The 85,121-nt window shown below is 65.8% G+C and carries 74 protein-coding genes (1 of these 74 only partly in view); 59 read left to right on the forward strand and 15 right to left on the reverse strand.

The window, feature by feature from the left end; translation table 11 throughout:
- From fliD to J2X57_RS12345, 34 genes are all read left to right on the forward strand, one after another.
- Positions 1-912 carry the 3' portion of a flagellar filament capping protein FliD gene (fliD, locus tag J2X57_RS12180; protein WP_309867407.1) on the forward strand. 453 nt of this gene lie to the left of the window's left edge, so only the last 912 of its 1,365 coding nucleotides appear in the window; the start codon falls outside the window, past its left edge; it ends in the stop codon at positions 910-912.
- A gap of 20 nt (positions 913-932) precedes the next feature.
- The gene (gene fliS / locus J2X57_RS12185) at positions 933-1,349 is read left to right on the forward strand and encodes a flagellar export chaperone FliS (protein ID WP_036111193.1); all 417 of its coding nucleotides are present in this window, start codon (positions 933-935) and stop codon (positions 1,347-1,349) included.
- A complete protein-coding gene (locus tag J2X57_RS12190; protein WP_051943373.1) occupies positions 1,346-1,642 on the forward strand; it encodes a flagellar protein FliT in 297 nt (98 codons plus the stop codon). Before fliS ends, J2X57_RS12190 begins: the two co-directional genes overlap by 4 nt.
- Positions 1,643-1,671: 29 nt before the next feature.
- On the forward strand, positions 1,672-2,247 hold the full coding sequence (locus tag J2X57_RS12195; protein WP_051943375.1) for a PilZ domain-containing protein: 576 nt from the start codon (positions 1,672-1,674) through the stop codon (positions 2,245-2,247).
- 291 nt (positions 2,248-2,538) lie between these two features.
- Positions 2,539-3,963: a sigma-54 dependent transcriptional regulator gene (locus J2X57_RS12200; RefSeq protein WP_079522536.1), complete on the forward strand. Its 1,425-nt coding sequence runs from the start codon at positions 2,539-2,541 to the stop codon at positions 3,961-3,963.
- Between the two features lie 67 nt (positions 3,964-4,030).
- The gene (gene fliE, locus J2X57_RS12205; RefSeq protein ID WP_036111201.1) at positions 4,031-4,360 is read left to right on the forward strand and encodes a flagellar hook-basal body complex protein FliE; all 330 of its coding nucleotides are present in this window, start codon (positions 4,031-4,033) and stop codon (positions 4,358-4,360) included.
- A gap of 51 nt (positions 4,361-4,411) precedes the next feature.
- Complete coding sequence (gene fliF / locus J2X57_RS12210) at positions 4,412-6,124, forward strand: flagellar basal-body MS-ring/collar protein FliF (RefSeq protein WP_036111204.1); 1,713 nt, start codon at positions 4,412-4,414, stop codon at positions 6,122-6,124.
- 13 nt (positions 6,125-6,137) lie between these two features.
- Positions 6,138-7,127, forward strand: a complete 990-nt coding sequence (gene fliG, locus J2X57_RS12215) for a flagellar motor switch protein FliG (protein WP_239709175.1) — start codon at positions 6,138-6,140, stop codon at positions 7,125-7,127.
- On the forward strand, positions 7,127-7,792 hold the full coding sequence (locus J2X57_RS12220; protein WP_052191361.1) for a FliH/SctL family protein: 666 nt from the start codon (positions 7,127-7,129) through the stop codon (positions 7,790-7,792). The genes fliG and J2X57_RS12220 overlap by 1 nt, the downstream gene beginning before the upstream one ends.
- Positions 7,789-9,150, forward strand: a complete 1,362-nt coding sequence (gene fliI, locus J2X57_RS12225; RefSeq protein ID WP_036111209.1) for a flagellar protein export ATPase FliI — start codon at positions 7,789-7,791, stop codon at positions 9,148-9,150. Before J2X57_RS12220 ends, fliI begins: the two co-directional genes overlap by 4 nt.
- Complete coding sequence (gene fliJ, locus J2X57_RS12230; RefSeq protein WP_309867417.1) at positions 9,150-9,584, forward strand: flagellar export protein FliJ; 435 nt, start codon at positions 9,150-9,152, stop codon at positions 9,582-9,584. Before fliI ends, fliJ begins: the two co-directional genes overlap by 1 nt.
- A gap of 18 nt (positions 9,585-9,602) precedes the next feature.
- A complete protein-coding gene (locus J2X57_RS12235) occupies positions 9,603-10,796 on the forward strand; it encodes a flagellar hook-length control protein FliK (RefSeq protein ID WP_309867420.1) in 1,194 nt (397 codons plus the stop codon).
- Between the two features lie 203 nt (positions 10,797-10,999).
- Positions 11,000-11,500 carry a flagellar basal body-associated FliL family protein gene (locus J2X57_RS12240; protein WP_079522540.1) on the forward strand — a complete coding sequence of 167 codons (501 nt, stop codon included), beginning with the start codon at positions 11,000-11,002 and terminating at the stop codon, positions 11,498-11,500.
- Between the two features lie 16 nt (positions 11,501-11,516).
- Positions 11,517-12,539, forward strand: coding sequence for a flagellar motor switch protein FliM (gene fliM, locus J2X57_RS12245; RefSeq protein WP_051943379.1), 1,023 nt, complete (start codon positions 11,517-11,519; stop codon positions 12,537-12,539).
- Between the two features lie 210 nt (positions 12,540-12,749).
- Positions 12,750-13,082, forward strand: a complete 333-nt coding sequence (fliN, locus tag J2X57_RS12250) for a flagellar motor switch protein FliN (RefSeq protein WP_051943380.1) — start codon at positions 12,750-12,752, stop codon at positions 13,080-13,082.
- A 5-nt stretch (positions 13,083-13,087) separates the two neighbouring features.
- On the forward strand, positions 13,088-13,501 hold the full coding sequence (gene fliO / locus J2X57_RS12255; RefSeq protein ID WP_239709101.1) for a flagellar biosynthetic protein FliO: 414 nt from the start codon (positions 13,088-13,090) through the stop codon (positions 13,499-13,501).
- A 53-nt stretch (positions 13,502-13,554) separates the two neighbouring features.
- Positions 13,555-14,286: a flagellar type III secretion system pore protein FliP gene (gene fliP / locus J2X57_RS12260; RefSeq protein WP_043695314.1), complete on the forward strand. Its 732-nt coding sequence runs from the start codon at positions 13,555-13,557 to the stop codon at positions 14,284-14,286.
- A complete protein-coding gene (gene fliQ / locus J2X57_RS12265; RefSeq protein ID WP_036111221.1) occupies positions 14,283-14,552 on the forward strand; it encodes a flagellar biosynthesis protein FliQ in 270 nt (89 codons plus the stop codon). Before fliP ends, fliQ begins: the two co-directional genes overlap by 4 nt.
- Positions 14,552-15,319 (forward strand): flagellar biosynthetic protein FliR, encoded by a 768-nt coding sequence (gene fliR, locus J2X57_RS12270; protein WP_079522542.1) that lies wholly within the window; start codon positions 14,552-14,554, stop codon positions 15,317-15,319. The genes fliQ and fliR overlap by 1 nt, the downstream gene beginning before the upstream one ends.
- Before the next feature lie 6 nt (positions 15,320-15,325).
- Positions 15,326-16,471 (forward strand): flagellar biosynthesis protein FlhB, encoded by a 1,146-nt coding sequence (gene flhB / locus J2X57_RS12275; protein ID WP_079522543.1) that lies wholly within the window; start codon positions 15,326-15,328, stop codon positions 16,469-16,471.
- Between the two features lie 3 nt (positions 16,472-16,474).
- Positions 16,475-18,586: a flagellar biosynthesis protein FlhA gene (gene flhA, locus J2X57_RS12280; protein WP_036111227.1), complete on the forward strand. Its 2,112-nt coding sequence runs from the start codon at positions 16,475-16,477 to the stop codon at positions 18,584-18,586.
- A gap of 33 nt (positions 18,587-18,619) precedes the next feature.
- The gene (gene flhF, locus J2X57_RS12285; protein WP_043695304.1) at positions 18,620-19,987 is read left to right on the forward strand and encodes a flagellar biosynthesis protein FlhF; all 1,368 of its coding nucleotides are present in this window, start codon (positions 18,620-18,622) and stop codon (positions 19,985-19,987) included.
- A gap of 70 nt (positions 19,988-20,057) precedes the next feature.
- Positions 20,058-20,933: a P-loop NTPase gene (locus J2X57_RS12290; RefSeq protein ID WP_036111233.1), complete on the forward strand. Its 876-nt coding sequence runs from the start codon at positions 20,058-20,060 to the stop codon at positions 20,931-20,933.
- Complete coding sequence (locus tag J2X57_RS12295; RefSeq protein ID WP_036111235.1) at positions 20,930-21,661, forward strand: RNA polymerase sigma factor FliA; 732 nt, start codon at positions 20,930-20,932, stop codon at positions 21,659-21,661. Before J2X57_RS12290 ends, J2X57_RS12295 begins: the two co-directional genes overlap by 4 nt.
- 53 nt (positions 21,662-21,714) lie before the next feature.
- A complete protein-coding gene (gene cheY / locus J2X57_RS12300) occupies positions 21,715-22,116 on the forward strand; it encodes a chemotaxis response regulator CheY (RefSeq protein ID WP_036111237.1) in 402 nt (133 codons plus the stop codon).
- Positions 22,117-22,126: 10 nt separating this feature from the next.
- Positions 22,127-22,768 (forward strand): protein phosphatase CheZ, encoded by a 642-nt coding sequence (locus J2X57_RS12305; protein ID WP_176809059.1) that lies wholly within the window; start codon positions 22,127-22,129, stop codon positions 22,766-22,768.
- Between the two features lie 7 nt (positions 22,769-22,775).
- Entirely contained in the window at positions 22,776-24,839 is a 2,064-nt protein-coding gene (locus J2X57_RS12310) for a chemotaxis protein CheA (RefSeq protein WP_309867443.1), read from the forward strand.
- A gap of 1 nt (position 24,840) precedes the next feature.
- Positions 24,841-25,581, forward strand: coding sequence for a flagellar motor protein (locus J2X57_RS12315; protein ID WP_036111245.1), 741 nt, complete (start codon positions 24,841-24,843; stop codon positions 25,579-25,581).
- Positions 25,578-26,483 (forward strand): flagellar motor protein MotD, encoded by a 906-nt coding sequence (gene motD / locus J2X57_RS12320; RefSeq protein ID WP_051943384.1) that lies wholly within the window; start codon positions 25,578-25,580, stop codon positions 26,481-26,483. The genes J2X57_RS12315 and motD overlap by 4 nt, the downstream gene beginning before the upstream one ends.
- A complete protein-coding gene (locus tag J2X57_RS12325; RefSeq protein WP_079522549.1) occupies positions 26,483-27,310 on the forward strand; it encodes a ParA family protein in 828 nt (275 codons plus the stop codon). Before motD ends, J2X57_RS12325 begins: the two co-directional genes overlap by 1 nt.
- Positions 27,310-27,882 carry a hypothetical protein gene (locus J2X57_RS12330; RefSeq protein ID WP_043695296.1) on the forward strand — a complete coding sequence of 191 codons (573 nt, stop codon included), beginning with the start codon at positions 27,310-27,312 and terminating at the stop codon, positions 27,880-27,882. Before J2X57_RS12325 ends, J2X57_RS12330 begins: the two co-directional genes overlap by 1 nt.
- Positions 27,879-28,328, forward strand: a complete 450-nt coding sequence (locus J2X57_RS12335) for a chemotaxis protein CheW (RefSeq protein ID WP_239709099.1) — start codon at positions 27,879-27,881, stop codon at positions 28,326-28,328. The genes J2X57_RS12330 and J2X57_RS12335 overlap by 4 nt, the downstream gene beginning before the upstream one ends.
- 141 nt (positions 28,329-28,469) lie before the next feature.
- Positions 28,470-28,874, forward strand: coding sequence for a DUF2802 domain-containing protein (locus J2X57_RS12340; protein WP_043695293.1), 405 nt, complete (start codon positions 28,470-28,472; stop codon positions 28,872-28,874).
- Between the two features lie 101 nt (positions 28,875-28,975).
- The gene (locus J2X57_RS12345; RefSeq protein WP_309867449.1) at positions 28,976-29,431 is read left to right on the forward strand and encodes a hypothetical protein; all 456 of its coding nucleotides are present in this window, start codon (positions 28,976-28,978) and stop codon (positions 29,429-29,431) included.
- A gap of 84 nt (positions 29,432-29,515) precedes the next feature.
- Here the strand turns inward: J2X57_RS12345 and J2X57_RS12350 are convergent, their stop codons facing one another.
- The 5 genes from J2X57_RS12350 to J2X57_RS12370 all read right to left on the reverse strand — a co-directional run bounded on the left by J2X57_RS12350 (position 29,516) and on the right by J2X57_RS12370 (position 40,999).
- Positions 29,516-31,810: an FdhF/YdeP family oxidoreductase gene (locus tag J2X57_RS12350; RefSeq protein WP_309867452.1), complete on the reverse strand. Its 2,295-nt coding sequence runs from the start codon at positions 31,808-31,810 to the stop codon at positions 29,516-29,518.
- A 171-nt stretch (positions 31,811-31,981) separates the two neighbouring features.
- Entirely contained in the window at positions 31,982-35,731 is a 3,750-nt protein-coding gene (locus J2X57_RS12355; protein WP_309867455.1) for a translocation/assembly module TamB domain-containing protein, read from the reverse strand.
- Positions 35,732-35,742: 11 nt separating this feature from the next.
- A complete protein-coding gene (locus J2X57_RS12360; RefSeq protein WP_309867458.1) occupies positions 35,743-37,509 on the reverse strand; it encodes an autotransporter assembly complex family protein in 1,767 nt (588 codons plus the stop codon).
- A 149-nt stretch (positions 37,510-37,658) separates the two neighbouring features.
- The gene (locus J2X57_RS12365) at positions 37,659-40,301 is read right to left on the reverse strand and encodes a glycosyltransferase (protein WP_239709174.1); all 2,643 of its coding nucleotides are present in this window, start codon (positions 40,299-40,301) and stop codon (positions 37,659-37,661) included.
- A 230-nt stretch (positions 40,302-40,531) separates the two neighbouring features.
- On the reverse strand, positions 40,532-40,999 hold the full coding sequence (locus J2X57_RS12370) for a Dps family protein (RefSeq protein WP_036111267.1): 468 nt from the start codon (positions 40,997-40,999) through the stop codon (positions 40,532-40,534).
- 118 nt (positions 41,000-41,117) lie between these two features.
- On the opposite strand from J2X57_RS12370, the gene hrpA reads away from it, so the two are divergent.
- A complete protein-coding gene (gene hrpA / locus J2X57_RS12375) occupies positions 41,118-45,155 on the forward strand; it encodes an ATP-dependent RNA helicase HrpA (protein WP_309867462.1) in 4,038 nt (1,345 codons plus the stop codon).
- A gap of 20 nt (positions 45,156-45,175) precedes the next feature.
- Positions 45,176-47,281 (forward strand): bifunctional (p)ppGpp synthetase/guanosine-3',5'-bis(diphosphate) 3'-pyrophosphohydrolase, encoded by a 2,106-nt coding sequence (locus tag J2X57_RS12380; RefSeq protein WP_051944196.1) that lies wholly within the window; start codon positions 45,176-45,178, stop codon positions 47,279-47,281.
- A 25-nt stretch (positions 47,282-47,306) separates the two neighbouring features.
- Here J2X57_RS12380 and J2X57_RS12385 read toward each other — a convergent pair whose 3' ends face one another.
- On the reverse strand, positions 47,307-47,888 hold the full coding sequence (locus tag J2X57_RS12385; RefSeq protein ID WP_043695281.1) for a YggT family protein: 582 nt from the start codon (positions 47,886-47,888) through the stop codon (positions 47,307-47,309).
- Entirely contained in the window at positions 47,885-48,709 is an 825-nt protein-coding gene (proC, locus tag J2X57_RS12390; RefSeq protein WP_043695279.1) for a pyrroline-5-carboxylate reductase, read from the reverse strand. The genes J2X57_RS12385 and proC overlap by 4 nt, the downstream gene beginning before the upstream one ends.
- A gap of 117 nt (positions 48,710-48,826) precedes the next feature.
- Between proC and J2X57_RS12395 the strand changes: the two genes are divergently transcribed.
- A complete protein-coding gene (locus J2X57_RS12395; protein ID WP_036111278.1) occupies positions 48,827-49,864 on the forward strand; it encodes a type IV pilus twitching motility protein PilT in 1,038 nt (345 codons plus the stop codon).
- 93 nt (positions 49,865-49,957) lie between these two features.
- A complete protein-coding gene (locus J2X57_RS12400) occupies positions 49,958-51,121 on the forward strand; it encodes a PilT/PilU family type 4a pilus ATPase (RefSeq protein WP_036111280.1) in 1,164 nt (387 codons plus the stop codon).
- Between the two features lie 123 nt (positions 51,122-51,244).
- Here J2X57_RS12400 and J2X57_RS12405 read toward each other — a convergent pair whose 3' ends face one another.
- The 5 genes from J2X57_RS12405 to J2X57_RS12425 form a co-directional block, all read right to left on the reverse strand.
- Positions 51,245-51,610 carry a BON domain-containing protein gene (locus J2X57_RS12405; protein WP_036111283.1) on the reverse strand — a complete coding sequence of 122 codons (366 nt, stop codon included), beginning with the start codon at positions 51,608-51,610 and terminating at the stop codon, positions 51,245-51,247.
- A 217-nt stretch (positions 51,611-51,827) separates the two neighbouring features.
- Positions 51,828-53,576, reverse strand: coding sequence for a hypothetical protein (locus J2X57_RS12410; protein ID WP_036111285.1), 1,749 nt, complete (start codon positions 53,574-53,576; stop codon positions 51,828-51,830).
- Positions 53,577-53,640: 64 nt separating this feature from the next.
- Complete coding sequence (locus J2X57_RS12415) at positions 53,641-54,567, reverse strand: aspartate carbamoyltransferase catalytic subunit (RefSeq protein ID WP_309867472.1); 927 nt, start codon at positions 54,565-54,567, stop codon at positions 53,641-53,643.
- Positions 54,568-54,591: 24 nt separating this feature from the next.
- On the reverse strand, positions 54,592-55,011 hold the full coding sequence (gene ruvX, locus J2X57_RS12420) for a Holliday junction resolvase RuvX (protein ID WP_036111291.1): 420 nt from the start codon (positions 55,009-55,011) through the stop codon (positions 54,592-54,594).
- Between the two features lie 13 nt (positions 55,012-55,024).
- Positions 55,025-55,591, reverse strand: a complete 567-nt coding sequence (locus J2X57_RS12425; RefSeq protein WP_036111294.1) for a YqgE/AlgH family protein — start codon at positions 55,589-55,591, stop codon at positions 55,025-55,027.
- Positions 55,592-55,682: 91 nt separating this feature from the next.
- Here J2X57_RS12425 and J2X57_RS12430 point away from each other — a divergent pair, with 91 nt between their 5' ends.
- Entirely contained in the window at positions 55,683-56,012 is a 330-nt protein-coding gene (locus J2X57_RS12430; RefSeq protein ID WP_217699786.1) for a hypothetical protein, read from the forward strand.
- Positions 56,013-56,148: 136 nt separating this feature from the next.
- On the opposite strand, the gene J2X57_RS12435 is transcribed toward J2X57_RS12430, so the two are convergent.
- A complete protein-coding gene (locus J2X57_RS12435; protein ID WP_043695270.1) occupies positions 56,149-57,009 on the reverse strand; it encodes an energy transducer TonB in 861 nt (286 codons plus the stop codon).
- Positions 57,006-57,950, reverse strand: a complete 945-nt coding sequence (gshB, locus tag J2X57_RS12440; RefSeq protein ID WP_036111299.1) for a glutathione synthase — start codon at positions 57,948-57,950, stop codon at positions 57,006-57,008. The genes J2X57_RS12435 and gshB overlap by 4 nt, the downstream gene beginning before the upstream one ends.
- 300 nt (positions 57,951-58,250) lie before the next feature.
- Between gshB and pilG the strand changes: the two genes are divergently transcribed.
- The 20 genes from pilG (at position 58,251) to J2X57_RS12540 (ending at position 84,452) form a co-directional block, all read left to right on the forward strand.
- Entirely contained in the window at positions 58,251-58,607 is a 357-nt protein-coding gene (gene pilG / locus J2X57_RS12445) for a twitching motility response regulator PilG (RefSeq protein ID WP_051944199.1), read from the forward strand.
- Between the two features lie 37 nt (positions 58,608-58,644).
- Positions 58,645-59,019 carry a response regulator gene (locus tag J2X57_RS12450; RefSeq protein ID WP_036111303.1) on the forward strand — a complete coding sequence of 125 codons (375 nt, stop codon included), beginning with the start codon at positions 58,645-58,647 and terminating at the stop codon, positions 59,017-59,019.
- Positions 59,020-59,026: 7 nt separating this feature from the next.
- Positions 59,027-59,572, forward strand: a complete 546-nt coding sequence (locus J2X57_RS12455) for a chemotaxis protein CheW (RefSeq protein WP_036111305.1) — start codon at positions 59,027-59,029, stop codon at positions 59,570-59,572.
- 171 nt (positions 59,573-59,743) lie between these two features.
- Complete coding sequence (locus J2X57_RS12460) at positions 59,744-61,777, forward strand: methyl-accepting chemotaxis protein (RefSeq protein WP_036111308.1); 2,034 nt, start codon at positions 59,744-59,746, stop codon at positions 61,775-61,777.
- A 4-nt stretch (positions 61,778-61,781) separates the two neighbouring features.
- Positions 61,782-68,441 carry an Hpt domain-containing protein gene (locus J2X57_RS12465; protein ID WP_309867484.1) on the forward strand — a complete coding sequence of 2,220 codons (6,660 nt, stop codon included), beginning with the start codon at positions 61,782-61,784 and terminating at the stop codon, positions 68,439-68,441.
- Positions 68,434-70,149, forward strand: coding sequence for a chemotaxis protein CheB (locus J2X57_RS12470; RefSeq protein WP_176809063.1), 1,716 nt, complete (start codon positions 68,434-68,436; stop codon positions 70,147-70,149). The genes J2X57_RS12465 and J2X57_RS12470 overlap by 8 nt, the downstream gene beginning before the upstream one ends.
- A complete protein-coding gene (locus J2X57_RS12475; protein WP_036111313.1) occupies positions 70,146-70,637 on the forward strand; it encodes a chemotaxis protein CheW in 492 nt (163 codons plus the stop codon). Before J2X57_RS12470 ends, J2X57_RS12475 begins: the two co-directional genes overlap by 4 nt.
- 172 nt (positions 70,638-70,809) lie before the next feature.
- A complete protein-coding gene (locus J2X57_RS12480) occupies positions 70,810-70,947 on the forward strand; it encodes a hemin uptake protein HemP (protein WP_051944201.1) in 138 nt (45 codons plus the stop codon).
- Positions 70,948-71,036: 89 nt separating this feature from the next.
- Positions 71,037-71,600, forward strand: coding sequence for a hypothetical protein (locus tag J2X57_RS12485; protein WP_051943389.1), 564 nt, complete (start codon positions 71,037-71,039; stop codon positions 71,598-71,600).
- A 162-nt stretch (positions 71,601-71,762) separates the two neighbouring features.
- Positions 71,763-73,034: an efflux RND transporter periplasmic adaptor subunit gene (locus J2X57_RS12490; RefSeq protein ID WP_309867492.1), complete on the forward strand. Its 1,272-nt coding sequence runs from the start codon at positions 71,763-71,765 to the stop codon at positions 73,032-73,034.
- A 34-nt stretch (positions 73,035-73,068) separates the two neighbouring features.
- Positions 73,069-73,779, forward strand: coding sequence for an ABC transporter ATP-binding protein (locus J2X57_RS12495; protein WP_036111317.1), 711 nt, complete (start codon positions 73,069-73,071; stop codon positions 73,777-73,779).
- Positions 73,780-73,811: 32 nt separating this feature from the next.
- Positions 73,812-75,119: an ABC transporter permease gene (locus J2X57_RS12500; protein WP_036111318.1), complete on the forward strand. Its 1,308-nt coding sequence runs from the start codon at positions 73,812-73,814 to the stop codon at positions 75,117-75,119.
- A 10-nt stretch (positions 75,120-75,129) separates the two neighbouring features.
- Positions 75,130-76,344, forward strand: a complete 1,215-nt coding sequence (locus J2X57_RS12505; protein ID WP_043695257.1) for an FtsX-like permease family protein — start codon at positions 75,130-75,132, stop codon at positions 76,342-76,344.
- Positions 76,345-76,359: 15 nt separating this feature from the next.
- Positions 76,360-77,661 (forward strand): ABC transporter permease, encoded by a 1,302-nt coding sequence (locus J2X57_RS12510; protein ID WP_309867498.1) that lies wholly within the window; start codon positions 76,360-76,362, stop codon positions 77,659-77,661.
- A 7-nt stretch (positions 77,662-77,668) separates the two neighbouring features.
- Positions 77,669-78,880: an ABC transporter permease gene (locus J2X57_RS12515; RefSeq protein WP_309867501.1), complete on the forward strand. Its 1,212-nt coding sequence runs from the start codon at positions 77,669-77,671 to the stop codon at positions 78,878-78,880.
- A gap of 75 nt (positions 78,881-78,955) precedes the next feature.
- Positions 78,956-80,290: a sigma-54 dependent transcriptional regulator gene (locus J2X57_RS12520; protein WP_309867540.1), complete on the forward strand. Its 1,335-nt coding sequence runs from the start codon at positions 78,956-78,958 to the stop codon at positions 80,288-80,290.
- A gap of 37 nt (positions 80,291-80,327) precedes the next feature.
- Positions 80,328-81,692, forward strand: a complete 1,365-nt coding sequence (locus J2X57_RS12525) for an ATP-binding protein (RefSeq protein WP_309867504.1) — start codon at positions 80,328-80,330, stop codon at positions 81,690-81,692.
- A 52-nt stretch (positions 81,693-81,744) separates the two neighbouring features.
- On the forward strand, positions 81,745-82,719 hold the full coding sequence (locus tag J2X57_RS12530; RefSeq protein WP_079522572.1) for an SPFH domain-containing protein: 975 nt from the start codon (positions 81,745-81,747) through the stop codon (positions 82,717-82,719).
- A 4-nt stretch (positions 82,720-82,723) separates the two neighbouring features.
- A complete protein-coding gene (locus J2X57_RS12535) occupies positions 82,724-83,176 on the forward strand; it encodes an NfeD family protein (protein WP_309867509.1) in 453 nt (150 codons plus the stop codon).
- Positions 83,169-84,452, forward strand: a complete 1,284-nt coding sequence (locus tag J2X57_RS12540; protein ID WP_309867512.1) for a threonine/serine exporter family protein — start codon at positions 83,169-83,171, stop codon at positions 84,450-84,452. Before J2X57_RS12535 ends, J2X57_RS12540 begins: the two co-directional genes overlap by 8 nt.
- A 4-nt stretch (positions 84,453-84,456) precedes the next feature.
- On the opposite strand, the gene J2X57_RS12545 is transcribed toward J2X57_RS12540, so the two are convergent.
- Positions 84,457-84,837 (reverse strand): tautomerase family protein, encoded by a 381-nt coding sequence (locus J2X57_RS12545; RefSeq protein ID WP_043695242.1) that lies wholly within the window; start codon positions 84,835-84,837, stop codon positions 84,457-84,459.
- Between the last annotated feature and the right edge of the window lie 284 nt (positions 84,838-85,121).

The following is an 85,121-nucleotide window of genomic DNA, read 5'->3' on the forward strand; positions in this document are numbered from 1 at the left end:
GACGTGCGCGACGCGATCAACAACTCAAAGTCCAATCCCGGCGTCACCGCCAGCATCGTCACCGGTACCGACGGCGCGCATCTGGTGCTGACCTCGCAGACCACCGGCGCGGCCAATGCGTTCACGGTCACCTCCAGTGGCGGCGACGGCGGCCTGGCGCAGCTGGATTTCGATCCCGCGACGGATACCCCGACCATCAAGGCGCAGGACGCCTTGTTCACGGTCGACGGCACGGCGGCCAGCAGTCCCACCAATACGACCTCGACGGCGATCGACGGCGTGACGCTGTCGCTTGCCAAGACCGGCTCGAGCAGCATCACCATCAGCAACGACACCAGCTCGGTCAGCACGGCGATGCAGTCGCTGGTCACCGCCTATAACTCCTTCGTTTCGACCTACAGCACGCTGACCAAGTACGACGCGACCAACCAGCAGGTCGGCGCCCTGATCGGCGATGCCACGGTCAATTCGATCAAGAGTCAGGTCTCCCAGCTGCTGGGTTCGCAACTGACTGGCGCCACAGCCAGCCCGCGCTCGCTCAGCGACCTGGGCGTGTCTTTCCAGGTCGACGGCACGCTGAAGTTCGACAACACGAAGCTGAGCTCCGCGCTGAGCTCGAACCCGAGTGGCGTGAAGGACCTGCTGAGCGGCACCAACGGTATCGCGCCGAAACTCGACAAGCTGGTCACCGGCTGGACCTCGTCCAGCGGCATCCTGACCCAGCGCACCACCAATCTGAATGCCAAGCTCAAGGACCTGGCCGATCAGCAGACCGCCTGGGACTCGACCATGACCGACTACACGAAGCGCCTGACCACGCAGTACACGGCGCTCGACACCATGATGACCAAACTCAGCAGCACCAGCAGCTACCTCACGCAGCAGTTCGACGCGCTGACCAAATCGTCCTGATCGCAGGACAGGAAACCCACATGGCACTTGGATACTCCCGCGGCGCTGGCGCCTACCAGCAGGTCCGCACCGGTGGCGGCCTCGAGCAGGCCGACTCGCACGGTCTCATCACCATGCTCATGGATGGCGGTCTGGAACGCATTCGCCTGGCGCTGGCGTGCATGGCTACGGGCAACGTCGCGGGCAAGGGCGAGGCCATCTCGAAGACGATCGAAATCGTCGGCGGTCTCCAGTCGGGCCTCAACCACGACGTGGCCACGCCGCTGGTTTCCCAGCTGGACGCCCTGTACGACTATATGAGCCGCCGTCTCGTACACGCCAATCTGCATAACGACGCCGAAGCCCTCGAAGAAGTCGCGCGCCTGCTCGGGCAGATCCGCGACAGCTGGGTGGCCATCCCGGTCGAGGCTCGTCAGCTCGCCGGAGCAGGCGCATGAACGACACCCTCTGGTGCGACCTCCCGCGCGTCCTCGACCTTACCGAGTCCATGCATGCGGCCGCCAGCGAAGGTCGCTGGGATGAGCTCACTGAACTCGAAGCCCAGCGCGAGCCTGTCCTGCGGCAGGGCAGCATGCGTCCGGCCCCCGAAACGCTCGAGTCGCTGAAGTCCATCATGTTGCTGGATGGCCTGATCAAGGATCTCGTCTCGGCCGCTCGCGACGAGACCGCGGCGCAGTGGGACACGTCCCGTCGGGTTCGCCGCGCCGTCGCCGCGTATAATTCGTTCTGATCGACACATCCTTTGGCGGGGACGGACGGATGACTGACGAAGCGTGGAAGGCATTCTCCGATCGCGTAGCCTGGGATTCCCGGTTTCACGCCACCTGTGAGATCACCGAGCGTCCCGATCCGGCCGGCCTGGCCTTGATCAACGACCGCAACACCAATGTCCTGGTCGCCGTGTCCGCCCTCATGGACCGGCGCAGTGACACTGGCGAGGACGACAGCCCCCTGACCCAGGAAGTGGCCCGTCTGGACGCCAAGCTCAACGTCCTGATGGAGATCGTCAACCGGCTCCTTCTGCCTCAGTCCGTCCTGCCACCCCGCATTCCGGTCCGCGTGAACGCCGCCGGCGCCGCCTTGCCATGGGACGGCCTGCCCGCCGTGGGCACCCCGGTGATGCTGAAGCTGCATTTCGACGTGTGCCGGGCCCTCCCGCTGGAGCTGCCGGGCGTTCGCCTCGCCGGTCCCACGGACGGCAAGGGCTTCATCGCCTTCGAGGGCCTGACGGAGTCCGTCCGCGACGGTATCGAGCGACTGGTGTTCCGCCAGCACCGCCGCCAGGTCGCCGAAGCACGAGCCCACGCACGGCCTCAGGACGGCTCGGGCGAGTGAAGTGACCTTTTACGTCACGTGACGTAGGAACGTCGCGTGGCGTCCTGCGTCACATTCGTGACGCGTGTTGTCAGGGCTGACACCACGGGGCGTCCTCACGTCGTCATCACTTGCCGAAAAGGTTTTCCTCACACCTCCGCAAGCCCCGTACTTACGTGGATGTCGGCCTTGTGGCGCCAGAATTCCGGCGTTGGCACGCTCCTTGATTGATACCTTGCAACGAAGGCGACGGGATTCCATCGCGAACCCGCTCACGGGCCTTCGATCACACGCAACGTGAGGTATCTCAGGATGAAGTCTTCCAACTTTCTCGTCGTCGAATCCGACGCATCGCGCGCTGAAACCGTCGCTTCCGCGCTGGCTTTCCTGGGTTACCGTCCCGTGCTCGCTCATCGCATGCAGGCTGCGGACGCCGCCGAAGGCTGGCGCGCCGCTTATGTCGGTACGGTGGAAGACGAAGCCGAACTCGAAGGCTATCTGGCTGCCCTGGGTCGCCACGGCCGCAACCTGCCTCTCCTGGTCTCGGCCGATTCCCCGGTCGCCAGCGCGCTGATCGCCGGCGACGACGCGCAGAGCCTCAACGTCGAGCTGATCGACATGCCGCTCCGCTACGAGCGTCTGTCCGAGGCCCTGCGCACCCTGCAGTCGCGCATGCAGCCGGTACAGAACCACCTGCGCTTCGTCGGCCAGTCCGGTCCGATGCAGCGCGTCAACGCGCTGATCCGCCAGGTGGCGCCGTTCGATTCGAGCGTCCTCGTGCTGGGTGAGTCCGGCAGCGGTAAGGAGCTGGTCGCCCGCACCATTCACGACTGCTCGCCGCGTCGCGACAAGCCGTTCGTCGCGATCAACTGCGGCGCCATTCCGGCGGAACTGCTCGAGAGCGAACTGTTCGGTCACGAGAAGGGCGCGTTCACCGGCGCGATCAGCACCCGCAAGGGTCGTTTCGAAATGGCCGAGGGCGGCACGCTGTTCCTCGACGAAATCGGCGACATGAGCCTGCCGATGCAGGTGAAGCTGTTGCGTGTCCTGCAGGAGCGCGTTTTCGAGCGCGTCGGCGGTAATCGCCCGCAGCGCTGCGACGTGCGCATCATCGCCGCGACCCATCGCGACCTCGAAGGTGCCATCGAGCGCGGCGGTTTCCGGGAAGACCTGTTCTATCGCCTGAGCGTGTTCCCGCTGGAAATGCCGGCCCTGCGCCAGCGCCTCGAAGACCTGCCGGCCCTGATCGCCGAGTTCAATCAGCGCCTGCTGCAGCGTGGTCTGACCTCGGTGCGCTTCGCGCCGAGCGCCATGACCGCGCTGTGCCGTCACCCGTGGCCGGGCAACGTGCGTGAGCTGTCCAATCTGGTCGAGCGTATGGCCATCCTCATGCCGCAGGGCGAGGTCCGTGCGGCCGACCTGCCGGAAAAGTACCGGGGCGCACTTCCGATCGAGGAAGTATCGGGTGCGGCACTCATCGCGATGATGGAAGCCGAGCCGGAGCCGGTGGTCGAGACCTTCGGTTTCTCCGGCGACAGCGATCCGGCGGTGCTGCCGCTCGGTGGCCTCGACCTGAAGGACCACCTGGCGGGTATCGAGATCGGCCTGATCCGTCAGGCGCTGAACTCGGCCAACGGTGTCGTCGCCCATGCGGCCAAGCTGCTGCGCGTCCAGCGCACCACGCTGGTCGAGAAGCTGCGCAAGTACGGCCTGTCGGAAACCGTGCAGGCCGGTTGAGTCGCGTCGGTTTGGCACACCTCGTGCATCGGGTGTCGGTAAGCCGATAACGCGTTGGAAAACCGTCATGACCACGATCGATGTGAACAGCCTGCTGCTCCAGATGCGCCGCATCAGCGCGCAGACCGAGATGCCCGCGATCCGGGGTGTCGGCGAAACGGGGCAGGCGGCGAAAGGTTCCTTCGGTGACGTGCTCAAACAGTCGATCGACGGTGTCGCGCAGTCGCAGGCCAAGGCATCGCAGATGGCGTCGGCATTCGAGCGCGGGGACCCGGGTATCGATCTGGCGCAAGTGATGATTCAGGGCCAGAAGGCGGATCTTTCCTTCCGTGCCATGACCGAAGTGCGCAACAAGATGGTCGATGCGTACAAAGAAATCATGAACATGTCGATCTGATCGCGTTGATCCGATCCGGCATGAGCAACCTCACAGGATTCGAGTTTCCCCATGGCAGATAACGGCGTCGCCACCACGGACAGCAGCACGGCCTCGCGCATGGACTCTTTGAAGTCCCTGTCGCAGACGCCGGCCGCCCGTCAGCTCTTCATGCTTGCCGGTATCGCGGGTGCGGTGGCGATCGGTATCGCCGCGGTCATGTGGTCGCGCGCACCGAACTACGGTCTGCTTTACGGCGGCCTCGAGCAGAAGGACGCCGCCGCGGTCACGCAGGCGCTGCAGGCCGGCAATACCCCTTACACGCTCAGCACGGACGGCAGTTCCATCTTCGTCCCGGCCGCCGACGTCGCCGGCGTGCGCCTCAAGCTGGCGGGCCAGGGTCTTCCGCAGGGCAGTGCCGCCGCCGCGCTGCCGCAGGCCGATTCGCCGTTCGGCATGAGCGATATGGCTGAGCGCTCGCGCTACCAGTCGCTGCTCGAAACGGACCTCTCCAATACCATCGCGGGCCTGCAGTCGGTACGTGGCGCGCGCGTGCACCTCGCACTGCCGAAGCCCTCCGCTTTCGTGCGTGACAACAAGCCGGCCTCGGCGTCGGTGGTCGTGTCGCTCTATCCCGGTCGTCAGCTGGATCAGGGCCAGGTGGCCGCCATCGTTCATCTCGTGGCTGCCAGCGTGCCGGACCTCGATACGCGCCAGGTGTCGGTGATCGATCAGACCGGCAACCTGCTCACCGTCAGCGACCCGGACAGCGCCTCCGCGATCGGCGACAGCCGCCTTCGCCTGTCCAATCGCATCGAAGCCACCTACACGCAGCGCGTCGAAGACCTGCTCACGCCGCTCGTCGGTGCGGGCAAGGTGCGTGCCCAGGTCTTCGCCGACCTGGACTTCTCGCAGACGGAGAAGGCCAGCGAGGTGTTCAATCACGAGAACCCGGCGCTGCGCAGCGAACAGACCAGCAGCGACACGCGTACCGAGCCGAACGGCAACGCCGGTGTGCCCGGTGCGCTGAGCAACCAGCCGCCGAACACCGGTGGTAACCCGACGGCGGCCAACCCGGCCGCCGGTAACGGCAAGCCCGCCGCCGGCCAGAACGCCAGCACGCAGACCGCCGCCACGCCGACGCAGCAGTCGCAGAACGCGACGCGCAACTACGAACTCGATCGCACCGTCAGCCATGTCACGGACCCCGCCGGCAAGGTGGCGCGTCTGTCGGTGGCCGTGGTCGTGGACAACAAGCAGGTGCCGGACAAAGACGGCAAGATGAAGAGCGTGTCGTTCACGCCGGAAGAGCTGACCCGCCTGACCGAACTGACCAAGAACGCGGTGGGTTTCAGCGCGGACCGGGGCGACAGCGTCAGTGTCATCAACGAGCCGTTCCGTGCCGCCGTCGCCGAGGAAGAGCCGCAGGGCATGCCGTTCTACGAGCGTCCCGGCATGCTCGATCTGATCAAGCAGGGGCTGGGCGTGATGATCGCGCTGATCGTCGGCTTCTTCGTCCTGCGCCCGATTCTCAAGGGGCTGCTCAAGCCCGCGCCGATCGCCATGAACAACGTCGCACTCGCCGGTCCGATGCCTTCGGTGTCGGTCATGGTGGACGACGACGACATGTCGCCGGATCGTGTCAGCACGTCCTCGCCGCAGCTGGGCTCGCCCGCGCTGCTGGCTTACGAACAGAAGGTGGGTCTCGCCAAGCGTATGGCCGCCGAAAATCCGAAGCAGATCGCGCAGGTCGTGAAGAGCTGGGTATCCGACGATGGCAGCTGAGTCGAAAGAGGCCCTGACGGGCGCACAAAAAGCGGCGATCCTGCTTCTCACCCTGGGTGAAGAAGACGCCGCGTCCATCCTCAAACACCTCGGCGCACGCGACGTGCAGGCCGTGGGCTCGGCGATGGCCGCGCTGAAGAACGTCAGCAAGGAGCAGGTCGAGCTGGTGCTCACCAAGCTTCAGGAAGACGTCGGTCAGCATACGTCGATCGGCGTGGGCACCGAGGAATACATCCGCCGCATCCTCGTCAACGCACTGGGTGAGAACAAGGCCGGCGGTCTCATCGACCGCATCCTGCTCGGTCGCAGCAGCAAGGGTCTCGAATCGCTGAAGTGGATGGAAAGCCGTGCCATCGCCGAGATGATCGGGCAGGAACATCCGCAGATCATCGCGCTGGTGATGGCGCATCTCGAGTCCGATCAGGCCGCCGAAGTCATCGGCTACCTGCCAGGCCGTACGCGCAGCGACGTGGTGATGCGTATCGCCACACTCGACGGTGTGCAGCCGCACGCGCTCAACGAACTCGACGAAATCATGGAACGCCAGTTCTCCGGCAATTCCAACAAACTGAAGTCGGCGACCGTCGGTGGCCTCAAGGCGGCCGCGGATATCCTCAACGCGATGGAAACCTCGCGTGAGGCCGAACTCATGGCGTCGATCCGCGGCATCGATTCGGGCCTGGGTGAGCGCATCGAAGAACTGATGTTCGTCTTCGACGACCTCGCCGACCTCGACGATCGCAGCATGCAGACGCTGCTGCGCGAAGTACCTTCGGCGCGCCTCATCACGGCCCTCAAGGGTGCCGAGGTGGCCATTCGCGAGAAGATCTTCGCCAACATGTCCAAGCGTGCGGCTGACATGCTGCGCGACGACCTGGAGGTCAAGGGTCCGGTCCGTCTCTCCGAGGTGGATGCGGCACAGAAGGAAGTGCTGGCTACCGCGCGCCGCCTGGCTGACGCGGGCCAGATCAATCTCGCCGGTGGCGGGGAAGAGTTCGTCTGATGAGCCTTACCTCGATCCTCGCCCGCGAGCGCGTCGACCAGTTCGAACGCTGGGAGCTGCCCGTCGTGGGTGGTCCCGATCCGCGCGAGGTCGTCGAGCAGGAGGACGATGGTCCGCACCGGCCGACCGTGGCCGAGATCGAAGCGATCGAGCGCCAGGCTCGCGAAGAGGGTTTCCATGCCGGCCTGAGCGAAGGTCGTGCGATGGCGAAGCGCGAACTGGATGCACAGGTCGCGCGTCTCGACGCCTTGTTCGCCGCCGTGGAGCGCCCGTTCGCGGATCTCGACGCCGACGTGGCCGGTGATCTCGCCGTGCTCGCCACCGTCATCGCCGAGCGCGTGCTGGGATATGAGATCGCGACGCGCCCCGAAAAGATCGTCGACGTGGTTCGTCAGGCCGTCGACGTGCTGCCGGCTGGCAGCCGTCAGCTGAAGATTCACCTCAACCCGGCGGATGCGGCGATCGTGCGTGAGCACCGGTCGTCGGTCGATCACGAGGGTTCGATCGTCGACGACGCCGCGCTCGAGCGCGGTGACGTGCGCCTGGAGAGCGAGCACTCGCGCCTGGACGCGCGCCTCCGGACGCGACTGGCCGCGGTGATCGACAGCGTGCTGGAAGGCCGTGTCGAAGAGGCGGAAGCCGATGCGCTGGACGAACCGGCATGAACGCCGAATCGCATACCGCCGGACGCGTCGCGCACTGGCGCCAATCGCTGGCGGCGCAGCGCGCAAGCGCCGAGGGCGTCAGCCCGATGCAGGCCGAAGGCAAGCTTCGCCGCGTCGTCGGGCTTACGCTCGAGGCCGTCGGCTGCGAAGCGCCGGTCGGTGCTCGCTGCATGGTGACCTCGGCGAACGGCAAACAGCTCGAAACGGAAGTGGTTGGCTTTTCCGATGGCCGGCTTCTGCTGATGCCCACGGGTGAAATGCACGGTGTGCTGCCCAATGCGCGCGTCACGCCGGTGGCCGCCGTGTCGGGCATTCCCGTCGGTGATTCGCTGCTCGGTCGTGTCATCGGCCCCGACGGCGTCCCGCTCGACGGTCAGGGTCCGTTGCTGGCGCGCGAACGGGTACCGCTGCGCCGCGACCCGATCAACCCGATGCTGCGCCAGCCGATCGATACGCCGCTCGATGTCGGCGTGCGCGCGATCAACTCATTGTTGACCGTCGGTCGCGGCCAGCGTATCGGCCTGTTCGCCGGTTCCGGCGTCGGCAAGTCGACGCTGATGGGCATGATGACCCGTTTCACCGACGCCGACGTCGTCGTGGTCGGCCTGATCGGCGAACGAGGCCGCGAAGTAAAGGAATTTGTCGACCATACGCTGGGCGAGGAAGGTCGCCGTCGCGCGGTGGTCGTCGCCGCCCCCGCGGACGCGCCGCCGCTCAGTCGCCTGCGCGGCGCTCAGGTCGCGACCGCCGTGGCCGAGCATTTTCGCGACCAGGGCAAGCGCGTCCTGCTGCTGATGGATTCGCTCACCCGTTATGCCCAGGCGCAGCGCGAGATCGCGCTCGCGATCGGCGAACCGCCGGCCACCAAGGGTTATCCGCCGTCCGTATTCGCGATGTTGCCGGCGCTGGTGGAGCGCGCGGGCAACGACGCGGAAGGTCGCGGCTCGATCACGGCGTTCTACACCGTGCTCACCGAAGGCGACGATTACCGCCACGATCCGATCGCCGACTCCGCGCGCGCCATTCTCGACGGTCATATCGTCTTGTCGCGCGACATGGCGGAAGCCGGTCATTACCCGGCGATCGACATCGAAGCGTCGATCAGCCGCGTCATGCCGGCGGTCGTCAGCAAGGATCACATGCGTTCCGCCCAGCGCTTCCGCCAGGTGTATTCGGCGTATCGCCAGCAGCGCGACCTCATCGCGGTGGGGGCGTACCAGAAGGGCAGCGATCCGCGTACGGACGAAGCGATTGCCTTGTATCCGCGTCTTTCGGCCTTCCTGCAGCAGGAAACCGATGTGCCGGTGGATCTGGCCGATGCGGAAGCCGGCCTCGTCGATGTCGCGAGGACTAACTGATGGCCTCGCGTGCCGACCGCCTGCAACCCGTTGTCGATATCGCCGCCGAGAAGGCGGAGGACGCGACGCGTTCGCTCGCCACGCACCAGCGGACGCTTGCCGAGAGCGAACAGCAGCTGGCCGAGCTACGTCGCTATCGCAACGAGTACGCGGCGATGCCCGATGGCATCGGCGTCAGCGCGTTGCTCAACCGGCAGCAGTTCCTGCAGAAGATCGACATGGCCATCGTGCAGCAGATGAGCGAAGTCCAGCGTCGTGAGCAGGGGCTCGAACGAGCGCGCCAGTCGTGGGCGGAGGCCCGCGGCCGTGCCAAGGCGCTCGAGTCGGTGACCACCAGGTATCGCGACCAGGAACGTAAGTCACAGGATCGTCGGGAGCAGGAACAGGCCGACGAGCGCTCGCAGTACCGCCGTAACCCGAGGGGTTCGGCATGATCTCACCGGAAGCACCGCATGAATAACGCTACTGTCGCCCTCAACCTCGCCCGCCCGGTCAGCCAGGCACCCACGTCCGCGTCGAACGCGACGGCCAGGGCGAACGACGACACGACCCCGTCGAAGCGCTTCGACGCGGTACTCGACAGCGCGCATGCCCAGGCGCACGCCGGCGCCGGCGGCACGGTCAGGCCGCATGCGGCTGACGCCCATGCCAGCAGCCGCGGCAACGCACCGTCCGACACGCACAAGGCGAAGGACGACAGCGCCGACGATCGCGACGACAAGAGCACGACGTCTGCCAAAGCCGATGACGGCAAGGTTACGAGCACGAAAGCGGATAAGACCGCCAATCAGGATGACGCGAAGAAGGACGACACGTCCGACAACGACGACACGTCCATTGCCAGCACGATGCTCGCCCTGATCGGCGTACCGCCCAAGGTGACCGAACTGGCGTCGAAGACGCTGGGTGCCCTGAAGGGCGCCGCCGGGAAGACGGGCGATCTCAGCGCTGGCGCGTTGGCCATGGGTCTGCCGAACGCTGCCGCTGCCGCCGTGACCGGTGGCGACGGCAAGGGTGCGATGCTGGCGTCTACCGAGGGCGCCGGTGCCCTTGCCGATGCGACCGCGTCGACGGCCGCCGGATCCCCGCTGGCTGCGCTTCTGGCCGCGCGCACGGTGACCGTGGGCACGGGAAAGGAGGACGCGGCGTCGCCTTCCGATCCGACGACCAGCCCGATGCCGCTGACCCACACGCCCGGTCTGGCACCGGTGGACGGCGCGGCCTTGCAGGTACAGGCCACACAGGCCGCCACCTCGCCGCAGTTCGCCCAGGAACTGGGCGAGCAGATCGCCTGGATGGGCGGTGGTGACGTCAAGGAAGCGCGGATCAAGTTGCACCCCGAAGAGCTGGGCAGCATGGACGTCCGCGTGAATGTCGACGGCGGCAAGGTCAATGTCGCGATCATGGCGCAGCACCCGGCAGCGGTGCATGCCGTCCAGCAGACGCTCTCGCAGCTCGACACGATGCTGGCGCATCACGGCCTGTCGCTCGGCCAGACCGACGTGGGTCAGCGCCAGAACGGGCAGGATGACGGGCATGCCGGCAACGGCGGCGCGGGGCAGGGTGGCGCGGACGATGCACAGGGCGCGACGGTCACACTGGCGACCTCGCGCGTATCCCGCAGTCTGGTCGACGAAGTGGCCTGACGATCGATTGGGTGGCGACGAATTGGCGCGCGTCAATTCGTCGTCGCGGCGACGGCGCGTATTCGGGGCGACAACGACGGCGCGACGCGAAGCGGGATGCGCATCACGCTACATGTACGCAGATGGCACGTCGCTTGCAACAATGCCCGTGAGCCCATCGGGCAACGACGATATCGCATTCGCATCACAGAGGTTTTTCACGCATGGCCGCAGCACAGATGGACGCGCCCGAAGGCGCTCCCGTAAAGAAGAAGGGCAAGGGCAAGTTGCTGATCATCGGCGCGGTCATCGTGCTGGCGGCGGGCGGTGCGGGCGGCTGGTTTCTGATGAAGGGCGGCCACGGCAAGACGAGTGCGGCCGATGCCGCCGCGGCGGCCAAGGCCAAACCGGCGGTTTATCTGCAGCTGGATCCGGCCTTCGTGGTCAATTTCCAGGACGAGGCGGCGCTGCGTTTCCTTCAGGTCGGTGTGAACGTCATGTCTCACGACCCGGAGGCGATCGCCGCGGCGAAGGAAGCCGATCCCGAGATCCGCAATGCCTTGCTGATGCTGTTCTCCGCGCAGGACGTGAAGTCCCTGTCCGACGTCAAGGGCAAGCAGAAGCTGCAGGCCGCCGCGCTCGCCGAGATTCAGCGCGTGCTGAAGGAAAAGATCGGTCGCCCCGGGGTGGACGCGGTCTATTTCACCAGCTTCATCATGCAGTGACGGGACACCCGCAGCCATGAGCGACATTCTCACCCAGGAAGAAATCGACGCCCTGCTCGCGGGTGTGGAAGGCGGTGCCGTCGAAACCGAGGTCGAGCTGCCGCCACCGGGCGGTGTGCACGACTACGATTTCACCCAGCAGGACCGTATCGTGCGCGGGCGTCTGCCCACGCTGGAGATGGTCAACGACCGTTTCGCCCGGTATTTCCGCGCCAACCTGTTCAACGTGCTGCGCAAGTCCTGCGAAGTGTCGGTGCTTGGCGTGAAGATGACCAAGTTCAACGAGTACGTTCACTCGCTGGCGGTGCCGAGCAATCTCAACCTCATTCGCATCAAGCCGCTGCGCGGTACCGCGCTGATGGTGTTCGAGCCGCGCCTGGTGTTCACGGTGATCGACAACTTCTTCGGTGGTGACGGCCGGTACCACGCGCGTATCGAGGGCCGCGACTTCACGCCGACCGAGAACCGCGTGATCCAGATCGTGCTGGCGGAGGCCTTTTCGGCCATGGCGGAAGCCTGGGCGCCGGTCCTCAAGATGCAGTTCGAGTTCCTCAATTCCGAGATCAACCCGCAGTTCGCCAATATCGTCAGCCCGACCGAGACGGTGGTGGTGTCGCGCTTCCATATCGAGCTCGACGGCGGCGGCGGTGAAGTCCATCTCACGCTGCCGTATTCGATGGTCGAGCCGATCCGTGAACTGCTCGATGCCGGTGTGCAGAGCGACCGGGCCGAGCGCGATGAGCGCTGGATCCAGAACCTGCACGAGGAAATTCTCGATGCGGAAGTGGAGATCACCTCGATGCTGGCCGAAGCGCGCCTGACCATCGGCGACTTCCTGCACCTGCGCAAGGGCGACATCATCCCGATCAGCCTGCCCGAAACGGCAACGGTCTTTGCCGAAGACGTGCCTATTTTCCGGGGCCGCATGGCCAACTCCGGAGGCAACAAGGCGGTGCAGTTCGATTCTCTGATGCGCAAGCGCGGCGAGGGCAGGGCGATGCCGGTGACCACGACGGAGCCGATGCCCGTACTGGCGTGAAGTGCCGTCAATGGACCGGCTCGGTGACTAACTGCCGTCGAGCGTCAGGTTTCCGCCGAGCGTCACTTTCCGGGCGCGAGACGTGACCGGAAAGCGTCGTTCAAAGGACTGAAAAAACACGGTAAATTTACAGTCTCCAGCGTTTCGACAGCGTGGCACGCGGATTGCTTCATAGCTCCCGTAACCCGGTAACGACACTCTGGAACGGACATGAACGAATCCACGCTCGACAATATCGAAGGCACCGATGCCGCCCTGGCCCGGACCATGGGGCTCGGCAGCGAGGTCAACCTCGACGTCATTCTCGATGTGCCGGTCACCATGGCCATGGAAGTGGGCCGGACCAGGATCAGCATCCGCAACCTGCTGCAGCTCAACCAGGGCTCCGTCGTCGAGCTCGACCGCGCCGCCGGTGAGCCGCTGGACGTCTTCGTCAACGGTACGCTGGTCGCCCACGGCGAAGTCGTGGTCATCAACGAGAAGTTCGGTATCCGGCTGACCGACGTGATCAGCCCGGCCGAGCGCGTCCGCAAGCTGCGGTGATTCCCATGCGCCGTACTGTCGCCGCCTTCGCCGGTGGCTCCCTTCCCTGCGCCCTGATGGCGGCTCCGGTCGCCGCTCCGGCGGTCGATTCGGGCGCGGAACTGGTCCGCGTCCTGATCAGCCTGCTCGGCGTCGTGGCGCTCATTTTCTTCGTCGGCTGGATGGCTCGTCGTGCTCAGGCACGGGTGAGTCCGGGTGGCCGGAAGATCCGCGTCATCGAATCGATGCCCGTGGGCATCAAGGAAAAAGTGATGTTGCTGGAGGTTGGCGGCACGCAGATCCTGGTGGGTGCGTCGCCTGCGGGCGGGCTGCGTACGTTGCATGTGCTGGAGACGCCGGTGTCGGACGATCCTTCCGTGCCCGCGGCCCCTGCGATGCGTGGGTTTCGGGACGTGCTTGCTCAGTGGAAGCGGTCGTGAGGGGGGCTCGCGTCGCCCGCGGGGCGGGCTCCTTCAGGCGCTGCTGCCTGTGGATGGCTTTTTTTGTGTCGCTGCTGTTGCCGCTGGCTTCGTTCGCGGCGGATCCGCCGGGCATTCAGCTGCTGAACGTGCAGCCGGGCGCCAATGGCGGCCAGACCTGGTCGCTGTCGATCCAGATGCTGGCGCTGATGACGGCGCTCACCGCGCTGCCGGCGATCCTGCTGATGATGACCTCGTTTACGCGGATCATCATCGTCCTGGGTTTCCTGCGCCAGGCGCTGGGTACCAACAGCACGCCACCCAACCAGGTGATCCTGGGGTTGTCGCTGTTCCTCACCCTGTTCGTGATGACGCCGGTGATCAACAAGGCGTATGACGCCGGGATCAGGCCGTACATGGACGGTCAGATGACCGTGCAGGACGCGCTGCCGCTGGCCGCCGCACCGTTCCGTCACTTCATGCTCGAGCAGACGCGTGAGCCCGACCTGCAGCTGTTCACCAGGCTGGCCGGCGAGCAGCCGTACGCCGACAAGGACGCCGTGCCGTATCGCGTGGCGCTGCCCGCCTTCGTCACCAGCGAGCTGAAAACCGCCTTCCAGATGGGCTTCCTGCTGTTCATCCCGTTCCTGATCATCGACCTCGTCGTGGCCTCCGTGCTGATGTCGATGGGCATGATGATGGTCTCGCCGATGATCATCTCGCTGCCGTTCAAGATCATGCTGTTCGTGCTGGTCGACGGCTGGACACTGCTGCTCGGCACACTGGCGGGGAGCTTCTTCCAGTGACGCCGGAATCGGTCATCGCGTTCGGCCAGCAGGCGCTGCACGTCGCCATGCTGATCGGTGCCCCGCTGTTGCTCACCGCGCTGGCGGTGGGCTTGCTGGTGGGCATGATCCAGGCCGCGACCCAGATCAACGAGCAGACCCTGAGCTTCATCCCGAAGCTGATCTGCATGGCGCTGGTGATGATCATCACCGGTCCGTGGATGCTGCGTACGCTGGTGCAGTTCACCCGCACGCTCATCGAGAGCCTGCCTCAGGCGGTGCGCTGATGCCGATCGACCTGGGCCAGCTCGAGGGGTGGGTCGGCGGCGCCATGTGGGCGCTGGCCCGCATCTCCGGGCTCATGCTAGTCGCGCCGGTACTTGGCTCGACGATGATCCCGATGCGTATCCGCCTCGGTCTGACCGTGCTGCTGACCATGGTGCTGGCCCCGCTGGCGCCGCTGGATATCCGGCCGCTGTCGGCCGCGGGCGTGGCCGTGATGTCGCAGCAGGTGCTGATCGGCGCGGCGCTGGGCTTCATCCTCAAGCTGGTTTTCGAGGCCGTGGCGTTTGGCGGCCAGTTCCTTTCACAGGCCATGAGCCTGGGTTTCGCCGAGACGGTGAACCCGGGTGTCGGCGGCACCACGCCTGTCATCAGCCAGTTCTACACGATGCTCGTCACCCTGATGTTCCTGGTGATGAACGGCCATCTCCAGCTCATTTCGCTGCTGGCCGACAGCTTTCGCAGCATGCCCGTGGGCGACGGTGGCATCGGCGCCGATGGCCTGTGGGGCGTCCTGAGCTTCGCGTCGCATCTGTTCTCCGGCGCCGTGCGCGTCGCCCTGCCGGCCCTGACCGCGGTGTTGGTGGTCAACCTCGGTTTCGGCGCCATCAGCCGCTCGGCGCCATCGATGAATCTCTTCGCGGTCGGCTTTCCGATCACGATCTGCCTCGGCGTCCTCGCCGTATGGCTCTCGCTGCGCGCCCTTCCCGGTGCGTTCGACTCGTTGCAGACGGCCGCGTGGGACACCATGCGCCAGTTGATCGGGAGGTAACCGGCCGTGGCCGAGGGCGCCGACAACGAGGACAAAACCGAATCACCCAGTGACAAACGCCTTCGCGAAGCCCGCGAGAAGGGCGATCTGCCGCGCTCGCGCGACCTGTCGACCGCCGTGGTGGTGCTGGCGGGCGTCGCCACGCTGATCGCCTCGCGCGACCAGATGTCCATGCACGCGGCCAACATCATGCATGTCGGCCTGCGTTACGGGCGCGATGACCTGTTCGCCGCCAATGGCCTCTACCACGCGCTGATGACCGCCGTGATGGAAGGTTTCTGGATGCTGGCGCCCGTGTTCATCGCGACGATGATCGCGTCGGTGGCCGCGCCGACCCTCATGGGCGGACTGAACTTTTCCTTCGAGGCGCTCATTCCGAAGTTCGACCGTCTGGACCCGATCAAGGGCTTCGGCCGGCTGGTGTCCCTCAACGGCCTGGTCGAGCTGGGCAAGTCGGTGCTCAAGCTCATCCTGATCGGCGGCACGCTGGTCTGGTTCCTGCGGAAAAGCACGACCGAGATGTACATGGGCGGCACGGGTCCGGTGGCCGAAGGCATCGCCCGCGCCTTCGGGATCTTCGGCCACGCCTCGCTGATCTTCGCGGTGGCGCTCGGCGCCGTGGCCCTGGTCGACGCGCCCTGGCAGAAGTACAGCTTCACCAAGAAGATGAAGATGACCAAGCAGGAGGTGAAGGACGAGCACAAGGAAAGCGAGGGCAGTCCCGAGCTGAAGTCAAAAGTCCGGCAGATGCAGCACCAGATGGCACGCCGCCGGATGATGGAAGACGTGCCCACCGCGGACGTCATCGTGACCAACCCGACGCACTTCGCCGTGGCCCTGAAATACGACGAAAACCGCATGGGAGCGCCCCGCGTGGTGGCCAAGGGTGTCGACGTCCTGGCTCAGCAGATCCGCGATGTGGCGGGTGGGGCGAAGATTCCTGTGGTGGAAGCGCCTCCGTTGGCACGAGCCTTGTATGCAACTACGGAAATCGGACGCGAGATCCCGTCGGCGCTGTATGTCGCGGTGGCCCAGATTCTGGCCTACGTGTTCCGGCTGAAGCAGGCGATCGCCATGGGCGATCTCCCGCCGGAGCTACCGAAGCAGGAGATCGACCCGGACCTGCTCGGCCCCTACCGCATGGATAACTGACGAATGGCCGCTTCCACCAACCTGATGGGTACGTTCCGGCAGATCGGCCGCCGAGGCGTGGCGGCGCCGGTCGCCATGCTGATCATGCTTGGCATGATGATGCTGCCGCTGCCGCCCTTCATGCTGGACCTGCTGTTCACCTTCAACATCGCGTTGTCGCTGGTGATCCTGCTCGCCACCATGTACGTGATGCGCCCGCTGGAGCTGGCCTCGTTCCCGACGGTGGTGCTGTTCGCCACCTTGCTGCGCCTGGCGCTGAACATCGCTTCCACCCGCGTGGTGCTGCTGCACGGTCATAACGGCCCGGGCGCCGCGGGCAAGGTCATCGAGGCCTTCGCCGAGTTCGTCATCGGCGGCAACTTCGCCGTCGGCTTCGTCGTCTTCGCCATCCTCACCATCATCAACTTCGTGGTCGTCACCAAGGGCGCCACCCGCGTGTCCGAAGTGACCGCCCGCTTCACCCTCGACGCCATGCCCGGCAAGCAGATGGCGATCGACGCCGATCTCAACGCCGGTCTGCTGACCCAGGAACAGGCGCGCGAGCGCCGCCAGGAAGTGCGTGAGGAAGCCGACTTCTACGGCTCGATGGACGGTGCGTCCAAGTTCGTCCGCGGCGATGCCACGGCGGGCATGCTCATCCTCGCCATCAACATGCTGGGTGGCTTCTTCATCGGCATGTTCCAGCATGGCCTGTCGGCCGGCGAAGCCGCGCGTACCTACACGCTGCTGACCATCGGTGACGGCCTCGTCGCCCAGGTCCCCGGCCTGATGCTCTCGATCGCCACGGCGGTCATCGTCACCCGCGTGTCCAAGTCGCAGGAGATGGGCAAGCACGTGATGGGCCAGCTGTTCGGTCAGCCCAAGGCGCTGGGCGTGGCCGCCGCCGTGCTCGGCACGATGGGTCTGATCCCCGGGATGCCGAACATTCCGTTCCTGCTGCTGGCCGGTGGCGCCGGCTTTGCCGCGTGGAAGCTGCAGCAGCGCAAGAACCTCGTTGCCGAGGGTGGCGCCACCGGCACGCCGGGTGCCCCGGGTACCGATCTGGCGCTGGAGTCCGCGCCGCCGGCCGAGCGTCTCGAACTCTCGTGGGAAGACGTGGCGCAGGTCGACACCATCGGCCTGGAAGTCGGCTATCGCCTGATTCCGCTGGTGGACAAGGCGCAGGGCGGCGAGCTCATGGCGCGGATCAAATCCGTGCGTCGCAAGCTGTCGCAGGAGCTCGGCTTTCTCGTCCCGTCCGTCCACATTCGCGACAACCTCGATCTCGCACCGCACGGCTATCGCATTTCGCTGATGGGCGTGCCGATGGGCGAGGCCGAAATCCATACCGAGCGCATGCTGGCGATCGATCCGGGCCGAGTGCACGGGACGATCAATGGCATCGCCACGCGCGATCCCGCCTTCGGCCTCGATGCCGTGTGGATCGAGCCGGGCATGCGCGAGCACGCGCAGACGCTGGGCTACACCGTGGTCGACCCGGCCACCGTCATCGCCACGCACCTGTCGCACATCCTGCAGAACCACGCCCACGAACTCATCGGCCACCAGGACGTGCAGCAGCTGCTCGACCGTCTGGCCCAGCAGACGCCGAAGCTGGTCGAAGATCTCGTGCCCAAGCGGCTGTCGCTGGGCGCGGTGGTCAAGGTGCTGCAGAACCTGCTCGCCGAGCGCGTGCCCATCCGCAACTTCCGCGGCATCGTCGAGTCGCTGGCGGAGCACGCGGGTCAGAGTCAGGATCCCGGCGTGCTCGCCGCCGCCGTACGCGTCACGCTCGGTCGTCAGATCGTGCAGGAGATCGCCGGCCTGGGTTCGGAAGTGCCCGTCATTACTTTGGCGCCGGAACTCGAGCAGATCCTGCTGCAGTCGCTGCAGGGTGGCGGTCCCACCGGCGCGGCCGTGGAGCCGGGTCTGGCCGATCGTCTTCAGCAGAACGTCGCCGAGGCCGCACGACGCCAGGAAGCGGCCGGCGAACCGGCGGTATTGCTGGTCTCTCCCGCGCTTCGTCCATGGCTTTCGCGCTTCACGCGTCATGTGGCCCAAAACCTGCATGTACTCGCTTACAACGAAGTTCCGGATAACCGACGCGTCAAGCTGGTGACGGCGCTCGGCAGGTAAGTGGGGAATGAACATGGACACAGGATCGAACGCATGAAAATCAAACGCTTCGTAGCCCCCGACATGCGCCAGGCCATGCGCCAGGTGCGCGACGAGCAGGGCCCGGATGCCGTGATCCTGTCGACCCGTCGGCTGGACGACGGTATCGAGATCATCGCGGCGCTGGATTACGACGAAGCGCTGGTGCGTGAAGCCGGCTTCGGTGTCGATCTTCCGCCGCGCGAGCGCGAGGAAGCTCCGATCCGCGCGCGCCGCGACAACGACTTCGCCGCCCGCATCGATCAGGCCAAGGCCGCGACCGCCGCCGCTGTCGAACGTGTGACGCGCGGTGCTCCGGCGCCCGCCGCTCCGCAGGTCGCGAATCCGAATGCGCCGCAGCGTCAGTCGAGCGCCGCGCTCGCCGCCAGCGTCGCCGATGTGGTGCGCGCCGCGACGGTCGCCCCGAACCACAACGCGAACAGCGACGCCGCCGTCAATGGCGTGCGTGCCGAGATCAACAGCCTGCGTGAGATGCTGGAAGTGCAGTTGTCCACGCTCGCCTGGAATCAGATGGACCGCGACCAGCCGCTGCGCGCCCGCGTGCTCCGCGAGATGACCCGCCTGGGCATCGACGGCGACGTGGCTCGCGCGCTCTGCGCCGAGCTGCCGCCGGGCATGACCGCCGAGCAGGCCCGCTACCTGCCGCTGGGCATCCTCTCGCGCAACATCCGTACCAGCGGCCGCAACGCCGATACCGCCGGTAGCGCCGTCACCGCTCTGGTCGGCACGACGGGCGTCGGCAAGACCACCACCATCGCCAAGCTCGCGGCGCGTGCGGTGCTCCGCCACGGCGCCTCGAACGTCGCGCTGATCAGTGCCGACCAGTACCGCATCGGCGCGGGCGCCCAGTTGGAACATTACGGCCGCCTGCTCGGTGTGCGCGTCTACAACGCCCACGATGCACAGAGCCTCCGCAACGTGCTGCTCCAGCTGCGTGGCAAGCACACCGTGCTGATCGATACCGCCGGCCTGGCCGGTAACGACCCCAAGCTCCAGCAGCAGTTCGACACCCTGCGCGCGATGACCGAGGTGCGTGTCTGCCTCGTGCTTGCCGCGAACGCGCAGGCGCAGGCCATCGACAACGCGATCCGTGCCTACGCGCCGCTGGCGCCGCAGACCGCGATCCTGACCAAGCTCGACGAGGCCCCGCTGATCGGCGGTGCCCTGTCGGCCGTCATCCGCCACGGACTGCCGCTGGACTACACCACGGATGGCCAGCGCGTGCCGGAAGACATCGCCTCCGCGGATGCGCGCAAACTCGTCTGCCTGGCCGCTCAACTCGTCAAGCAGCGCACCGACGAACCGGACGACGCGATTCTCGCCGACCGTTTCGGCTTCTCCACCGCGCCAGCCATCGCCTGACACCGGGAACTGAAGTAACGTGACCACGGCATCCGCATCCGCACACCCTTTCACGGCAGTGAATTCCTTCATGAACACACACGTCGATTCCACCCAGGCTGCTGGGCTCAACTGGCTCGCCGACCGTCGTCCCACGCGCAGCATCGCGGTGGCGGGCGGCAAGGGCGGCGTGGGCAAGACCACGGTGGCGGTCAACCTCGGCATGGCGCTCGCGATGGGCGGCCGTGACGTGGTCCTGCTGGACGCGGATCTGGCCATGGCGAACATCGACGTGCTGCTGGGCCTGCAGCCCACGCGCCATCTGGGCCACATGCTCGAAGGCGAGTGCCGCATCGAGGACCTGATCCTCCACGCCAACCACGGCCTGAAGGTGATCCCGGCGACCTCGGGCGCGCGCCGCATGGCGCAGCTGCCGAATATCGAGCACGCCGCCGTGATCCGCGCCTTCGACGAATACCCGGTCGCCCCCGAATATCTGATCGTCGACACCGCCGCCGGCATCTCCGACAGCGTGTCGATGTTCGCGGCAGCCTCCGACGAAGTGGTGGTCGTGGTCTGCGACGAGCCGGCCTCGCTGACCGACGCCTACGCGCTGATCAAGGTGATGAGCCGCGAGTTCGACGTGAACCGCTTCCGCATCGTCGCCAATATGGTCCGCCATGCGCAGGAAGGCCGTCAGCTGTTCGAGAAGCTGGCCCGCGTGACCAACCGCTTCCTGGACGTGTCCCTGGATTTCATGGGCATGGTTCCGCACGACGAGTACCTGCGTCAGGCCATCCGCCGCCAGGCGGCCGTGGTCGACGCCTGGCCGAGCAGCCGCTCGGCGGTGGGATTCAAGAATCTGGCCCGGTCGGTCGATACATGGGGTGAACCCGAACCCCGGGTGCAGGGTCGCATCGGCTTTTTCGCCGAACGGAACCACATGGGGGGAGGGCTGCCGCTGTGAGTGTCGCTAGCGAATACCTTGAAATCACTAGAGTTCCAGCGGATCAACTGGTTAAAACGCATGCACCCCTGGTGCGCCGGATCGCCTATCACCTGATGGGCCGCCTGCCGCCAAGCGTGGACGCGAATGACCTCATGCAGGCTGGAATGATCGGACTGCTCGAGGCCGCAAGAAATTACTCGCCGACTCGCGCGGCCAGCTTCGAGACCTATGCGGGCATCCGCATTCGTGGCGCCATGCTGGACGAACTGCGCAAGACGGACTGGACCCCGCGCTCCGTCCACCGGAAGTTGCGCGAGGTGGCTGAAGTAACGAGGCAGATCGAGAACGAAACGGGTGGCGACGCCGAAGACGCGGAAGTGATGAAGCGGCTGGGTATCGACGCCATGGAGTACAACCAGATTCTGGCCGACGCGGCGAGCGCGCGGTTGCTGAGCCTCACGGCGCCGGAAGGCGACGAAGGCGCGGCGATCGACGTCGCGGACCCCGACGCCTCGGGCCCGGAAGGCAACTTCGAGAAGAACGGCCTGCGCGACGCGTTGGCGCAATCGATCGACGGCCTGCCGGAACGCGAGAAGCTGGTGATGTCGCTGTACTACGATGAAGAGCTCAACCTGAAAGAAATCGGTGTGGTACTTGGTGTGAGCGAGTCGCGCGTGTGCCAGATCCATGGCCAGGCCCTGATTCGCCTGCGTGCACGCATGACGGGTTGGAAAGACAAGCAGTGACGGCATCGCGGTGCCGTCGCCGGTAAAGAAAAAGCACGTGGCGGAGAGCAGTTTTGGACAAGAACATGAAGATCCTCGTGGTGGACGACTTTTCCACCATGCGGCGCATCGTCAGGAATCTCCTGGTCGAGTTGGGTTTCACCAACACGCTCATCCAGGAAGCCGAAGACGGTAACGCGGCCCTCGCGTTGCTGCGCTCGCAGCCGATCGACCTCGTCGTCACCGACTGGAACATGCCCAACATGACGGGCATCGACCTGCTTCGCGCCATCCGCGCCGATGCCGGTCTGAAGTCCTTGCCGGTGCTGATGGTGACCGCGGAAAACAACCGCGACCAGATCATCGCCGCCGCGCAGAGCGGTGTTAACGGCTACGTCGTCAAGCCTTTCACGGCGGTCACGCTGAAGGAAAAGCTCGACAAGATCTTCGAACGACTCGCCGCGGCTGCGGGCTAAGGGAATAACGATGAATACGATGCTCTCCCCCGGCCAAGAGGTCGTCCCCGAACTGCGCGAGCTGCTCGAGGCCGACGACGGCGCCGCCTTCGAAAAGGCACTCGACAACCTTATCCGCAGCCGCGAGCAGCACCTGTTCCTGGCGCTGGGCCACCTTGCGCGCGACCTGCACGAATCCGTGCGCCGCCTCGCTTCGGACATTTCGACCGACGGCGTGCCCGGGAACATGAGCGATGCGCGCAAGCATCTGCGTGACGTGCTCGAGATGAGCTCGACCGCGGCGCACCGCACGCTGGACTTCAGCGAAAAGCTGCGTCCGCAGGCCCAGGCGCTGGCGAAGCAGGCCGACGAAGTGCTCGTGCTCGATCACGCCGATCCGGCGTTCGGCGCCAATGCCACGGCGCTTGCCGTGCGCGTGGGCGATTTCGCGCAGAGCTGCGACATCGGCCTGGGCGAAATGGTCGAAGCCCAGTCGTGGCAGGATCTTTCCGGTCAGCGCGTGGCGCAGGTCGAGGCGTTCATGGCCAAGGTCGAGTCGTCGCTGGTCGAGCTGGTCCGTCTGACCGGCTCGCTCGCGGGCGGCAATGCCCCGGCCGCGGACAAGGTCAGCCAGGACGAAGTGGATCGCCTCCTCAGCGAATTCGGATTCTGAGCCCGCTATGAGCGTGGAGCTGGACAACGAGCTGCTCAACGTCTTCCTGATCGAAGCGCGCGAACTGCTCGAGAGCCTGGGCGAGCAGCTCGTGGATCTCGAAGCGTCGCCGAACGACACGGAGCTGCTGAACGCGGTCTTCCGTGCGTTCCACACCGTGAAGGGCGGTGCGGGCTTTCTTGGGCTCAATCCCATGGTGGAGCTGTGCCACCGTGGCGAAGATCTTCTGAACGAAGCGCGTAACGGCACGATCGTGCTCAACGCCGCCTTCATGGATGCGCTGCTCGAGTCGCTCGACCTGCTCAACGACATGATGCGCGCCGCCGATGGCGGCGTGCCGATCGAGCCCGCGCCGCGTTCGCTGCTCGACCGGCTGCTGATTCCCGGTCGTGCCGTATCCGCGGCTCCCGTTGCCTTGGCGGTACCGGTCTCTTCGCCGGTCGCGGCACCTTCCGCGCCGAAAGCGTACGACCCGATCGAAGATGAATTCGAGGCGATGCTCGACGCCGCGCGCACCGACCGCGCGCCGGCACCGGCCTCGTCCGCGACGATCAACGATGACGAGTTCGAAGCGCTGCTGGATTCGTTGTACGGCACGGGTGCGCCAGGCGCGGACAGCGCAGCGGTATCCGCATCGGCACCGACGCCCGCACCCGTGGTCGCTGCCGCACCGTTGCCGTCGAACAACGACGCGATCAGCGACGACGAATTCGAAGCCTTGCTGGATTCCCTTCACGGCACGGCAGCGCCGGGTGCGGTCGGTGGTGCGGCGCCTGTTGTCGCTTCCACGCCCGCGCTCGCCGTGGTTCCCGTCGCTGCACCCGCACCGCCCGCAGTGGCTCCTCCCGCGGTGAAGGCCGCGCCCGCCGCGGCTGGCGAAAAGCGCGCCGCGTCCGCCGCCGACACGACGGTTCGCGTCGACACGCATCGTCTCGACAGCCTGGTCGACGCCGCGGGCGAGCTCGTGCTCGTACGCAACCGCCTCACCAGCCTCGCACCGCGCGGCGGCAACGATCCGATGGAACGTGCCATCGGCGAGCTGGAGCGCGTCGCGGAAGACTTGCAGAACGCCGTGCTGCGCATGCGCATGCAGCCCGTCGGCAAACTGTTCTCCCGTTTCCCGCGCATCATTCGTGACCTCGCCCGCCAGCTCGGTAAAGAGATCGAGCTCGTGACGGAAGGCGAAGAAACCGATATCGATCGCACCGTGGTCGAGGCGCTCGCCGATCCGCTCGTGCATCTGCTGCGTAACGCGGTGGACCACGGCATCGAGATGCCTGACGTGCGCGCGGCCGAAGGCAAGTCGCGTCTGGGCACCGTGCGCCTCGCCGCTGGCCAGTACGGCGACCGCATCGTCATTACCGTCACCGATGACGGCAAGGGCATGGATCCCGAAGTCCTGCGCCGCAAGGCCGTCGAAAAGGGCCTGATGGACGCCGAGCAGGCCGCGCGTCTGGACGAGCGCGAATGCTACGAAATCGTCTTCCGCCCGGGCTTCTCGACCGCCAGCACGGTGTCCGACATTTCCGGCCGTGGCGTCGGCATGGACGTGGTCAAGACCAAGATCGTCGAGCTGGGCGGCACGCTGTCCATCGACTCGCGTGTCGGTCACGGCAGCACGGTACGCCTGTCGGTGCCGCTGACGCTGGCGATCATGCGCGTGCTGATGGTTCGCGTCGGTCATCGTCTGCTTTCGCTCCCGCTGTCCAATGTCACCGAAGTGTTCGAGCTCGTTCCCGGTCAGATCCAGGAGCTCGACGGCCGCATCGTCGCGTCGCACCGTCAGCGCGCCTTGCCGCTCGCCGACCTCGGTCACTGGGCCGGGGTGAGCGGGAAGGGCGGCCATGTCGTCGTCGTGCAGATCGGTCACCAGACGCTGGGTTGCCTGGTCGACGAAGTGCTCGGCCGCGAAGACGTCATGGCCAAGCCGCTGGGCCCGTTTCTCAAGGACGTTCCCGGTGTCGCCGGGGCGACCATCACCGGTGACGGGCGTATCTCCCTCGTGCTCGACCTTTCCGGTCTGGCCGATGACAGTGGGCAGGTGCTGCCTTCATTGAGGATGGCTGTCTGACATGGATATCGTGAGCGTCGTCGGCACGATCCTGGCCTTCGTGGTCATCATCGTGGGGACCATCCTCAAAGGCTCGAGTCTCGATGCCCTGTGGAACCCGGCGGCGTTCGTCATCGTCTTCCTCGGCACCCTGGCCGCGCTGCTGGTGCAGACGCCGGGGCCGGTACTCAAGCGTGCGTGGAGCATGCTGCCGTGGGTGTATCGCCCGCCGGATATCGAATCGGAAAACCTCGTCAGCCGCATCGTCGGCTGGAGCGAGATATCCCGGCGCACCGGCCTGCTCGGGCTGGAACCCGCCATCGAGCGCGAATCGGACCCCTTCATCCGTAAGGGGCTTCAGCTTTTGGTGGATGGCACCGAGCCGGACGCCATGCGCTCCGTGCTCGAAGTGGAAGTGCTCGCACGCGAGCACAACGACATCGAAGCCGCCAAGGTTTACGAAAACGCCGGTGCGTACTCGCCGACGATGGGCATCATCGGTGCCGTCATGGGCCTCATGTCGGTCATGCAGAACCTTGCCGAGCCCAGCAAGCTCGGCCACGGCATCGCGGCCGCCTTCGTCGCCACCATTTACGGTATCGGCCTGGCCAACCTGCTGGCGCTGCCCATGGCGTCACGCCTGAAAGGCCTGGCCCGCCAGCGTTCGCAGATGCGCGAGATCCTCGTCGAAGGCCTCGTCTCGATCGCTCAGGGCGACAACCCGCGGCACATCGAGAGCAAGCTGCAGGGGTTTCTCTCGTGAAGCGCCGCCACCACGAAGAGCACATCAATCACGAGCGCTGGGCGATCCCCTATGGCGATCTGATCACGTTGCTGCTCGCGTTGTTCGTGGTGATGTACGCGGTATCGGCCGTCAACGAAACCAAGTTCAAGGTGATGGCGCAGTCCATCAACGAAGCCTTCAACGGCACGGGCAAGGTGATCGAGCCGATCCGCGAGGCGACGCCCGCCGCGCAGGTGCCGCTGCCGAATCAGTCGCGTGCGCCAGCCGCCGCGCCCATCGCCCGCATCGACGTGCCCGTTCCGCCGCGCAACCTGCCGTTGCCCGGTCACGAAGGCGCCGCCGCCGAGCGTCAGGAAGCGGCCAGCACGAATACCGCGACGGCGGCGAACACCACGGTCGGCAAGACCGAGGACGCCAGCCTCAGCCAGATTTCCGACGAAGTGAAGCGGGCGATGAAGCCGCTGATCGACAAAAGTCTGGTCAACGTGCGGCAGACGCCGGACTGGCTCGAGATCGAGGTCAAGACCGACATGCTGTTCCCGGTCGGTGTCGCCAGACTGCAGGCGCCGGCCGATGACGTGCTGCGCAAGCTGGCCGGCATCCTCGCGCCGTTTCCGAACCCGATGCGTATCGAGGGCTATACGGATAACACGCCGATCGCCACGCCGACGTTCCCGTCCAACTGGGAGCTGTCCGCGGCACGCGCCGCTACCGTGGCGCGTCTGCTGACGACGACGGGTGTGGATCCGCATCGCGTGGGTATCGTCGGCTGGGGCGAGTTTCGTCCGATCGTGGCGAACGATACCGACGACGGACGCAACCGGAACCGCCGCGTGCTGATTGTCGTGATGAGCGACAAGGCGGCCCCGTCGCGTTTCTACAGCGATGCCGCGGCCGCGCCGGCCGGGGGAAATCGCTGATGATCACCTGGGCGGTCTCCAACCAGAAGGGCGGCGTCGGAAAAACCACGACCACGGTCGCACTGGGTAGCCTGCTCGCCGCGTCCGGCAAGCGCACGCTTCTCATCGACATGGATCCGCATGCCTCGCTGTCCGGTTACATCGGCGTCGAAGGCGGGGCGCATGGCAGCGTCTACGATCTGTTCGGCATCGGTAACAGTGCGGCCCCGCTGCCGGTGCGCACGTTGGTGCACGCCACGCAGTGGGACCGGTTGAGCGTGCTGCCTGCGTCGCCCGCGATGATCACGCTGGACCGTCAGCTGGGTACGCGTCCGGGTATGGGGCTGGTGCTTACCCAGGCGCTCGCCGAGCTCGCGCCCGACTTCGACCATGTGCTGCTCGATTGCCCGCCCACGCTCGGCGTGCTGATGGTCAACGCACTGGCGGCGAGCGATCGTCTGCTGGTGCCGACACAGACCGAAGCATTGGCGCTGGCCGGTCTCGAGCGCATGCTGCGCAGCCTGTCGATGATCGAGCGCTCGCGCGGTCGTCCGCTGCCACGCACGATCGTGCCGACGATGTTCGATTCGCGGACGCACGCCTCGCGCGTCTGCCTGGATCAGTTGCGCGAGCAATACGGCGACAGCGTCAGTCAGGCCGTCATTCCTACCGATACGCAGATCCGCGAAGCCAGTGCGGCCGGTGTGCCGCTCGCCTCGTGGCCGGCCGCACGTCGCGGCGGTCTGGCGTATCGCCAGTTGCTCGATGAATTGCTGGCGCCTCCCGCGGTTGATGCCGCTTCCACCGTTGCGTCGGCCACCGCGCCCGCGACGGATGCCGCCGCGTGATGCGCGCCATGCAGGACGCCGAGCAGATCGTCGCCGACTATCTTGCCGAGCTGCTGACGCCTGCGGCGGTGCCGGCCGTGGTGACCCCGAACGAAGTCAAAGTGGTGGCCATCGAGACCTGGCGCAACGCGCCGTCCGAGTCCGCTGCGCCGGCCGTCGACAACCGTTACCTGCTTTGCGTTGCCGCCGGCGTCAAGCTGGCCGTGCCGATGGCCGACGTGAGTCACGTCCTGCCGATACCGCCTTTGTCGCCGCCCAATGTACCGAACCCGGTATGCCTCGGGCGCTGGCGTCATCCCAGCGGTGAAGCGCGGGTCGCGGATCTGGCGGCGATCATCTCGCCGGATATGGCGGGAGCGCTGTCGTCATCGGTCGTTCTGCTCGGCCATCGCCGCTGGGCGATCGCCTGCATCGTCGTCGACGAACCGGTGGAACTCGATGCCGACGCCATCCAGTGGCGCACCGGCGCGACCACGCGGCCCTGGCTGGCCGGCATGTCGCAAGAACCCAAGTGCGGCGTGGTCAACACCACGGCGCTGATCGAATGGCTGGAAAAGGAGCTGGGTCCGTGACCGACTCGCAACACAACGCGCAGGGCGCCTGGCTGGGCTTTTCACTCAAGGGGCAGCGTTACGCCGTGGCGCTGAACAGCGTGCGCGAAGTCATTCGTCCGGGTGACATCACGCCGGTACCGGGTGGTCCTGAAGACGTTCTCGGCATCGTCAACCTGCGCGGTCAGATCGTACCCGTGCTGGACGGCCGTCGCCGCTTCGGCCTCGACGGCGCACTCGAACCGGGCGCGGAAGACGCGCGCCGCGTCATCGTCTTCGAAGACAGCGGAACGGCGGTCGGCATGCTCATCGACGTGATCGGAGAGATGCTTCAGTTCGACGCCGACGAAGTCGACCCGCCACCGCCCGGCCGCGCCAACCGCCGCGACGACCCCGTCACCGGCGTCATCACCCGCGACGACGGCTTCATCGCCCTGGTCGACGTCCCCCGCCTCTGCCGCGCCTGATAGCGGCAGAGCAGGGCTTCCCGCCCCCGCTCTCTGTGTAGGAGCCAGCCCTGCTGGCGATCCCACCCGCACCAACCTGCATCTTCAGAATTCCCCCCCACTGAGTTACCGTGTCCCCGCTAACCCCGGAAGCCACCCCGCATGAACCCGATCGTCGGATACATCCTCATCGCACTCGCCGCCCTGAACCTGGTCGGCCTGCTGCTGGTGTTCCGCCGCCTCGGTAACGCGCCCGCGAAACCGGCACCCGCGCCCGTCGCCGAACCCGAGCAGACGCCCGCACCGCTCGCCGAACCTGCCATCGATCCGACGGCACTCAACACGATGCTTCGTCGCCTCGAGAACCGCCTTGGCGATATTGAAGAGCAGGTGCGTCGTGCGCCGACGGTGACGATTGCTTCCGAGCCGGGTAGCACGAGTGACCGGTCGCTGGCACTCGCGCAGCGCCTTGCGCGGCAGGGGGCTTCGCCGAAGGACATTGCGGAGACGTGTGGGATTTCGTTGACTGAGGCTGAGTTACTGCATCGGTTGCATTCGGGGCGCTGATTTCAATCGCGTCACCGGGCGATCTGCGAACCTTGCAGATGTGGATGAAAACAATTCACCGCCGGCATATTGCTCTCGCAGCCGGAGGCGTTGCGTGATACTTGAACGACAGCCTCTTCTGCGATGTGACCCAACTTGTGAGTGAGCTCAAATCGATGCCTGGCATTCTGAGATTCCTGACGGCTATCTCCTTGGCATCGGGCGCTTTCGTGATCGCCACGATTGTGCCTGGGGGTGCCATGATCGGAGATCGCAATATAGGTGCCCATGAGTGGTGGACGAACGGAAGCGGGGAGCTGTTCACACTGGCGATCAGCAGCTTAGTCGCATCCGGAGTGATGATCCTCAAGCGTGCCCGGTTTAGCCGAGAGTGCTACCTGCTGGGATTTTTGCTTCTGTACCCATGCGCGTTCGCTGTGCAGGCCATCAATAAGATTCCCTTCGATGAGTGGGAAGTCGTTTCATCTCTATTGTTTGGCGTAGCGCAGCTGACGGCGGTTGCTCTCTATTTCTACGTCAACCGGCGGGCGAAAGAGTATTTTTCTCGGCACGCTTGACCCGCACATTTTCCGCGTTCGTCCACCGATCGGCATTTCAATAAAGACGGAGACGCACGCGTGCGCTGATCCCGCGTCCTCCGATCATGTGGGTTCTTTTCCGGCGGAGATTCGCACCGGCACACCCTTGGCCGCGGGCGTCTTCGAATCCACGTCGTGGTACCACAAGGGCATAAGCGGGTTCATCTCCGGGTAGTACCCGCCGACGCAGCCCGAAGGCAGATTGAACGCCGTAACGGTGAGGCCTCCCACCAACCGTTCGGCGCCATCGCCAGCATCGCCAACCAGCGACACCACGTCGCCCACGTGGAGCCCATCGCGCTCGATATCCTGCGGGTTCATCAGCAGCACGGATCGCGAGCCCTCGAGCCCACGCAACCGGTCACTATGTCCGTAGATCGTCGTGTTGAACTGATCGTTGGACCGCATCGTGATCAGGTGGTACCGGCCAGGCGCGTCACCGACGCCGACGGCCGAGAGAACGGTCGGCGTGGTGAACCTTGCCTTGCCGGTCTCTGTTTTCCAGTCACGTTCACGCGCCGGATTCCCGCGATAGAAGCCGCCGGCATCGAACATGCGCGCGTTGTAATCCTTGAACTGGTCCGGGTACGTCGCTTCGATCAGATCGCGGATCTTGCCGTAGTCAGCGGTCCACTCATCCCAGCGCCATGTCGGGTTGGGAGGCAGCGTCGCCTTGGCGATGCCGGCGACGATGGCGACCTCGGATCGCAGGTGCTCACTGGCCGGTTTCCGCTTGCCGATCGAGCCATGGATGTGGCTGAAGCTGTCCTCCATCGATACGGACTGGCTTCCCGACGCCTGCACGTCGTCCTCGGAACGCGCGAGGCAGGGCAGGAGATAGGAGGCCTTGCCATGCACGAGATGGCTGCGATTGAGCTTGGTCGCGATATAGACCGTGATCGCCTGCGCGGACCACGCGGTCTCCACGATCTCCTGGTCGGGAATGGCTCGGACGAAATTGCCCCCAAGGCTGATAAATCCTTTCACCGTTCCGGCGAGAATGCCTTCGCAGGTTTCCACCGTACCCATACCCTTGTCGCGCGGCGGCTCGAAGTCGAACTGCCTGGCGAGTACATCGAGCGGTACCAGTTCCGGCTTCTCGGAGATGCCGACCGTACGCTGGCCCTGAACGTTGGAATGACCACGCACCGGGCATGCGCCGGCCCCGTCGCGGCCGATATGACCGCCAAGCAGCAGCATGTTCACCAGCATGCCGATCGACTGAGTTCCGTGGACATGCTGCGTCAGTCCCATGCCGTAGACGGCGATGACGTTCTTCGCGGTGGCGTAGATGCCCGCGGCGGCTTCGAGGTCCGCACGCGTAAGACCGGATTCGCGCTCGATATCGTGCCACGCGGTCGCATGCACCTTCGCGGCGAAGTCGTCGAACTCGCTGGTGTGCTGGGCGATGAAGTCACGGTCGAAGACACCGTCTTCGCCACCTTCGCGACGGGCCGCATCGAGGGCGAACGCATGCTTGCACATACCCATCATTGCCGCGATGTCGCCGCCCGGGCGCACCTGCAGATACATGTGCGACAGCTCGGTGGCGTGGCCGCTCAGCATCTGCATCGGGTTCTGCGGATTGATGAAGCGAACCAAGCCTTGTTCGCGTACGGGATTGAACGTGAGGATCTTGCAGCCCCGCTTAACGGCTTCCTGCAACGGGTGGAGAAAGCGCGGGCTGTTGGTACCCGGGTTCTGGCCGAAGTAGAGGATCACGTCGCACGTCTCGAAGTCTTCGAGTACGCAGGTCCCGACCGGCGACCCGATGACCTGCTTCAGGCCGACCGAGGTCGTTTCGTGACACATGTTCGAGCTGTCGGGCAGGTTGTTGTTGCCGTAGAAGCGCGCGGTAAGTCCGTAGAGGTAGGACTGTTCGAGTGCGGACTTGCCGGAGGCGTAGAAAATAACGGACTTCGGGTCCAGCGTCCTGAGTGTCGCTCCGATGCCTGCGAAAGCTTCGTCCCAGGTGCAGGCGAGGTATTTATCCGTCGCGGCGTCGTAGCGCATGGGCTCGGTCAGGCGACCCTGCATCTCGAGGTCGTAGTCCTGCCAGCCGAGCAACTCCGTAACCGTATGGGCGGCGAAGAAGTCGGGCGTGCAGCGATCCGATGTCAGCTCCCACAGGGTCGACTTGGCGCCGTTCTCGCAGAATTCGAATTTGTGCGGATGTTTTGGCTTGCCCCAGGCGCACGATGTACACATGAAGCCGTGGGGTTTGTTCTGGTGAAGCAGGGTGTCGAGGGAGGCCGGCGTTGGCTTTTCTCGCAGGAGCACCTTGGCCATACCGGAGACGGAGCCCCAGCCACCGGAAGCGCCTTCGTGCTGGATCTCTTCGGCTTTGCGGGATGTCATGACTCGTCTCCGATATCTGTATCTATCGGGACGAGGGAATCATGTGGATCGTGATGGGGGTGGGAACCACGTGTGAGGCATCGCCTCGTCGGCTTTAGCGGCGTTGAGGGTTCGCCAGCAGGCTGGCTCCTACCTTTGTGTGCCGCGGCCTGGGGGACGCGGCACCATCGGTCAGCGTTCGAGGCGGTAGTTGAGGCTGGCGCGGCTGAAGTCTGTCGCGTTCTGCGCTTCGAAGTTCCACTTGTGGCTGAAGAGGTAGCGCAGGGTGATGACCTGACCCGGGTCGAACAGGCCCACGCCGTAGCTGAGGTAGAGCCGGGGTGAGAGGTACTTGCCCACGGTGAATGCCGAGGTGCCACCTAGCGCATCGTTGTTCGATACGCCGATGTCGTCGACACCGATCTTCGAGCCGACACTCTTCGCCAGCAGGTCGCCAGCGGCCGAGCCCAGCGCCTGCGCGGCGGCACCCACCATGTTCCCTTCGCCACCCTTCACCTGCGACAGCGGCTTGCCGGTGACGAGGTAGGAGAGGGCGTCGGACTGTTCCATCACGGGGTTCGAGAACACGGTGAGGATGGGGCGCTGCGCGGTGCCGGAGACGTACAGGCCGACCTTCTGCCCGTCGTCGATCGTGGCATTCGGGTTGAGCGTACGCGCCGCGCGGATATTGAGGCCGGGATTGTCGATGGGCGTGCTGGCGAACAACAGCTGACCCTGTTCGATCTTCAGGTCCTGACCGTAGGCCTTATAGGTACCGTCGACGCCGATCTGGCCCTGACCCGTCGTCGCACGACCCGGGCGCTCACGTACATCGAGCTGACCGGTGATACGACCATCGATGCCGAAACCGACCAGGTGAACCTTCTGCCCGAGATCGACGCGGATATCCGCGCTGATCGGCGTCGCTTCAGCGGCGGCCTCCTGCTGCTTGTCATCGACGACCACGACGTCGGGCGACGCCTTGGTCGCGCCGGAGCCGGGCAGTCGCTCGACGTTGACGTCCGCCAGATCGATGCCGACCTTGCCGGTGACGTTCATGCCCTTCGCATCCTGCACGATCGTCAGGTTGGGCGAAATGATCGCCTTCGCCGCGGGGATGTCGACGGCGGTGAATTTGGAGCCTTCCACGCCGATGCGCATCGTCGCGCCGGTACCGATCAGCGCGGTGCCCTTGATGCCGAGCGTACCGTCGCCGGAGCGCACCGTACCGTCGACAGCGAAGTTCTTCGCGTCGGTGGTGTTTACGCTGAAGCGGCCGTCCTTCAGCTTGAGGCCGGCGCTCGGTACTTCCGCCGCGAAGCTATCGACCACGGCCTGGCCGGTGACGGCAGGATTGGCAACGGTGCCGCCGAGGTTGAAGTTCGCATCGAGGCCGCCCTTCACTTCGGCGAGTTCCGTCGTGAACAGCTCGATGAGGCCAAGGTTCTTCAGATGCAGCGCAACGTTGCCGCCGAGCGCCTGCTGCGCGCCGGTGAGCGATACGTTGCCGGCCAGCGTACCGCCGTCATTGAGGTTGGCGCTGAGCGTCAAACGCTGATTATCGGGCGCAAGCTGCGCATTGGCCGTCAGGTTGTCGTATACCAGCAGAGGCTGGTCGGCGTGGTCGGCATAAGCGACCGTGCCGTGTGCGGAGTGAACATTCGCCTGACCTGACAGGGCGCCGGCGGCGGTGCGACGAATGCTGCCGTCACCTTCGATGATGCCGTCGGCACGCATCGGGCTGTCCGACGCCTCGGCGGCGGTCATCAGCAAGGCCAGCGGCACCTGACGCAGGCGATAGCTGGCGTCGAGGTTGCCACCCTTGTCCTGTCTGGCGGCCACGCAAAGCAAGGGATCGCCGGCCGTGAGGCACAGGTCGCTCATGCTCATCGCGCCGTCCTTGTACGCGAGCTGGCTCGCGTTCTGCAGGCGCCAGCGCGGCAGGTTCTGGTAGTCGATATTGAGCGTGGACAGCGTGCCGTTCCAGGCGCCGTCGCGCAGGCCTCCGGACAGCTGCAGGTCGGCGGTGAGCGGACGGCCCTTCGCGTCGATGCTGAGCTGGTGCTTCTCTTGCGTGCCGTTGGCGTTCACGGCAAGGCGCTCGAACAGCAACCCACCCGCATTGACGCCGGTACCGACAACGGCGAGCTTGCCGCCCGGCGCGCTCACGTCGGGCACATCGGCATCGACGGTCAGCGCGTCGATCTTCTGCCCCCCCGCGTAGACGATGGCGCTGCCGCGTACGTTCGCTTTCACCGCAAGCTTCGGCACATTGCCCTTCGCCGAAATGTCACCCTGCACGCGACCACCCGCGTCAGGCAGCCAGTCCCCGAGCGAGGCGATGGCGAGCTTCAGCGTCGCGTCGTTCGAGGTGTCGCCCCTGGCATCCAGACGGATCGTGCTGCCGCCGGAGGCAACGTCGAGCGTGCCGTTGACGACTTCGCTGGGTTTCAGTGTGAGCTCGCCGTTGCCGCGCAGCGGACGCTGGCGCAGTGTGCCGTCGAGCTTGCGCAGCGTGAGCGTGCCCAGCGGCTGGTTGTCGACCAGACGACCTTCGGTCGACATGTCGATATTCAGCGCACCCGGCCATTCGGCAAGCAACTGGCCAGGATCGAAGCGGTCGCCCTTGACGTCGAGTTTCCACGCGAGCGCGGGCTGCAGCGTCAGCGTGCCGCTGGCGCCGACGCTGCCGTTGGCCTGCTTGAGCTGCACGGTGTGCATCGTGATGAGGTCGGGCTTGCCGTCGACATCGAGCGTGAACTTGCCGACGTGACCGGGCGGGCCGATGTCGATATCGCCCGCGGCGTGGTACGCCTCGGCGCTGCCCTTGAAGCCGAGCTGGCCGGTGCTGGCGAGATCCTGGCCGGCGACGCTGGCCGGGACCAGTACGTCCTTCCAGTTGAGCGCGAGATCCGCCGACAACGGCGTGGCGGCAATCTCCACGGTGCCCTTTGCCGTGAGCGACCCCTTGACCTGCGGCGAGCCGACCGTGAGCTCGTCCAGCGTCAGGCGCTTGTACTCGTGGTCGAACGTGGCCTTCAGCGGGGCGAGGTGCACCCGGTAATCGTTGAGGTCGAGATCGCCGGTGAGGTCGGCGCCGTAGCGGTCGCCGCTGCCTTTCACGGCCAGGCCGAGCGAGGTCAGGCTGCTGTCCCCGATCAGCGGCTTGGGATCGAAGCGGGGTGCGTCGATGGACGCCGTCCACGGGAAGTCGCCGCTCTGCGTCAGATTCGCATCGACCTGCGCGACGAGCGGGAGCGTGAGCTTGACGATGGTGTGGGCCTTGTCGCCGTCGCTATGCGCTTCGACATTGCCCGCGTAATCGATATCGCCGACTTTCCAGCGGAAGCTGGCCTTGCCATCACCCTGATAGTTCTTGCCCACCGCCAGCGTGCCACCGAGGTCGGCCTGACCATCGGGCGCACGCAGCGCGAGCGTCTTCAGGGCAATGCCTTTCGCGGTCCACGAGCCGGCGAGATCAAGCGAGTTGGACTCGAACAACGGCTGGCCCTGCCGGGTCACGCGGACGTGGCCGACCTTGACCTTGTCCAGCACGATGTCGAGCGGCGGCTCGAGCGAGAACGGTTCGGACGGCTGCGTGTCGGGCTCGCTGGGCCCGAGCGCCACGTCTATCCCGTCGGCGGTCAGCGTGTACACGTGCGCCGTCTTGCGCAGCAGTGCGCCAAACGAGAAGTCGAGGTGCGCCGACGCGACGCGCACGTCCATGCCCTTTTCGTCGCGGTAGCGGACGCCAGCGAGATCGAGCGGGCCGGCGAGACGACCTTCGGCTTTGTCGACGGTCAGGGCGTTGTCGGTGAAACCCTGTGCACGGGCCAGCGCAAAGCGCAGGCCGGATGCCGTGCCGACCAGCCACCACACGGCCAGCACGACGACGAGCAGCAGCGCACCGAGCGCGATACCGATACGGAGAAACCATTTCATGCCGGTGCTGCTCACAGGTCGGGCCCGATGACAACGTGAAGGTGAATGCCGTGTTCGTTCTTGTCGCCGACCGGCACGCCGACATCCGCGCGGATCATGCCGACCGGTGACAGCCAGCGAACGCCCAGGCCGGCACCGATGCGCGGGCTGTAATCGGTGCCCGTGAACGCATTGCCGGCATCGACGAAGGCGGCCATGCCCCAGTTGCGGGTGAAGTAGTGCTCGACCTCGGTGCTGCCGACCAGCAGACCTTCGCCACCGATCACGCGACCGTAGCTGTTACGCGGACCGATGCTCTCGAAGTCGTAACCGCGCACGGAGCGATCGCCACCGGCGAAGAAGCGCAGCTGCGGCGGCAGGTCGCTGAAGTTGTCGGTCCAGATCTTGCCGGCGGTGCCGCGCAGGATCAGACGGTTGCGGCCCCAGAACGACTGAATCCATTTCACGTCGCCGATCACCTGCGAGAAGCTGGCGTCGGAGAGCAGACCGCCCACGGTACTGCGTCCGGTGACGGTGATCGACCAGCCGCTGCGCACGAAGGTCGGGTTGTCGCCCTTCTTCCTGCTCAGCGTCACCTCGGGGTAGAGCAGGGTGCTGCGACCGTGTTCGAGGCCGGCGGCGCTGTCGGCTTCATCGCCGCGCTTGCCGACGGTGAAGGTGCCGGACAAGGCGCTGACGCCGAGCGTGCGCGTCCAGCCATGCCACAGGCGCGTCTCGTTGGCGACCAGCTGCAACGTGCGCGACTGCGACGTCACGGTGTTGGCGTCGCGGTAATTCGCGCCGAAGTTGAAGCTGCGCTGGTTGGGGCCGGGCATGGGGATCTGGTACAGCGTGGAGATCGTCTTCAGGCGTGTGGCGACGACCAGCTCATTCCTCCACTTGTGACCGCGATCGTTGATCCAGCGCTTCTCGATACCGCCGCGCAGGCCGGGGCCGGTATCCGTGCCGAAGAACGGACCGCCCGTGTAGATGGTCCGCTTGGCCGGCGCCAGTTCGACGTCGATATCGATCGTGCCTTCCTTCGCGTTGTCCGTATCGGGGATGACGTTGACGACGGCGAAATAGTCGGCGCCGTTCAACGCCTGCTGCAGTTCCAGCAGCTGGCTCTGCGAGAAGTAGTCGCCGCTCTTGAACGGCACGTAGCGATCGAGGAAACCGTCGCGGAACTGCGAGTTCTTGAAGACGACGTGGCCGTACCGATACCGCTGGCCGGCTTCCCACTTCAGGTTAACCGTGGCGCTGTGCTCGGCCCGGTTCACTTCCACGCTGTGCGTGACGAGCCTGGCGTCCAGGTAACCCGTGGCGGTCAGCGCGCCGCTGACCGCGTCGCGCGCGCCGTCGTAGGCGCCGTCGTTCATGGGCTGGTCTTTGAGGTTTTCGACACCGCGGACGGCGCGACGGATCGTCGGCACCTTCTTCGCGTCGTCATCGACCGTGACATTCACCTTCGTGATCTTCACCGGCGTACCGGGGACCACATGCAGCGTCACCTGCCAGTCGTTGCCGACCTGGTTGAGGTCGCCCGTCGCCGTCGCTTCGTAGTAGCCGTAGGGGCGAAGCGCGGTCTGCACCTGGTCGGGCGCCTTCTCGTAAAGGCGGCGAACCTGCGCGGCGGTGACGTCGCGTTTGGCGTACTGGGAGAGGTCGACGCCGGCGACCACGGCGTTCTTCAGGTTCTCGTCGACACCGTCGACACGGAGAACGATGCCGGCATGCGCGAGCGTGGGCAGGAGGAACCACGGCAGAAGCAGCAGTCCATGGCGTCTGGTAAGGCGCATGAGCGTCCTGTTCCGATCGTGATTCACAAACGCCGTCGCGAGGACGGCAGCCAGGCGGGGTCGCATCCAGCGTCCCCTGACGTCAGGTCTTGGCGTAACTTACCGCGACGGGCGTGTAAGGTCGATACACAAACGTGAACGAGGCTGAATCAACCGGCCTCGTCACCCGAGGTATGCGCGATCCACGCGCCGACCAGAGCGGACACGTACGGAATCGACTGCGCGGCCAGGATGAACATCCACAGCTCGCTTTCCGTATAGGCCGTGCCGTAATGCATGGCCATGCCGATCACGGCGCAGAGCAGGGCGATGGCCATGAGGCCTTCTTCGCGCACCGGTGCGAAGGCGGCGAAGCTGCTGCCACCCATGCGCCGGCTCTTGGCCGTCACCACGAATGCGGTCTTCTCACGCGTCAGGCCATGCAGGATGCCGCGCGCGATGGCGTGCGACAGGCCCATGCTGGCCACCGATGCCATGATGGTGTCGTACCAGCCGCACGGGACACGTGCCCGGTACAGCACCACACCGAAGATGGCCTTGGCGAAGAAGAAGCCGATCACGGGGATCATGAACAGCTGCATCGGCAGGTTGAAGTACTCCGGCGCGTAGATCATGCCCGCGGTCCAGAGCAGACCCATCATCGTGAAGATGAAATGCAGCGCGTCGGCGAACCAGCTGAACCAGCCGGTGAGGAAGTGGAAACGCTGACCGGCGGAGAGCGGACCCTTGCGAGTCATCCAGTTCCAGCGGCCCTTGAGGATCTGCATGGCGCCGAACGCCCAGCGGTAGCGCTGGCTCTTGTACGCCTTGAAGTCCGCCGGGGTGAGGCCCTTGCCCATCAGCTCGTCGACGTAGACCAGCTCGTAACCCGAATGCATCAGGCGCAGGCCGAGTTCGGCGTCTTCGCAGATGGTCCATTCGGACCAGCCGCCGGTGCCTTCCAGCGCCGAGCGACGGACCATGGTCATGGTGCCGTGCTGGATGATCGCGTTGCGCTCGTTGCGGTGGTGCATGCCGATGCGGAAGAAGCCGTCGAATTCCCAGGCGGTCATGCGGCGGAAACGGTTCTTCTCGAAGTCGCGGTGGGCCTGCGGGCACTGCACCACGGCGACCTTCGAGTCGTGGAAGTAACCCGTGAGGGAGGCGAGCCAGTCTTCACGCACCACGTAATCGGCATCGATGACGGCCACCACATCGGCGCGCTCGTCGGTCGCGGTCAGGCCGAAGTTCAGCGCGCCGGCCTTGTAGCCGGGCCACGGTTCGAGGTGGAAGAAGCGGAACTTCGGGCCCAGCTGCTCGCAGTACGCCTTGACCGGCTCCCACACCGCCGGGTCCTTGGTGTTGTTGTCCAGCACCAGGACTTCGTAGTTCTCGTAGTCCAGCGCGGCCAGCGAGTCCAGGGTCATCTGGACCATCTCCGGCGGCTCGTTGTGGCAGGCCAGGTGGATGGAAACGAAGGGCTGACGCTCGACCGGGTCCTTGGGCAGCATGCCCGCATGACGGATCCAGCTGCGGGCCCAGAGGACCTCGGTGAACTCGAAGCCGTTGATCAGCAGGATGCCGAGGATGGCGATCTGCGCGGGGAACAGCAGGATCAGCATCGCCCAGTCGAACGGGCTGAGGTAGAAATTGAAGGGCAGGGTCGCCGACCAGACGATCAGGCCGCAGGCCAGCTGGATCAGCGCCATGAAGAACAGGCGCCCCATCAGCTTGAAGCGGCTGAAGCGCAGGCCGAACCACAGCATCGGGAAGAACGCGATGACCGACGCGGCGAGCGCCTTCCAGGGCCAGCCCACGTCCTCGGTGACCGGGCCGGTGAAGGGGAACTTCAGCTGGCGGTCGGCGTTGAACATGCCCCAGTAGGCGCCGGTGCGGCCTTCGCCCAGGTTTTCCTTCCACGGCTGATCGATGGCTTCGAGGACGTAGTAGTCGTCGATGCCCTTGCGCTTGGCCACGTTGAAGAATTCCCGGAGGAAGATCGCCTCGTTGGAGACGCTGGGGTACGCGTACTTGTTGCGATCGCCGTTGGACGGCCAGCCGATCTCGCCGATGACGATGTGCTTGCCGGGGAAGGTCTTCTGCAGGGCCTGGTAGCTGCCGTCGGTGTTGTTGCTGCCGTCCTCGTTGCGGGTGCCGATGGAGTCGGCGACGCCGGCACGGGTCTCGATGCCGTTCCAGTAGGGGAAAAGGTGGACCGTGATGAAGTCGACGTGGTTGGCCAGCTCCGGGTTCTGGATCCAGACGTGGAACGGCTCGGCCACGGAAACCGGTTGGTGCACCGCGGCACGGACCCGGTCGAGGTACGCCATGATCTGCTCGGGCTTCATGTCGCCGCGGAACAGCGATTCGTTGCCCACGATGACCCGGGTGATCGTCTTGGGATAGCGGTTGGCCTGGGCGATCAGCGCTTCGATCTCGCGCTCGTTGTTTTCGAGGCGCGTGTCGATGTTGGCACCCGCCATCACGTCCAGACCTTCCTTCGCGGCCAGGCGAACCGTCTGCGGGTTCTCCAGCATCGAGTAGGTGCGGATGCGGGGCGAATACTTCCGGACCAGCCTGAGATCGCTGTCGATCTCCGGATCCGTGGCGAAGTCGCCCTTCATCGGGTTCTGGTAGCGCTGGTAGGCGGTGAACGCGAAGCCCGGGATCGGGCCGTGCCAGTCGGTCGGCCCGTTGGGCAGATTGGCTACCAGCCAGAGGCCGAAGTTAAGGCCCGCGACGAGGATCGCGAGGATCAGCGCGGCGAGAATCGGATGGCTTCGTTCGGTCTTGGTGGCTGAGCTCAAAACAATCCCCGGACCGGTCGGCCCCCAAATGGAGTCAGAAGGTAACCGGGGGAGCTTAACCAACGCGAGGGACCGGCTCAACGCATTGCAGCAAAGCCGGTCAGGCTGGCCTCAGAGAAAAAGCCGAAACCGGGGGCCGCAAGCGGGTAGGAGCGCACCCCGCGCGCGAAAAGCCAACAGGGCGGGGATGCGGGAAATCCATCGCGCGCAAGGCGCGCTCCTACATGGGCTGCCGCTTACTTCAGGAGGGAGCGCAGCATCCAGGCGGTCTTCTCGTGTTCCTTGAGGCGCCCGGTGACCATGTCGGCGGTGCCTTCGTCACCTGCGGCCTCGGCACCCTTGATCGTGTCACGCGAGGTGGCGGCGGCGATCTCGTGACCTTCGACCAGCTGGGCCACCATGTCCTTCCACTCGGGCACGCCCGATTCTTCCTTGATCGAGGTGAGCTTGCCGAACTGGCTGTAGGAGCCCGGGGCGAACACGTCGAGGATGCGGATCCGCTCGGCGACCTCGTCGGCGGCCAGCCACAGGGCGTTGTACTGCACCTCGAACATGGCGTGGAGGCTGTTGAACTGCGGCCCGGTCACGTTCCAATGGAAGTTGTGGGTCTTCAGATACAGCGAATACGTGTCCGCCAGCAGCTTGGACAGGTGCTTCGCGACCGCTTCACGGTCTTTCTTGGCAATACCGATATCGATGGCCATCTTACGACTCTCCTTGGAATGATCTTGCTTTGGATTGAAATCTTAACGTTCGGACCGGACGAGGTGAAATGAAACGTTCCGATGCCGTCCATAGGCGCACGCTATTATTAGCGTCCCCATGAGTACAACCACACCTCCCGCCCGTTCCCCGTCGCCCGACCCGCGCCTGCGCGCGATGCGCGATGCGCTCAATCACGTGGCCAGCCGCGATTTCGGTCGCCTGCTCGGGCGCTGGCGCGGTCTCCAGCGCAAGCCGGATCCATCCCGCGTGGACGCCCTCGCCGCCGATATCGAGGTGTCGCGCGCGCGGCGCGCGGCACGAGCCGCGTCCAAGCCGGCGATCACGGTGGATGCCTCGCTGCCCATCGCGGCGCGCGCGGAAGACATCATCAAGCTGATTCGCGAAAACCAGGTCGTCGTGCTGGCCGGTGAGACCGGCTCGGGCAAGACCACGCAGTTGCCGAAGCTGTGCCTTGCGGCCGGGCGCGGCGAGGCGGGGCTGATCGGTTGCACGCAGCCGCGGCGTCTTGCCGCACGTTCGGTCGCCACGCGCGTGGCCGAGGAGCTGGGCACGCCGCTAGGCGACAAGGTCGGCTTCCAGGTGCGCTTCACCGAGAAGGTGTCCGATCAGGCGCTGGTCAAGTTCATGACCGACGGCATCCTCCTGGCCGAGACCCAGTCGGATCCCTGGCTGTCCGCCTACGACACGATCATCATCGACGAGGCGCACGAGCGCAGCCTCAACATCGACTTTCTGTTGGGCTACCTCCGGCGGCTGGCCGAGCGCCGGCCGGACCTGAAGATCATCGTGACCTCGGCGACGATCGACACCGAGCGCTTCGCCACGCATTTCGGCAATGCGCCGGTGGTCGAGGTCGAGGGGCGTACCTACCCGGTCGAGGTTCGCTACCGGCCGCCCGGTGAGCGCGGCGAAGGCAATGTCGCGCAGCAGATCGCGGACGCGATGGACGACATCACGCGTGAGGATCCGCGTGGTGACGTGCTGGTATTCCTGCCCGGCGAGCGCGAAATTCGCGACACCCATCTGTTGTTGTCGCGCAAGCAGTACCGTGAGACCGAGGTGGTGGCGCTCTACGCGCGACTCTCCGCCAGCGAGCAGGATCGTGTGTTCCGCCCCGGGCCGAAGCGGCGCATCGTGCTGGCGACCAACGTGGCCGAAACCTCGTTGACCGTGCCGCGCATCAGGTATGTCGTGGATCCCGGTACCGCGCGCGTCAAACGCTACAGCCAGCGGGGACAGCTGGAGCGGCTGCATATCGAGCCCATTTCGCAGGCCGCCGCCAACCAGCGCAAGGGCCGCTGCGGACGCGTGGGACCGGGCATCTGCTATCGGCTTTACGAAGAAGCCGACTTCAATCTCCGTCCGGAGTTCACGGACCCGGAACTGCTCCGATCCTCGCTTGCCAACGTGATCCTGCGCATGCTGGCGCTGGATCTGGGCGAGGTGGAGGACTTTCCGTTCCTCGAAGCGCCGGATCCCCGCATCGTGGCCGATGGCTACCGCCGCCTCGCCGAGATCGGTGCGATCGACGACGACCGCCGCCTCACGGCGACCGGGCGTACCGTCGCGCGTCTGCCGATCGATGTGCAGCTGGCGCGCATGCTGGTGGAAGCGCGTCGGCTTGGTTCGCTGGCCGAACTGACCACGATCGTCGCGTTCCTCAGCATCCAGGACCCACGCGAGCGTCCGCCGGAAGCGCGCGGCCAGGCCGATGCGGCTCATGCACAGTTTGCCGATCCGAAATCCGACTTCGTCGGCGTGCTGAATCTGTGGCGCGGCTATCTGTCCGCCGCCGAGGAACTCACCTCGTCGAAGCTGCGCGACTGGTGCTCACGTCACTTCCTGAGCTTCATGCGCATGCGCGAATGGCGCGAGCTGCACCGGCAGCTCGTGCTGGTGACGCGCGACCTCGGCTGGTCGGACCGGGATAAGTCCGAGGACAAGGCAGGCCAGGGCAAGCCGGCTGTGGCAGGAGCCAGCCTTGCTGGCGATAAGCGCCGCCGCAACCGTGCGGGCGCCAACAGGGATGGCTCCCACCAAAGCGGGGAGATCGCCAACAGGGTTGGCTCCCACCAGGGTGAGGGCAACGCGGACGCGCTCTTCGAAGCCGTGCACCGCAGCCTCCTCGCGGGCCTGCCGACCCAGGTCGGCCACAAGGACGAGAAGGGCATCTTCCGCGGGACGCGCGAGCGCCGCTTCCAGGTCTTCCCCGGTTCCGCGCTGGCCAAGTCGCCGCCGGCATGGATCTTCGCCGCGCAGATCCTGGATATCGGGGGGCGGATCTGGGCGATGATGAATGCGCGGGTCGATCCGGCGTGGATCGAAACACAGGCCAGTCACCTCGTCCGCGCCACGGCGCGCGACGCCCACTGGTCGCGCAAGCGCGGTACCGTCGTGGCGTACGAACAGGTCACGCTGTTCGGCCTGGTGCTGGTCGAGCGTCGTCCGGTGACCTTCCACCGGCAGGATCCCAGGCTGGCGCACGAGATCTTTCTGCGCGAGGCGCTGGTGCGTGCGGATATCGACAGTCGCGCCGACTTCGTCCGTGCCAATGCGCGCGTGCTCGAGCAGGCGCATGACATCGAAGCCAAGCAGCGCCGCGCCGGGCTGCTGCGTTCCGACGACGACCTCGTCGCCTTCTTCGACGGTAAGCTGCCTGAGGAGATCGCCGACGTACGCGCGCTCGACGCGTGGTACCGGAAGGCATCGCCGGGTGAACAGGCCGCCTTGCGCTGGACGCTCGCCGATGTGATGGACACGGGCAGCGGGCTCGATCCGAAGGCGTTCCCCGCCTCCCTCGATATCGGTCAGCACCGCTACCGGCTCGAATACCGCTTCGTCCCCGGCGATCACGCCGATGGCGTCACCGTGAATGTGCCGCTGGCTTTCCTCAATGCGTTGCCGACGGCGCGGGGCGAGTGGCTGGTCGCTGGCCTGCTCGCCGACAAGGTGGCCGAGCTGATCCGTGCATTGCCGAAGGCGCTGCGGCGCAACTTCGTGCCCGCGCCGGATTTCGCACGCGCGTTCGCCGAAGCCGAGTCGCCGCGTGACGAATCCCTGCCGCCGGCGCTGGCCCGTTTTCTGAAGAAAACCACGGGTGTCGACGTGGACGCCGCGGCGTTCGCCGATGCGGAGCTTCCGCCGCACCTGCTCATGCGCTACCGCGTGCACGACGAAAACGGTCGCACCGTGGCCGAAGGCCGTGACCTCGCGGCGATTCGTGCCCAGTGGGAAGGCAAGGCGCGCGAAGCGTTCTCGCGCAAAACCGACATCGAACTCACGCGCGAGGACATCGTCACGTGGGACTTCGAATCGATCCCGGCGGAAGTGACGTCCGAAGCCGGCCTGAAGGCCTACCCCGCGCTGGTCGACCTCGGCGAGGCGGTGGCGTTGCGTGTGTTCGAGCGCGCCGACGAGGCCGCCGAAGCACATGCGGGCGGTGTGGAGCGGCTGCTGCGTGAAGCGCTTGGCCCTGAATTCAAGCGCGCGAAACGGCAGTTGCCGATCGCCAATCCGCTGTCGCTCAAATACGCGCCGATGGGCAGTGTCGACGGTCTGCGCGAGGACCTCGTGGAGGGTGGCTTCAGCGACCTGCTCGAAGGTCGCCGGCTCGACATGCGCACCCAGGGTGCCTTCGAAGCCTTGCGCACGGAATTCGCCCAGAAACTGTTTGGCGCCGCGATGGCGCGGCAGAAGCTCGCCGAGCCGATTATCGAGGCACAGGCCGAACTCAAGCCGTGGATGAAGCCGCCACTGATGGGCTTCGCCAGGGCCAGCTACGACGACCTGCGCGAGCAACTCGCGGCCTTGTTGCAGCCAGGGTTTCTGCGGGAACTGCCGACCACCCGGCTCGCGCATATCCCTAGGTACCTGAAAGCCATGCGTCTGCGTGGCGAGCGTCTCCGCCAGGATCCGGCGCGTGACCAGTCGCGTATGCTGCAGGTGCTGCCGTACTGGCGCGCGCTGCTGCAGGGCGGCGGCACCGCGCTGGATGCGACGGACTGGAGCGAGCTACGCTGGTTGCTCGAAGAATGGCGCGTGTCCCTGTTTGCCCAGGAGCTGAAAACGGCCGAGCCGGTTTCAGCCAAACGGCTGGCGAAGGCACTGGAAACCGCGCAGGCGGCGTCACGATGAAAACCCGCGAGGATGAAGCCATGAGCGAGATGCGCTCCCCGGAGGCGAAAGGCAACGCGATGCCGCTGACCGAGCGTGCCCGCGAGGCCTGTGCCGTGCTGCCCGTGGCGGCGCGGGCCGAAGGCGAGACCGTCATCGAGCTGTTGCGCCTGCTCGGCTGCGATGACGAAACCTGCGCATCGGCACTGTGGTTTTCGCTGGTCAACGGGCTGCCCGGCGCGGCCGACGAGGCGGCGAAGACATGGGCGCCCACACTGCGCCGCCTGGTCGAAGGGCAGGGCGAAGCGGAAAAGGTCTGGGCACTGCATGCGCAGCGCGGTCCGGCCAGCGGCGCGGAAGGCCTGCGCCGCCTGTTGCTGGCGATCATCCGCGATCTCCGCGTCGTGTTCGTCCTGCTCGCACGCCAGCTCGCCGCGATGCGCACCGCCATGGCCTTGCCGGATCACGAACGTCGTGAACTGGCCCAGCTCACGTCCGACATCCATGCGCCGCTGGCCAATCGCCTCGGTATCTGGCAGCTGAAATGGGAGCTGGAGGATCTCGCCTTCCGTTACCTGGAGCCGGACACCTACCGCCGTATCGCGCGTCTGCTCGACGAGCGCCGCACCGATCGCGAGACGTTTATCGCCGCGAGTCTGACAACGCTGCGTGAGACGCTCGACGGTGCCGGCGTGCATGCCGATCTCGCCGGTCGTCCGAAGCACATTTTCTCCATCTGGAAAAAGATGAAGAAGAAGGGGCTGGAGTTCTCCGACCTCTACGACATCCGCGCGGTGCGCATCCTCGTCGACAGCGTGGCCGACTGTTACGCGGCGCTGGGTCTCGTGCACAGTCTGTGGCCGCATCTGCCGGGCGAGTTCGACGACTACGTCGCGCGACCCAAGGGCAACGGTTACCGGTCGCTGCACACCGCCGTGCTGGGCCCGCAGGGCAAGACACTCGAAGTGCAGATCCGGACGCACGAGATGCACCGGGCGAATGAGCTCGGCGTGGCCGCCCACTGGCGGTACAAGGAAGGCGGCGGTGCCGATGCGGAATTCGAGGCGAAGATCGCCTGGATGCGCAAGCTGCTCGAACCGCGCGGTGAAGACGAGGCCGAACTCGCCGCGGGCTTCGAAACCGAGCTGATGGAAGACCGCGTGTATGTGCTTTCGCCCAAGGGCGAGGTCATCGACATGCCGCGCGGTGCGACCGTGCTCGATTTCGCGTACCACATCCATACCGAGGTCGGCCATCGTTGCCGTGGCGCGAAGCTCAACGGCCGCATCGTGCCGCTGACCACGCAGCCGCGTAGCGGCGACCGCATCGAGATCCTCACCACCAAAGTGTCGGAGCCGAGCCGTGACTGGCTCTCGGCCCATCACGGTTACCTGCATACGTCGCGCGCGAAGGAAAAGGTGCGCGGCTGGTTCCGGCGCGAGGCGCACGACGCCAACATCGTGACGGGCAAGATCACGCTCGAGAAGGAGCTGCGCCGGCTGGCGCTCGACGACGTCGATCTGGCCAAGCTGGCCACGCACTTCCGCCTGAAGTCGGTCGACGAGCTCTACGTCACCATCGCACTCGGTGAGGTCACGCTGGGGCAGGTGGCGCGTTCACTGCAGGAGCCGGTGGAACCGGAGATCACGCAGTCGGGCAACCCCGTCGCGTCGCGCGCCGCCCAGCACGACCGCGGGGCGCTGTCGATCGAGGGCCTGGGCAATCTGCTTACGACGCTTGCGCGCTGCTGCCAGCCGCTGCCGGGCGACCCGGTGCGTGGCTTCATCACCCGCGGACGTGGCGTATCGGTTCATCGCTCCGATTGCGCCAGCCTGGCACGGCTCGCACGCCGCAGCCCCGAACGCGTCATCGACGTGAGCTGGGGCCGCGTGGAGGTGCAGAGTTACGAGATCGACATCGAGCTGCGCGGTTACGACAGGAAGGGTCTGCAGAAGGATGTCGCCACTACGATCAGCAACACCGGACCGCATATCGTCGCGTCCTCCAGCCGCGTGCATGTGCGGACGGGCGAGGTCGACATGCGCTTTACGCTGCGAGTGAAGGACTATGAGCAGCTCTCGACGCTGCTCGGTCGGTTGAGCGCGCTGTCCAACGTGACGGATGCGCGGAGGGTAGGGGGCAGGTAGGAGCGCGCCGGGCGCGCTCCTGCCTTCAGCCTGCCGCCCCCATCATCATGGACACGCCCCAGTCCTTAATCGGCGCGGCAATCAGCATCCGCGCCAGGATCAGGCCGAGAATCACCACGGTCGGCGAGAAATCCAGCCCGCCGATTGTCATGCGCCCACGCAGCGGCCTCACCAGTGGCTCGGCCAGGCTCGTGACCAGACGCGCCACCGGGTGGTAGCGATCGGTCGATAGCATGCTCATGATCGACCAGGCGAAGACCAGCACCACCCAGGTCAGCAGGAAGATATCCAGCGTCTCGCCCAGGCCGGTGATCGCCAGGCCGAGGACGTTCGGCGCGATGCCCGCCATGGCGGCGATCAGCAGCCACTTGACGCACTCGAGCAGGTACACGATCACGATGCCGCCGGTGTTCACCCGTCGCACGGGCGGCAGCACCTTGCGCAGCGGTCGCAGCACCGGGTTGGTGAACCGGTAGAGGAACTGGCAGATCGGGTTGTGGAAGTCGGCCCGGTACGCTTCGGCGAGGATGCGCAGGATGAAGAGCGTGACGAGTGCGCCGAAAGCGACTTCAAGGAGCAGGCCGCCGGCGTTGGTCAGGTAGTTCACGTGTTCGATTCCATGTCTTCGGATAGTTGAAAGCCGCGTCGGCGCGCCGCGTCGACCGCCCGCGCCACGATGGCAGGGAAATGATCGTCGCGAAAGCTCTCCAGCGCAGCCTGGGTGGTGCCGTTGGGGGAGGTGACGCGTTGCCGCAGTGTGGCGGCGCTCTCACCGGATTCGACCAGCATGCGCCCGGCGCCGAACGCCGTCTGCGCCGCGAGGGCCCGGGCCGTCTCACGGGACAGCCCTTGAGAAAATGCCGCGTTTTCCAGTGCCTCGACCATCAGGAAGAAATACGCCGGGCCCGAGCCGGAGAGGGCGGTGACGATATCCAGCTGGTCCTCGTCAGGCACCCACACGGTCAGGCCGCCCGCGTCCAGCACGTGCTGCGCCTCGGCCCGCTGCGGTGCGCTCACCCGCCCGTTGGCGAACAGCCCGGTGGCGCCGGCGCCGAACATGGCGGGCGTATTGGGCATGCAGCGCACCACGGGCAGGGCGGCATCGAACCAGCGCTCGAGCTGGGCGATGCGGATGCCCGCCGCGATGGAGATGATCACCGGCCGGTATTTCTGTACCGCCGGACGGAGGCCACGGCAGACCTCGGCCATCATCTGCGGCTTGACCGCCAGCACGAGGATCGACGCGCCTTCGGCGGCGTCGAGGTTGTCGGTGTAGGTGGCCACGCCGTATTCGCGGGAGAGCTCCTGCAGTGCCTCGGCGCGGGGCTCGGCCACCGCGATGCCGCCGGGCTGGGCGCCGTGGCGAAGCATGCCGGCGATCAAGGCCGTGGCCATGTTGCCGCCGCCGATAAAGGCGATCCGATTCATGGGGTGGTCCGCTCCGTTCGCGATGGTTTTCACAGTCACCGAAGCATATATGGTGCCGCGCCTTGCCGCCGACCCTCCGGCGTGTTTACCTATGCCCCACATCGAAAGGGGACCCTCATGGATATCGCCGAACTCCTTGCCTTCTCAGTGAAGAACAAGGCCTCCGACCTGCACCTCTCCGCGGGCCTGCCGCCCATGATCCGCGTCGATGGTGACGTGCGGCGTATCAATATCCCCGCGCTGGAGCACAAGCAGGTCCATTCGCTGATCTACGACATCATGTCGGACAAGCAGCGACGCGACTTCGAAGAGTTCCTCGAGACCGACTTCTCGTTCGAGATCCCCGGGCTGGCGCGCTTCCGCGTCAACGCCTTCAACCACAACCGTGGTGCCGGCGCGGTGTTCCGCACCATTCCTTCCGAGGTGCTCACGCTGGAAGACCTCGGCGCGCCGAAGATCTTCCGCGAGCTGATCGAACAGCCGCAGGGCCTGATCCTGGTCACCGGGCCGACCGGTTCGGGCAAGTCCACGACGCTGGCGGCGATGGTCGATCACATCAACAAGAACGAATACGGTCACCTGCTTACCGTCGAGGATCCGATCGAATTCGTGCATACCTCGCAGAAGTGCCTGGTCAACCAGCGTGAAGTGCACCGCGACACCCATGGCTTCAACGAGGCCCTGCGTTCGGCACTGCGTGAGGATCCCGACTACATCCTGGTCGGCGAGCTTCGCGATCTGGAGACCATCCGCCTGGCGTTGACCGCCGCGGAAACCGGCCATCTGGTGTTCGGTACGCTGCATACCTCGTCGGCCGCCAAGACCATCGACCGCATCATCGACGTGTTCCCGGCAGGCGAAAAGCCGATGGTCCGCTCGATGCTGTCCGAGTCGTTGCGCGCGGTCATTTCGCAGTCCCTGCTGAAGAAGGTGGGTGGCGGTCGTCTGGCGGCCCATGAGATCATGGTCGGCATCCCGGCCATCCGTAACCTGATCCGCGAGGACAAGGTCGCCCAGATGTACTCGGCGATCCAGACCGGTCAGCAGTACGGCATGCAGACCCTCGACCAGAACCTGCTCGATCTGGTCAAGCGCGGCCAGATCACCCGCCAGGAAGGCATGATGTACGCAAAGAACAAGGAATCGTTCCGCTAAGGCGTGAAACAGTCCGCTGCAAGCGCCCCCGTCGCCGGTATATGATCGCGACAGGGGCGCCGGCCCGGTCCGGCACACGGGGACCAGACCGCCATGAGCGAATTCGATTTCACCTCTTTTCTGAAGCTGATGGTGCACAAGCAGGCATCCGACCTGTTCATCACCGCCGGCGTCGCACCTTCCATGAAGGTCCAGGGACGCATCGTTCCCATCACGCAGAGCCCGCTGTCCGCGCAGCAGTCGCGCGACATGGTGCTGAACGTGATGACTCCCGCCCAGCGCGAAGAGTTCGAAAAGACCCACGAGTGCCAGTTCGCCATCAGCGCCTCGGGTGTCGGACGTTTCCGTGTGTCGTGCTTCTACCAGCGCAACTGCGTCGGCATGGTGCTGCGCCGGATCGAGTCGAAGATCCCCACGCCGGAAGAACTGAGTCTGCCGCCGATCATCAAGCAGCTGGCGATGACCAAGCGCGGCATCATCATCTTCGTCGGTGGTACCGGTACCGGTAAGTCCACGTCGCTCGCGTCGATGATCGGCTACCGCAACCAGAATTCCACGGGTCACATCATCACGATCGAGGACCCGATCGAATACGTGCACAAGCACGAAGGCTGCATCATCACCCAGCGCGAACTCGGCATCGATACCGACAACTGGGAAAACGCGCTGAAAAACACGCTGCGTCAGGCGCCCGACGTCATCATGATCGGCGAAGTGCGTACGCGCGAGACGATGGAGCACGCGATCAACTTCTCGGAAACGGGCCACCTGTGCCTGTGCACGCTGCATGCGAACAATGCCAACCAGGCGCTGGACCGTATCCTCCACTTCTTCCCGGAGGATCGTCGCAGCGCGTTGTTCATGGATCTCTCGCTGAACCTCAAGGGCATCGTCGCGCAGCAGCTGATCCCGACACCGGACGGCAAGTCGCGCCGCGTCGCGGTGGAAGTGCTTCTGGGCACGCCGCTCGCGCAGGATTACATCCGCCAGGGTGAGGTGCATAAGCTCAAGGAGCTGATGCGCGACTCGAATCAGCTCGGCATGCGGACGTTCGACCAGAGCCTGGTCGAGCTGTACCACGCTGGTGAGATCTCTTACGAAGACGCGCTGCGTCACGCGGACAGCTCGAACGAAGTGCGCCTACGGATCAAGCTGGCCCAGGGCGGCGATGCGCATACGCTGTCGCAGGGGCTGGAAGGTGTCGAGATCGACTCGACGAACGACAAGCAGACGTTCGGCGGGATGCTGAGCCGGTAGGCGGGCGCGTCGCCAGCAGGACTGGCTGGCGGCTATCGGATCAGGCGAGCGCAAGGGCCGCCCGGGACCGCATAAAAAAAGGGAGCCTTTCGGCTCCCTTTTCGATTCCGCCGAAGCGAAGTCTTACTGTGCGGCAGCCGACACGGTCAGGCCGCTCGCGTCGACGCTCTTCACGCCCTTGATCTTCTTGGCGATCATCTCGGCGTGGCTCTTTTCCTTCGCCGTGGCGACCGTGCCGGTCAGGGTGACGACGCCGTCAGCGGTCGAGACCGAAATGTCGGTGGCCTTGACGCTCTTGTTGGCGGCGAATTCGGACTTCACCTTGGTGGTGATCCACGTGTCGTCCGCCTTGCCGGCGACCGTCTGGTTGTCGCCCTTGCTCGTGGCCGCCGCGGAGTCCTGTGCATTGACCTGAGCGAACGGGACCGTGCCGAGACCGGCAACGAGAGCGGCGGCGAACAGGGCCTTACGGAGGTTCGAATGGTTCATGGGGAACTCCTTTATACGAATCTGTGATGGGACTGGCGACGGCGCCGCGCACTGTGGCTGCCGTGTCGCGGGGCCTATGGAAACAGCGCATCCGTGAACGATTCGTGCCCGAAAAACCGCTCCGTTCAGCTTTGCCGAAAGGGTGATCAGTGTCTGCTCAGCGCGTAAAAAAGGCGGCCCCGGAGGGCCGCCTTCGTCTTTGGCGCCGTAACGCGGCTTACTTGTATTCGACCGCGCCCGAGATCACCAGGCCCTTCTCGTCGACATGCGACTCGCCCGAGACCTGCACGACGCGGGCGGCCTGAGCCTTCATCGCATCGAACTGTGCCTTGGAGCGCTGAGCCGCCGCGGCGGTGTCGGCCTGGCCGTCCGGAGCGCCATCGGCACCGGCGGCTTCCGTCATGTTGCTGGCGAAGGCCTGAGCCTTATCGGCCATCACGTCGACCCACGAGCGGTACATGTCGCCGTTGAGATGCAGGCGGGAGACGCGGCCCGCGTCACCCGTGCTGCCCATGAGGACGTCGTCGAGCTTGGCGTCTTCGCCGGCACCCAGGCCGATGGCGATGGCCTGGCCGTTCATGGCGGCCCAGCCCGGCATACCGAGCATGCCGCTGATGTTCGGCGGCAGAGCGACCGGCTTGCCGTCGCCGGCCAGCTTGAAGTCGCCGCCGAGCATCGCCTGACCCATGGCCAGCAGGCCCGCCGGGTTACGCGTCGCGATCACGACACGGCCGGTGAGCTGCGGCATCTGCTGCGCGTTGGCGGCAGGCTTGAACGAGTCGATGAGCACGCGAAGCCCGCGCAGGTCGCCGATCGGCGGGATGGCCGCCTGCTGCATGGTCGAACCCATTTTGGCGAAGCTGTCATTCATGCTGGCGAAGGCCGGGCATTCGAACGGCTTGGCCGCTACGGCTTCCGCCTGCGCGGTGAAGAACGTGCGCAGCTGTTCGACGGGCAGCGCGAGGCTGATGTCGAACGCGCCGGTCGCGTCGCTACCCAGGCCCGGGACTTCGACCTTGAGACCGGAGAATGCCTTGGTGATGTCGTCGGCCAGCGCGATGTCCACGCGCTGCTCCTGGTGGTGCAGGTCGAGGCGGGTGTAGCCGAAGCTGACGGAGGGCACGCGCGCGGCGATGCGCGACGCTTCGCTCTGGCAGCTCGGCGGCAGCGTGGGCACAGGCTCGCCGGTCTTGGCCGACTGGTGCTTGAGGAAGGTCGCGAACAGCGGATCCTTGCCCGTGGCGATCAGGGGCAGCAGACGGGTCAGGTCGACCTGGCCGACGGCGTAGTCCTTGTAACCCTTGTCCTTGGCCAGATCGGCAAGGCGGCCGTCTTCCTGGATGCTCTTTTCCGGGCGATCGGCACCGAGCGCCTGACGGATCAGCGGCTGGGCCGCGTCGGCCGGCAGCAGCGAAACGACGGCCTGCTTGCCGACGGTGGCGATGATCAGCTGGATGCCCGAGTCGGACAGGGCGACGTGGCGGTACGGCTGGCCACCGGCATCGGCGGTCTCGAGCTTCTTGCCATAGGCGGTTTCCAGGCGACCGACGAAGGCGTCCCACGCGGCGGTATCGGCCAGCGTGATGCGCGCGACCGGAGCGAGACCGAGGCCGTAGAAGGCCGTGCCGTTCTTCGCATCCAGGCCCATGTTCTTCAGGGCGGCCTCGGCGGTCTTGCCGTCGAACTCGGCGGCCAGCGCATTGACGAGGTTGGCGCCGTCCTTGTTGCCCTTGCTCTCGAGGTCCGAGGCGAAGGCCTTCATCTGGCCCACCTGGCCCGGCAGCTCGCTGTTGGCCTGGGCCAGCATGGCCTCGTAGGCGTCGTCGTCGAGCTTGTCGAGGCTTGCGACCACGTACGGCGTATCCGCCGGCACGAAAGCCAGAGGGGCATCCTTGTCTTTGTGGCCGCAGGCCGCCAGCAGCAAGCTGGCGACGCCGAGCGCGAGAAGTCGCTTGGTCGGTCGCATTCTGTATCCCATTGTTTGGTCCCTAGGTCCCGGCATTATGCCGGAACGCAAGGCGCGGTGCCGGTTAGCGGCCGAGCACTTCGCAAAGAACCGCCATCCGCACGAACACCCCGTTGCCGACCTGCTCGAGGATCCGCGACTGGGCGCCATCGGCGACGTCGGAGGCGATCTCGATGCCACGGTTGATCGGGCCCGGGTGCATCACCAGGCACCCCTTCGCCGCCCGGGCGAGGCGCCTGGTGTCAAGGCCGTAGCGCTCGAAGTAGGCCGCTTCGTCCGGGAGGTCCGTCGAGGCCATGCGCTCTTTCTGCAGGCGCAGCATGATCACGGCGTCGACACCGGCGATCGCCTCGTCGAAATCCTCGTGGTACGTGACGCCGTTCAACTCGCCTTCGGTGGGCAGCAGCGCGGTCGGCCCCACGATACGGACGTCCTTCACGCCGAGTGCGGTCAGCACATGGACGTCGGAGCGGGCGACACGCGAGTGGCGCACGTCGCCGCAGATGGCAACCTTGACCTTGCGCATGTCCGGGTGGTGGTTGCGGATGGTCAGCGCATCTAGCAGGCCCTGCGTCGGGTGGGCGCGGTTGCCGTCGCCGGCATTCACCACGGACACGCCGCTCATCGCGTGCCTGACCAGTTCCTCGGGCGTTCCGGAGACCTTGTGGCGGACGACGATGGCGTCGAGATGCATGGCTTCGAGCGTGTGCAGGGTGTCGAACAGTTCTTCGCCCTTGCTGGTCGAGGACAGCCCGATGTCGAAATTGACGACATCGGCGCCGAGGCGACGCGCGGCCAGTTCGAACGACGTACGCGTGCGCGTCGAGGGCTCGAAGAACAGGTTGAGCACGGTACGACCGCCGAGCAGGTCCAGCTTGCGCGTGCCATGGGCGCTGGCGTCGCGCATGGCGTTCGCGCGGTCGAGCAGGCGCTCGATCGTTTCGCGCGGCAGGTTCTCGAGGGTGGTCAGATGGCGCAGGCGTTGGGACATGACGGCCTCAAGGTGGGGGATGGATCATGACTGCAGAAGATAAGACTCGAGGATGACCGCGGCGGCCTCGGCATCGATCGAGCGGACATCGGAGCGCTTGCGCGTGCCCGCGGCGCGTCCGGCGGCGAAGCGGCGCGCGGCCTCCTGAGAACTCATGCGCTCGTCGGCGAAGGTCACGGGCAGGGCGTAGCGCTCGCCGATGCGCTCGGCGAAACGGCGGGCCGTACGGGTCATCGGTTGTTCCTTGCCCTCGTTATCGAGCGGCAGGCCGACGATCAGCGCCTCGGGCAGCCACTCGCGGCGGAGCGTGTCGAGCGCCTGCCAGTCGGGCTGGCCGTCGCGCACCGGCACCGCGGCGATGCCGCGGGCCGTTCCGGTAAGGCGGTTGCCGACGGCGACGCCGACGACCTTGGTGCCGACATCGAAACCGAACAGGCAACTCATCGCGAACGGATGCTCAGGCGTGACCGGCGTAGCCGGTCAGCTGGGAGGGGTCCTGCATGCCCAGCTTGCGGGCCGCGGCGACCCAGCGCTCGTCGAGCGGTGTGTCGAAAATGATGTGCTCGTCAGCGCGGGTGGTGAGCCAGGCGTTGTCCATGACTTCCTGTTCGAGCTGGCCGGCTTCCCAGCCCGCGTAGCCAAGCGTGACCACCGCGCGGCGGGGGCCTTCGCCCTTGGCCATGGCGACCAGGATGTCGCGCGAGGTGGTGACCGACCAGTCCTCGTTGACCCGGTAGCTGGAGTCCCAGTTGCCCGGCTCGCGATGGAGGACGAATCCGCGTTCCTGCTGCACCGGCCCGCCGATGAGTACCGGGTAGTCGGCGATCTCGGGGTCCTCGCACTCCAGCTTCATCTGCGCGAGCACGTCGCCCAGGCGGTATTCGGAGATCTGGTTGATCAGCAGCCCGACCGCTCCGTCTTCGCCGTGCTGGCAAAGAAAGGCGACGCCGCGCGCGAACGGCGGTTCGGCCAGCGAGGGCATCGCGATGAGGAATTGACCCGCGAATGTGTTGGCGATCGTCATGGCCGCATTGTAGCCGCTGTTAGCCCGGGCGTGCGGATGGGTTCAGCGCGCCGGAGGTACCGTGTGCGCCCGGTCACAAGGAGGCAAACTCGTGAAGAAGATGATGTTCGCAAAGGGTTTTGTAGCGGCGACCGGCGCGCTCGCCGCTTCGCTGGCGCAGGCTTCGACGCCGTCGGCATGGAAGGACTATGACCAGCGGCTGACGCAGGCCTGCGTCGCGGCAAGCGGCCTGAAGGATGTGAAGCCGGTGGGGCGGCCTATCGCCTATGACGACCGGGTGCCGGTGACGGCGCTGGTGCTGGCGGGGCGTTATCCGCAGAAGCACATGAAGAACCGGCCGGGGCGGGAGCTGTGTGTCTGGGACAGGAAGGCGCAGAAGGCCTACGTGAGTGAGGCGGATCAGCTGCTGCCGGCATCGTGAATCGCGTTGGCGTGAATCGCGCGCAGGGCGCGCTCCTACAAGGCGCCTCGCCCCGTAGCAGCGCGTCCCGCGCGCGACCCGGCCCCTGTAGGAGCGCGCCCCGCGCGCGACCCGGGCGTCAGCCCGGCCCCCCGCCTCAATAATTCCTCAAAACGTTCCCCGGCAAAAACTGCCAGGTCCGGGTGATGTACAACTCATCCACCCTCGTCTTGTCAGCCGGCAGCGAGGGGAAGGGTGCCGCCAGCCGGACGATGCGCTGGGCGGCGTCATCGAGCAGCTTATGGCCTGAACTCTTGATCACGTCCATGCTCTTGATCGAGCCGTCCTTGTTCAGACCGACGGTGAGGACCAGCTCGCCATACAGCCCCTGGCGGCGGGCTTCGTCCGGGTAGTTGAGGTTGCCCACCCGCTCCACACGACCCACCCAGCCCTTCATGTAAGCGGCGTAGACGTACTCGCGCGTGTTGGACGAAATGAATTTCTTTTTCGGTCGCTTGGCGTAGGCCTGTGACTGTTCGCGCACCTCGGCCGACAGGCGAGCCATCTCCAGCTTGCGCTGGATCTCCTCGTCCGACACGGGCAGCGGGTGCTCCTGGTGCTCGGTCTGCTGTTTCGTCGTATCGACCGCGAAGGCGGTTTCACCGGAACTCGTCAGCAACTGCTGCGGCGTGCGGTCCTGAGGCGCGGGTGCCTGCGCTTCTTTCGGCTCGGGCGTGACGCCGCGCACGGGAGTCGGCAGCGGGCCGGACACCGGCTCCGACGGACGCGCCGCCTTGTCCTTGTCACCGCCGCCCGCGTTGTTCGCCTGGGCCAGGAAGTCGGCCTTGTCAGGCGGCTCCTGGTTGGCGACGTCCACGAGGGTGACGTCGAGCGTGGGAACGCTCGGTTTGGGCTTCTCCGCGTCGAAGGTGATGCCGAGGATGACGACACCGTGCAGCAGCAGCGAGAACAGCAGGGTCGCGCCGAACAGGTCGGCGCCGGTGGTGCGGGTCGTCATCGGGCCTCGATTGCGTCGAACATCAGCCCCGCGATGTTAATGCCGAACTGGGCATCCAGTTCCCGGATACAGGTTGGAGATGTGACGTTGATCTCGGTCAGGTAGTCGCCGATGACGTCCAGACCGACGAAGCGGAGGCCGCGACGCAGCAACTCGGGCGCCACCTGGGCGGCGATCCAGCGGTCACGCTCGGACAGCGGCACGCCTTCGCCACGGCCACCGGCCGCCAGGTTGCCGCGGAATTCGTCGCCCTGGGGAATGCGTGCGAGGGCATAAGGCACCGGTTCGCCGTCGATCAGCAGGATGCGCTTGTCACCCGACGTGATCTCCGGGATGTACTTCTGCGCGATGACGAAGTCGTGGCCTGCCGGACCCAGGAGGGTCTCCAGCATCGAGTTGAGGTTGCTGTCGCCGGCCCGGACGCGGAAGATTCCGCGACCGCCCATCCCGTCCAGCGGCTTCAGGACCGCCTCGCCGTGAAGGGCGACGAAGGCCTTGAGGTCGCCACGGTCGCGCGAGACCAGCGTCGGGGCGATGCACTGCGGGAAATCCAGCGCGAACAGCTTCTCGTTGCAGTCGCGCAGGCTGCGCGGGTCGTTGACGACCCTGGCGCCCGCCCGCTGGGCGCGCTCCAGCACCATGGTGTCGTAGACGAACTGGGCATCGACCGGCGGATCCTTGCGGGCCAGCACGATGTCTATCTCGCCAAGGGGGCGCCAGGCGGCTTCGCCCAGCGTGTACCAACCGGCGGGATCGTCTTTCACGGTGAGCGGCCGCAGGCGTGCCCAGGCCTCGCCGTCGCGCAGGGCCAGGTCGCCCTGCTCCATGTAAAAAAGGGTGTGGCCGCGGCGCGAAGCCTCCAGCAACATGGCGAAGGTGGAGTCCTTGGCGATCTTGATGGCGCGGATCGGGTCCATCAGGACGGCGACGGTGAGGGACATGGCGGGTCCGGCGAGCAGGAAAGGTGCCAAGTCTAGTGGAGCGGGAGGGTCCATTTCACAAGCCCGTCCCCCTTTTAAGAACAATTCATCTTGACGTAACTCTCACCAACCATTAAACAGCGGTCGGGAGGAACGCCGAAGAGCGGGCCGCCGGGACGCAGGTTCCGGACGACGACCCAGCGCACGGAACACGCCCCGGAAAGGGGCTATCCTGCGCGGGGATTTGCGGTTTTTTTTGCGTGGCACGGGGGCGCAGTGAACGAAAGCGGACGCGGTACCGACCTGACCGGTTTGAAGGTCATGGTCATCGACGATTCGAAAACCATCCGGCGCACGGCGGAAACGCTGTTGAAGAAGGAAGGCTGCGACGTCCTCACCGCCGTCGACGGCTTCGAGGCGCTGGCGAAGATCTCGGACCAGAAACCGAACATCATCTTCGTCGACATCATGATGCCGCGCCTGGATGGATATCAGACCTGCGCGCTGATCAAGAACAACGCCCAGTTCCGCGGTACGCCGGTAATCATGCTGTCCTCCAAGGACGGCCTGTTCGACAAGGCGCGAGGTCGCATCGTCGGGGCCGAGCAGTATCTCACCAAGCCATTCACCCGCGACGAACTTCTCGGCGCGATTCACCGCTATGCGACGGCGAGCTGACCGACCTGATCTCGCTTAACGACGTCCAGGGGGACGTGTGGCAAATATCCTAATCATCGACGACTCGCCCACCGACGTACGCGTGTTCACCACGCTGCTCGAAAAGGCGGGTTTTTCCGTTTCCAGCGTGGACAACGCCGAAGCAGGCATCGCGCGGATCCAGGAGAACAAGCCCGATCTGGTCATCATGGACGTCATCATGCCCGGCATGAACGGCTTCCAGGCCACCCGTTCGCTGAGCCGCGACCCGGCCACGGCGGACGTGCCCGTGGTGATGATCACGACCAAATCGATGGAGACCGACCGCGTGTGGGGCCTGCGCCAGGGTGCGAAGGCCTTCATCACCAAGCCGGTAAACGAGAAGGAGCTTCTCTCGACCATCGCCAGCCTGCTCCCGAACAAGACGCACTGAGGGCGATATGAGCGAGAACGTTGCAACGTCGCCCTTCGAACTGCTCGCCTTCTACGAACGCGCCTGTCTGGCGCACTCGGCCGATGCGCCGGCGCACGTCGACTCGACGGGCCTGTGGCGTGGCATCGGGTTCCGCGTGGGTCGGCGCGCCTTCGTCAGCGGCATCGAGGAAATCAACGAACTGCTGGCGGTTCCCTCGCTGACCAACGTCCCGGGCACGCAGCCCTGGCTGATGGGCGTGGCGAACGTGCGAGGCAACCTGGTGCCGGCGATCGATCTGGGCCGGTTCCTGTTCGACGAACGTACGCCGTCTTCCGAACGTACGCGTCTGCTTCTCGTACGCCAGCACGGCGGCACGGTGGGGCTGCTGGTCGACGAGGTTTTCGGCCAGCGGACGATGGACGACGCCCAGCGCGGTTCGGGCGAAGACGAACGCGATCCGCGCCTGACGCGGTTCGTGGCTGAAAACGTGACACTTGGCGAGCAATCGTTCGGGCTGTTCAGCATGAGCCGTCTGGTTCGTGCGCCGGATTTCCGGCAGGCGGCGCTGTAAGGCGTCTCCAGGGGGACGGGGCGGCCTCTTGGCCGGCCCGTTACAGGATGGGCGGAGGTGGCTTGGCCGCTTTCGCATTGGGAACGGGGGGGCGATCACTTCGGTCGCTTCGTCTTGCCGGCAGCCTCGAGGCGCCGGTGGCTAGCTTTGCCAGGTTTGGGTGAGGTAGATATGAGCACGACAGCAGGCGGCGCAGGCCGGGAACGTGGCTACACGATCGTTATCGTGTTTCTTCTCCTGGCAATCGGTTTGGCGTCGGTCGACTTCTGGTGGCTGAACACCAGGAACGGTGAGGATCGCGAAGCCATCGCGTTGACGACCCAGGTTCAGGTGCTTTCGCAGCAGACCGCGAAGTACGCGCTCGAGGCATCCGACGGCAACCGCGACTCCTTCCGCGAACTGTCGGCCACCCGGAATACGATCGATTCGGCGGTGCAACGCCTGGTCAAGGGCGACGACAAGACCGGCATGCCGGCTTACGCGGACGACAACGGCTCGCAGGCCGGTCGCTCAGTGGGCGCGCTGGCCAACGCCTGGCACCAGCTCGACGCGGACATCGGCAAGATTCTCTCCAACAAGGACCTCGTCCTGTCGTCGGGTGAGCGCGCCGATCTGTTCTCCAGGCAGATGCCGCTGCTGAATGCGCGTACCGACGAGGTGCTCAACATCGTCCAGCAGAAAAACGCCTCGGTGGAGCAGACCTTCACTATCGCGCGCTGGATGCTCATGGCTGACCGCATGATCCGCCGCGTGCAGGAAATCCTGCAGGGTGGCGACGGTGCGCAGTCCGCCGCTGACGGCCTGTCGCGCGATGCGCAGCTGTACGGTTCGGTGCTCAAGGGCCTGATCGATGGCAACCCGGACGGCGGTGTCCGTGCCATCTCCGACAGCAATGCACACAAGATCCTGACCGACATGCAGACGTCGTGGGGCGACCTGGTCGATCCCGTCACCCAGCTGGTCTCGGCGTCGCCGAACCTGCAGGACGTGAAGCGCGCCGGTAACCAGGCCTCGCTGGATTCGCAGACCGTGTTGCTGCGTGCGAACGAGTCCGCCGACCAGATCGCCAGGTTGCCGCTGACCCGCCTGTTCCCGAACGTATGGTGGGGCCTGATCGGCGCCATCGGCGCGGTGGCGTTCGCCCTGTTGCTGGTCTACAACCTCGTGCGCGATCAGCGTCGCCGCCTGGAAACCACGTCCGAACTCAATCAGCGTAACCAGACCGCGATTATGCGACTGCTGGACGAGATGGGCTCGCTCGCCGAAGGCGACCTGACCATCAAGGCCACGGTGACCGAGGACATCACGGGCGCCATCGCGGACGCCATGAACTCCGCGGTCGACGAGATGCGCAACCTCGTCACCACGATTAACGAAACGGCGGTGCGGGTCTCGGCGGCAGCGCAGGAAACCCAGGCCACCGCGATGCACCTCGCCGACGCGGCGGAACAGCAGGCGCAGCAGATCACCTCGGCGACCTCCGCCATCAACCAGATCGCCACCTCGATGGATACGGTGTCGAAGGATTCGGCCGAGTCGGCCGACGTGGCGCAGCGCTCGGTGCAGATCGCATCGCGTGGCGCGGAAGTGGTGCGGGAAACGATTCAGGGCATGGACTCGATCCGTGACCAGATCCAGGAAACCTCGAAGCGAATCAAGCGACTGGGCGAGTCTTCGCAGGAAATCGGCTCGATCGTCGAACTGATCAACGACATTGCCGAGCAGACCAACATCCTCGCGTTGAACGCAGCCATCCAGGCGGCGTCGGCCGGTGAAGCGGGTCGCGGTTTCGCGGTCGTCGCGGACGAAGTCCAGCGACTCGCCGAACGTTCCGCCAGCGCCACGAAGCGAATCGAAACGCTGGTCCAGACCATTCAGTCCGATACCAACGAGGCGGTCAGCTCCATGGAGCAGACCACCGCCGAGGTGGTGGCGGGTGCGCGACTGGCCGAGGACGCGGGTACCGCGCTGGGCGACATCGAGCGCGTCTCGAACGATCTGTCCGCACTGATTCAGAACATCTCCGCCGCTGCCCGCCAGCAGTCGGCCGCGGCAACGGATACCTCGGCGACGATGAACGTCATCCAGGAGATCACCTCGCAGACCTCGCTGGGTGCGAGTCAGACGGCCGAGTCGATCGGAAACCTGGCACAGCTGGCGAACGACCTGCGACTGTCCGTCGCGAACTTCAAGCTGCCGGGCTAATGCAGTGAGACTTCAAGACCATACCGATTTCACTACGCTGCACTGGGTCAAGGCGGAGCTCGACGACGCCTTGTCCAAGGCACGCCAGGCCCTCGAGTCCTACGTCGAGGACTCCCGCGACGCCTACGTCATGCACACCTGTGCCGCGGACCTTCACCAGGTCCACGGCACGCTGCGTATGGTCGAGTTGTACGGCGCCGCGATGGTCGTCGGCGAAATGGAGCAGCTGGTCGCCGCGCTGATCGACGATCGCGTGGCCCATCGCGACGACGCCTATGCCGCGCTCATGCGCGGCATGATGCAGATGCCCGACTACCTCGAGCGTCTGCAGAGCGGTCACCGCGACGTGCCCATCGTGCTCCTGCCGTTGCTGAACGATCTTCGCTCGAGCCGTGGCGAGCAGTCGCTGCACGAGTCGGCACTGTTCACGCCCAACCTCGACACCATGCTGCCGGCCATTGCGCCCGGTGCGAACGATCCCGCGGCGGCGGAAAGCCATCGCGCCGAGATCGCCGAACTGCGCGTGCGTTTCCAGCAGCAGCTGCTGGCCTGGTTCCGCGGGCAGGGCAACGAACGTCAACTGCTCGGCATGCGCGCGACGCTCGACGGCATCGCCGCGCGTTGCTACACCATCGCCGGCCGTCGCCTGTGGTGGATCGCCGCCGGTGTGCTCGAGGGCCTCGAGCGTGGCGTGCTGCGCGCCCACGAAAAGGACGTGCGCCAGCTGATCGGCCGCGTCGACCGTTCCATCCGTGAACTGGTGGAGGGCGGCGAAGACGCATTGCTCAACGGCGATGCGGACGAACTCGCACGCAAGCTGCTGTACTACGTCGCCCAGGCCAAGCCGGGCAGCGAACGCCTCGAAGAACTGCGCCAGACCTACCGGCTCGACGGCTTGCTGCCGCAGGCGGCCGAGGTCGAGCATGCCCGTGGCTCGATGTCCGGTCACAACCGCGCGCTGCTCGACACCGTGTCGGTGGCGATCAAGGAAGACCTGCTGCGCGTGAAGGAATCGCTCGATCTGTTCCTCCGTCGCCCCGATGGCGATCCCGCTCAGCTCGGCCCGCAGGCTGACGTACTCGATCGTGTCGGTGACACGCTGGGCATGCTTGCGCTCGGTGTGCCGCGCCGCGTGGTGGGCGAACAGCGCCGGATCCTCGGCGAAATCGCCACCGGTGCGCGCGATCCCGACGAAGAGTCGTTGCTCGATGTCGCGGGTGCGCTGCTCTACGTCGAAGCCTCGCTCGACGACCACATCGAACGCCTCGGTGCCGAGGGCGAGGAGCAGGTCGTTTCCGACCTCGGTCCGTCGCCGCTTCCGCGCAGCGAAGCACGCCACATTCTCGCCACGCTGATGCGCGAAGCCACGGGCAACACGTCGAAGGTCAAGGACGCGATCGTCGCCTTCGTCGAGTCGTCCTGGGATCACGCCCAGCTGGACGGTACGCCAGAGCTGATGGCCGAAATCGGCGGCGCGATGCGCATGCTGGGCGCTCCGCGCCCCGGCGAACTCGCCGACGGCATTGGCCTGTTCATTCATCGTGAACTGCTCGGCGACCGCCGCGTGCCGAACGGCGCGCAGATGGATCGCCTTGCCGATGCACTGGCGGCGCTCGAGTATTACCTCGAAGCCGCCCGCGAACACCGCGGTGGCCTCGAGCACATACTGGACGTGACGCAGCAGAGCCTGGCCGAGCTCGGCTACTGGCCGCTGCCGACCGCTGAGGAAGACGTAGCCGAGCCGCTGGGCGAAGCCGCGATCGAGCGCATCGAAAGCGAGGCGATCGAGCACATCGCCGTGCCGTCGACCAGCGTCGATGCGGGCGAAACGGTATCGACGTTTGCGGAATCGTTCGATCTGGTCGACGAGCCGCCGACCGAGGCGGAAATCGCCGCGGCCGCCGCGCCCGAAGCGACGGCGCCTGAAGCGACGTCGCCGGTCGCGGCCGCTGCGGAGCCCGCCGCTGCCGCGGGCGAGGAAGACTGGGTCGAGATCGAGGAAGAAATCGAGCAGGAAGTGGGCGGCGCAGGCCATGCCGAGTTCGCCGGCTTCCAGATCACGGTCGACGGTATCGACGACGAAATCCGCGAGATCTTCCTCGAAGAAACCGAGGAAGAGATCAACAACCTCCGCGCCGCGCAGAGCGTGTGGCTGGCCAATCCGGAACGAAGCGAATCGCTCGTTCCGATCCGTCGCTCGTTCCATACGCTGAAGGGATCCGGTCGTCTGGTCGGCGCCCGTCTTCTGGGCGAGTTCGCCTGGAAGGTCGAGAACACGCTCAACCGCGTGCTCGACAAGAGCATCGAACCGCATCCGGGCGTGCAGGCGCTGGTCCGTCATGCCATCGATGCGCTGCCGCAGCTGAAGGCCGCTCTCGAAGGCGAGAGCACGCCGGGTGCGCCGATCGCCGCGATCATGGAAACCGCGGATCGCCTCGCGATGGGCGACATGGCCTTCGTGGAAGATGTCGCGAAGAGCTCCGTACAGAAGGTCCGCACCAAGGTGAAACGTCGCGTGCCCCGCGACACCATCGCCGCCGTGCCGACCGCCGCTTTCGCCAGCTACGGTCAGACGCCGGCCGAGCCCGTCGAGGCCGCGCCGAGCGAGCCGGTGTATGTCGCGCCGCCGCTGCCGCCGGTCGACGCCGTGCTGCTCGACATCCTGCGTACCGAGGTGGCCCAGTACCTCACGATCATTCGTGCCAACCTGGCCCGCGCCGGCGACGGCGAACTGTTTGTCGACGACGCGCTGCTGCGTGCCGTGCATACGTTGCACGGTGCCATCGGTATGGTCGACATCCCGGTGCTCATCCAGGTGCTCGCACCGCTGGAAGGCCTGATCAAGCGCGTTCGTGCCAGCGGCCTGCCGCTGCGTGTCGAAGGCGTGGACGCGCTGACCGATACGGCCGATCTCGTCGATCACGTGATGGACCAGTTCGACACCCCGGATCCGCGCGTACCGGACGTGGCCGCGCTGGCGGCACATATCATCGCCATGCGCGACGAACAGCCCGAAGCGACGGTCGCGCACATCCTGTACGAGCCCGATCCGCTGCCGCTGGACGAGACGCCCGTCGACGCGGCGTCCGCGACGCCGGTCGACGCGGCGTCCGCGACGCCGGTCGTCGCCGACATCGACAACATCGACAACATCGACAACATCGAAGACGTCGTGCCGCATGTTGCGAACGTCGTCGACGACGTCCCGCCGCCGGTCGTGGACGAGGTCTTGCCGGAAGACGACGTGGCCTCCGTGTCGTCGTTCGACTCGGAAACCCTCGCCGACGACAGCGTGGAAGAGGATGCTGCCGCTCCGGGGGATCTCGAAGCCGAGCTGGAAGCGATGCTGGCCCGTGAGCTGGCCGAGCTCGAGGCCGCCGCTCCGCCCGCGGTCGAAACGCAAGCCGACGTCGTCGCCGACGTGGAACCTGAATCCGAAACGTCCGAAGAGCAGGAGCCGACGCTCGCTGAGCTTCAGGCCGAAATCGACGCCGAGACGGACAGTCAGGCCATTCCCGGGATCGAGCTGGCGCCCGTCGAGCCGATCGACAGCACGGACGATCTCACCGCCGAGCTGCTCGCTTCGTTCGAACGCTTCCAGGTCGAGAAACCGGAAGGCGTGGTCGAGCCGATCGCGAAGTACGACGTCGACGAAGCGGCTGCCTGGCGCGCGCTGGTGGAGGGTTTCGATGCCGCCGCGACGACGCCGGCCGGGCCGTCGGTCGACGCGGCAGCGGAAGCCAACGCCGAAGCCGAAGCCGAAGCATTGCCGCAGCCGATGTCGCACGATGGTGACGTGCTGCATACCGACGATGGCCTCGTCGAACCGCGGGTCGAGGATTCGCGTGTCGATGAGATCGTTTCCGCCGACGACGAAGTCATCGACGAGACGCCGTCGGAAGAGGATTCGTTTGTCGATCCCGATCCGCTGGCGTCGGCGGGTCCCGAAGCGCCGGCAGAGTCGGCTCCCACCGAGCCCGTCTTCGAGCCGGTGGCCGAGGAAATACCTGTCGACCAGGCCGAGGCTCCGGAAGTAGCGCCGTACGCCGCTGACATGGCGGAGTCCGAAGCATCGTTCGAGCTGGCTGAGCCGGAAGAAGCCGCTGAGCCGCGAGCAGTGGCCGAGCCGGACGAAGTGGCTCAGCCGGAAGACGTGGCCGAGCCCGCCGTGGCCGAGGCCGTTCTCATCGAAGACCAGTCGCATGAACCGGTCGCCGCGCCGGTGCATACGCCGGTGGACGAGCCGGCACCGGCCCTGGTGCCGGAGCTTTCGCCGTATGCCGATATCGATCCCGATCTGCTCGAGGTGTTCGTCGAGGAAGGCCGCGAGATTCTGGATCACGCCGACGGCGCGCTCGCCGCATGGCGCATCGAGCCGCAGGTGGCGGAACACGTCACCTCGCTGCAGCGCGATCTGCACACGCTGAAGGGCAGTGCGCGCATGGCTGGTCTGGCGCCGGTCGGCGACTTCGCGCATGCGATGGAAGCCCTTCTCGACGCGGTGGCCACGGGCCAGCGCGAAAGCGACCGCGCCTCCATCGAAGCGATGGAAGTCGGTTTCGATCGTCTGCACGGCATGATCCAGAGCATCGCGCAGAACCGCGCGATCGCGCTCAGCGATGCCGACATCGAGCCGTTCGCACGCCTGGCCGGGGCGCCCATCGCACCGGATACGCTGACCGCCGAGGCGTACCGCGAAGAGCGCGAGGCCGCCGAGTACATCCCGGCGACCGAGCCCCTGCCGGAACCGGAAGTCATTCCGGTCCTCGACCACGAACTGCCGGAACTGCTGCCGGAATTCGAGGAAGAGGAGCTGCAGCGCGCGTCGCAGGAACAGATCCGTGTCCGCGCGGACATGCTCGACACGCTGGTGAACCACGCCGGCGAAGTGTCGATCTACCGCTCGCGCCTGGAACAGCAGACGGCCAGCTTCCGCTCGACGCTCACCGAGCACGAGCAGACGGTCAGCCGCCTGCGCAGCCAGCTGCGCATGCTCGAAATCGAAACCGAGGCGCAGATCATCGCGCGTTACCACCAGGAACACCGCGATACCGGATCGGCGACGTTCGATCCGCTCGAACTCGATCGCTTCTCGCAGCTTCAGCAGTACTCGCGAGCGCTGGCCGAGTCGGTATCCGATCTGGTCTCGCTGCAGACGATCCTCGATGAGCTGACCCGTCAGTCCGAAAACCTTCTGCTCCAGCAGCAGCGGGTCAACGCGGAACTGCAGGAAGGTCTCATGCAGACCCGCATGTTGCCGTTCGACGCGATGGTGCCCAACCTTCGCCGCACGCTCCGCCAGGCCGCCAACGACGTTGGCAAGCGGGCGCAGCTGGTGGTAGAAGGCGCCAACGGCGAAATGGACCGCAACATGCTCGACCGTATCAAGGCGCCGTTCGAGCACATGCTGCGTAACGCGGTCGCCCACGGTATCGAGACACCGGACACTCGCGAAGCCAACGGTAAGCATCCGGAAGGCACGGTGCGTATCCAGGTGGCGCGCGAAGCCACCGAGGTCGTGGTACGCCTGTCCGACGACGGTGCCGGCATGGACCGCGACGCCATTCGCGCCAAGGCGATCGAGCGCGGCCTGCTGCGTCCGGATGCCCGCGTCTCCGACGACCAGATCCTTCAGCTCACCCAGGTACCGGGCTTTTCCACCGCGGAGAAGGTCACCCAGGTAGCCGGTCGTGGCGTCGGTATGGACGTGGTCGCCAACGAGATCAAGCAGCTCGGCGGCACGCTGGCGATCGAATCGGAGAAGGGCAGCGGTACGACCTTCGTGATGCGCCTGCCGTTCACCCTCGCGGTGACCCAGGCCCTGATCGTGCGCATCGGCGAAACGAACTTCGCCATCCCGATGACCTCGGTCAACGGCGTGGCGCGTGTGGAGCCGAACGAGCTTGCCCACCGCATGGCCGACGAGCAGCCCGCGTTCGACTATCTGGGTGAAGAGTTCGCCATCCACGACCTGCCGCAGCTGCTGGGCGTGCATATCGTCGCGTCGCCGGACGAGGGCGATATTCCGCTGCTGCTCGCTCGCTCGGGCGACCTGCGTGCCGCGATCCGTGTCGATGCCGTGCTCGGCTCGCGCGAAATCGTGGTCAAGCCGGTCGGTCCGCAGGTCAGCTCGGTGCCGGGTATCCTCGGCGCGACGATCATGGGCGACGGTTCGGTGCTGATGATTCTCGACCTCGCGCCCCTGGTGCGTCATGGCATGGCTCGCCGCGCCTTCGAAGCCGAAGCGGCCATCCCGCACGCACCGCGCGCGCAGGACGAGATCCGCGTGAAGCCGCTGGTCATGGTGGTCGACGATTCGATCACCATGCGCAAGGTCACCGGCCGCGTGCTGGAGCGTCACGAGTTCGAGGTGATGACGGCGAAGGACGGTATCGACGCGCTCGAAAAGCTCAATGAGCGCGTGCCCGACCTGATGCTGCTCGATATCGAGATGCCGCGCATGGACGGCTATGAACTGGCGACGCAGATGAAGGCCGATGAGCGTCTGGCGGGCGTGCCCATCATCATGATCACCTCGCGTACCGGCGACAAACATCGTCAGCGCGCGTTCGACATCGGCGTGGATCGTTACATCGGCAAGCCGTATCAGGAAAACGATCTGATCATCCAGATTAACGATGTGCTCGGAGTTCACCATGGGTGATCGTGCGCCCCTGGTGGCGTTACTGTTCGACGACTCAGCGCTGTCCGGACACCTGCGCGACGCGCTGGTCGAGCAGGGCGCGACGATCGTCTATGAATCCGACCTCCGCGCCTTCGCGCCCGCCGAACTGGTGGGTTCTTCGGCCGATGTGGTCGTGGTCGACCTCGACGACCCCAGTGATGACGACCTCGACCGTCTGTACGACACGGTCGAAGGCGGACATCCGCGCCTGGTATTCAACGATGCGGACGTGAGCCGCACGCTGGAAGGCTGGGACCGCGCCCGCTGGGCCCGGCATCTCGCGGCAAAGCTGGTCGGCGTGTCACCGATGGATCCGCCACGCCCCGAAGACGCCCGAGCCATCGAACCGCGTGTGGTCGCGATGGCCGGCGTTGCCGCACCGGCCGAAGAGACCTTCAACGAACCCCTGGTCGATGACCTGGCCATCACGGGTACGCACGGTTATCCCGAGGAGCCGATGGCATCCGTCGACAAGCCTGCGCCTGTGTCGATGGATGCCGTGCCGGGTGTCGAGCACGATGTGCCCGACGAACTGGCCTTTTCGACCACGCTGTCCGCCACGGGCGAACACGACGGTGAGGGGGCCGATCCGACGGAGCTCGCCGCCGAACTCGAAGCGCTGCTGGCCGACACCGATGCCTCCGCGATCAGCACGGACGGCCTGGACGAGGTGCCGTCCGCACCGGTCGAACTGACCGAGCTGGCGTCACTCGATCTGTCCGGCTTCGAGGTCATCGACGAAACGCCGCCGCCGTCGCCTGCACCGGAACGCGAATTCGACCTGAGCCAGTTCTCGCTCGCACCTGAGGACGATGCCCTGCCGGGCACGGCGCAGGCAGGCACGCCGAAGCTGGAGATCGAAGGCCGCGCCACCGAATACGTACCGCCCCCGGCGCCCGAATGGGACCTGATCGACCACGATGCCGTCATGCCCGAAACGGTGGCTCGCCCGCCCGCTTCGGAGTTCGGTATCGAAACGCTCACGGCTGCGGAATACCTCGCACAGGACATCGTCGACGACGGGACGCACGGCATCGAGGCGGGCTTCACGCTCGAACTGGTCTCGATGGAAGAAGCCATCGCGCCGCGCACCGATGGCGAGTTCTCTCACGAGATGTTCCTCGAAGGCAGCTCGCGTGCCGTGCGCCGGGTGATCGCCCTCGGCGGCGCAGGCGAAAGCGAAGCGTCGATCGCCGCGTTCCTGGCCGCGGTCCCCGCACGTCTTCCCGCGGTGCTTCTCGTCGTCGCGCATCATGACGACACCCAGGCATTCGCGCGTCGCCTGGGCGATCTGCGAATCGCCGGCGAGCAGGACCATACGGCCCACGGCGAGCGCCTGGTGGTGCCGCGCGGGTCGCACGTACAGATCCGCCGCGACGGCAGCGTCACGGTGCGCGAGGACGCCAGCGCGACCGGCAGTGCGGGCCCGTCGATCGACGGTGTCCTGAGCACGCTGGCCGGCGGGTTCGGTGGCGACGCGCTGGCCATCGTGTTCGCCGGTCGCGGGAACGATGCCGTGGCGGGAGCGCAGGCGGTTTATGACGCCGGCGGTCGCGTCTGGGTGGAAAGCGTGCCGGTGGAAGAGGCGCATGGCCACATGGTCGCGGGTATCCGCGAAGAGCGTGTGGCGGCCTATGCCGGCGACGTCGCGGCGCTGGCGCAGAAACTGATCGAGGAATTCCCATGAGCGAGCCGTTACCGCGAGAGATCCGCTGCGTTCTGATCCCCAGCGCGGGCGTGCGCCTGCTGCTGCCGAACGCCGCGGTGGCGGAAGTCATTACCCTGGCCGGCGTCGAGCCGGTCGCCGATGCGCCCGATTGGCTGCTGGGGCGCATCGCCTGGCGTGGCTGGAGCATTCCGCTGGTGCGCTTCGACCATGTGGCCCGGCTGCCCGACGACGCACCGCCGCAGGCGGCCCGCGTCGCCGTGCTGAAGGCGCTCGGCAATACGGCGGGGCTGCCGTACATCGCCGTGGTGACCCACGGCTTCCCGCGCCTGACCACGCTCAATGCCGAGCTTCTGTTGCCGACCCACGACGGGCATGACCTGCCGTTCGGTGTGCGTGCGCGGGTGCTCGTCCGGGACGACACCGCGATCATTCCGGACCTCGAAGAACTGGAGCGGACGCTGGCCGGGATGCTTGCCGACGCCCCGCGGCTGGCCGGCGAGGGCTGAAACGACGCCGCCGTCGGGCGGCGTTTTCTCAGCAGAGACCCCATTGCCTGTTGACAGGTAATTGAGAATCATTATCATCAACTCCGCACCCTCAACCGCGGAGCTGACCATGTTGCTAAGAACGCTTCCCCTGACCGACAACGGCGGCCGAGACAAGGTCGTACCCCTTCGCATGGCGACCCCCGTCGCAACGCGGCGCATCGAGAGCAAGAACCTCCTCGACGGTTCGCGTGAGCTCGTCATCGAGCACCAGGGCAGCGAGTACCACCTGCGCCTGACTCGCAACGACAAGCTGATCCTTACCAAGTAAGCGCACTTCTCCCCGACGCCAAGCCACGCGGGACCTCCCCGGACCGCGCAAGCCAGGCCTCCGTTCCTCGTCCCAGACCGGGAGGCGACATGTTCGGCTGGCTATCGTCCTTCGGCGTGCTCTCGCGCGCCCGTACCACCTCGACCACGCGCTGGCTGGCGCTGGCACCGCGGACCCTGTTCGAGGGCCTGGGGCAGCTGGGCGGTGTGCTGTACCTGGCACCGCCGCTGTCCGGCTGTGCGCTCAGCGCGCCGGCCGCCGACGGCTGCCTCGTGGAATCGGCCGATCTGGCGCCACTGCTGGTCGCCCGCTACGTGGGCCTGACCTGCGCCATCACGGCGGAAGGGCCGCGCGAGTGGATCGACTGCGTCAGCGCCGAAGGCGACACCGTCGCCCGCATCTATCTGCTGCCCGACACGGACTACCTCGCCTGGGATGGCCTGTTCGCCGACGCCTCACCGATCGCGGCGCCGGCGCGGCGATCGCCGAACCGCGAATGGTTGCGTGCATCGCGTGCGCGCGTGCTCACCTTCACCCGCCGACGGATGAGTGGCTTCACGGTGCTTGGTGCGCGCGACGCATGCATATCCACGCTGGGCCACGGTGTGGCGCGGGATATCGCGATGTCCGAATCCGTGGGCATCGCTGGCTGATGCCTCGCGCGGACGTGTCCGCCACCCGCGGGTGTCCGGACACTTTGTCCGCGGACACACATCTCGCGTCCCGAAGTCCCTGCAAGGCCATGATCTGATTTAGTATTTCGTGTTGGCACGCCGCTTGCTGCTATTTCCTGGAAATCACCAGGGATACCCAACATGATCCGCGACACCTCCGCACAGGACCGCCTCGTCGAAGTCCGCCCGAGCCATCGGCGCAAACTGCTGCTCGGTGGCGCGGGCGTGGTGGTCCTGGCCGCACTCGTTTTCGCGGCACCGAAGGTCGCGACGATGTTTTCGGCGGATTCCTCGGTCAGCGCCTCGCGCCTCTCGTTCGGCACCGTCACCCGTGGCCCCTTCGTTCGCGACATCGCGGCGGAAGGCAAAGTGGTCGCCGCCGTGAGCCCGACGATGTATGCGGCGTCCGCCGGCGCGGTCGTGCTGAAAGTGCATGCGGGCGACGTGGTCACGAAGAATCAGCCGCTCGCTGTCATCACCAGTCCCGAACTCACCAGCAAGCTCGCGCAGGAGCAGTCGGCGGCCGATGCGATGGAAGTGGAGTTCCTGCGCGCGCAGATCGACGCGACGAAGAAGCGCTCCGAGCTGCAGAAGGCGTTCGACAACGCGACCATCGATCAGACCGCCGCCGAGCGCGATCTCAAGCGCTACCAGAGCGCGTTCGACAAGGGTGCCGTGCCGGCCGCCGAAGTGGAGAAGGCCAAGTCCACGCTGGACAAGGCGGCGATCACCACGAAGCACGCGAAGTCCGACCTGGCGACGGATAACGACAGCCTGACTTTCGACGTGCAGTCGAAGAAGCTGGCCCACGACCGTCAGCTGCTGCTGGTGAAAGACCTCGAGCGCCAGGTCGACGACCTCAACGTGAAGTCGCCCGTCGACGGGCAGGTCGGTCAGCTGTTCATCGCCGAGCGCGCGACGGTCGCCAAGGATGCCCAGCTGCTGAGCGTCATCGATCTTTCCGCCCTCGAAGTCGAGATGAAAGTGCCGGAGAGCTTCGCGCGCGACCTCGCGATCGGCATGCCCGGTGAGATCACCGGTAACGGCAAGGTGTGGGACGGGAAGGTGAGCGCGATCTCGCCCGAGGTGGTCAATGGCGAAGTCGCAGCGCGACTGCGTTTCGACGGCGATACACCCAAGCAGCTGCGCCAGAGCCAGCGCATGTCCGTGCGTATCCTGCTCGACAAACGCGACAACGTACTGACCGTCGAGCGCGGCTCGTTCGTGGACGAAAGCGCCGGCCGCTACGCTTACGTCGTGGCCGACGGCATGGCCGATCGTCGCGATATCCGTGTCGGTGCCAGCAGCATCGACAAGGTCGAGATTCTGGACGGCCTGAAGGAGGGCGACAAGATCGTCATCTCCGGGGCGGACACCTTTGGCACCGCCAAGCACATCGCCATCAGCCGTTAACCGTTCCAACCATTCATCCACCGAGGGAAACGTCATGCTCAAGATGAACCATCTCGCCAAGGTCTACCGCACGGAAGTCGTCGAGACCTACGCCCTGCGCGACTTCAACATCGATGTGAAGGAAGGCGAGTTCGTGGCCGTCACCGGACCGTCCGGCTCGGGCAAGACCACCTTCCTCACCATCGCCGGCCTGCTCGAGACGTTCACCGGTGGCGAATACCACCTGGACGGCGTCGAAGTGAGCAAGCTCGACGATAACGCCCGCTCGAAGATCCGCAACGAGAAGATCGGCTTCATCTTCCAGGCGTTCAACCTGATCCCCGATCTCAACGTGTTCGACAACGTCGAAGTGCCGCTGCGCTATCGCGGGATGAAAGCCGCCGAGCGCAAGCAGCGCATCATGGATGCGCTCGAGCGTGTCGGCCTGGCCTCGCGCGCGAGGCATTACCCGGCCGAACTCTCCGGCGGTCAGCAGCAGCGTGTCGCCATCGCCCGCGCACTCGCCGGCTCACCGCGTCTTCTTCTGGCCGACGAACCGACCGGTAACCTCGATACGCAGATGGCCCGCGGCGTGATGGAACTGCTGGAAGAGATCCACCGTGAAGGTGCCACCATCGTCATGGTGACTCACGATCCGGAACTCGCCGCACGCGCGCAGCGCAACGTCCACGTGATCGACGGCCAGGTGGTCGACCTCGCTGAAGAACCGCGCTTCCACTCGCATCCCAACGTCGCCCACTCCTGATCGTACCGCCGCTTCTCCGGGGGAATCCGTCCATGTTCAGTTACTACCTCCAACTCGGTATGCGCAGCCTGCGGCGCAACCCGGTCCTCACCGCACTGATGGTGATGGCCATCGGCTTCGGCGTGGCCGCGTCGATGACGACGTACTCGGTGTTCCGCGCGACGTCGCGGGATCCGATTCCACAGAAGTCGGCCGTGCTCTACAACGTGCAGGTCGACAACTGGGGTCCCGAGAATACGGAGAAGGGCGAGCCACCCCCGGCATTGTCGTACCAGGACGCGATGGCGCTGCTGCGGGCACACAAGGCCGAACGGCAGACGGTGACCTATCCGATCGGCATTTCCGTGATCCCGGAAGACCCGAGCCGTCTACCGGTGCGCGAAGGTGCGTACGCGACAGGTGCCGACTTCTTCCCGATGTTCGATGTGCCCTTCATCCAGGGACAGGCATGGACGCTGGACGACGACGAGCGCCATGCCAGCGTCGCTGTGATCTCGAAGACGCTGAACGACAAGCTGTTCGACGGCGGCCAGAGCGTTGGCAAGCAGATCAACATCGATGGCCATCTGTTCCGCATCAGCGGCGTGATCCAGGACTGGGCGCCGCAGCCGCTGTTCTTCGACGTGCCCAATACGAGCGGGTTCAACGATGGCGCCTCGGTGTATGTGCCGTTCAACCGGGCTGTCGATCTCAAACTGCCCAATAGTGGCAACAACAACTGTGTCGCCGATCCCGGTGAAGGCTGGGACAACTATCTGCGTTCCGAGTGCATCTGGCTGTCGCTCTGGGCGGAGCTGCCGACCCGTGCCGCGGCGGAGTCCTACCGTCAGTACATCGCCGGCTATGGCGCCGAACAACAACGTGCTGGCCGTTTTCGCTGGGCACCCAACGGGCGCGTGCGTGACGTGATGGACTGGTTGTCGGTGCAGAACGTCGTTCCGCCGGAGTCGCAGGTGTCGCTGGTCGTATCGCTGGGCTTCCTGGTGATCTGCCTGGTCAACACGGTCGGCCTGCTGCTGGCGAAGTTCATGCGTCGGGCACCTGAAATCGGCGTTCGCCGGGCGCTGGGCGCGTCACGGCTGCATATCTACGCGCAGTTTCTGATCGAGGCGGGCACGATCGGCGTCGCAGGGGGCGTCCTGGGTCTGATCCTTACCGGGCTGGGCGTGCTCGGCGTGGGGCTGGTCTTCCCCGAGCCCATCGCACGGCTGGCGACACTGGACCCGATGCTCGTGTTGCTCACGCTCGTGGTGTCGATCGCCGCGTCGATCATCGCCGCTTTCTATCCGACCTGGCGCGCCGCTCAAGTGCAGCCCGCCTGGCAGCTGAAGTCGAACTGAGGATTTCATCGTGCAGATACTTCCCATCCTCGCCGCGCTGCGTCGGCATAAGGCCGGCACCATCCTCATCGCGCTGCAGATCGCGTTGACCCTGGCCATCGTCTGCAATGCCCTGTTCATCGTGCATGAGCGCGTCGAGCGGGCGAACCGTCCGACAGGCATGAACGAGTCGAACCTGATCGCCGTGCAGAACCGGTATGTAGGCGCGCCCTCGACCTACCTTCCGATCATCAGGACGGACATCCAGGCCATTCGCGCCATGCCCGGCGTGGAAGATGCGTATGTCACCAATACGTATCCGCTGCGCCGGGGTGGCTGGTCATTGACGGCGCGCACGGCACCGGATGCGACCAAGGGCGGCGCGCAGACCGCGCTTTACTTCGGCGACGAGCACACGCTCAAGACGCTGGGCGTGCAGCTCATCGCCGGCCGGAATTTCACGGCTTCCGAGATCGGCTCGTTCGAGCGCCAGGAGTCGCCGTCCCCGCCGCAGGTGATCGTGACCAAGACGCTGGCCGACAAACTTTTCCCCAACGGCGATGCGCTGGGCAAGGTCATCTATTACCGAGGCGGGAAGCCGTCGACCATCATCGGCATCGTGGCGAAGCTGACCGTTCCGTGGATCGACATGGACTTCATGGACAGCGTGACGATCATGCCGCTGACGTTCAACGACGGCGGACAGAGTTTCATGATCCGTACCAAGCCGGGTCAGCAGGACGCCGTATTCAAGAGCGTTCCCAAAGTCCTGTTCGACGTCAACCGCATGCGTGTCCTTCCCGAAAAATACGGCATCCGTACCTTCGAAACGGTACGTGCGAACGCCTATGAGGCGGATCGCGGCATGGCGATCCTGATGAGCGTCGTCTGCGGCGTGCTGCTGGCCATCACGGCGGCGGGCATCGTGGGCCTGTCCAGCTTCTGGGTCGGGCAGCGGCGTAAGCAGATTGGCGTGCGGCGCGCATTGGGGGCGAAGCGCAGCGATATCCTCAGTTACTTCATGACCGAGAACTTCCTGATCGCGCTCGCCGGCGTGGTCGTCGGCACGATGCTCGCGCTGGGGCTGAGCCAGTGGATGTTCACGCATTTCGAGATGAAGCGGCTTTCGTTCACGTACGTCATGGTCGGTGTGGTCGCGCTGCTCGGCCTCGGTCAGGCGGCGGTGTTCGCGCCGGCGTTGCGCGCCTCGCGGGTGTCGCCCGTAGAAGCGACGCGGAGCGTCTGACGCGTGGGTGTATCGATGTTCGCCTACTACCTGGAACTCGCCTTTCGCAGCCTGAGGCGGAGCAGGGCGCTGACGGCGCTCATGATTCTCGCCGTCGCGCTGGGGATCGGCGCGAGCATGACCACCCTGACCGTCCTGCACGTGCTGTCGGGGGATCCGCTGCCGGAACGCAGTGGATCGATCTACATGCCCCGGATGGACCCTCGCGATCTGAGCCACGCGGAGGATACGAAGCTCCCCGTGCAGGTGACCTGGATCGACGGCATGCGCTTGCTGAAGGACCGTCGGGCGGACCGGCAGGCCCTGATGGTGGGTGGCACGGTACCGGTCCAGTCCGACGACCAGGCCATGGATCCGTTTATCGAGCACGCGCGCTATACGACGGCGGACTTCTTCCCGATGTTCGCTGTGCCATTCCGCTACGGGCAGCCGTGGAGCGATGCGGAGGACGAGTCCAGGGCACACGTGGCCGTGATCGGAGCCGATCTGAACGACCGGCTATTCGGCGGCACCAACAGCGTCGGCCGGACGATACGCGCTAACGGGGCGGATCTTCGCATCATCGGCGTGCTCGATGTCTGGCGACCCGTGCCGCATTTCTACGATATCTACACCGGCAGCTTTTCAGGCAGCGAAGGCGTGTTCGTCCCGCTCTCGACGGCCCGTGCGCTGGAGATGGGCCGCGACGGTGGGATCAGCTGCTGGGGCGAGGGATCGACCGCCGAAAACGAGATGGAACGTGCCTCGTGCACCTGGCTGCAGTACTGGGTACAGCTCGACAGTGCGGCGCACCTCGAAGCGTATCGTCGCTACCTCGACGGCTACGCGCACGAGCAGGCGGCGCTTGGCCGTTTTCAGCGTCCCCAGCACCCGGAGGTGACCGGCCTGCTCGCTTTCCTGGAAGAGCAGAAGGTCGTTCCGAGTGACGTCCGCCTGCAGGTGTGGCTTGCCCTCGGATTTTTTGTCGTGTGCCTGGTCAACACCGTGGGGCTGATGCTGGCCAAATTCATGCGACGCGCCGGCGAAGTCGGTGTGCGGCGGGCACTGGGCGCGTCACGGCGCAGCGTGTTTGCGCAATTGCTCACCGAGGCCGGCCTGATCGGTGTGGCCGGAGGCGTGGGTGGGCTGATTCTCGCGTGGGCCGGACTCGCCCTGGTGCGAAGGCAGCCCGATGCGTTCGCCCGGCTGGCTCATCTCGATCTGGCCATGCTCGTCGCCACGTTGCTGCTTTCGGTGATCGCTACGTTGATCGCCGGCCTGCTTCCCGCCTGGCGCGCGTGCAGCATCACGCCCGCGCTGCAGCTGAAGAGTCAATGACATGAACATGCAGATCGGACCTATCCTCTCCACACTGCGACGCCATCGCTTCACCTGCACGCTGCTCGTTCTGCAGATCGCCCTGACGTGCGCGATCGTCTGCAACGCGGTTTTCCTGGTGCGCGACCGGCTGGCGTGGATGGACACGCCCAGTGGTGTCGACGAAGACCGTCTGGTGCGTATCGAAGTGGGTGACATCGGTATCCACACCGACATGCATGCACGCACCCTCGCGGATCTGGCCGCTCTTCGCGAGACCCCGGGTGTGGAAGACGCTACCGTGGCCAACTCGGTGCCTTTCGGCGACCGTAGCTGGAACAGTGGCGTCGGTCTTCAGCGCGATCAGCATGTGTCGAGCCTGAATACCGGCAATTTCTACGGCGAACGCATCGGCGAGGTCATGGGTGTGCAGCTGGCCGAAGGCCGGTGGTTCCGCCCCGACGAGTATCGCTGGATGGACGATGTCGTCAGCGCGAAGGTCAAGGTGGCCCCGTCGATCATCCTTTCGAAAGACGCTGCCGACCGGCTTTTCCCCGACGGGCATCCGATCGGTCGAAGCGTGTTCGTCGGCGATAACGAGATGCGTGTGGTCGGTGTCGTGAAACGGCTGTCGCGCGCCGGGGGCGGCGACCGTGGGCAGGCCGCCTTCAGCACGATGGTGCCGCTGCGGGAGTATCCGGCGATGGGCGCGGCCTTCTTACTGCGAGTGAAACCGGGGGAGGCGGACCGCGTACTGACGGCCGCCGCGGCCAAACTTCGCCAGCTCGACCCGCGACGGGTGGTCACCGGCAAACAGCGTTACAGCGACATCCGCGACGCGTATTTCGCCAGCGATCGTGCCATGGCCGTCTTGCTGGTCGGTGTGTGTATCGCACTGCTCACGGTGACCGCGCTGGGCATCGTCGGTCTGGCCAGCTTCTGGGTTGGCCAGCGGCGTCGGCAGATCGGCGTACGGCGGGCACTGGGCGCGCGCCGGGTCGATGTGCTGCGTTACTTTCAGACCGAAAACTTCCTGCTGGCCAGCATCGGGATTGGCGTAGGCATGGTGCTGGCTTATGGGATAAACCTGCTGCTGATGTGGCAATACGAAGTGCCGAGGCTTCCGCTGGTCTATCTGCCGGCCGGGGCGATCATCCTCTGGCTGCTCGGGCAGGCCGCCGTGCTGGCCCCGGCCCTGCGCGCGGCGGCGGTTCCCCCGGTGGTCGCGACACGTGGTTAGAATGAAGATTCATGCGAAAGGCTTTCAACCTTTTGGTCATCGAGAAGCATCCATGCCTGCATGCCAAAGGTTCACATGCGCTGCGTACTGATCATTGACGACAACCCCGCCGTCGGCGAGGCCCTTTCCCTTGCTCTCAGCCTGCGCGAGATCCGGCCCCTTGTCGCGCTCACACCCGAAGAAGGCTTGGCGATGCTTGGCCGTGAACGGATCGATGTCGTCATTCAGGACATGAACTTCACCGCCGACACCACGTCGGGGGAGGAAGGCATCGCGCTGTTCAAGGCCATCCGCGCGCGTTACACCGACCTGCCGGTGATCCTGCTCACGGCGTGGACGCACCTCGAAGCCGCGGTGGAACTGGTCAAGGCCGGCGCTTCCGATTATCTGGCCAAGCCGTGGGATGACAACAAGCTGCTGGCGACGGTGGAAAACCTGCTGGAACTGGCCGAAGCCAACCGCGAGGCCACGCGCGTCCATGTCGAACGCCGTCGCCGGCGTGAAGCTCTGGAAAGCCGCTACGAACTCGATGGCCTGGTATTCGCTTCCGAGGCCATGAGCCGCACGATCGAGCTCGCATGTCAGGTCGCGCGTTCCGACGTATCCGTGCTGGTGACCGGTCCCAACGGTGCCGGCAAGGAACGCATCGCCGCGATCGTGCACGCCAATTCCGCCGTGAGGCACGGGCCGTTCGTCGCGGTCAATTGCGGTGCGCTTCCCGGGGAGCTGATCGAGGCCGAGCTGTTCGGTGCCGACGCCGGCGCGTATACGGGCGCCAACAAGGCGCGCGAGGGCCGCTTCGAGATGGCTCACGGCGGCACGTTGTTCCTCGACGAGATCGGCAACCTGCCGCTGCCGGGGCAGATGAAGCTGCTGCGCGTGCTCGAGACGGGCCAGTTCGAGCGACTGGGTTCGGGGCGGACGCGACAGGTGAAGGTGCGCCTGGTCAGCGCGACCAATGCCGACCTCAAGGCGATGATCGCCGCGGGCACCTTCCGCGAAGACCTCTATTACCGCCTCAACGTCATCGACGTGAACCTTCCGCCGCTCTCCGAGCGCAGCGACGATATCCTGCCGCTGGCCGGGCATTTTCTGGACGGCAAGGCCACATTGACCGAAGACGCTCGCGAAGCCCTGCTGGCGCACTCGTGGCCGGGCAACGTACGTGAGCTGAAAAACGCCATCGCGCGTGCGGCGCTGCTGGCACCGGACGGTCGCATCGAGCCGGTACACCTCAACTTGCCGCCGCCGACGGCGAACGCCACGCGCAACCTCGACGAACCCAGCCGCGAGTCGGTCGAAGCAGCCCTGGCCTCGGCGGGCGGGGTCATCAGTCGCGCCGCGAACAGCCTGGGCCTGTCACGGCAAGCGCTCTACCGGCGGATGGAGCGATACGGGCTGGCTGTCTGACGCGCCGCCGATGAGGACGCTCACGCTAGAGGGACGCATGACGATCGTGGTGGCCGCATCGGCCATCGTCGGCGCGCTGGTGTTCGCGGGCGTCTCCATCTGGCCTTTCCCGCAGGTGCTGGCGTGGATGCGCGCGGTGCCTGACAAGACCGGCAAACTGCCCACGCCGGGGCCGATCGAGGCGTTCGACGGCACCACGGCCCTGGTCATCTGTCTTCTCGTGTTGCTGCCGCTGTCGGCCTGGGTGGCGCACCTTCTGGTCGAGCCCCTGCGTCGCCTGATGCGTGCCCTGGAAAGCGCACTGGCCAGTTATCGCGATGGCGACTTCAGCATCTCGATCGGATCGGGCCGCAACGACGAACTCGGCGACCTGATCCACATGCACAACGCGCTTGGCCAGACGCTGCGCGAACAACGCCAGCATCTCGCCCAGCGCGAGTTGCTGCTGGACACCGTGGTACAGAACACGCCCGTCGCCCTCGTGTTGACCGATGCGACAGGCAAGGTCACCTACGCGAACATCGCGGCGAGGCATCTCTTCAACGAAGGCCGGGCGTTGGCGGGTCTCGACTTCGCGACGGTGCTCGAAGCCATGCCCGTCAACCTTCGCGATGCCGCCGGCGCCGGCGAGGACGCGTTGTTCAACGTCGAGATGGATGGCAGCGAAGAAACCTTCCACCTTTCGCAGCGGGGCTTCCGTCTGCAGGGGCGGCCTCACCGGCTTCAGCTGTACCGTCGCATGACGCGTGAGCTTTCCCGCCAGGAAGTACACACGTGGAAACGGGTCATCCGCGTCATCAGTCACGAACTCAACAATTCCCTGGCGCCCATCTCGTCGCTGTCGCATTCCGGTGCCGAACTCGCACGTCGCGGCGATCTCGCCCGCTTGTCCGGCGTATTCGCCTCCATCGGCGACCGTGCGAAACACCTGCACAGTTTCATTGCCGGCTACGCCAGCTTTGCCAAACTGCCCGCGCCGCAGGCCCGCGAGGTCCCCTGGGCGCCATTTCTCGACGATCTGGCTCTGCACGCAGAATTTCGCCTTGCGGCGCCCTTGCCCGAGCATCCGGGGTGGTTCGATCGCACCCAGGTCGAGCAGGTGCTGATCAATCTCATCAAGAACGCGCACGAGGCCGGCGGGGAGGCCACGGAGGTCAGCCTGGCGGTCCACCACATCGGCCGCGAAACCCTGATCGAGGTGGCCGACCGCGGTCCGGGCATGAGCGACACCGTCCTTGCGCAGGCGTTATTGCCTTTTTATTCGACCAAGCGCTCGGGTACCGGCCTTGGGCTGGCGCTTGCCCGAGAAATTTCGGAAGCCCATGGCGGCCGTATCGCGCTGTCCAACCGCGACGGCGGCGGCCTTCGCGTCACCCTGTTGCTTCCCGCCGGTCCGGCCTGAGTCGCTTCGCCTATACTCCGGGCAAGACACCGGAAATAGGGAGCGAAGGGCCATGGGAAATATCGTCGTCGCGTTCGTCGTCGTGGTGGTTGCCGTCACCGTGCTGGCGAAGCTGATCCGCATCGTGCCTCAGGGCTACGAGTGGACGGTCGAGATGTTCGGCAAGTACACCGGCACGCTGACACCGGGTCTGCATTTTCTGATTCCCTTCGTCTACGCGATCGGTCGCAAGATGAACATGATGGAGCAGGTCCTCGAGGTCCCCTCGCAGGACGTCATCACCAAGGACAACGCGGTGGTCCGCGTGGATGGCGTCGTCTTTTACCAGGTGCTGGATGCCGCCAAGGCCGCGTATGAAGTCGCGAACCTCGAAGGCGCGGCGCTGGCGCTGATCATGACCAATATCCGTACCGTGCTCGGTTCGATGGATCTCGACGAGAGCCTCAGCCAGCGCGACGCGATCAATGCCAAGCTGCTGGGCGTGATCGACGAGGCCACGCATCCGTGGGGCGTCAAGGTCACCCGTATCGAAATCAAAGACATTTCGCCGCCGCGCGACCTGGTCGACGCGATGGCCCGGCAGATGAAGGCCGAGCGCGAGAAGCGCGCCAACATCCTCGATGCCGAAGGCTTCCGTCAGGCGGCCATCCTCAAGGCGGAAGGCGAAAAGCAGTCCGCCATCCTGAGCGCCGAGGGCAAAAAAGAGGCCGCTTTCCGCGAAGCCGAAGCACGCGAGCGCCTCGCCGAGGCCGAAGCCAAGGCGACGACGATGGTCTCCAACGCCATCTCGCATGGCGACGTCAACGCACTGAATTACTTCGTGGCCAACAACTACGTCGAGGCGCTGAAGGAAATGGCCAAGTCGCCCAATCAGAAGACGCTGCTGCTGCCGATGGAAGCCACGGGCATCCTCGGTTCGCTGGCGGGCATCGCCGAGCTGGCCAAATCCTCGCTGGCCACGCAGCAACAGCCGCGTCCGCCGCAGGGCGACGGCACCATCAACCGCACCCCGCCACTGCCGCGCTGACGCCATGAGCCAGATCGCGCTGCATTACCTGTGGTGGATCGCCGCCTTGCTGCTGCTCGGCGGCGAGGTGCTGTTGCCGGGTTACTTCATGCTGTGGATCGGGCTCGCCGCGGCAGTCATGGGCGTCGTGCTCCTGGCCGTCCCCGGTCTGACCGCGCTTGCACAGGCCGTGATTTTCGTGATCCTCGCATTCGCCTCCTGCTTCCTTTACTGGAAATGGGTGCGGCCGCGGCTCAACCGCGTTCCGGCAGGCAACGAACGCCTCAACCGTCGTGGCGAACAGCTGATCGGTCAGCGCTACACGCTGTGCGAGCCGATCGTGCAGGGGCGCGGCAAGGCGAGGGTGGGCGACGGCATGTGGCTGGTCACCGGGCCGGATCTCCCCCTGGGTGCCACCGTCGAGGTCATCGGCATCGACGGCACCACCCTGCGCGTGAAGGCGGTGGACGTTGCCTGAGGTCGCACCGCTGACCGTTCCGGTGAGCTTCGCCACCACGGCGATCAACACCCGCATCGCGTTCCTCACCGAGCTGGCGCGTCGCCTGCACCAGTACGGCACCACCGCACCACGCCTGGAGACCGCCATCGGTCGCTCCGCGCAGCGTCTGGGGCTCTCCGCCGAGGTCTGGTCCAGCCCCACCGCGATTATCGTGTCGTTCGCCGATCTGGGGCAGGGCGACGACGGCGTCGCCCAGGTCACGCAGGTCATGCGCCTGCCGCCCGGCGACGTCAACCTCGCGCGCCTCTGCGAGGCCGACCGCATCGCCGACGTCGTGATCGATGGCCGGATGGAACTGCGCGAAGGCTTTCACCTGTTACGTAAGCTGGGTGCGCCGGAAACCTTCCGTGCCGAGCTCGGCGTGATCGCGAGCTATGGCCTCTGCGCGGCCACCGTCGTCGGCCTGCTGTTGCACAGTGCGTGGCCCGATCTGATCACCGCGGGTTTCATCGGCGTTCTCATCGGCTCGATTACCGTCGCGTCGGGCAGCCGACCGCGGCTTGCCGCCGCCAGCGATGCGATCAGCGCCATGGTCGCCACAGCCATCGCGATCGTCGTCAGCGCTTACCTGGTGCCGCTGGCGGTCAAGTCGGTGATCCTCGGCAGCCTGATCGTGCTGATGCCCGGCATGGCGCTGACCACGGCCGTGCGCGAAATTTCAAGTCAACATCTCGTGGCCGGTGTCGCGCGCATGGGTGGCGCGGTAGCCACACTGCTGAAGCTGACCTTCGGTACCGTGGCGGCCAGCCAGCTGTGCGAGGCCTTCGGTATCGTGTCGCGCGATTATTCGCTGCCGCCACTTCCCGGCTGGGCCGACTGGCCGATGCTCGCGGTCGGCGCGTTCTCGTTCGCCATCCTGTTCCGCGCCGCCCGGCGCGACTGGCTGGTCGTGATGGGGGCCGTCATTCTCGGTTACCTCGCCACACGCTGGGGCGGCAGCATTTCGGGCTCACTGCCGGGCGCGCCCTTCGGCGTGTTCGTCGGCGGTCTGCTGCTGGGCTCGCTCAGCAATGTCTATGCGCGCTACGCCCAGCAACCGGGCGCCGTCGTGCGCGAGCCCGGCATCATCCTGCTGGTGCCGGGCTCGGTAAGCTTCCGCAGCGTGTCCTACCTGCTGGATCGCGATGCCTCACTGGGCATGGATACGGGTTTGCTCGGCGTCACGCTGCTGGTGTCACTGGTGGCGGGCCTGTTGTTCGGCGACCTGATCGTCGCGCCGCGCCGTTCTCTCTGAGCCGTCAGCTGGCGTACTGCGCCACGCCGTTGCCAAACGACCAGTTTTCCTTCTTCACCTCGACGAGACTGACGAAAACGTCGCCCGCTTTCACGCCTGGTGACTTGCCCAGGTTTTCCGCGATCGCCTGATACAGCGCTTTCTTCTGGTCGAGGGTGCGCGTGTCGTTGAAGGTGATCTGCACGATGACGATGTCGTCGGTGCGCTCGATACCGAGGTAGTGCGCGTCGTAGACGAGACCTTCCGCATCGTGTTCGGCGATGACCTGGAAACGGTCATCGTGCGGCACGCCGATGCTGACCAGAGCGTCATGAACGGCTTTGCCGAGCGCGCTGCGATAGGCGGCATCCTTGCCACGGCGGACATCGATTCGGACGAGGGGCATGTGGTTGACTCCGAGGATAATCCGCCCGGTTTACGCCCGGGCTCGGGTAGCGTCAAGCGTGGGTGCTTTCGAGTTTGCTCGGAAGGCTCGGCTTCGCCATCGCATTTGGCTTTGCCGCGGCTTGCGGTGTCGCGGTAAGAGCCGGCGGGGGTGACCCTCGAGGCCACGCCTTCGGCGACCCCTCAAGGAAGGGCCGCTACCGCGGCCGTGTATCAATGGCCTTCGGCCGGGTCGGGCTCCGACTGGGGGTTTTCGAGTCGGCTGTCCCTGCCTCCCCGAAAACG

The organism is Luteibacter sp. 1214, from assembly GCF_031455395.1.
GTDB classification, from domain to species: domain Bacteria; phylum Pseudomonadota; class Gammaproteobacteria; order Xanthomonadales; family Rhodanobacteraceae; genus Luteibacter; species Luteibacter mycovicinus.

Coding starts and splice junctions, on each gene's coding strand:
- fliS (WP_036111193.1), top strand. CDS start 933: ATGGCACTTGGATACTCCCGCGGCGCTGGCGCCTACCAGCAGGTCCGC.
- J2X57_RS12190 (WP_051943373.1), top strand. CDS start 1,346: ATGAACGACACCCTCTGGTGCGACCTCCCGCGCGTCCTCGACCTTACC.
- J2X57_RS12195 (WP_051943375.1), top strand. CDS start 1,672: ATGACTGACGAAGCGTGGAAGGCATTCTCCGATCGCGTAGCCTGGGAT.
- J2X57_RS12200 (WP_079522536.1), top strand. CDS start 2,539: ATGAAGTCTTCCAACTTTCTCGTCGTCGAATCCGACGCATCGCGCGCT.
- fliE (WP_036111201.1), top strand. CDS start 4,031: ATGACCACGATCGATGTGAACAGCCTGCTGCTCCAGATGCGCCGCATC.
- fliF (WP_036111204.1), top strand. CDS start 4,412: ATGGCAGATAACGGCGTCGCCACCACGGACAGCAGCACGGCCTCGCGC.
- J2X57_RS12220 (WP_052191361.1), top strand. CDS start 7,127: ATGAGCCTTACCTCGATCCTCGCCCGCGAGCGCGTCGACCAGTTCGAA.
- fliI (WP_036111209.1), top strand. CDS start 7,789: ATGAACGCCGAATCGCATACCGCCGGACGCGTCGCGCACTGGCGCCAA.
- fliJ (WP_309867417.1), top strand. CDS start 9,150: ATGGCCTCGCGTGCCGACCGCCTGCAACCCGTTGTCGATATCGCCGCC.
- J2X57_RS12235 (WP_309867420.1), top strand. CDS start 9,603: ATGAATAACGCTACTGTCGCCCTCAACCTCGCCCGCCCGGTCAGCCAG.
- J2X57_RS12240 (WP_079522540.1), top strand. CDS start 11,000: ATGGCCGCAGCACAGATGGACGCGCCCGAAGGCGCTCCCGTAAAGAAG.
- fliM (WP_051943379.1), top strand. CDS start 11,517: ATGAGCGACATTCTCACCCAGGAAGAAATCGACGCCCTGCTCGCGGGT.
- fliN (WP_051943380.1), top strand. CDS start 12,750: ATGAACGAATCCACGCTCGACAATATCGAAGGCACCGATGCCGCCCTG.
- fliO (WP_239709101.1), top strand. CDS start 13,088: ATGCGCCGTACTGTCGCCGCCTTCGCCGGTGGCTCCCTTCCCTGCGCC.
- fliP (WP_043695314.1), top strand. CDS start 13,555: ATGGCTTTTTTTGTGTCGCTGCTGTTGCCGCTGGCTTCGTTCGCGGCG.
- fliR (WP_079522542.1), top strand. CDS start 14,552: ATGCCGATCGACCTGGGCCAGCTCGAGGGGTGGGTCGGCGGCGCCATG.
- flhA (WP_036111227.1), top strand. CDS start 16,475: ATGGCCGCTTCCACCAACCTGATGGGTACGTTCCGGCAGATCGGCCGC.
- flhF (WP_043695304.1), top strand. CDS start 18,620: ATGAAAATCAAACGCTTCGTAGCCCCCGACATGCGCCAGGCCATGCGC.
- J2X57_RS12290 (WP_036111233.1), top strand. CDS start 20,058: ATGAACACACACGTCGATTCCACCCAGGCTGCTGGGCTCAACTGGCTC.
- J2X57_RS12305 (WP_176809059.1), top strand. CDS start 22,127: ATGAATACGATGCTCTCCCCCGGCCAAGAGGTCGTCCCCGAACTGCGC.
- J2X57_RS12310 (WP_309867443.1), top strand. CDS start 22,776: ATGAGCGTGGAGCTGGACAACGAGCTGCTCAACGTCTTCCTGATCGAA.
- J2X57_RS12315 (WP_036111245.1), top strand. CDS start 24,841: ATGGATATCGTGAGCGTCGTCGGCACGATCCTGGCCTTCGTGGTCATC.
- J2X57_RS12325 (WP_079522549.1), top strand. CDS start 26,483: ATGATCACCTGGGCGGTCTCCAACCAGAAGGGCGGCGTCGGAAAAACC.
- J2X57_RS12330 (WP_043695296.1), top strand. CDS start 27,310: ATGCGCGCCATGCAGGACGCCGAGCAGATCGTCGCCGACTATCTTGCC.
- J2X57_RS12340 (WP_043695293.1), top strand. CDS start 28,470: ATGAACCCGATCGTCGGATACATCCTCATCGCACTCGCCGCCCTGAAC.
- J2X57_RS12350 (WP_309867452.1), bottom strand. CDS start 31,810: ATGACATCCCGCAAAGCCGAAGAGATCCAGCACGAAGGCGCTTCCGGT.
- J2X57_RS12355 (WP_309867455.1), bottom strand. CDS start 35,731: ATGAAATGGTTTCTCCGTATCGGTATCGCGCTCGGTGCGCTGCTGCTC.
- J2X57_RS12360 (WP_309867458.1), bottom strand. CDS start 37,509: ATGCGCCTTACCAGACGCCATGGACTGCTGCTTCTGCCGTGGTTCCTC.
- J2X57_RS12370 (WP_036111267.1), bottom strand. CDS start 40,999: ATGGCCATCGATATCGGTATTGCCAAGAAAGACCGTGAAGCGGTCGCG.
- hrpA (WP_309867462.1), top strand. CDS start 41,118: ATGAGTACAACCACACCTCCCGCCCGTTCCCCGTCGCCCGACCCGCGC.
- J2X57_RS12380 (WP_051944196.1), top strand. CDS start 45,176: ATGAGCGAGATGCGCTCCCCGGAGGCGAAAGGCAACGCGATGCCGCTG.
- proC (WP_043695279.1), bottom strand. CDS start 48,709: ATGAATCGGATCGCCTTTATCGGCGGCGGCAACATGGCCACGGCCTTG.
- J2X57_RS12395 (WP_036111278.1), top strand. CDS start 48,827: ATGGATATCGCCGAACTCCTTGCCTTCTCAGTGAAGAACAAGGCCTCC.
- J2X57_RS12400 (WP_036111280.1), top strand. CDS start 49,958: ATGAGCGAATTCGATTTCACCTCTTTTCTGAAGCTGATGGTGCACAAG.
- J2X57_RS12405 (WP_036111283.1), bottom strand. CDS start 51,610: ATGAACCATTCGAACCTCCGTAAGGCCCTGTTCGCCGCCGCTCTCGTT.
- J2X57_RS12410 (WP_036111285.1), bottom strand. CDS start 53,576: ATGCGACCGACCAAGCGACTTCTCGCGCTCGGCGTCGCCAGCTTGCTG.
- J2X57_RS12415 (WP_309867472.1), bottom strand. CDS start 54,567: ATGTCCCAACGCCTGCGCCATCTGACCACCCTCGAGAACCTGCCGCGC.
- ruvX (WP_036111291.1), bottom strand. CDS start 55,011: ATGAGTTGCCTGTTCGGTTTCGATGTCGGCACCAAGGTCGTCGGCGTC.
- J2X57_RS12425 (WP_036111294.1), bottom strand. CDS start 55,591: ATGACGATCGCCAACACATTCGCGGGTCAATTCCTCATCGCGATGCCC.
- J2X57_RS12435 (WP_043695270.1), bottom strand. CDS start 57,009: ATGACGACCCGCACCACCGGCGCCGACCTGTTCGGCGCGACCCTGCTG.
- gshB (WP_036111299.1), bottom strand. CDS start 57,950: ATGTCCCTCACCGTCGCCGTCCTGATGGACCCGATCCGCGCCATCAAG.
- pilG (WP_051944199.1), top strand. CDS start 58,251: ATGGTCATCGACGATTCGAAAACCATCCGGCGCACGGCGGAAACGCTG.
- J2X57_RS12455 (WP_036111305.1), top strand. CDS start 59,027: ATGAGCGAGAACGTTGCAACGTCGCCCTTCGAACTGCTCGCCTTCTAC.
- J2X57_RS12460 (WP_036111308.1), top strand. CDS start 59,744: ATGAGCACGACAGCAGGCGGCGCAGGCCGGGAACGTGGCTACACGATC.
- J2X57_RS12470 (WP_176809063.1), top strand. CDS start 68,434: ATGGGTGATCGTGCGCCCCTGGTGGCGTTACTGTTCGACGACTCAGCG.
- J2X57_RS12475 (WP_036111313.1), top strand. CDS start 70,146: ATGAGCGAGCCGTTACCGCGAGAGATCCGCTGCGTTCTGATCCCCAGC.
- J2X57_RS12480 (WP_051944201.1), top strand. CDS start 70,810: ATGGCGACCCCCGTCGCAACGCGGCGCATCGAGAGCAAGAACCTCCTC.
- J2X57_RS12485 (WP_051943389.1), top strand. CDS start 71,037: ATGTTCGGCTGGCTATCGTCCTTCGGCGTGCTCTCGCGCGCCCGTACC.
- J2X57_RS12490 (WP_309867492.1), top strand. CDS start 71,763: ATGATCCGCGACACCTCCGCACAGGACCGCCTCGTCGAAGTCCGCCCG.
- J2X57_RS12495 (WP_036111317.1), top strand. CDS start 73,069: ATGCTCAAGATGAACCATCTCGCCAAGGTCTACCGCACGGAAGTCGTC.
- J2X57_RS12500 (WP_036111318.1), top strand. CDS start 73,812: ATGTTCAGTTACTACCTCCAACTCGGTATGCGCAGCCTGCGGCGCAAC.
- J2X57_RS12510 (WP_309867498.1), top strand. CDS start 76,360: ATGTTCGCCTACTACCTGGAACTCGCCTTTCGCAGCCTGAGGCGGAGC.
- J2X57_RS12515 (WP_309867501.1), top strand. CDS start 77,669: ATGCAGATCGGACCTATCCTCTCCACACTGCGACGCCATCGCTTCACC.
- J2X57_RS12520 (WP_309867540.1), top strand. CDS start 78,956: ATGCGCTGCGTACTGATCATTGACGACAACCCCGCCGTCGGCGAGGCC.
- J2X57_RS12525 (WP_309867504.1), top strand. CDS start 80,328: ATGACGATCGTGGTGGCCGCATCGGCCATCGTCGGCGCGCTGGTGTTC.
- J2X57_RS12530 (WP_079522572.1), top strand. CDS start 81,745: ATGGGAAATATCGTCGTCGCGTTCGTCGTCGTGGTGGTTGCCGTCACC.
- J2X57_RS12535 (WP_309867509.1), top strand. CDS start 82,724: ATGAGCCAGATCGCGCTGCATTACCTGTGGTGGATCGCCGCCTTGCTG.
- J2X57_RS12545 (WP_043695242.1), bottom strand. CDS start 84,837: ATGCCCCTCGTCCGAATCGATGTCCGCCGTGGCAAGGATGCCGCCTAT.